The following is a 115,343-nucleotide window of genomic DNA, read 5'->3' as shown; positions in this document are numbered from 1 at the left end:
CGCCAAAATCAGCACCTGTATTACTTCTACCCAAATCACCGCCTCGATCCCGCCTTTTACCGTGAAGAAAATGCTGATCGCGCCGATCATGATAATGCAGACGTTGATGTCGATACCCGTAACCAGCGTGAGCGCGATACTCGGCAGCAGCACCACGATACCCATCCGCCCGAGTTGCAGCAGTACATACAACGCCGATGCGAGCATGCGCGAGCCGGTATTGAACCGCTTGCCCAGGTATTCGTAAGCCGAGGTGACGTTCAGCCGGCGATAAAAAGGGATAAAATACCCCGCTACCAGCGGCATCACCATGATGATCGTCATCAAAAGGAAAAAGTAGGTCCAGTCGGTGGCGTAGGTTTTGGCGGGAATGCCCATGAAGGTAATCGCGCTGAGCTTCGCCCCGAAAATACTGATCCCGGCAGCCCATTGCGGAATGCGCTCGCCACCTTTGAAATAGTCGTCGGTGTTGCTGGTTTTTCCGGTAAAAAGAAACCTTCCGGCCGTCATCAGCAGAAAACAGACGAACAACACCAGCGAATCGACCCATGAAAACGACGACTGGCTCCGCACGCTCCCACGTGTGACCACAGGTGTACGCACGCCAGGCTTCACCTCTCCGCTCGGGATGAAAATATCTTCTCCGGCTTTCACGGCCGTGGTGGCTACCTGCGCAGCCCCGGGCAGCTCGCCGATCTTCGCCCAGGCGTCGGTAATGGTATTGTACAGGTAAATGTCCCTGCTGAAACCAGGGTGCGTCTGCAACAAGCTTACTTTTTCGGCTTGCAGCCGTTGCTTCTCGCTGTCGGTCTGCGCGGCGGCAATGCGGGCGTTGTAGGTTTCGATCCTGTTGAACGTGTCCCCTTTGTCACCCCCCAACAAAACAATGTAGGAAGCCCCGTTGGCTACGCCCGTTCCTGCGGAGAGGTTCGCAGGCGTGGTACCGTCGCTGATACCCGCCCGCTGCTCCCATTTCCGCTTGGCCGGATCGTAGCAAAAGTTGGTACCGTGCAAATCGCTGATACCGCTCGCGGTAGCGCTGCGCCCGCCCAGTACGTACACGCACGAGGCCTTTCCATTGCTTTGCACCACCGCCACCGAATGCGACATGGCTACCGGCAACGCAGGTAGTGTTTGCCATTGCGGATCCGCATCCGACAGATCCAATGCGAAGAAGCCATTGGAAGGCTTCCCCGCATGCTCACCACCTGCCACATACACCACGCTTCCCATGCTGGCAGCCGCTGCATTTGCCAGCGGCACCGGCAGGTCGGGGAGGGTTTTAAAATCGATTCGTTTGCCGGCCTCGTTCCATTGCATCAGGAACACCGATCTACTGGTGCCCGCCTCGTTTTCGCCTCCTGCACACACAATACCTTGTGGAACCGAGGTGCTCGCACCATAGGCCGTCTTTTGTTTCAAATGCGGGTTCGCGGCTTGGATCCACTGCCAGGAGGAACCGTTTTTTTTCAGAACATAAATACCGTCGTGGTAGGCCTTTCGCCCACCCTCCCACGGCATGCCGGCCGGGAAATTGGCGCCGCCTGCGATCAGCAATGCGCCGTTGTGCCAGCCTGTAAAGGCACCGGCCACGCCCAGGCTGGCAGCTGCGTGCCCTGTACCTGGTGCGGGAAGGCTGGCGGCCACCGACCAATCGATCCGGTTCGAGAGCGTATCACCGGCCAATGCGTTATCGGGCCACATCAGATGTAAGCAGATTAGGATACAGAAAAGGTTGATTTTGCAAAACATTAAAATGTGTTTTTGGCCAAAACCCGGCCCGATTTAAACGAATCAAAATCCAGCAAAGCCACATCGGCCCGGAATGCCTCGAACTGCCCGCCGGTCATGTTCCGCACCGGCAGCCTGAACTCCCCGCAATCCATTCCGACCAGCCGCATATAGCTCTTGCCCACCGAAATACCTCCATATTTACCCAAAAGCCGGATCATATCGATCGATTGTTGCTGCAAAGTGGCAGCAGAGTCCATCCGGCCCTTTTCGAATGCCTCCATCAACCGGTGATAGAGCGGCGCAGCGTAATTGAATGTACTGCCTACTGCCCCCCTCGCTCCGATGGCCAGCGCCGAAAGCATATTCTCGTCACGCCCCCAGAGCATATCGTACCGGCCATTGCGGAAGTTAAGGCAAGATTGAAAATCCATAAAATCCTCGTGGGTATACTTGATTCCCGCAAAGTTGGGAACCCGGCCGTCGATGGCTTGCAGCAGGTCGTACATCGCAAACCCAACGCCCGTCAGCACGGGAATGTGGTAATAGTAAAACGGCATTTCGGGCACGCTTTCCGCGATGGCGACAATGCATTCGGCCAGCATTTCCACGTTGGCCGGCTTGAAATACGACGGGCTCGTGAACGACACCGCATCCATCCCCACACCCGCGGCGTGCTTCACCAGATCAATGCAATCCGCAATGCAGGTACCGCCCAGCAGGGGCATCACGGTAAATGCCGGGTCGCCCGCCGCACAGGCCGCCCAGGCTTCGGTCACGAGTTTTTTCTCGCGGAAGGTCAGCGATACACCTTCGCCCGTAGAGCCGCAGATGAATGCGCCGCTGACGCCATTATGCTTCAAAAACTCGTAGTAAGCGGGGATAAGATCGGTATTGAGGCTGCCGTCGGCCTTCATAGGGGTGAATGGAGCCGCAATAAGGCCTTCCAAATGTAAATTCATGAATGTATCGGTTTTGAAAAGAGAATACTCAGTTAGGTCGCGCGGTGCTGTATCCCGGCGTTTGCGTCACGAGCGGGTCGTTGGTCCAAATGGCCGCTTCAATAGGCCAGAGAATGCGGTAACCCTGCGTGGTTTTGTCGAGCACGCCGTAAGGGTGCGCCGCACTTCTGAAAACCAGCGGCTCGCTGCCGAATTTCATCCGGCGCAGGTCATACCAGCGCTTGCCCTCGTGCACGAACTCCCACGTGCGCTCGTTAAAAATCGCCAGTTCGTTGGCGTCCTTTCCGGCATTCACGAATGGTTTCGGGTCCTTGCCGCCGAATGCGCGGTCACGCACGGCCTGAATGTAGGCCGTCGGGTCGCCACCCTGCGCATTGGTAATCTCCGCCAGCATCAGAAGCCTGTCGGCCTCGCGGTATACCGGCCAGTCGTCGGAGAAATAGCGCTTGTTGGCGTCGATGGTACCGAGGAATTTCACCAGCGCGGTGTTCCTGATGGTCGGCACAAAGGGCGTTACGTCGGTATTGACCTTGTAATAATCATAGAAAGTAGCATTCCGGCGGGTGTCGGCGAGGTTGTACGATTGAAATAATTCAAAAGTATAGGCATACCGCTGAATGACCTGCTGCGAGTTGGTGGCCGCCAGCACCAGCGGATCCACCAGGAAATTGCCCACACCGGCGCTCACGGTCGAATCTTTATAATGCAGCCCATTCATGTTGAAGGTAGAATAGGTATAAGCCGCTACACCGCTCATTTCGGCTTCGCCCACTTTGTACCGCACAGCGAAGATCACCTCGTTGTTATTCTTCTGATTGTAGGCAAAAACATTCGCGAAGCTGGGCAGCAGGCTGCTTCCGTTCACGGCTTCCAATGCCGTTTTGGCTTCGGCAAGGTCAGCCGGTTTGCCGTGCAGCTTGGCCGTCCACAGGAACACCTCGCCTTTCAGCATCCGGGCTGCATTGGGCGACCACAGGCTTTTATCGCCAGTGGCTACCTGCACGCCGAAAAGGCTCACCGATTTATTAATATCGGCCTTCACCGCATTCGCAACTTCCTCCTCTGTGGCCCGGGCCTTCCGGAGCAGAACCGCGTCGGTAGTACCATTGAGCACATCCGCTTCGAGCACCAGCGGTACGCCGCCGTAAGTGCGCAGCAAATGGAAATAGTAGTAAGCACGCATAGCATAGGCCTGCCCCAGCAGGTAGCTTTTGCGGGTTTCGGACAGAAAACCAATGCTTTCCACCTTTTGAATGAACAGGTTGATCTGCAAAATCGGGCCATAAAAACCTGCCCAACTGCTCACACCCGATGAAGTTTCCTCCAACCGCTGCTCGATCACCGGCAGTTCATTGAGCGAAGTCGCCTGGCGATCGACGTTGCTGTACGTCCCGCCGCGCATTTCGCCCAGGCGGAGGAACTGAAACTGGTTGTCGCGAAACTGCTTGTGCAGGCCCACCATGAAATTGCTCACCTGGGCTTCGTTCTGCCAGAAGTTACTGTTTCCGAAATAGTCCTCGGGCGCGAGTTCAAGCGCATCCTGGCAGGAGGTCGCCAGCACCGACAATACGGCCCAGCATATATGGAACATGATCTTTTTCATGTGATTAGAATGTGAGGTTAACACCAAGGATAAGGGATGTAGGAATGGTATATGCGCTGGTCTGGTTACCGGTACGCTCGGGCAATGCCAGCATTTTGTTGGTCAGGTAACCCAGGTTCTGCCCGGTGGCGGTAATATTCAACCCTGCCAGTTTCAGTTTTTGAAGCAAGGCCGAAGGAACGGTGTATGTCAATGACACCTCGCGGAATGCCAGGTACGACGAGTTCACCCAGAACATGCTGCTCGGCCGGTCGAAATTCTTGGAATTGAGCTGGTCGGCCCAGGTGTAGCGGGGATATTTCGCATTCGGGTTCTCCGGCGTCCAGGTATCCTTCACCAGGTCCGTCACATTGAACTCGCCTTGCGCGCTGGCCAGCGACCACAGATGTTGGAAATCCATCTGGATATGGCCCAATCCAAAGTCCATCCGGGCAAAAAGCGACAGGTTCTTCCAGCGCACCTGCATATTGACGCCTCCTGTCCACCGCGGGATCGTCCGCCCGAGCGACACCATGTCGCGGGTATCGATCGTATCGTTGTTATCCAGGTCCTTCCACATCATATCGCCGAGCTGCGTGGCAATGTAGGTGGTCCGGCTAAGGCCTTTGGAAGAAATCATCGCCTCACTTGCTACCCGCTTGCCTGCCGCGCCATTGTACTGCACCTCTCCGGCGGCGATGTCAATTTTATTGTATTTGGATAAATCTTCGGCCGTACGGATAATGCCGTCGCTCACATAACCGAAAACCTCACCGTACTCCTGCCCTTCCTGCAAACCACCTGCCCAGATCGTCCTGCCCGATTTCGGGTCGTAAATGCGCTGGCCGCCCTGACGGTTGTTCTCATTGCCGTTGAAAGGCAGTTTCAGTACCCTATTCTTGTTCCAGGCCGCATTCGCGCCGATCTGCACGGTGAGGTCTTTTTTCTGAACGGCTTTAAAAACGCCTTCCAGCTCCACCCCGCGGTTGCGCATACTGCCGTTGTTGGTACGGATGCTCGAAATACCGGCCGAAGTAGGCAGGATCACGCTCGCGATCTTGTCGGTCGTCACGCGGTTGTAGACGGCAATATTCGTAGTAATGCGGTTATTGAAAAAGCCCATTTCCACGCCGCCTTCCACGGTATTACTTTTCTCCCACTTCAAATTGGGGTTCGCAACACCGGTTTGCAGGAAGCCGATAGACCCGTTGTAGGCCGTTTGCGAACCATAAGAACCCTGCAATTCGTATACGCCGATGCCGTTGTTGGTACCAATGCCTATATTCCCGTTTTTACCATAGCTGGCACGCAGTTTCAGGAATGACAGCCACTTTTGCGTCGCCGCCATGAAATCCTCGCGGTGCATGAGCCAGCCCGCCGAGAAAGCCGGGAAAGTGCCAAACTGGTTGTCGCCGATCAGCCTCGAATAGCCGTCACGCCGCACCGTAAACGACGCAAGATATTTGCCGTCGTAATCGTAGTTCAGGCGGCCAAATGCCGAGATAATGCGCTCGCGGGTATGGTAGGAATCGATGGTGCGGGTGTTGGCATCGTTGGTCGTCAGGCCCAGGTCCTGGAAATCGTCGGTCGGCGCGAGGCGGCCGGCGGCGCTGAAACCATTCGTCGCCTCCTGGTAATATTCGGAACCGATCATCGCATCGATGAAGCTCTTGCCCAAAAATGCCTTTTTGTAGTTCAATACGGCATTGTAGGTCTGCCGAACCACGCGGTCGAAACCTGCCGATGAAGCGCGGTCGCGGTTCCAGCCGGTATTCGGGTTGGTCGTGCTCATGATACCGATGCGGAAATCGCGGTTGAAGGACTCCGCCACGGCTTCGTCGTACATCAATATACCGCCTGCTTTGATGAAGAGGTCTTCATTAATATCCGCCCTGAACGATTGTCCTAATGTGAATTTGTCGGACTGGTTCTTCCTTTTGTATTTATCAAAATTGAGGATCGGGTTGCCGTCGCTGGCATCGCGGCCGAGGATCAGCTCGCCGTTGGCGTTGGTACCGCGCATGGTGGGCGGCGCAGAAAGCATCCGGCCCCAGTAGTTGGCCTCACCATTTTGCAGCGACTGGTCGCGCCAGTTCGCCCGGGCGAAGTTGAGGCTGCTTTCGGATTTCAGCCAGCTTTTGATCTTGTAATCCCCATTCAATGTGAAGGTAAGCCGTCGATAGAATGTGCCGAGCGACAACCCGTCTTCATTGTAATAACCCAGGTTGGCATAGTAGCCGCCCTTCGCATTACCGCCATTCATTCCGATATTATAATCCTGCGAAATAGCCGGCGATTTGAATGCATAATCGCCGTAGTTGAAATCCTTGTAAATCAAATCCGCATTGGTCCCGTTCGGGTCGTAAGCCCCTGCCGCATTGGTTTTGACGGGATCTTTCATGGTTTTCCAGCCGTCGTTTGCATTCAGCAGTTCCCGGTTGCTATCGTTCAGGCGCATGGTGCTCCAAATCGCCCGCGAATCGTAATTCCCGTCGAGGATTACCCCATTGGCATCTTTGTAGAGGTTACCCGTCCCGCGCGGGCCCACGCCCGAGAGCAGCGACGACGTAGCGGTCCCGTTCCTGATCGCCTCCACAACACCCATCCGCGTCCATTTGATATAGTCTTCCGCGTTGAGGTAGTTATAGGGGATGTTCAGGAAATTGAAACCCGTTTTAGCCTTGAAGCTGATCGACGAAACACCATCTTTTCCTCTTTTGGAAGTAATCAGCACCACCCCGTTGCTGGCGCGTGCGCCGTAAATGGCGGTGGCGGAAGCGTCTTTCAATACTTCCATACTTTCAATGTCATCGGGGTTAATGTCGCTCAGCGAGCCCCTCACCTGCCCGTCGACCACGATGAGCGGGCTCCCCGATCCGTCGAAATTGGTTCCGCCGCGGAGGATAATGGTGGGAATTGAGCCAGGTCGGCCGGTGGCGGTGGACACGCGCACCCCGGCAATGGTACCCGCGAGCGCCTGGGCTGGGTTCGCGCGCATCCCTGTTTCGAGCACTTTTGAATCCAGCTTGGCGATGGACGAGGTTATTTTCGTCCGGCTGGCCGACCCGTAGCCGGTTACGACCACCTCGTTCAATGCGGAAACATCCGGTTTGAGCGAAACATCGAGGGTCGCCGCTACGCCTACGGGCATTTCCTGCATCACATAGCCCATCATCCGGAACTGGATCACGTCTCCCCCACTCACTGGTATGGTATAAGTCCCTTCCAGGGAGGTTTCGGTGGCGATGTTCTTGCCTTTCAGCAAAACGGTCACGTTGGGAAGCGGCTGCTTGTCGTCGTCGGACAGCACTCTCCCGGTCAGTTGGCGCGTGGTTTGCGCGTGCAGGCATGTCGCCAGCAACAGCCCGACGAGGCTGAGCAGGATGCTGCGGTGGGTAGTTTTCAATTTCATAGAAAAGGTTAAGAGTTAAATTTGTCTTATGTATGACATAATAAAGGTAGAGTTTTCACCGTCTTGATAGCAAGCATCTTGCGAAAAAAATTTTTCGCCGGCAGCATTTCTTAATCACAAAATGGCTTGCGCTTTAACCGAAAACAGCCAAATTTGTCATACATAATGCGCTGTAAACACTCATGGGAGACATTTTTCCAAATATCAAAAGCGTCGACACCAGCTCGCTGGTCGACAAGGTCGAGAGCAATCTCGTCCAGTTTTTTATCGATCACAATTTCAAGGTAGGCGACTCGATCCCGAAGGAACTGGAACTGGCCCAGTCGCTCGGTGTGAGCAGGACGGTCGTCCGCGAGGCGATGCTGCGGCTGCGGCTGATGGGTCTGGTGGAATCTAAAAAACACCGGGGGGCGGTGATTACCAGTCCCGACCTGGTATCCATCCTCGAAAAGAGCATGAATCCGAAGATCCTCGACGAGAACACGTTGAAGGAGATTTTCGAAATGCGGCTGTCGCTCGAAATCGGGATGGCCGACTTCATTATGGAGCGCGTAACGCCGGAGGATATCGCCGTATTGAAAGTACTCGTCGAAAACGAACCCGCCGCATCCGACCGGATGATATTCCAGATCGAGCACGAGATCGCCTTCCACGGCAAGCTGTACGAGATCACCCGAAACGAAACCATGAAGAAGTTTCAGCGTATGCTGCTGCCGGTATTCGATTACGTGCACAAAAGCGGGTTGCTGCGTAAGCTCCCTTCGAACAACAACTTTATTTCACATAAGGAAATCGTCGATATCATCGAGCACGGCACGGCCGAGAAGCTGCGCAACGGCATGCGCAGCCACCTCGAAAACCACTTTGCGCGGTTATTGGGGTAAAAAAACAAAATCGCCGGAGTGCAATGCCTCCGGCGATTTTGTTCAGTATTGTATTCTGAGGATCAGCTACGATATTTTGACGCTCTTGCCCGTCGCCACCGATTTGTAAATAGCCTCCACCACACGGATATCGCGCAGGCCTTCTTCGCCTGGGGCAATCAGGTCGGTGTTGTTCATGATGGCCAGGCAGTCTTCGTCCATTTGCTTCGCCTGCTGGCTCTTGATGGGGTAATTAATGATAGTCCCGTCCGACATGCTGCCTTTGTTACCGTTATAACCCGACTGCGGCTCCAATTTCAGCCAGCCCTTTTCGTAGTTCACTTGCAGGTAGTTCATATTAATGCCAAAACTGGTCTGGCAGGCGGCCCTTGCCCCGCTCGGGAAATCGAGCATGAACATCATCGTTTCTTCCACCTCTTTATAAATATCGGGGCGGGTCGTGGATGCCTGCGCGATCACGCTGATCGGCTCCTCGCCCGTTGCCAGGCGTGCGCCTTGTAATGCGTACACACCCATATCGCCCATGCAGCCGCCGCCCAATGCCTTTTTCTGCTTCCAGTGGTCGGTGCGGGCGTCGAAATACCCCGCGGCGCTGTTGACCATCTTCACTTTCCCGAACTTCTGCTCCTTCGCCACCTTCATATAGGCCTGAATATTCGGATCGTGCTGGCAGCGGTAACCGATCGCCAGCTTCACCTTGTTGCTTTTGCAGGCGGCAATCATCGCTTCGCAGTCGGCCACGGATGGTGCCATCGGTTTCTCGCAGAACACGTGTTTACCGGCTTTCGCGGCCCGCACCACATACTCGCGGTGCATGGATGGCGGCAATACCACGTACACAATGTCGATATCGGGGTTCTTCGCAATCTGGTCGAAGTTCTGGTAGTTGTAAATGTTCTTGTCGGGAATGTTGTACTTGGCTTTCCAGGCTTCGGCTTTCGACGGTGTACCGGTCACGATGCCTGCGAGGTAGCATTTCTCCGTGAGTTGCAGCGCGGGGGCGAGCAGGTCGGTGCTGTAATAGCCCAGGCCGACAAGCGCAATGCCGAGCTTATCCTTTTTCGGCGACGTAGCGGCGATCAGCGGGTTGCCGGAGAACAAAGTAGCCGCTCCGGCCAGTGTTAATGTCGATAAAAAATCACGTCTTTCGATTTGCATAGCTTGGATGATTGAATGCTTTTGGATGAGGTCGTGGCCACAAATGCGCCGGTACAGCCATTAAAAGCCGGCACCGGCGCTCGTTTCACTAAAATTTGGATATTATTTCCGTTTCGGCGTCGGGGGCACGATCGGGACGATCGCGCTAACGCTCAGGGCACGATCGGGACGATGGCACCATCCGCACCCCGCACAAGCTCGCGCACCTTCACATTGCGCAGGTGGGTTTTGCCCGAAAGTTCGGAATCGTGGTAAAAAATATACCATTTACCTTTGAACTCCACGATGGAATGGTGCGTCGTCCAGCCTTCGACCGGTTTCATGATTACCCCTTTGTAGGTAAATGGCCCATAGGGTGAATTGCTTTCGGCATAGCAAAGCAAATGCGTGTCGCCGGTGGAATACGAAAAATAGTATTTACCATTGAACTTGTGCATCCACGCTCCCTCGAAAAACCGGCGGTCGTGGTCGCCGCCGAGCAGCGGCTTGCCATGTTCGTCGAGGATTTGTACGTCACGCGGCGATTCCGCAAATGTGCGCATATCACCGCTCATTTTAGCCACCTTGGCACTCAATGCAGGCTCCTGGTCATGGCCTTTGCCCAGGTCGGTGGACAGCGACTTATCGTACTTCCCCGAATGCCAGCGCTGCAACTGCCCGCCCCAGATACCGCCGAAGTACATATAAGTCTGCCCGTCGGTATCGGTAAAAACAGCCGGATCGATGCTGTAACTGCCCGGAATGGGTTCCGGCTCCGCTTTGAAAGGCCCCGCAGGCGATTGGGACGTCGCTACGCCAATGCGAAAGACGTCCTGCTTGTCCTTAACCGGAAAATACAAATAGTAAGTCCCGTTTTTGAATGCGGCGTCGGGGGCCCACAGCTGGCGTCCTGCCCAGGGAATGTCTTTCAGATCCAGCGCCACACCGTGGTCGGTTACCTTCCCTCCGATGTTGTCCATCGAATACACATGGTAGTCCCGCATATTGAAATGCCCGCCTTCATCATCCTGCGGCACATTGGCCTCGATATCGTGGGAAGGATAAATGTAGATTTTACCATTAAAAACATGCGCGGACGGGTCGGCGGTAAATAGGTCACTCACCAACGGTTTCACTTTGGCTTGCTGGCAATGGCCCGTTTCAAGGCCAATGCTGCCAATCGCCGCCAATGCCATGCAACTGGCCGATAACAAGCTGCGAGTCATATCAATAAATTGATTCATAAGGTTTAATATCCGGAATTTTGTGGAAAAGCAGGACCGTCCACGACTCTATCGATCTGCGACTGGGGAATTGGCCTTAACATATTGAAATCCTTCACATAAGGCGCCGCTTCCTGGTTCCACTCCTGCACGCGCCGTACGAGCGAGCGGGTGCGCACGAGGTCATGCCAGCGCTGCCATTCGCCGAAAAACTCGCGGCTCCGCTCGTCGAGAATGAAATCCAGGGTCACATCGGCGGCGGTGATGTTCATCGCAGCTGCGGCAGTGGCATTCTGTGCAGCGGTATTACTCTTGCGGAATGCCGCGCGCTGCCGCACGACGTTAATCAGGCTGGCGGCTTTCGCAGCGTCACCGGCTTTAAAATGCGCCTCGGCGCCGGTCATGTACACGTCCGAAAAGCGGTACAAAACGCATGGACGGGTGGATGGATCATTAAAATTCGCTCCACGGCTGGGATCCATGAACTTCTTCAAAGCAGGGAAAATACCATTGTTCCAGAGGCTCGGCGGCACTACAATGCCTTTGAAAGGCCTGGTACCGACAAACTGCGGCGCACCGGGCACCTCGTAGTCGGGCAGCCACACGGCGGTATCCTGCCCCACAACGGTGGTATATCCGATCCCCCGGCTGTTGTTAGTCGCACCGGCCGCATTGGTAATGGAAGTATTGGAAATATAAACAGTATAGAAAGAGCTGGCAAAACGCGAGTCCACGTCGCGGCGGGTAAATGCCTGGTCGAGGAAATAGTTCTTGCCTGCGTGCGGGCCGGTGGCCCATTTGTCGGAGTTCGGGCGCATACGGATATACGGCCGGCCATAGTAGGAGTCACGGATCATGCCCGAAGTACCGCTGTTCACAAACGCGCCCGCAGCATTCTTGATGGAATTGATCCCGCTGTTGTTCGGGTAGTTCCAGTTGGTAAACCAGGGCGAAAGATTCTGCGCCGCGCCGCCGCCGGCTGCACCACCGACATTATAATAGCCATATTTCGGATCCAGCACGTGGTCGCTCACAAACATGGTTTCTTTTCCGTAATCATTGGCTGGCACGAATGCATCCCCGTAGTCCTGCCAGAGATCCAGCCCGTAAGCCGATTTGGCTGCGATGATCTCGTCGCATAATGCGGCTGCTTTGGTAAAGTCTGCCGCGGTATTGTTCAGCCAGCCGCGGGTGAGGTAAGCTTTGGCGAGCAGAAACTGCGCCACGGGCTTGGTAGCCGCTTTGCCCAGGAATGGCGCGGTGGGCTGGTTGGGCAGATCGGCCGCAGCTTCTGTTAAATCTTTAATAATCAACTCATAAACCTGCGCCGCAGGCTGCCGAGACGCGGCCTGGGAAGGCACGGTGATGAACTCGGTATGCAAAGGCACATCGCCCCAGGTTTGTACCAGGTAGAAATACCAGAACGCCCGCAGGAACTTGGCCTGTGCGAGGTATTGCTTGCGGGTAGCGTCGGGCAGGTCGATCGTCTGTCCGTATTGCAACACGCCGTTCAGTGTATTAATATCCTGAAATGCAACGCCCCAGGCCGACCCGAAGTTACTGCCGTTCAACCCATTATAAGTGTAAGGAATAGGCGTACCGGCGCTGAGGCCCTGGATGAATTCGTCGGTACCCGCCTGCATTTCGACCGTAAAACCCTCGGTTCCCCATTGGCTGCGGATGTCGTTATACACCCCGGCAATGCCCCCGAGCACGCCCGACGGGCTGTTGAAATACGAAGGGACGATCTGGGATTGCGGATGCTCTTCGAGTACTTTTTCACAACCGGAGCTCAGCATTGCGACCATACCGGCGGTGATGAATATTTTGATGGATTTCATAGTCGGATCAGAATTTAAGGTTTACGCCCACGGTGAATTGCCTTACCGGCGGGTTGTTGAGGTTGACGGCGATTTGTCGCTCCGGCGCGCCACGCTCGCTGGCCCCCTGCGGGTTGAGCGTCGACTGTCCGCTCGCATAGCTGTTTCCTTCCGGATCGACGGCCAGGTTATCCTTCACCAGCGGCGAATAGATAATGAACGGGTTGGTGAGGTTTACATAAATGCGGGCCGAAGTAGCGCCTATCTTCTTGATGATGTCGCTCGCGAAGGTGTACCCGAGGTTAATGCTGCGGCATTTGATGAACGAGCCGTCGTAATACCCGAGCGTCGAACCGAAGTTGGCAACGGCACTGCTGGCGTCGGGCGCCGGGAATGCATTGGTCGGATTGGTATCGGTCCAGTAATCCACTTTCACCTGGTTGACGCGGCTCTGGTTGAAGAATGCAAAACCGCCCGATCCCGTAGAGTTGCCCGTCAGGTACGGCACCAGCACTTTCATGCCCATCCGCGCATAGGTGACGATCGACGCGTCGAAGTTTTTGAAACTGAAACGGTTGGTAAGGCCTCCCTCCCATTTGGGCTGGAAATTACCCAGGATCTGGCGGTCGCCCGCGTCGATTTTACCATCTGCATTCAGGTCCTCGACCCTGATCTGCCCCGGATATTGCACGGGCGAAGTTTGTTTGGCCAAAGTACCGTTCTCTGCATCGGCAAGTTGCCAGATACCCAGTTTTTTATAATCATAAATTACGGAGAGCGGCTGTCCGACGAACCATCCCGCGCCCAGGTTGGCTTTTTCCTGCGGGGTAGTGAGCTGGGTGATTTTCTCGCGGTTGAAGAAATAGGTCGCGTCCACGCTCCAGTTGAACCCTTTCGGTTTCCGGGCTATCTCGAAAGTCACAGCCACTTCCAACCCCTTACCTTCGGTTTTCCCCAGGTTTTTCAAAGTCGAACCGGCCCCGTTGCTGGGAGGAAGCGGCACGGACAGCAGAATATCCTTGGTTTTTTGGTGGTACCAATCCACCGAACCGGTAATGCGGTTGTTCAAAAAGCCAAAGTCGACACCGATATCCACCTGCGAGGTCGATTGCCAGCTCAGGTTGCTCGCCGGAAGGCTCGTAACGGTGTAGGCCAGCTGCTGCCCTGCGGTACCTGTTCCGAAATTGTAATACCCCGCCGACAATGCACCCAGCGTCGCGTAAGCGCCCACATTCCGGTTCCCCGACACGCCCCAGCCGCCGCGCAGTTTCAGGTTCGAAACAAAGGCCGCGCTCTTCATAAACCCTTCCTCGATCACATTCCACCCCAGGCCGATGGCCGGGTAGTTGAAATACTGGTTACCCGGCGACAGCGTGGACGAACCATCCCGGCGCAGGGTCAAAGTGAGCAAATAGCGATCGTCGTAGCTATAATTGAGCCTTCCCATGTACGAAAGCAGGCCGGTTTCCGAAAACGAGTTCCCGAAGTCCGAATTGGCGACGGGCTGGCCGGATGCCAGCGAGAAGTTCGACGTTTTGATGTAATCCGCCGGCACGCCCGTCACTGTGAAGCGACTTCCCAACGAGTGGTTTTTAGTATATTCATAAAGCGCGGTGAAACCCAGTTTGTGCTTATCTGCAAATGTTTTGTCATAATAAAGCAAATGTTGCAGGTTCACGTCCCAATATTCGGTATTGCTGATTTCGGCGGTGGATGAAGACTGTACGGTCGCCGAATTGAAGTACGTCAGCGGACCGTTGTAGCCATTGTAATTCGATTGGCTGAAATTCAGACCCGCATTGAACCGGTATTTCAAACCCGGCAGAATGTTCACCTCCGCGTACAGGCTGTTGAATGTCCGCACGGAGCGTGTGCGCCCGAGGTACGAATCCTTCTTGGTCAAGATCGTGAGCGGACTCACGCCGGCGGCATCGATAGAGCCTTCCGACGGGAACATATTCACGCCGCCATCCGCATTATAGGGCGATGCCAGCGGCGTCAGGCGCACGAGCCCTCCCGGCACACCGCCCCCGCCGGGCGTGTTCTGGTAAGTGAGGGTATTCAACGTGTTCAGTCCTATCTTGATGTTCTTCCCGATCCGCTGGTCGATCGTAGCGCGAAGGTTGAAACGCTGGAAGTTCTGATTCGGGACAATACCCGTTTCATTGAAATACCCCAAACCCAGCGAATACTGCGTATTTTCAACGCCGCCCTGCATGCCAAGCTGGTGATTGGACATGAACCCGGGCTTGTAGATCAGGTCCTGCCAGTCGGTAGACACGCCTTTGTCAAGGGCTTCCTGTTCCTTCGGCGTAAGCAAATAGCCCGACGTACCGGGGCTGGTGCGGTTGTATTTGGCGGCATCCGCTTTGAACTGGGCATATTCAGGGCCGTTCATGACATTGAACTTGCCCATAATGCGCGTCTCGCCGTGGTAGCCGTCGTAGCTGAACACCGGCTTGCCGATCTTTCCTCTTTTCGTCGTCACGAGGATCACCCCGCCCGCACCGCGCGAGCCGTAGATCGCCGTTGCCGAAGCATCTTTCAACACTTCCAGGCTCAGAATATCGTCCGGGTTAATGTCGTTCAACCCTCCGAACGGAATCCCGTCGACCACCACCAAAGGGCCGTCGAGGCCGTCGCTTGATCCCGAACTGGTCGTCAGCGTGCGGTTACCACGGATGCGGATCTGCCCCTGTGATCCCGGCGTGCTGCCATTGCTGATAATGGACACCCCCGCCGCGCGGCCTTTGAGCTGGCTGACCAGGTTCGGCGCCGGTACCTCTTTGAGTGTCGACTCGCTCACAGAAACCACTGAGCCTGTCACGTCCCGTTTGCGCTGCGTGCCGTAACCGACCACTACCACTTCTTCCAGCACTTTATGATCGGGGGCGAGCGATACGTTGACGATCTTCTGATTCCCCACTACCACCTCTTTGGATGCATAACCTACCAGTGAAAACACCAGTACCACTTGCTCGTTATCCGCGACCGTAATTTTGAAATTTCCATTCTCATCGGCGATCGTCCCGCGCGTGGTACCCTTAATCAGGATGCTCACTCCGGGCAGCACTTCGCCTGGCTGCCCTGCCCGGGCCTCTCCCGTAACCTTGCCGGTCACCTCCACATCCGCGACAACTTTGCCGACGTGCATTTTCAAATCCATTTCCGATGCCCGGGCGTCGCCGGCGGGGCTCAGCGTCATCGCCAGCATCAGCGGCCACCCCATGGTCGCTAATGTGCAGAGCCGGTTTCTCTTGTTCAGTAAAAAGTAGCGCATACGCTTGCAGGGTTTTTGTTGAAAATTTTTATTTGTCATTTTGACAATATATTTTTATAACATAATGATTCCAATAATTTATAGTAACCTGACAATGGACAAAAGTAGCATGGCCGCGAGGCCGACCGTGAGCACATTTGTGCAAACTATGGGAAGGAATGTTCAAAAAGGGGCCAAAACAGACGGATTCATGGACAAAGTTGCATTTAACCCATTCCCGGCGACGGAGAAATACCCCTTTCCATCGTCTTTATAGTAAATCACCTTTCATTACTTAAAACGTGATACAAATAAGGCCGTTTCTCCGCCTACTAATGAGCCTGCTGCTGCTATTTGCCTGCACAGGACGGCTGGCCATTGCCCAAAGCGAACCGCCCCGTTTTACCGCCATTACCGCCATGGACGGGCTCTCTTCCAACACCGTCACCGCGATCCTGAAAGACCGCCACGGCCTGCTCTGGTTCGCCACCGACGACGGTCTTAACAAGTTCGACGGCACGGGCTTCACCGTCTACCGGCACCGGAAAACCGATTCGACCTCCCTGAAATCAAACGACGTTTCCGCGCTGTATGAAGACCGTGCGGGCCGCATTTGGGTGGGGACGATCATCGGCTCGCTGCATTTGTATGATCGCCGGAAGGATTCATTCGTCCGGATCAAGGCATTCCACAGTATCAATTCGATATGCGAGGATGCGCAGGGCCAAATCTGGGTTGGTACCACGCAGGGCCTCATCGTGGTTGATCCTCATACATTCCATATTAAAACATTCGCTGCTGGCCCGGGCATACCACCGCAAGTGGCAGGCAAGCACGTGCACCGGGTTTTTCGTGACCGCGCCCGGCAAATGTGGGTAGGTACCGGCAATGGACTTTTCAGGTTTTTAAGTAAACCAAACCGGTTTGTACCGGTCGATTACCGTGGTAGCGAAAGCTACCAGGACGGTGCGGACTTTGTGACGGCCATCAGCCAGGATAGCACCGGCACCATGTGGATCGGTACGCAGCATGGCCTTTTTACGCTTTCCGCCGACGGAAAACCGGCGCGGCGATTCGGGTACCAGCCTGGAAGCAGCCATTCGATCAGCAACCAGATGGTCTTCGCAATCGCCCCGCAAAGTGGCAGCGAGGTGTGGGTCGGTACCGACGGCGGACTGAACATCATCGACACGCGCACTGGACACATCGCACCCCACGCACCCGACCCGCGTATGCCGTTCAGCATAACGAATAAGTCTATACGCTGTATCCTCACCGATGCCGCAGGCATTACCTGGATGGGTACCTACAAAGGCGGCGTGAACAAATACGACCGTAATCTGACGCTCTTCGGACTGAAACGCTGCGATCCCTACGACCCCTACGGCCTCAGCGCTCCCTTCGTCACGTCGTTCGCGGAACACCCCGACGGCCGCATTTTCGTGGGTACCGACGACGGCGGCGTGAACCTCTACGACCGCAAAACCAATCTTTTCAGGAAGTATACCATTCACGCCAGGAACAAGGCGGCGGCGTCAGGGCTAGCCGTCTTATCGCTCAAAATGACGGCGCCCGATGCGCTCTGGGTCGGTACATTCCAGGACGGGCTCTTCCGGCTGAACCCTCAAACAGGCACGTACGAACAGTTCCTGCAAGGCCCGGCGGCCAACTCATTGGGTAACAACAATATTTTTTCACTCACCCGGGATAAGAAAGGAAAGTTGTGGATCGGGACGAACGGCGGGGGCGTCAACGTGTATGATCCTGAGACGAAGCAGTTCGAAAGACTTTTTGACCCCAATATCTCTTTGCTGAAACGCATGATACCGCTGAATGCCTACATCCGCGACATCGTGGAGGACCGGCACGGAAAAATGTGGATCGCCTCGCATGGCACCGGTATCGCCGTTTTCGATCCTGAAAAACGGATTTCCATACTGCTCGACCGCGAAACCGCAGCACTTCCCAGCAACAATGTGCTCTCGCTTCTGGAAGACAGCCGCGGCAATATCTGGGCGGGCACCGGCGGCGAAGGGCTCGCGCTATTCGACCAAAAAACCCGCAGATTTATCCCATTCGGCGTCAATGAAGGGCTGCCAAGCGGCATGGTCAACAAGGTTTTGGAGGATGCCCAGGGACGGATTTGGGTGAGTACCAACGAGGGTATCAGCCTTTTGGATTTGCATAAGAAGAAATTCACCAACTATACCGCGCACAATGGCCTGCAAAACAACACTTTTGCATTAGGCGCAGGCATGCGAACGGCGGATAATATGCTCTTTTTCGGCGGTATCGCGGGTTTCAATTACATCGACACCCGTGGCCTTAAAAAGCACCAGGGCCAGACGCCGGTGATGCTCCGGGAGCTGAAAGTCGGGAACCGCGCCATCACATCCGCGGATTCGGGCATGATCGACGCCGATATTTCCGTCGCGCAATCGATCCGGCTCGGTTACAAACAGAATTTTTCGATCGGTTACGGGGCGCTCAACTATACCAATCCCGAACAGACCGCCTACCGATACCGGCTGGTAGGCTTGCAAAATGAATGGCAGCAGGCAAGCCGGGCCACCACCGCGAGTTACACCAACCTCAGTCCGGGAGAATACCGTTTCGAGGTACAGGCCAGCAGCGACGGCAGTGATTGGACCTCGCCTCCTGCCGCCGTCGCGGTGATCGTAAAGCCGCCATTTTACCTCACCATTTATGCTTACATTTTCTACGTGCTGGCCCCCATTGTGGCGGTGTTCCTTATGCGCCGACGCGGCATTCGCAGGCTGCACCGGAAGTTCCGGGAAGAGCAGGCCCACCGCGAAATCGAACGCAAACAGGAGCTTGACAAGCTGAAAATTAAGTTCTTAACCAACCTCAGCCACGAATTCCGCACCCCCATTTCGCTCATTCTTGCACCGGTCGAAAACCTCCTCGCACAGGAAACACCGCACCAGCCCCAGATTTCGGCGATCCGGCGCAATGCGAAACGGCTGCTTAACCTCGTGGACCAGCTGCTTGATTTCAAGAACTTGCAGGAACAGGAATTAAGAGCCGACCTCCGACGTGCCGACATTGTGCCTTTTATCCGTGACGCATGCGACTCATTCAGCGACCTTTCGCAGCGCAAACGCGTCCGTTTCACGTTCGATAGCGCCATCGCGCATTTACTGGTCGATTTCGACACCGACAAGATGGAACGCATTCTTTTCAACCTGCTTTCCAATGCATTCAAATTCACACCGGAAGGTGGCGAAGTGGCGTTGCAACTGACCTGCGGCACCGACGATTCCCAGCAAAACTGGTTGTACATCAAAATATCAGACACCGGCATAGGCATTTCACCGGAGCATTACGGGAAAATATTCGACCGGTTCTTCCAGGACGATGCGGATGCCTCGGTGCTCAACCAGGGCAGCGGGATTGGCTTGTCGATCGTCCGGGAATTTGTACAAATGCATGGCGGGTTCATCACGGTCGGCAGCAACGGCGGCAGCGGCAGCGTTTTCACCGTAGGGCTTCCTTGCCAGGAATGGATGTTCAACCCCGTCGAAATCGCGCCCGCGATGCCCTTCCCCGAATCTGCTACCACTGAAAACTCCCCGGCAAGTCGTTGCCCGGCAACGAAGACCCCACAAACCGATTTCGAGGAAGTGCCGGGCAACGTTTTGCCGGGCAATGATTTGCCGGACAACGCGTTGCAGAGCGACTTGCCAAGGATTTTGATCGTCGAGGACAATGCGGAGTTCAGGCATTATCTCAAAGAAAACCTCGAAAGCCATTACAAGGTTCTGGAAGCGGCCGATGGCAGAGAAGGCTGGCAAAAAACACTGAGCTGCCATCCCGAGCTGATCGTGAGCGACATTGCCATGCCGGAAATGGACGGACTCGCGATGAGTGAAAAGATCCGGTCCGACAAGCGCACGAGTCACATCCCGATCATCCTCCTCACAGCGTCCAGCGGCGAAGAGCAGCAATTGAAAGGCCTGAGTTCCGGCGCGAATGATTATCTGACCAAGCCTTTCAACTTTGAAATACTGAATGTCAAAATCAATAACCTGCTGCTGCTCAACAGATTGCTAAAAGACGTGTATTCGAGACAGATACAGATGACGGGACGCGATGAAGCGATCGAATCCGGGGATGTAAAACTGCTGCGCGATATCCTCTCCTACATCGATGATAACCTGAATTCGACCCAGCTTAGCGTGGAGAACCTCGCGCGCCACGTGGGTATGAGCCGCGGCACGCTCTACACGCGGGTACTGGAAATCAGCGGACAGAGCCCGATCGAGTTTATACGGTCGATCAAACTGGAAAAAGCAGCGCTATTGCTCGAAAAAAGCGATATGAACGTTTCGCAGATCTCATACACGGCCGGGTTCGCCACACCCAACTATTTCACGAAGTCTTTCAAGGCCAAGTTCAACATGCTGCCTTCGGAATACAAGGCCATGAAACGAAAGCCCCTTTCGCTCGTATCGCATTGAATTTTAGCATTTTAAATAATACGGATTGATCCGCATGAAGCTTTCAAAACTACTAACCTTAATCGTCCTGTGCGCGGCCATGCCCCTGCACGCGCAGATCCGCCTGCCCAAACTGATTTCGGACCATATGGTTTTACAGCGCGACCAGCCGCTCCAAATCTGGGGCTGGGCGTCGCCGAAAGAGAAGATTACCCTTCAATTTGACCAAAAAACCTATAAAACCTCGGCAGACGCGGCCGGAAAGTGGGCAATAGCGCTTCCCGCGCACAGAGCGGGCACGGGCTATGCGATGGTGTTGAAAGGCAAAAACGAAATCCGCCTGACCGACATCGCATTCGGAGATGTGTGGCTGTGCAGCGGACAAAGCAATATGGTGATCAACATGGAGCGTGTCAAAGAGCGCTTCCCGAAAGACATTGCGTCGGCCAACTATCCTGAAATCCGCAACTTTTTCGTACCGACGCTCACCAACCTGAACGGCCCGGCAGAGGATTTCCCGAAAGGCGAATGGAAAACGGCGAGCCCGGAAAACGTGCTTAGCTTCGGCGCCGTTGCCTACTTTTTTGCCCGTGAAATCTATGAAAAACACAAGGTACCGATCGGCATTATGAATAGCTCGGTCGGAGGAACGCCTATTGAGGCATGGGTGAGTGAAAGTGGTTTCAAGGATTTTGAAAGTATTCGGAAAACGATCACGCAAAACAAGGATACCAGCTATGTGAATGCATTGGCCCGCATCGCCAACGCTATTCCACCGCATCGCCCGGCCGCGGATGCAGGCCAGCAGGAACATTGGGAAAGCGATGCTTACCTACCCAAAGGCTGGCGGAATTTCAATATTCCCGGGTACTGGGAGGACCAGGGGCTGAGGGCGCTGGACGGCGTGGTGTGGTTTAGGAAAACGATCAATGTCCCGCAGCATTGGGCAGGGAAGCTCGCTAAGTTGTACATGGGACGGATTGTGGATGCCGATGAAATGTATGTGAATGGCCGCAAAATAGGCAACATCACCTACCAATACCCGCCGCGGCGATACGAAATCCCTTCCGAACTGCTCAAAGCGGGGCAGAATACGTTCGTGATCAGGGTTACCAACACCTCCGGCAAGGGCGGTTTTGTCCCGGACAAGCCCTATTTCATGACCACGGGCAGCGATACCATCGATTTGAAGGGCACGTGGCAGTACAAAGTCGGGGCTGTTTTTCCGCCCGGCCAAGATGCGCCGCCAGCACGGCTCGTGCATCAGAACCAGCCCACAGCATTGTACAATGCGATGATCGCACCGGCCCTGCCGATGAAAATCAAGGGCTTTGTATGGTACCAGGGTGAATCCAACACCGGTAATCCCGAGCCGTACAATGCATTGCTCCCGGCGCTGATCAACAACTGGCGCGCGCTGTGGCACGACGACCGCCTCCCGTTCCTCGTAGCACAGCTGCCCAATTTCCAGGACATCGACTACACCCCGGCTGAAAGCAATATCGCCTTACTGCGGGAAGCACAGAACCAGGCACTTACGTTACCCAACACCGCCGTGACCGTCACCATCGACCTCGGCGAATGGAACGACATTCACCCACTCAACAAAAAAGGCGTCGGGGAACGACTGGCGCTTGCCGCGCGGAACCTGGCGTATGGCGAAAAACAAGTCGTCCACTCCGGTCCGGTGCTGAAATCGCATAGCGTCGATAACGGCCGGGTGCTATTGACGTTCGATCACGTCGGCGAAGGTATCGTGTCGTCGGACGGCGAGGCATTGCGCTGGTTTGCGGTTGCTGGCTCCGACCGAAAGTTCTATTGGGCGGAGGCTGAAATACTCGGGAAAAACCGGATCGCATTGCGCAGCGAGCAGGTCAAATCCCCTGAATACGTGCGGTATGCCTGGCAGGACAATCCCGAGGGCGTCAACTTTTACAATTCGGCAGGCTTACCCGCATCGCCATTTCGTACGGACGGGCAGGGTTTGAATCACGCTCAACCTCAATGAAAGCACCAAACTGATCACCGTCAAATTCAACCTAGTACATGATGTTATTTACAAAAACCCTTTTATCCGACAGCGTAAAAAATCTGGTACTGCTGCTGCTGTTTTTCGGCTTTATTTCAAACGGCGACGCATTAGCTGACGACGGGTACCGGCTCTGGCTGAAATATGATCGGATCCAGAATGCAACCGTAAGGACATCTTACAGCAAGTCGCTCAGTTTCATTGCCATATCGGGCAACGACGATATACTGAACAATGCCGCCAAAGAGCTCCAAACCGGCCTGAGCGCGATGCTGGGAAAGCAAATTCCAATTGTGAAGAACCCGGTTGCGAACCAGAAAGGCATTATCCTTTCCGTTTCGGCCGGTGCGGCAACCGGTGACGGCTATGCCATTGAAATGAAAGACGGCAATACCGTCGTTTCCGCCACGAAAGAGGTGGGTGTATTGTATGGCAGTTTTGCATTGCTCCGGCATTTGCAGCAGCACTTGCCTCTTGAAAAAGCTGTTGGGCAAAGCAGCCCGAAAATCCAGCTCCGGATGCTCAACCATTGGGATAACCCCGAGGGAACGATCGAGCGCGGATATGCGGGATCGTCGCTGTGGAAATGGTACGAGCTGCCCGAAACCGTCGATCCGCGCTACACCGATTACGCCAGGGCTAATGCGTCCATCGGCATTAACGGCACGGTCGTGAATAATGTGAATGCCAGCGCGCGCTTTCTGACGGCCGAGTACCTGCCCAAAGTGGCCGCATTGGCGGGCGTTTTCCGGAAATATGGTATTAAAACTTATTTATCCATCCATTTTGCCGCTCCCAAAACGCTGGGCGGGTTGAAAACCTCCGATCCGCTCGACCCGGAAGTGCGAAAATGGTGGGCCGAAAAAACGAAGGAAATTTACCGCGCGATCCCCGATTTCGGAGGGTTTCTGGTAAAAGCCAACTCCGAAGGCGAGCCCGGCCCGCAGGATTACGGCCGTACCCACGCCGACGGCGCCAATATGCTCGCCGAAGCGCTGGCCCCATTCAATGGTGTGGTGATCTGGCGGGCGTTCGTATACAAGGCCGATCCTAATGCCGACCGTTTCAAGGCAGCCTATGAAGAATTTGCTCCGCTCGACGGAAAATTTGCGAAAAATGTAATCGTCCAGGTCAAAAACGGCCCGATCGATTTCCAGCCCCGCGAGCCGTTTTCGCCGCTGTTCGGGAATATGCCGCGGACGCCCCTGGGTATGGAGTTTCAGCTCACGCAGGAGTATATGGGTTTCGCGACACACTGGGTGTACGAAGCCCCGCTGTTCAAGGAATGCCTCGATGCCGATACTTATGTAAATGGCAAAGGCTCCACCGTGGCCCGCATTGTCGATGGCTCGCTGCACAACTACCCATTAACCTGCATCGCCGGCGTGGCCAATACCGGCTCCGACCGCAACTGGACCGGGCACCCGATGGCGCAAGCCAACTGGTACGCCTTCGGGCGGCTGGCCTGGGACCACACCCTGAGCCCGGAAACCATCGCGCGGGAATGGACGCAGCTTGCATTAACCACCGAGACCAAAGCTGTGACCGCTATCAGCGATATCATGCTCCGTTCGAGAGAAATTTATGTGGACTACAATACGCCGCTGGGCCTCTCCCGCCCGTGGACAGGCAGCCATTACGCGCCCGAGCCGTGGCAAAACCGCAGCTCCCGCCCCGACTGGACGGCCATTTACTACCACCGGGCCGACAGCCTCGGCCTGGGATTCGACCGCACAACCTCCGGCAGCAATGCATTACAGCAATACCGCCCCAAAGCAAGCAGCGCCTGGCTCAATGCCGAAACCTGCCCGCTACCCTATTTGCTCTGGTTCCATCACGTGCAATGGTCGAAACAGCTCAGCTCGGGCCGGAATCTCTGGGACGAACTTTGCCACCGGTTCTACACCGGTGCCGATTCGGTGCGCTGGATGCAAAAACAATGGGCCGGGGTCAGCACTTCGGTCGACCCGGCGATCCACGCCGACGTTTCCGGCCGACTCGCGAAGCAGTACAAGGAGGCATTATGGTGGCGGGATGCCTGGGTGTTGTACCTGCAAACGTTCTCCGGGAAACCCATCCCTGCTATTTACCCGAAACCAGACGGGACCTTGCAGCAGGTGAAGGAATCCGTGAACAGCTATTTGATGCGATAACAAATCACCATTTGAAATGCAGCAGCGACACCCCCTGGCGTGGCAGCTGCATTTCCACCGTCGCCTGGCCATTTTTAGGTTCGATCCATTGCGGCGAGGTGAACAATGCGAGTTGCCCGGCCTTTTCGAGCAGCCGGATTTGTTCGGCGGTAGGCTGTTTGGGCGAGCCCATGGCTTTCCATGCTTCGTAGGAATTGCTGTTTTCCTTGTCGATGCGGTAGTGGTAGAGCATCATTTTCTGCGAAGGCAAGCCTTGTACCAGCACTTTGACGGCAGCATCAGGTGACGGTACGTTGTCATCGTGGTAGTTCCACACCATAACCGCCGCCGAATTGGCACTCTTGGAAGCGATACCGTTGATATCGGCTTCCTTGCGGACGCTTTCATCCCTTATTCTTTTGAAATCGTACGCAAGATTTTGCTTCACTTCCACCCGGCTTCCCTCCATCATTCCAAACATCCGGAATACGTTCAGCACGGGCTTGTCGACACCGTTGGTCGCCAGGTCCCGGAAGCCGCGGAACCAGGCCTGGTCCTCAAACTCGAACGACCAGCTTACCGCACCGAGCAGATTCACGCCGCGAGCCTCAGCCAGTTCGTATTTCCGGGCAAAGGATGCCGCCGTGTAGCTTGAATACATCGTACCATTTCGGTACGCATTCTGCGGGCTTACGTCTTCCGAGCACGCCGCGCATCCTTCGGGATCGGACTCGCCGATGATGATCGGCAGTTTTTTGAGCGCCGGGTAGGAAGCCACTATCTCGAAACCTTTGTCGAGGTCGCGCAGCTGCGTGCCCATGTTCATTTGCACATGACCTTCCACGATTTTAGGCGCGCCTTTGGCATGGTAGGTGATAAAATCGATGGGGGTACCGGTTTTACCGGTCACATAGTTTTTACCGGCCGTGACGTGGTCGAGGAACTTCCGCATAAATGCCTCGGATTTGTCCCAGGAAGGCCCTGTCACTTCCGGCCCGCCTATTTTAGCGGTAGGCAATGCGCGTTTGACGGCGTCGGCTGTGTAGTCGTACAGCTTAATGTATTCATCAACAGTGCCTTTCCAGTAGCTGATATTCGGTTCATTCCAAAGTTCCCAGTACCAGCTTTCCACTTCTTTCTTGCCATAGCGGGCCACCGAGTGCTTCACCCATTGGTACACCAGCTCAGCCCATTTGTTGTAGTCGTTGGGCGGATAGGCCCAGCCGAGGTAAATGTCGTTGTAATTATCGCCCGGCTTCCAGTGGTGACGGTAAGGTTCAGGCTTCGAAGAAAGTGCCTGCGGCATAAAACCGATCTGCGCGATGGGCTTCATCCCCCTTTCAATATAGGTGTCAAAAATTTTATCAACGATCTTCCAGTCATACACCGGTTTACCCTGCGCATCTTCGGTGTAGGCATTGGTGGAGCCCCATTTGAGCGCCGCCTCGCCGTCGCCCGTCACGAGCAGGCTATGCGCCCGCACATACACCGGTACCTTGCTGAATTGCGAGATTTCGGTGAGCAGCTTTTTCCCGTCTTTCATATAGGTATAATTCGGCTCATCATAGCCAAAAAACGCCCAGATAGGCTGCATCGGGGCTTTTACCTTTGCCAGGTTGACGTCGATCACGACGGGCTGCTGCTGACTGAAAGCGGGAGTGGACAATGCAGTGCCCAGGATAGCAGCACGGAACAGGGCAAGTTGGGTTATTTTGAAAAGCATGCGACAGGTGTTAAGCGATAAGGAAAGCTCAACGGTCACAAAATCTATCGGGGAAAATCCGGTTTATCTGAACAGAAAATAAAGGCACCCCATCACCACGCCGATGCATGCCCAGCCCAGCCATATTCCCCGGCGGTCGTAATGCGGCTGAGAAGCGTAGGTTTCGGCCAGCGTGGGCAGTGGTGAACCGATACGTTCCTCTGGAAACAGCAGGGAAACGGCAGCCATGAACAGCATCAAAAAGGCAGTGAGCAGGAACGTGAGCAGCATGAAATGCGGCCAGAATGCTTTGTGCGGGAAATCGGACAGTTGCATGATACCCACACCCAGGCAGAGCGGCGAACCGAGGTACAGTGTGAGGTTGGCGGCACGGCTGGTGGCCTTTTTCCAGATCACGCCCATTAAAAACACGGTCGTAAGCGGAGGGGCCAGGTAGGTCCCCACAGCCTGCGAGAGGTCGAAAAGGCCTTTGTCGACGGTCGAGAGCAGGATCGACATCATCATGGCGAGGAACGACGAGCCGATGATCACGAGCCTCCCCACCGTCCGGAGTTTTCGCTGCGAGGCATGGGGATCGATGATTTTGGAATACACATTCAAAGAAAAAACCATGCTGAACGCATTGATACCCACGGCGACGTCGTACACCAGCGCTGCAATGAGTGCCGCGAGTGTAATACCCACCAGGCCGACGGGCAGCAAGTTGGCCGTCATGACCAAATACGCGTGATCAGGATTACGGAGGTTCGGGTAGAGGATGTAGCAGTAAATACCGGGCAGCAGGAAAATGAAGGGTACCAGGGCTTTGAGGGCAGCCATGAGCATGGTGCCATACTGGCCATGCCGGATGTCCCTGGCGGCGAGGGTCTGCTGCACGATCGTCTGGTCGGTGCACCAGTACCATATTCCCACCACCGGATAGCCGAGCAACACTGCGTGCCACGGGTAAACGGGGTCGTCGGAGGGGCGGAATATCGTCCAGAATTCCTTCGGCGACCGGCTGATCACCTCCCCGATTCCGCCGATGCGGTTCACCGCGATTACACCGACAATAAGCGCCGCGGCCGTCACGACGACGGATTGCAGCACGCCCGTTCTGGCAATTGCGCCGAGGCCGCCCGTAGCCGTAAAGCTGGTGGCGAGCACGGTAGCGCCTACCGCCGCCATCCAGAATGGCACATCGAGCAGCTGTGCAATCACGAGCCCGCCCGTGAGCAGCACGAAACTCACCGACACGATGAGCGTCGAAATCATGGAATAGTAGGTGAGAAACGTAAACGAGCGCTGGCCATACCGCCGGAGCAGGAATTCGGGCATGGTGCTCACTTTCGTCGCAAAATAATGCGGCACGAACACCATTGCCAGCAGCAGCAGGAACCACCAGGCAAGCCAGTCGAAGTTGGCAGCGACCATACCGGTGGTGTAAGCCATACCGCCATAGCCCACGAGCATGACCGGACTTACATTACTGCTGAAAATGGACAGCCCGACGTTGTACCATTTCAATGACCTACCGCCCAGAAAGAGGTCATTGGCCGTTTCGATCCGGCGCTTGCGGGAAAAGTAGAGCCCTACCCCGACCAATATAGCCAGGTAAAGCACGATAATACCGGCGTCGATGCCGCTGAGGGCCACTTCTTCGCGCATGGGAAGGTCACAAGGTTTTTCTGCGGATCAGTACATTGGGCAGGATTACCTGGATCTTCTGCTTTTGCATGATCGATTGCCCGGCAAGTTTGCCCATCAGCGCAAAGTCGGTCGAGTACGTGGTAATGTCGACAAACTCCTTGGCAGGCTCGTCGTTGACGGATAGCAAGCCGACATCGACACCCATGGTAAATTTTTTGCCTTTACATTCTTTCAGGATCGACCACATCGTGAAGTTGTCGAGCGTGAAATAGGCCTTCCCCTTCTCGACCGACCCCGGCACGAACTCACTGACGATCTGCCCCTTAATGGCATAATCATGCAAGAATCGCTTGAATGAGAACACGATTTCCTTCGGATCGAGGGATTTCGGAGAATGATAGAAAATGATCTCATCAAACTGCCGGATCTTGTCGGCCAGCGCTTCCAGCACCGCGTAGGTCGAGCGCTCGAACTCCTGCGCGATGTAGCTCACCTCGCCGTCGAGCTGTTCGAACCGGTCGAATATGAGGAGGTTGCTCCGGGGAATGGTTTCGAGGATTTCCTTCGTTTTGCGGTGCGGGATCGGCGCTACCACGTACATGCCGTATTTCCCTTTGATCTGGAACAGGGTACTTTCCAGGACATCAACACTGCCATGGTGGAAAAACACGTCCAGATGCACCTTTTGGCCTAGCTCCTTCCGGAAATTCCGGTAAAAAAGTTCTTCGAATGTATCGAGATTATACATGATCAGGGCCACTTTCATGAACTGGCTGGTCTGCGCGTTGGTCACGTAGTACCCGATCCTGTTTTTGGATTCAACCACTCCCCGGTCTACCAGTTCGCCGTACCCTTTGCGGATGGTTTCGCGGGAGAAGTTCAGTTCCTGGATCATCTGGTTCACCGACGGCAGCAAGTCGTTGGGTGAAACAATCTTCTGGTCAATCGCATTGATGATCCCTACGACGATCTGGTCGTGTTTGGAATAGGATGTTACTTCCCGCAATTCCTTTATTTTATCAAATATGCTCTCCATTCGGCGGTAATTACTTCGTAAAGCTAAAAACTTAAAACAACCCCTGCAACGCATGGCCGCAGGGGTTAGGACTGTAAAAACTACTGGATCCGGGCAGTGACCTCCTGACCGGCGGGCACCGTCACATCCAGGAACGACACCGTGCGCGATCCTTTCACGAGCATCTGGCTGGCCTTCCGTCTCTTCCCATTCACCATCATGAACGGATGCTTTCCAGCAAACATCACCCGCCATTGGACAGGAGCGGCCGACAGCCCGGCATTACGCAGCGAGGCCGTCTTTGCACTTTCGGTTACGGATATGGTACGCTGCAAAACCGGCAGGTTTTCAAGCGTATGCGTATCCGCAGCCCGGCCGTTGAACAGCGTCGTGATCCGGTTCACGCGCGCATCCGCGTCGATCCCCATAATGCCCTGCACCACGCCCTGTACGGCTCCATAGGAAACCTCGGGGTATTCACGGCGTTTGGTGGCCGGGTCCGTCAGGTGGAGAATCTGGCTGCGGATTTGCTCGGGATAGCCGTATTGCCCCAGTACATAAGGGAAATACGACTGGTTTTCCATATTCCAGTCACGCGCCAGGATCTGATCGATCGTTTTGCGGGTCCGCGTGGTATCCTTCAACACATCAAACCAAAGCAGAAAAGTCTCGCCCTCGGTATATCCGAATGCGCCTTTGGAAGAATAGTAGGTGAAATACTTATCCTCTTTATCGCTCCACCATTTGTTTTCGATATGCCGGCGGTATTGCTCGGCCTTTTGATCGAATGCGGATGCCTCAGTGGTTTTGCCTTCGAGGCGCAGCATATCGGCATAAGTTTGCATTCCCCGCGAAAGCGAGGCGATCAGGTCGACGCCCATTTTCAGGTCATGCACGCCTTCGGAATACGACGCAAGCCCGCGGCAACGGTGGAACGCGTCTTTGTCGTTGTAGCCCCCGTGCGCATTCGGGTGTAACGGGCGCGACAGCAGGGAATCCGGCTGCAACACCCAGCGCTCCACATATTCGCGGACCGATTTCCGGTGAAAATCAGCAAACTCGGGGCCATTGACATACCGCTTGTCGCCCGTCCACAAATAGAGCTTCCAGGCCGCCTGCATTACATCGAAGTTCGCATTGAGATTGTACCAGAACTCGTCGTCGTTCCGGTAATCTGCCGGCGCAGGCTTTCCCTCCTTGTTGATTTCCCAATAGGAGCACCAGTCCTTGCTATCGGAGATGTTTTTGGCAAAAAGGGAGAACATATTGGCGTTCGCTTTGCCCAGGCCCAACATTTCAGCGGCCATACTCTGGTGCGCCACATCACGCATGCAGAATGCGAAGCGAGAAGGCAATGCCGCCTCGTACCAATCTCCCACCGGATCGGCAGGACTACCCACATGGCTCAGCGCCATTTCCGCGGCCCGATCGAAAGCGGTTTGCAATGCGGCGTCCGTCGACCGGAACTTTAACGTTTCGCTTTGCGCCATTCCCTGTTGCTGAGCAGCCAGAAAGATGGAAGCAGCTGCGATGAATCTGATCATTCCTTTTGTTTTTGAATTAAAATACAATGTCTTTATAAATATCCTCAATCAATTATAATCGGGATTCTGGGTCAATGCCGGGTTCCGCTGCAACTCCGTCCGCGGAATCGGGTAGAAATAGAGCGCCGGGAGCCACGTCCGCTTCTGTACAGTGGCCGATTGATAGGTAAACGTGCCATCGGCCTGCTTGGTAATGATCACGCCCAGCGCATCCTTCGACCCTATCTCGGCCATACCCCACCGCCGGATGTCAAAATAGCGATGGCCTTCAAAGCAAAGTTCAATGCGGCGCTCCTGCCTGATCTTGTCCATTAATGCCGCGCCGGACGCATTCACCGGCGGCATACCTGCTTTTTGCGACCGCAGCTTGTTCAGGTAGGTAAGCGCTTCGCCGTCCTCGCCCAATGCCGCACAGGCTTCCATGTAGTTCAGGTAAATTTCCGACAGCCTGAAACCGACCCATTGCGAGGCAGCATAGTCCTGCTTCTGCCAGTCGACCGACTCGTCCACCATTTTACGGATCACATAGCGCGTCTTGGAGGCATTCCATGGAGAATACGGGCTCTGCGGTGAATCGTCCCCGCCTTCAAAAAACTGCGTGGTGCGGCCTTTGAACAGCTGGTTGTTGGCCAGGATCGTCGCATAAAAACGCGGATCACGGTTGGCATACGGGCTTTTCGCATGCACCGGGTTGGCCCAGCTGAATGCAGTCCCGTCGGCCATTTCGAAAGCATCGACCATTTGCTGGATCACATTATAGGCGCTGTAACCCTCATAACCATTCGGACTGAGGTCGCGGCTCACGGTATTGTACCGGTCGGCTCTCGCCAGTCCGCTGTAAACGCGGGCAAAGATCACCTCGGGATTGAAAAATTCCAGGTAAGTCTTGTTGTACGTCCCATTGGCTGCACTCCCATACAAGGCATAGGACGCGCCTTTGAAATCGATCACGGCTTTCGCCGCCTCCTTGGCTTGTTGCCAGCGCTTTTTATCGCCGGAGGTATTGAAATAGGGGCTCGCCGCGTACAGCAGCAATCTTGATTTGAGGGCCAGAACGGCGCCTGTCGTCGCGCGGCCTTTGTCGAGGTCGGCCGAATAGGCCGCGGGTAATAACTTTCCTGCCTGTTCGATGTCGGCGAGAATGAAGTCCTTGGTTTCCGTCCACGAAGCGCGCTTTTCATTAAAACCTGTGTCGTTGACATCGTACACCTTGGTGATCAGCGGCACGCCGCCGAATCGCTTCAACAATTCGAAATAGGCCAGCGCCCGCAGAAAATAAACCTCTCCGCGCATCGTCCGCACGGCTTGCGCATTGGAAACGGTGTCCAGCTGGCTTACGTTTTTCAGGAACACATTGCAATTGCGAACGGACGAATACAGATCGCCCCAGCGGTTCAGTGAAGAAGATGTCTGGTTGTCGGGCGTGGCTTCGCCTTGTACGTAGCTGTTTTCGTTGGTCCAGTTGAAGTTACCGTACAGCTCGTCGGTTTGCGCGCCCCAGCCGAAGCCGCCGTCTTTGTATGCCATCACCGTCTGATTGTAAATGCCGTTCACAAATACCTGTACGAGGTTCGGATCGGTCCATACGTCGGACTCCGAATAGGCATTCTGTGGTTTCAGGTCGAGCACGTCCTTGCAGGAGTTCATGACCAGCATGCCTGCCGCGATGGAAATGCCCGCAAGCAGTTTTCCCGACCAGCCGACCGCGCTTTTCGCAGCCTGAATGCCGGATTGGATTGTATGGTTGGTTTGTGGTTTCATCGGTTGAATGGTAAGGGTTAGAAGCTGATATTGGCGCCCAGGTTCACGACACGCTGCTGTGGATAGTAGTAGCCTGTGTTGTTCGGCATTTCAGGATCAAAAGAAGGCCCGAACTGGTCGATCGAGAACAGGTTGCTGCCATTGATATAGATCCTTGCGCTGTGCATTTTGGCCTTTTTCAGCAAAGCGGAAGGTACCGTGAAGCCCAGCTCCACATTTTTCAGCCGCACGAATGCCGCATTGCGCAGCCAGAAGTCCGAAGTAAGCGTGTTCACCCCTCTCGATGCGCCGGTAGGGCCATTGAAATTGCGTGGGAACTGGTTATCCCCCTCTTTCTGCCAGCGGCCGTCGAAAAACTCCCTGGCCATATTCAAACCCGCCGGTGCGAGGTAGGATTGCGCCATTGCCTGGCCCTGCACGAACACCGAAAGGTCCAGATTCCGCCATGAGAGACCCAGCGAGGTGCCGTAGATCAGCTGCGGCGTCCGCACGGACGATTTCCGTACCTGATCCAGGCCATTGATCGCGCCGTCGCCATTGATATCCTTATAACGGATGTCTCCGGGAGCCGTGTTGGCCGGGTGCGGGCTGGCGTCGATCTCTGCCTGGTTCTGGTACAGGCCGTCGGATTCATACACGAGCCACGAGTCGATCGGAATGTCGGTTTTGCGCTGGTAGGAAGGCACGCTTGCGGCCTCGTCCATGAAAATAACCTTGTTGCGGGCGAAAGTGAGGTTACCCCTGATATTGTACCCGAAGCTGTTCCCGATGGTGCCATTATAATAGGCTTCCAGTTCGATCCCGCGGTTCAGCACTTTGCCGAGGTTCTGATTAGGTAGGGTCAGGCCCGTGTACGCAGGCACGGACTCGCTGCGCGTGATAAGAATGCCCGTGCGCATGGAACGGAAATAGTCGATGGTAACGCCCAGCTTGCCTTTGAGAAACTGCGCGTCGAGCGCGACGTCGGTGGTGGTAGCTACTTCCCAGGTAATGTTTTTGTTGGGAGTCGGACCGGGCACGAGCGAGCTTACCTGCGAGGCAGCAGGCCCGAGCGAATAGCCGTAACCGGTTCCGAGGAGGTAGGTCTGAATGTAGTTGAATGCCGAAACAACGTCGTTACCGGTCTTACCCCACGAGCCGCGCAATTTCAGCTCTGTAATGCTTTTGGAATTGAAAAAATCCTCCTGCGAAATGCGCCATGCCGCCGAAACCGCCGGGAAAAAGCCGTAGCGTTTTCCTTCGGGAAAATTCTGCGAGCCGTCGTAGCGCATGTTGTAGTCGAACAGGTATTTATTCTTGAAACCATAGGAAGCGCGGGCGATGAAGTTGTTACGGCCCGTCTGCGCGGCAGTCGAGTTGTTCTGCTGGCCGATCAGGCTGCCTGCCGAAAGCTGGTCGAGCGAGTTGCTGAGGAAGTTCGACCGGAACGCGCTGATCTCGTCGGCATTGCCTTCGAAGCGTTCATACGCGGCAAAACCCTCCACGGAATGGTCACCAAACCGGTTGTTATAGCCCAGCCGGATGTTCATCAGGTTTTGTTTCAATGTACCCCGCACCTCCGACAAGCTCGGTTTAATGGCCGAGTTGATCTGCACGTATTTGCCGGTGGCCGCGTCGTAACGGAAAGCAGGCGGAGGTGTTTTGGTAAATGCTTTGTTCTTCGAGAAAGTGAGGTCATAAGCATAATACCCATCCAAAAACACCCCGTCGACCAGCTTGGACAAATCCCATTTGAAATAGGTCTTGGTCTGCAAATAGTCGTTGGTATTCCGGTTGTAGCCGGCCTCGCCGCTGGTGACATACACCATGCTGTTATTGGGCCCACCGCCGATACCCGGCCCCACAAGCCCGTTCGGATAAATAGGGACGAGGTACGGATAAGCAAGCCACAACTCCCGGAATATCGCCCCGGCATTGTAGTTGCCGACCGCCGAATTGCGGAACTCGTTGCGGTACAGCACATCCACCCCGATTTTCAGGTTGTCGGTCACGGCCATATCCACGTTGGCGCGTGCCTGGGCCTGCTTGTAATAAGCCGCATCCTTTTTGTAAATACCATCCTGTTTCTGGTACTGGCCGGAAAGGAAGTAGGTAACCTTGTCCGTACCGCCGCGCAGGGAAATAACCTGGTTGTGCTGCAATGCCTGTTTTTTCATGGTCGCATCCCACCAGTCGGTTCTGGGGAACGAGAGCGGATCGGAGCCGTCGCGGAACTTCTGCAGGGAGGCGTCGGGCCAGGTCGGGTTCTGGCCGATCATCCGGTCGTACTCGTTGGTAGCCAATGCGTATTCGTAGGAACCCAGCATTTGCGGCACGCGCGTCGCCTGCGTGAGCGACCAGTTGGTACCGATGGACAACACCGGTTTGCCGGCCTGCCCGCGCTTGGTCGTGATGAGGATCACCCCATTGGCCGAGCGGGCCCCGTAAATCGCCGCGGTAGCATCCTTGATCACGGTAAACGACTCGATATCGGCGGGGTTTAACCGCGCAAAGCCGCCCGAACGGTCGGGAATACCGTCGATCACGACGAGCGCGCCCGTACTGCCGAGCGTAGCCTTGCCGCGGACGAATATCTCCGCGTTGTCGTTGCCCGGCTCGCCACTCCTCGTGTTGGCGATCAGGCCCGGTACGCGGCCGGCGATGGAGTTGGTGAGGTTGCTCGCGGGCGATTTTTCGAGCTCGGCACCTTTAATCGTCGATACCGATCCGGTGAGGTCCGCGCGGGTTTTGGTCCCGTAGCCTACCACCACCACTTCGTCGAGCGCTTTGGTGTCGGCTTCGAGCAGCACATCGAGCTTGCTTTGCTTGCCAACCTGAATTTCACGGGGAATATAACCTATGTAAGAAAAAACGAGAACCGCATCGGCAGAAGGCACATTGATCGTAAAATGTCCTTCCGCATTGGTGGACGTGCCGCCATTGGCACCCTTGATGATCACACTCACACCGACGAGCGGGCCGGACGCGTCCGTTACCCGGCCCGAAACCGGTACCTGGGCCCTGACCGCCAGCGCGCTGAAAAACAGCGCCACGGCCAGCAGCAGTGGAGAAAAGCGGGTAGAAAAAATCATGTTAAAAAGGGTTATAAAGTGAAACACGAGCTATCCCGGGCCAGCCTCCGGATGCCGCCCGACACAATCACATTGTTTAATTTTTTATCAAAAGAACACAATTTTATTCTAACCTATACTATTCTATACTATTTTAAATATAAATATTTTTTCCAGAAATACCAAAAGCGGCCGTGCTGCTATTTTAGGCCAAATAGCTATTAATAAGTATCATTCAGACACTTTAAAGCAGTTTTGAATAAGAAACGGAAACAACTATACTATTCTATACTTTTTATTGAATATACACGTCGGGTTACTACGAAAGTAACCCGACGTGATGGCGAAGCGCCGATGTTGTGAAGCAAGAATCAGGATAAGACTTCGATGATCGAATCGTAGACATATTGCAAATCTTCGTCACTGATGCAATAAGGAGGAACCAGATACAGCACATTTCCAAGCGGGCGAAGCAGAACGCCCTTTTGGAGTAAAGCCTCGAAAACAGGCTTGCATTGATTTCGGAAATAGGCATCCTTTCCATTGTCGCCGATATTCATGGCCAGGATCGTACCCTGCTGGCGAACGGCATGTATGGTGGCGTGCGTGGCTATACGTGCGCGGAATGCTTCATGCTGCTTGCAGATCCTGGCAATGGCCGCCTGCGTTTCCGCGCTTTTGAGCAGATCCATACTGGCCAGCGCCGCCCGGCATGCCAGCGGGTTGGCCGTAAAGGAATGGCCATGAAACAATGTACCGTAAACATTATCCGTAGAAAATGCCTGATGAACCGCCCCGGTGCAGGTGGTAACGCCCAAAGGCATGGTACCGCCCGTGAGTCCTTTGGAGAGGCACATGATATCGGGTTTTTCGGTTAAATGGTCGGCCGCGAACATCCGCCCCGTCCGGCCGAAACCAACAAATATTTCGTCCTGAACGAGCAGAATATGCCTGGACCGGCAGTAGCGCATCAGGGTATCGAGCTGAGAAGCCTCGTACATCAGCATTCCGCCAGCCCCCAGTACCAATGGTTCGTACACAAAACAGGCGACCTCGTCGGCATGCTGGTCGACGAATGCCTGGATTTCGGGCAGGTTTTCTGCCGTGGGCAGATCAATGTGGATTACATCGAAGAGCAGTTCGGCGAAGGGCTCCGTCCAGCCGCTGCGGCCGCTAACGGCCATCGCCCCGAAAGTATCGCCGTGGTAACCTTGCCGGAATGCGAGGATTTTAGTTTTCTTTTCACCCCGGTTGTAGGCGTATTGTAAAGCCATTTTCAAGGCCACTTCCACGGCCGTGGAGCCGTTATCCGAATAAAACACCTTCTCCTGATTCTCCGGCAGGACCGCCAGCAGTGCCTCCGAAAGCGCTACGGCCGACGGATGCGTGAAGCCCGCAAAAATGACGTGTTCCAGCGTGCGCAACTGCTCGTACACCTGCTCCGCGATGTACGGATGTGCATGCCCGTGCAAATTCACCCACCACGACGAGATGGCGTCAATATAGCGTTTGCCGTTTTCATCATATAAATAGGCCCCTTCTCCTCGGAGGATGGCCACAGCTTCACCGGCCGTCTTGATCGGCGTAAAAGGGTGCCAGTTCACGGCACTGTCGCGCTGCGCCCAGGTAAGATTTTGCGTGTTCATTTTTTAAACGGGATTACCATGCTCCCTGCGCAGGCGGCGGGCGGCACGGGCAATGCTTGGTGGATTTAATGTTTTGAAGTCCGGGATATCGAGTACCGTCGCCTGGATATCCGGGTACGAAAGAATGACGCGTCGCGTATCCTCGTCAAACGGCCCGTTGAAAATCAGGTACTTTAACGGAATAGACCGCTGTTTGAGCGCCTGAATCGATAGCAAAGTATGATTGATACAACCCAGGTAGTTCCGCGCGACCAATGCGACCGGCACGCCGAGGCTTTCGACCCAGTCTATCACACAAAACTGCTCATTGATAGGCACATACAACCCGCCCGCACCTTCGATAATAAGATGATTTTGTGTTTCGGGAGGGACCAGATCGCCGGCCGCAATGCACCGTTGCTCTTTCCGCGCGGCTTTGTGCGGTGATGCGGCCAATTTGAGGCGAACGGCCTCCGGGTGCGTTACAATATCGGGACCCGTCAGGCCGGAAACCGTTTTCCGGTCGGAGTGACTTAGTGTACCCGCTTGCACGGGTTTCCAGTAGTCGGCCTGGTACCATTCCGTCAGAACGGCGGAGCAGACTGTTTTCCCCACATCCGTTCCGATCCCGGTGACGAACAAGGTAGTCCTATTCGGTGTCATAAAGCTGTTTTAGCAAGTCGGTAAGTTGTTGGATTTCCGCATGGGTGTTGAATGCATGCAGGCTCACACGCAAGCGTTCGGAGCCGGCTTTCACGGTAGGAGGCCGTACCGCAAATGCAAAAAGCGATCGGGCCTCGAGGAATTCCTTAGCCGCCGCCAGCCTGGCAACGCCAGAAAACGGTATGGCCTGAATCGGGCTCCCTGCGCCGGAAAGTGTTGGTAGTCCGGCTGCGGAAAAGTGACGGATCCGGCCTTGCAGATCGTCGCGCAGGTGCGGATTCATTTTCAGGAAAGTATAATTGTTCCTGATGGTCGCCGCAAACAAATCCGGCAGGGCGGTGGTATAAATGAATGGAGCTGCGAAGTTGATGAGGTAGTCGATCACGGTGCCGCGCGACAATATGGCTGCCCCGTGTGCACCCATTGCCTTTCCATACGTGACCACGGTCGCGAATACCCGCTCCTGCAAGCGCGCGTCGCACACGAGCCCGTGCCCGAAAACGCCCATGGCATGTGCTTCATCGACAATCAATGAAGCCCCGTAACGCTCTGCCAGCACCACCAGGTCGTGGAGGGGTGCGAAATCACCTTCCATCGAGTACAGGCTTTCGACTGCGATCCAGCATTTCCCCTTTGTTTTGGCAAGGCGGCTTTCCAGATGGTCCAGGTCATTGTGCCGAAACCGCAATTTACCGGCAAACGAAAGGCGGCAACCGTCGAGCACCGAGCGGTGAACAAACTCATCGAGCAGGATGGTATCATTCCGTTTCGGGAGGCAGGAAAACAAAGCCATATTGGCCATATACCCCGACGGAAACAGCAGCGCCCGTTCGGTTTGATGCTCGGCCGCGATAAAATCCTCGACCGATAATGTTAACGCCGAGTTGCCGCTCACCAGCCGCGACCCGGTACCCCCGCGCAGCCATTGCGGGTTGTCGTGCAGGGAAGCCAGAAGCATTTCGTGGCACGCATCATTGGCTGCCAGTCCCAGGTAATCATTGGAATAAAAATCGGTACCCGGCTGTCTCGTTCGCAATTTCCGGAGAATACCCTGCTCCTGCCGGTCGGTAAGGGCCTGCGAGAGGTCTGCCAGCACGTTGTCATGCATCGGCGAGCTCGCTTTCCAGGCAGCTCAGCCACCGGTTAAACAGCCCTTCCTCCATTTTTTGCAATATTTCGGCATGAGTCTGCCAATCTTCCGAAAACTGACTCAGCTGCGAAGTCATTTCTTCCAAATGCCCCTCCTCTTCCGCGATAATCGACTTGACGGTCACGCTATGCGACGCGGCCGAAAGTGCCCGCTGGTAAACCGGGTACAGTTCATCGGCCCTTACTTCAATGAGATAGGTCACAAACAGGTAAGCCGCATATCGCAGCTGTGAGCCCTTTAAACCGAACACTCTTTTGATATACCTGCTGCATTGAATGTCCAGCATAGCGAGGTATTGCCGGGTAGATACCGCAGCAAACAGGTAAGGCTCCGAATAGTCCGGGCAGGCCTCCGGCGCCAGTTTTGAAATCTGTTTCTTTAAAATATAAGCATGCCTGTGTTCCTCTGCGGCATGTTTCAATTGAATGATTTCCACCGCAGTCCGGTGCTCGCAGGCCGATATCTTCCGCGCACCTGCGTTTTCCAGGTAGGACAATGTGTTCAGCCAGCGGGCATGCAACCGGTCGTGCTGTACGATTCGTTGGATCAGGTTATACATAGCGCATTTTTTCTGCCAAAAGTATATCCCGACCGGACGCCCCGGGTGTGCCGGTTTTGATTTTGGAGGTAGTCCGGAGCCGTTCCAAACAAAAAGGGACAAACCCGCACAACCGGCAGATTTGTCCCTTTCATTTGATGCGCCGTTACCGGCCGTTGTCTTCCTACTCGACTACGAGCCAGGTGTATCCCTCCGCGGGAATCTCCACTTTGTAGTCGACGTCGTAGTTGCGGCCTACCTTGTACGATTGCGCCGCCCCCTCCTTCACACGAATTTTCACGGCTTGATCCTTACCCGTATAATACACCGGCAGTTTCACATTGCGAACGACCTTCTCCCCGGTCGGATTGTACAGCATCACCAGCCCTTTCACCGGCAACTCCGGGTTCACGTGCATGATCCCGTCCCAATCGCGGCCATCGGCACGGCGGAGGTGGATAATGTCGGAATTGAGGATATCGCGGTACTTTTTATACCAGCTCACCACATTGCTCACGGTCTTTTTCGTCTCGTCGGTATCGTACAGGCGCGGGCCCCGGTAGCAGGCCTGAACACCCGCACCGTAGTATTGCATCATCAGCTGCTCGTATGCATCGAGGTGTTCGGAAAGCGGTTCGAGCACGGCTTCCGGCCCGCCGCCCTGGTATTTGGTGAGCGGCACAAAGCCCCATACCATCGAAGGTGTCTCGTTCCAGGTCGCATCGAAGATATTCTGGCGGTTGAGGATCTTCTGCTGCTCACGCGGGAGCGAGAAGTTCACCTCCCGGTAGCCCAGGGCCACTTTGTTGGTCCCATCGAGGAAATACCAATCGGGCGCATTGACATATATCCCGTTTTCGGCACACCAGTGGTAAAGGCCCTTTTGGAGCGCCATTTGCTTCCATTGCGAATCAGCCAGGCCTTCGTGGCCGGGGTGCGAGGTCGACGCGCATACGTCGCCCGGGTAGGGACCGTCGTTTTCAAAAATATTGAAACCGGTGTAGCTCATGAATTTTTTCAGCTTATCCAGATAAGCCAACCCCCATTTGCTGCCAAGGCAGGGCGCATTGCCAAAGAAAGCACCGCCGGTTTTGCCTGTTTTAGGATTAATCACATCGTCCTCTTCGCTGATCTTCCGGGAACTGAAAAGCGAGTAGCTGCCGATCAACACCTTTTTGCTGTGAGCATAATCGGCCAGATCCTTCCATTTTTTGAGGTTTTCGGGTGAAATATCCTCCATATTACAATGGCTTCCGAAACTGAGGATCAATGCCTCGTAGCCGGTAGCCGCACATTGGTCGATCGCGGTGCGTACCTGCTCGTCGTTTTTACTCACGAGGTGCATGAAAATCGGGTTGACGGTCGTCCACGGAGCGATAGTCCGGTACATTTTGCGCACCGCCATTCCCTTGCGTTCACGGTCGTAGCTATCCATGAGCAGCTCGTACGTGCGGATCGATTCCAGGTTTTCACCCGCTTTCAGGCGCGTTCCCACCGGTACTTTCGGATGCACTTCGAGGAGGCAGGGGGTCTGGTAGTCGTAATTCACCTGCGAAGTGTAGGCTTTATCAACCTTCCAGTGCGTCGCCTGGTCGCTGAGGCCGTAGCGCATGGCGTTGTTGAATGCAAAGTTGTTTTCAATGTATAAACCATTCGGCTTGGCCATTTCTTCCGGCTTGCCCACTACGGCACTCTCCTCTTCCGTCACGGCCAGTATCTCGTTCACTACCTGGTCGATGGTCACGTCGCTCTTGCTTTTGTTTTCGATCGTAACCCATTTGGAAACCAGCGGGATACCGTCGAAGATCGCGTAATGCACGTACACCTCCACGCCCGCAAGCGCGGGCAGCGACGAGCCGAAGCGGAATGTCACCTCGCTTCCGGTCGCGTCTTTCTTGCTTCCAGCCCACATCGCAGTCTTCCACTGCAGGTAAGGCTGTATTTTCGAGACTTTATGGTCGATATAATGAAAGGCGCTGTCCGACACTTTCAGTTGATCCAGCCATTGGGGCAGCAGGTATGCATTCTCCTTCTGACCATACAAACCGCCCACATTGTAGGCGACGCCGTTCAGCACGACCCTCGCCTCGGGCTTCACGGCGCGAAGCAACTGCTGGCCGTTGGTGAGGTTCTTGTACTCGACGCACGCCAGATCCGGTTTGAGACGGAACGCCCTTCTCACGAGGCCATTGGACAGCACGATGTCGCGGCCGTCCGCGGATTGATCAATGTGCGCCTTGGCGGCTGCCGGCTTGATGAGCCAGTCGCCGACAGCCGTCGGATCGGCCGTTTGCCCCTGGGCGGTAAAACTAAGCAGGCCAAGTGCTAAAAAGAGGTATTTCATAAAAGGTAATTGGGAATTGATTAAGGGTATTTAAAAGATTATTTCGAATAGACTTCCGCGGCAACAGGCCCCCATTTCTTGAAAAGCCGCCCGACCACCCCGATCTCATCGCCTTGCGGTTGAGCGGCCAGCGTAAGGTCATGCTTATCGCCCCAATCCGCTTCCCAGCGCGAGATCATCTTGTAAAAATCATTGGCCTCATTGGCAGGGCGTTTGAAACGGTGGTTGATATTCTCTTCCTTATAGCGGGTACCTGCTGCTTTTTCAAGTTCATTTTTCAAAAATACAATAAACATTTCCCAACGCGGCTTATAAAACGTACGCACCAGACCGTTCCATTGGCGCGCCGAGTAGTCGTACTGGATCGCCTGCGGATGGTAAGGCCCCCAGATCGTAACCAGGCTGCGGGCATTCTTTTCATAAAGATCCTTTTCCGCTTCCGTAACCCCAATGGCCCGGGCATCCGCGATCCATTTACCCAGCAGAAAATCCTGGCGCGTACCCAGCAGCGCGTCGAAATCGTCCAGCAAATCAAGGAACCGGCGGCTTTCGAGCTCAAATGCGGCCTTATCGCCATCCGTATAAGCCTTTGCCAGCCTGCGTTGCAGCGGAATCGCCAGGTCGGCCATCGACTGGCGCATCAGGTCCACGAGGTCGTACCGGTACGTCTCCGTCTTTTGAATCGAAGCAGATGCCTGCTGTAATAGACCGACGGCCGGCCAGAGGCTATGAAACGGGTAATTCTTCTCGGAATTCAATGCACCGTTGGGAGAAGCGCCGTTCACGGTCAATGCCGGCCTCGCGCAAATGGCCGATTCCCGGAAGGTTTCGACGCCGTGTTTGCCGTAAACCGTATGCAGCAGCGTGTCCCAGCAGGCGCTCACGGGCGCATCGGCGGAACCATAGCGGGCCACGAGATAGCTGGCCAGCCATTGTTTCGTGTCGGGCTGCTGGCGGTGCCAGGCCATTTCGGAGGCTGCTTCGTAAATAACCGGGTTATGCTCGCTGGCTTCCGGAAACATGCCGATGCCCGCCAATGCGCGGGTTTGGCTTTTTTGCTGCAACAGGTTAGGGAAACGCGCCAATACCGCATCCAGATCGCCGCCCATGGCGCTGTTCCCGCCAAAGTTATGGATAATGCCGGCTACCCAGGGCCGCCCCCAGAATGCGCCGCTGTTCTTCCATTTAGCCGAATTCAGGTCGAGCATCAATATCCTGTCCGCCGGAATCGCTTCCACAATGGGCTTGCGCATGCTCCAAGTCTGCATCGCGATCACGGCCTTGGGATCAACCGCCGTGGTGGTTTCAAAAATCTGCTTTCCTACTGCCGCCAGATAGGCCGTGTCCTTCCGCGGCGGCTCGCCTTCATGGAAAGGATCGGCAGCATACAGGTGATCGGTGCCGAAAAGCCGGGTTTGCTCTTCGAGAAACGTTTGGGTCATTTGGGCAAACAACGGGTCGGTCGGGTCCAGCTGGGCAGTACCGGGGCCGACGTGAAACCATACCGATTTTTTAACAATGCTCGCCTGCGGCTGCTTTTCGATGAGTTTCAATGGAACATACCCCGTGAACCCCTGCAAGATCGGCGTCATACCCAGAGAGCGCTCACGTTCGAGGATTTTTTGCCCGAGGGTAATGCTCCGGTCGATCCAGTTTTGCGGCAAGGGGCCGAAGATGCTTTCGATGTTGGTCATCCATTGCCAGGCCGCGTACGCCGGGCCTACGAGGAAGCTCCGGATTTCGTCGTCGCTCATTCCGTACTGCCGGAGCATATTTTGCCAAACCGCCTCCTGACCGGTGATAGCCAGCGGGAGGTTGATCCCGTGCATGGCCATCCAGTCGATCTCCCGCTCCCATCGCGCCCAGTCCCACCAGGTCATGGTGTAGTTGAAGGTGCAATAATTGAGGTAGGCCCGGTGGTTGTAGGGCGTCTGCTTTCTCAATTTCTCCTTCACAGCAGGCAATTTCTCCGGCAAACGGAGGTTATCGCCATTCCAGGAGAGCTGGCAATGCGCGAAATATTTCAGGTACCAGTTCAATGCCGAAGCCACCGAAACGGCATTGCTTCCGCGCAGCATTACCTTGTTTTGAATGCTCTCTATCTCAAAAACATCTTTTCCATTCTCTTTGGCAATGATTTCAACCAGAAACTGCCCCGCATGGGATGGTACCACGCGTTTCAGCAATGCTTCGGCGGCGTTCTTCTGGTTTCCAGCCGATGAAATGCCTTCCGCACTGAATAGCCGTACGGTTTCGCGGCGGGCACCGTTGGTGATCGGCCAGAGTAAGTTATTGCCCGTCAGTTTGGAAGCTGGCGCCTGCAATGTCCGACGTTCGGCTAGCAGATGGCTTTCAAATCCCGCATTGCGTCCATAGGAAATGGTAATGCGCTTGCCTTTGTATGGCCGCAGATCGAATGCCTGCATGGTCCACGGCCGGGCTTTTTCGCTGATCATCCCCGCTTTGGCATAGCTGGCAAACTTGTTGATGACCGATTTCGAGCTCCTTGCCGGCGATACCGCCACGCCATTTATTTTTATGGAAGGTACGTCCGGGTAACCGATCAGCAGCAGATCACAGCGGTCGGCAATATCGGCGGGTACGGTCAATGCGGTTTCTGTTTCGCCGGTGGGTTTGTTGGTGTTATTCCAAACAATCCGGCCTGCTGGTGCAGCCGCTTTTCCCGGCTTGCCTTTCTGAAATGAAAATGCCATGGTAGCATAGCCCGGCAGCTCTACGACGATCTTCCCGCCCGACTGAAATGCGGTGGGGTAAGTATCCTGGTACGGGAACAGGACGGTAGCGGCATAGCTTTCACCCCTTTTTTGATAAGACCCGGTTTGTTCGTCGAAAGGGATCACGAGTTTCTGTGTAGCAGCGCCGGGGTTACGGGCCACAAGAATGCCCTCATCGTCGTGCCAGCCCATATAGCCGTAAGCGTGCCCTTCGTCGGGGCGGCCACCCACGTACACGGTATTGTTGAGTATTTCGCGGTTTTCCTTTGCCCAGTTGTCGACGGTGCAAAGTGCTTTCCATTCCTCAGGTTTCAGGGCGGAGGGGGTAATGTACCATTCTTTCAGCAAGGTACCCCGGCCGTAATGCATCAGCACGTGTTCCAGCCAGTCCTGCAAACCATCCTCCTTGCTTTCCATCCGGCCGTCGGAGCTTTTGATAATCCCGTGGGTCATGAGGCGGGAAATGGGCACGAGCGGGCGGTCGGTGGCCTTGCCCCACATGCGCCAGATGAATGTATCGCGGTCGGTGGTAGCCATGGCGCGCGTGGAGATTTCGGGCCAGTTCCCGTTGGTACCGTCGTCACCGGCGAGCATCCACAGGTAATCGCTGTACATGAGCCACCAGGGCGAAAACCAGACCCAGTTAGTGAGGTTTTGCAAAATATCCGGCTTCACTTTCCGGGTAGCGAGCAGCACTTCAATGGCCGCATCCAGGTTGGCCTCGTGCCCATGCCTGTCCGTGGCCGGGTGTCCGTTGCCTACGCCGGTGTCGCTGAGCTGGTTGAAATCATGCTTGTAGTAAACCGCTCCCGTTTCCTTCACGATAAACGGCACCTGCCGCAACAGTTCGCGTTTGTAGGCGGGAGACGAGAGGCTGTAATACCGCCCGAATTGCTTGAAATAGGAATTAGGAGTAGCCTCGTGGTACCCGTTCCGGATTCCCCAGTCGATGTCATTGACATAGCCATTCAACGACAGCCAGAAACCGAAATCTACGCCTTCCTTCCGGAGGTTACCGGTGAGGTTTTTAACGTCTGTCCAGCCATTCGGAAAGAACTTCGGCAATGGCTGCCATACCGATTTCCGGTCCTGCCAGCCATTATCGACCACCATGGCGTCGAGTTTCACGCCGTAAGGCTCTGTGGCAGTGCGGAATTCCTTGTAAATATCGACCAGCGCCTGGCCGCTCAGGTCTTTGGCGCGCGGTTCGAACCAGTTGTTATAATGCAGGAACGACCGCGGCGCTTTCCACACCGTAGCCAGGTATTGCATGAATGCATGCCGAACGGAAGCGCCGGCCTCCGCCAATCCGCAGACGGCCGTTTTACTTTGAATACTAAATTTGACCGAATCGGTGGTCACTGCGTTGCCCGGGAAGTGCATCAGCCTCACCATGCCCGCCTTTGCCGCAGGCTCGATATCCCTCCCTTCGAGGTCGATGAAACTGTAATTCCCGACTTTCTCATAATGCCTCGCATAATCGGCCGGTGTATTGCCATCGGTGTGGCGGCTATACCCGCCCGGATATTCGAGGCCGGTAAACCATTTGTCCCCGATAAAAACGGGTTCTCCCCTGCCCCCTCCGGTAGCGGACTTTTCGGTTACGAAGCGCTCCACTTCCAGGCGGTCGACTGCGGCTGGATCGCCCACAGCAGGCAATCCGTTCGCTGCACCCGCATATTCCAGTACCAGGGTTTTACGAATGTGCGCTTGCTCATTAATGGCAAAATAGGTCACCAGCAGTTTTACAGGTACACCCGGCTTGCCTGCAATCGCCGGTTTCGGCCGGTAGGAAATCCTTACAAAACTGGTATCAGCCGAACGCGAAGGAACAGGCTGCCCCTCCGCGACAAAATCGTTCACCGTAAATCCTTCGCGCGCTTGCATAGGAAGGATGTGAAACTCGTCGCTCCGGACGGTCAATGCGGTTTTACCGGAAGCATCCGCAAAACGCGTCGTACGCCAGACCTGCCCGTCGTAGGACAGCACGCGTTGTATCTTGTCATTTCGAATAACCAGCTCCTGCCCGAAGGACAATGTGGTCACGCAAAGGAATATTCCTGCGAGGATTCCTCTTATCATGGATTCAGGAAATGTGGGTAAAAAAAGTTTGTACTTTATTGTCAGCCTGAGCGGAGTCGAAGGCATTTGCGCGATGCAAAAGATGTTTCGACCACCCGGCGGCCCAGACCGCTCAGGCTGACAGCTTAGTCGCATTTGATACGACTTCCATTAAACCTTACATACCTTCCAGCGGGTCGAAAGTGCCGTCGCCCCAGCCTTTGGTTTGTTTCAGATTGACATTTCCCTGAATGGTAGCCGTGTTCAGCGGCAGGAAATACATATTTTCGTTATAAACCATCGGTGCATTGTCGCGGTCGTAGAGCGTGTAGGTAAATCCGCCCGGTTTCGAAGCGTCGGTATTGAGGATCATCGCGTGGCGTTTGTCCTTGCCCGTCATTTTGAGGTGCATTAGCCGCCATCTGCGCAAATCCCAAAGCCTTTTCTGCTCGAATGCAAATTCGATGTAACGCTCGTCCTGGATCGCCTGGCGCATTTCAGCTTGCGTCATGGCGGGGTTCAGGCCGTAGACTTTCCCGGCCAGGGAAGCGTCGCCCGGAGTCGTTTCATTAATGCCCGCACGCTTGCGGATCTGTTTGAGCACGTCGAAGGCCTCCGGCAGCTTGTTGAGCTCCATGGCCGCTTCGGCGTAGTTCATCAGCACTTCGGCATAACGCATATCAATGTAATCCGTTCCCGAAATCTGCGAGTTGGTAATGTCCAGCGACTCGTCGATCGCCTTTCTGGAATAGTAGCCGGTGAGGGTACCGTTCTGCTTACCATAGGAATAGCCGTTACCCGAAGCATCCGCATTCAGCTCCATGGTTTTACCCAAATAGGACACGCCATTGTAAACCACCGTCGCGTAGAAGCGGTTATCGCGGTTCTGCCAGCTTTTGGTCACGTCCCCTGCATATTGCGGATCATTCCAGGCCGTCTTTTTGCCGCTTTTCAACGGAAATGCATCCACAAGCTCCTGCGTAGGATGGCAACCACCGGTGGCATTGGCCGTGAAATCGATCGGCCGCACGGCCGCGTCGCGGTTCTGCGTGCGCCCGGCGGGGTTCAGGTAGCGAATCGCGAAAATCACTTCCTTATTCATTTCGGCCAGGAACAATGCTGCATTGCTGTACGTGTCGATCAACCCCACACCTTTGGAAGAAAGGTAGGTCAATGCTTCCCTATTGGCATCGTAGGCCGCCTGCCAGTGCGCCGGGTTGCTGGTCGGATTGAACTGCGGGCTGGCACGGAAAAGCAGCACACGCCCTTTCATAGCCAACGCCGCTCCCTTGGTAACACGGCCCAAATCAGCCGCCGGATAGGATTCCGGCAATTCACCGGCCGCGGTATTCAGTTCGGAGAGCACGAAATCGAAGCATTCCTTCGTCGAGTTTCGCGACACACGCAAGTCGTCGTCGCGCTCCTGCGCGGTGGTGACGAGCGGCACACCGCCATAGCGCTTGATCATTTCAAAATAAACGAATGCCCGGATAAACCGTACTTGGCCTTTCAGCGTGGTCTTGGTTGCCTGGTCAATCGTACTGGTCGGCTTATCGATCTCCTGCAAGAAGAGGTTCATTTTGCGGATGTCGGCATAGGGCCAGTAGCCTGGCCTGCCGGGATCCAGGACATTATCGATAGTGGTCACACCCGAAATCCATGGATTACTGCGCGAAGCCTCGTCCGTCGCATCGGCCAGCGTGACGTCCCAGGACGGCACCGACAGGTAAACATTATTGACAAATGCCGTCGCCAGCACAGGATCTTTCCATACGTCCTGCTCGGTAATAGCCGACAAGTTCTTTTTATCCAGCACATCCTCGCAGGACATTAGTCCCACGGATGATGCCAGCATGATCGCGCACAGGTATTGATATGTTCTATTTCTCATTTTTATCTAAATCTTGGATCAATTGAAATAACCTGTCCGCCGGATCAGAACCTGAGGGACAAACCTGCATTGTAACTTTTCATGATCGGGTACTGGTACACGCCGTAGTTCCCTTCGATGGCCTCGGGATCGGAGACTTTAATTTTATCGAGCGTCACTAAGTTAGCACCGGATACATATATACGTAACGCCCCGATACCCAGCTTGTTGGTCAAAGCCTTCGGCAGCGAGTAGCCGATCTCGATGTTTTTCAACCGGATGTAATTGCCATTCATGAGCCAGAACGAGGATGGTGCCCTGCTGGCGCCGTAGCTGCTCGCTCCGATGCCGCCCACACGCGGGTATTTGGCATCCGGGTTTTCGGGAGACCAGGAATCCGTCCATATTTTCAGTACCGCCTGCTCATCCCACAGGTCGTTCCGGTTCGGGAATATCAGCTTGCGATTGGCAACACCCTGCACCAGCACATTCAGGTCAAAACCCTTCCAGCGACCGCCTGTGGTGATACCATACATGATTTCGGGCGTCACACCTTGCCGCGACAGCACGACCATATCTTTCGAATCGATGGTACCGTCGCCGTTTTTGTCTTTCAGGATCACGTCACCGAGTGACCATTCGTAGGTGCCCCATTTAGGCAGGTTTTCCAGGTCCTTCTGGGTGCGGGCAATACCCGCCGCCTCGTAACCCGACAAAAAGCCTATCGGACGGCCCGTCGGGATCTGATAGTCGAATGCGCCGGCGGCGTAATCCTGCTGCTTCACTTTGTTGCGGGCAAAACTAAAATTACCGCCCAGGAAGTATTGCAAGCCGTTTTTGAGGGTATTGTCGTGGCGTGCCACGATTTCGATCCCCTGGTTGCTCACGATGCCGTAATTTTCTTTGGGAAGCGTCGCACCAAATGTGTTAGGGATTGAAATAACCCGGGCTCCCAGGATATCGTAGGTATACTTTCTGAAATAATCCAGCTCGAAGCTCAGCAAACCTCTCCACAGCGAGCCTTCGAGACCGATGTCGGTAATGCGCGTTTTCTCCCAGGTAATGTTGTAGTTAGGCAGCGCACCCGGAGCAATACCCGAGGTGGCCGAACCGAACACTGCACCGCTTGCCACGGAGAAAATACTCTGGTAACCATATTCTGCCACCGCTGTGCCCCCGTCGTTCCCCAGCAAACCATAGGAAGCCCGCAGTTTCAGGTTGTCGATATTTTTGAAATTGTTCTTGACAAACGATTCCTCCGACAACCGCCAGCCGGCCGATACCGACGGGAAGAAACCCCAGCGGCCTTCCGGCGCGAATTTCAGCGATGCGTCCGAGCGGAAGTTGGCCTCGAACAAGTATTTTTCATTGTACGAATACGTCACACGGCCGATGTAGCCCAACCTGCCGGTCTCGGTGGCATTACCCGTGGCACTTTGATTCTCGCTGGCGGCATTACCAATAAAGAGCTGCTCGATTGTGGGCGTAAGCAGCTTGTTGCGCATCCCGTAGAGATAATTTCCGGTACCTTCCGACTGCTCGTACATACCCATGATGGTCAGGAAGTGCTTTTCGTTGAAAGTCTTCTCGTACTGCAATCCCGCATTGAGCTGATAGGAATTTGCTTCGTTGAAAGAGGCAAACGCGCTGTTCTCCCAGTCGCCGAGCAATAGGCTGTTGGTCACCTCTTCGGTCAGCAGGTGGTTGTGCCCGCCAGTGGTTTTGAACTCGGAAACCGGGTATTTCTTACGTACCGTCTTATCGTATTCGTAGTATTTGCGGTAGTTGAAAGAAACGTTCGCTTTCAAGCCATCGACGTGTGGAATGGCGTAATCCAGTTTCAGGATACCGTTGAAAGTATTTTTCCGGATGCTTCTGTAACCGGCATTGTCGATCAGCCCGATGGGGTTCCATTGCTGGAATGCGCGGACGTACTTATCCCCGATTTTCCACGGCATGAACGACGGTTTGTTCAGTAACCCGCGATAAAGGTCGTACATCCGGTCGTCGTCGCCGCCGTCATAAGGCCAGTAGGGCCGGTCGCGCTTTTGCAGGCTGGCATCGATCATGAGCGCCATATTCAGGCCCTTCGCGATTTTGGCATCCACGTTCGAGCGCAGGTTGAAACGGTCGTATTTGAGGTTTTTGAACCCGCCGTCCTGGAAATTATAGCCGAGGCTGGAAAAATACTTTACCTTATCGCTACCACCCGAAACACTCAGGTTATGCTGCGTAAAAACAGGATCCTGCCAGGCGCCTTTGAACCAGTCGTAGTTGACGTTGTTGTTCTTGAAATAATCGATTTCGTCCTGGGTATAGTACGAAGGGTCGGTGATGGGCCTGTTGTTGAACCGGGCCACGTTATTGCGGTACAACGCGTGCTCGTACGCATTCATCCGCTCGGGGACCTTGCTCGGCGTTTCCTTACCCACATACGCGCTGTACGTGAACGTGGGCGCGTCCGTGGTGCCGCGTTTGGTGGTCACAAGGATTACCCCGTTCGCGGAGCGCGCGCCGTAAACCGCTGCCGACGTGGCATCCTTCAATACCGAGATGGTCTCGATTTCCGTGGGACTAAGCGCCTCGAAATCACCCGGCGTGCGGACAATCCCGTCGATCACATAAATGGGGTCTGTGGAATTGAATGTGCTTTTACCCCGGATGATGAGCGTGCTCCCCGAGCCTGGGGCGCCGCTTTTCTGGGTCGCGAACAAGCCTGCTACGCGGCCGGCCAATGCATTGGTAATGTTGGCAGTAGGCACATTCTTGATGGCTTCGGACGATACTGTGCTCACGGCACCGGTCATGGAAACCTTCTTCTGGGCACCATATCCTACCACGACCACTTCATTCAGCGCGCTGGCCAGGGGTTCGAGTTTAACATCCAGGTAAGCCCTGCCCCCGATCTGTACTTCTTTCGATACAAATCCTACAAAACTGAACACCAGAATACCCTCTCCGCCCTGCACATCGAGGGAAAACTCCCCGTCGGCATTGGTGAGCGTACCATTGGTAGTGCCTTTGAGCAAAATACTGACGCCCGGAAGCGGCACGCCTATTTCATCCACCACCTTTCCTTTCACCGGCGCGAGGTTGATCATCGGCGACTCGTGCACTTCTATCTTTACGGGCGCGGGCGCGGCAGGCGTTTTCGAGAGAATAATATGCTTCCCGCTGAGCTCATACCGGATATTCATCGGCTCGAAAAGCTTGTCGAGCAAATACCCGAGGGGCGCATTGGTCACTTTCAGCGTTACCACCTGCTGCGACTGGCCAATCTGCGGTGTGTAGGAAAACCGGACATCGGCAATCCTTTCCAGTTCTTTCAGGGCGGGTCGGAGCTTTACCTCGGTCAGGTTCAGGCTCACCCGACGACTCAACAGCTCCTGCGCCGACAGATCGTTAGCCCAGGAAACCCCCATAAACACAAACGCCAGTAACGCCTGAACCAACGATATTTTCATACATTGGAATAGTAAATGTCTTGCTTGTTTCATACTTTTGAATGAGTTGTTCGTTTGGAAAATTCGGACAATAGCAGTCCTTACAACCTCTCCGGGATGCTAAGGATGATTACAGGCCAATGATGGAGCAAGCATCATTGGCCGTGTTGCTTAAGAAGTATGGGGATGTAGCTATGTTATCATACAGATGAGGGCGTTTGGTGAAAAGGTTGAGGATCAGGTCAAGTCAAATATATATAGCGTTATGGTTTACATCCGGCGGTGGTGATTACCACCTGGGCGTCGATGATCTCGTAAGACGCCCCGATGGTCTTGCAAACCACATCGAGCTTTTCCGGCAGGCTTTCGTCCGAAAATGCAGCTGAAAACTGGCAATTGGCCAATAGCTCAGGGTTGTAGACGACATTCACTCCGTATGCTTTTTTGATATCTTCAAAAAACCGGACTGCAAAGCCGTCCTCGTATTCGAATTTGGGCAGCGACTTTACATCGGGCAGCGAAACGGGGTTTTCGACCAGTCTCTTGTCGAAAAGCTCCGCTTTCCGGTCGAACACCACCAGCTGGTTGGGGAGCAACAGAACGGCCGATTGCTTCGGTGCGACATCTGCCCCATTATTCCTCACATTGTTCTGATATACAGTAACCTTACCATTCAGAACCTTCACTGTCACATCCGAGCCATCGTCGAACGCCACAACTTCGAATTTGGTGCCCAACACCTTGGTGACGATCTCGTTCGCATAGACGAAGAACGGCTTGCCGGCGTTCGGGACCACATCCAGCGTAGCTTTGCCGGAAAGGTATACGCTGCGGTTCTCCTGGTTATAGGCTGCCGTAAAACTGACCTCGCTTTGCGGCGCCAGCATGACGGACGAGCTGTCGGGCAAGTAGTAAAGCTCAGGCTCTGCCGAATTGTTGATATGCCGGGTTACTTTGGAAGTGCTTTCCAATGCGGAAATGGTTTCCGCGTAATGCGCCTTGCCGGAGGTTTTGGGCCGCCAAACCATATAACCCGCGGCTACCACCGCCAGTGCGACAACCGCCGCGGCCATCCGGTACCAAGCGGTCTGCCGGAGCGGTTTCACTGGCGCCTCGTGCGTGCGGATATCGTGCGTACCTGCGTCGTATGCTTCTGTGGTGCGCATGATGCGGTCGAGCAGCCGTGCTTCTTCTTCCTCGGACAGATACGTTCTGGAATAGCTCGTCAGCCCGAGCAATACTGCATTGAGCAGTTCCTCGGCTTGTTGCCATTCCGTGTTTTTGTGTGGGTAATGCAGGAGATATTCTTCCCAAAACACCGTTGATTCCGCCGAGGGAGCCAGATGGTGTCTCAGAAAGCGATCGTCCGCGACGAAGTCTACCGTTCCAAAATGTTCGTATGTGCTGTCCACTGTAAGATTGTTTTACAGTTAGATAACACAACCTTCATTTTCATACTCGGCAGGGTGAATAAATTTTTAAAAAAATTTTAAAACTACCGGTAGTTACAAAATATTATTTCCAAATAAGGCCGTATTGAAAAAGGAAAAGTGCTGCCAGAAGCCAGCCGCGTAGTTTTTCCATCGCCCGAAACACGAGGTTATGCGCCGACTGGGTATTGACTTCCAGCACCTGCCCGATCTCCTGGTAATCCATGTTTTCGACAAAGCGGAGCCTGATCGCCTCCTGCTGGCGCGGCGGAAGCTGGCCGATAAGGCGGGTGAGCAATTCCTCCCGGCTCGCCGATTCCTCCTTTTGCGTAAGGATATCTTCGGCCGAAGATTCGAACCACAAATCTTCGAAATGCTCCTGCGAGACAAACATATGCGGGCGCTCCTGCCGTTTCAGCAAATGCAATATCCTGTTTTTCAATGCTACAAATAGGTACGAGCGGATATTGTCGGGAACGCTCAGGCGGTCGCGCTTGATCCAGATTTCTGCAAAGACGTCGTGAATGCAGTCGAGGACGAATTCCTCCGAAATGGATACGAGACTCATCCCATAGCGGTACATGGCCTTCACGTGCAATCCGTAGATCGCCGCATAGGCCTCCTTATTCCCCGTGAGGAGTTCTTTCCACTGTGTTACTTCATCTGTGGGTGCGCCAGCCATTACCTGGATGTTTTTTCACAGGTAAAGTGAAAGAGAAAAATTTTTAAATACAAAAAAATCTCACGATTTGAGGAAATGCCCTTCTCCCCGACCACGGCACGATTTTTGTACAAAATTTGTTCGCGCCAATCCCCGTAAGCGCATTTAATCACTTTTACCTCAGACACTTATGAAAAAGCTATGCATTTTGCTCGTGAGTATCAGTTTTCTCATGCCGACCGTCGGCGTGTGTCAGATCGCGCAGGGCCTTTTGGTGTCCGCCGCGGAAGAAAGGCCCGTCAAAGGAGATGCAGGATATTTTTTCGCTTTGAGGCAGGTGCCGCTGTCTGAGAAACACTACATTTTCCTGGCCGACCCGCTGAAAAGGGCTGTTTATGTGGATGGCGGTAAAAGCATTATCCTGAGCCACACCATGACAGTCCGCAGCGCCAAAGGTTTCGACATGTACTTTTCGGCTACGGATTACAACCTCATTCTGGCGGTGAAGGAAGCCAAGGAAATCGTGGAAGGGACCACCGGCTACCGGGGCACGCTGTCGATCCGGCACGGTTCCGAAAAACACAAACTGGCCGTTCATGGTTTTCAGAACCGCTGATTCAATAAGGCCTAGTCGACCAGTTCGACCTTTCCTCCTGCCGGTGCGCTGAACGTGACCACCTTTCCGTCGTCTTTTACTTTCCGCACGCCTTTGGTCATGGTTATTTTAAGACCTGAGTCGGGCAATTTCAATGAAAATTCGCCTGCTTTTTCGGCCACGAGACTGATTCGGACAACCCGTCCTTCTTTCCTTTGGGCACTTACCAGCACGGCTCCTTCCGCACGGAGGTTGCTGAATGCAGCATTCTTCCAATCCGCAGGCAATGCAGGCATCACCTCTATCGCATCGGCATAGCTTTGCAGCATCATTTCCTGCAATCCCGAAGCAAATGCAAAATTGCCTTCCAGCGTGAATGGGCGGTAGGTAAATTTGGAAAGTCCGGATTTCGTCTGGTCGCCATTGGCGTGGAAGCTGTTCGGCAGGCAGAATGCCCGCGCAAAAGTCGCGAGTGCGTCCCGGGCGCCCGCACCATCTTTGGCGCGCGCTTTGAGGTTGGCTAGCCAGGAGTAGGAATACCCACACCACCAGTCGGGCCCCACTTTATCGAGCAGGGCTATCGTGCTGGTAATCGTTTTCCGCGCCTGTTGCCCATCTTCCCATTTGATCAATCCCAGTGGGTGAATGGCCATTAAATGCGAAAAATGACGGTGCGACTCATTGTAGGGCAAGGTGCGGGCAAACATCAGTTCATTATTGTCCGTCTGCGCAAAATCCGGGAACTCCGCGAGCAGCTTGCGCCACTTTCCGGCCTGCTCCTTGTCGCCCATCACCTCCGCCAGCTCGGCTCCGGCCTGAAATGTGAACCTGATGATGGCCAGGTCGTAGTTGGTCGTTTCCGGGAACCACGCTTCCAGGCGGTTATCCCTGATCTCCGGGCTGGAACTGATCGGCAAATGCCGCTCCCCTTTTTCGTTTTTGATGGTAATATTTTCAAACAGGCCGCATGCCTGCCGGAACCACGGATAAGCCCGTGCTTTCAGAAAGGTCTTGTCCCTGCCATACCGCCATTGGAGGTAATAATGGTGCGCCAGCCAGCCCGAAACCGTGGGCGACAGCGAGTACTGGATCCAGCCGCCCATTTCGGTGCCGTCCAGAGTGGTTACGCCGGGTACGGCCAGTCCGTCGACGCCAAAGTACAGTTTGGAATAACGCAGGTAATTGTCCTTGTTTTCGTCGAGGTGGTCGAGGTAGCCTAATGCTTCCTCCAAATGGTTCCCGCTGTATGCCGGCCAGTAACTGAGCTGGGTATTGAGATCGTGGTGGTAATCTCCTTTCCAAGGCGGAATGCGGCCGTTATCGGCGGTCCATACGGCTTGCAGGGAGATCGGAGGCGCGCCGCGGCGGGCTGCCGAACCAAATTTGTATTGTTCGAGGTACCATTGCTTCTCAATAAGCGGATCGGGCACCGCAATGGACGACATACCCCAAAACCGTTTCCACCAGGCCTGATGCGACGTAACAGCCGCTGTGTAGGTCTGTTTTAATGCATTTTGGGTAAGCGCGGCAGCGGCCGGCTTTGCAGCGGCTTTCGGATAATGCGAAGAAACGCTCCACACGCCCTCCACTACCCCATTTTGCAATGGCTTCCAACGCACCGCCACCTCATAACTGAACCCGCCCCAGCCTTCCTGCCGGTAGGTAATGCTGCCCGGCCCTGGGGTAATGGTTCCCTGCTTGTAGCCGAGGCGTGCCAGGTCGTCGCCCACGAGGGAGTTGACCGTGCCGCCTTCTTTCACCGCGCCGGTATATTTCGGCGCGACGAGTTGCGGCAGCATGTCCTGCTGTACGTTTTCAAAGCGGAACCAGCCAACCGGCTCCGTAGCGTGTACAAATGTTTTCAGTACCACGCCGTTCGACCATTCCACTTCCGCCGAAGCCGACGCGAGTAACACATCGGCCCGCTTCACCTGCCATCCGGCGGGCAAATCGAACTCCAAAGCCCCGGCTGGTATTTTGGACGGCGCGGGTTCCCGGTCGTAAGGCGCATCGAAATACTGCTGAACCGGCTTGTAATCCTTTTTACGGACCTGTTCCTGGACCCATTTGTAGCTGAACTCCTCCCGGTGCAAGCCGGCCATCGGGCGCATATCCCATACATCGGCGCGATCGAGCGAGAAGCGCAGCTTGCCTTCCCGCTCCCAGATCAGCGCTCCGATGGTACCATTGCCCAGGGGAAGCGCCTCGTCCCATACTTTGGCCAGTTTTTCAAAATGAAGATTATGCTGCTTCGCCGGTTGGGCGTGGACCGTCGTTGAAAACGGCCACACGCACGCCAGCAGGATTGGTAGGCAAATACGGCGCTTAATATCCCTCATTTTGTTTCAATGCTGTGTTAATGTCTATTTCACTTTGCGAGAATGGCCAAATATAGAACTTATCGTCCCATTTCAACCGGATATTGCTGTGGATCAGTTTGTCGTTGATATCCTTCCCGATGCGCCAGCGAACGACGTCGAAAAGCCGCAGGCCTTCGAATGCGAGCTCCCGCCTGCGCTCCTTACGTATGAGCGCACGGGTGAGCGTCGGGAATACGGGCACGCCCGCGCGGCTGCGGATCGCATTCACGTACGAAAGCGCCTTGGCGTCGGTAGTGGTGCCGCCCGCCTTTTCCATTTGCGCCTCGGCGTTCATCAGGTAAATATCCGAAAGCCGGAAGAGTACAATATCGTGGCCGGTGAGGATATCGCGTTCGCTGGGAATGAAGCGTCCGGGATCCCAGACGGCCGCGAACTTGATCAGCCCGTAATTGGTGGCGGTGAACTCGGTTTGAAATTTGAAACCGTCCTCGCGTTCGAAAGTCGTTTTGTTGGGTGAAAAGTAATACCACTTTTTCAGGCGAAGATCTCCGGTTTCGTATTCGTCGATCAGGTCCTTGGTGGGCGCAAGGCCGCCCCAGCGGAAGAACTCTACCTCCTGGCCGCCATCGTTCGATTGACGTCCGTCCCGGGTTTCGATGTATTTAATGGAGAAAATGATTTCCGGGCAGGATGCCTGGCCTTTTCCTTTGATAAACTGGGATTCCAGGTCGGTTGCCAGCGAATACTTGTTCGACGAGATAATGGCAGAAGTCAGTGAAATCACATCATCCCATTTGCTCTGAAACAATGCAATGCGCGCTTGCAGCGCCTGGGCACTGGTTTTCACGGCATGTCCCGATTTGTAGGCATCATTAGGCAAGTTGGCCACCGCGAAATTCAGGTCCTCCTCTATGAACTTGTACACCTCCTCTTTCGTCGATTTCGCGATTTTCAGTTGCTCGATATCCGAAGGAACCTCTTTGTAAATCACCACTCCGCCCCAGTGCTGCACCAGCTCGAAGTAGAACATCGCCCGCAGGAAACGCGCCTCGGCCTCGTAGATTTTAGCCGCCGCGTCCGGTAACGACACTTTCGTGAAGTTTTTGAGGAAAGTATTGCAGCTGGCAATACCCGTGTAGCACGAAGTGTACAGCGACCGCGGCGCGCCTGAGTTGGCAGGGTCGAGCGTACCCGATTGCATGAGGCGGATATCGCCGTAATGCTGTGCCCAGCCGTTGTCGGCGGCGGCATCGAAATAGCTGCGATGCCAGGTCAGGTAAGTGCCTTTCATACGGGCATAACATCCTGCCAGCCCCATTTGCACATCGCCTTCCGAGGTCCAGAACTGCCCCGCGGCGATTTCCTGAGGCGGGTTTTTATCCAGAAAATCATCGCTGCAACCCGACAGCGTGGCAACGAACATAGCCGGCAAAAGAATACGGTTCAGAAAAGTTTTCATATGGTGTATATCTTTTAAATCATCTTTTTATACCAATCAGAATCTCAGGTTCAACCCTACTGAATAAACTTTCAGCTGCGGATATTGTGCATGCCAGCCGTCTCCCGCGCGTTCGGGATCGAGGTCGGGGTACTTGGTGAACGTGAGGATATTGTCGCCTGTGACAAACACTTTCAGGTGATTGATACCCACTTTTTTCGTAACCGAAGCCGGGATGGTGTAGCCGATCTGCAAGTTTTTCAAGCGCAGGTAAGACGCGTCTTTGAGGAAATACGTCGAGTTCTGGGCCGTTCCGCCGGTCATAGGCGCATATCCCCAGCCGTAAATGGCCGGTATATCAGAATTCGGGTTGGTTACGGGATCGTAGGCATTGAGGAACTTGGGATGCGGGGATGAGCCTTGCGAGAATGGGTCTTCACCAAAGAAAAACGTTCTCACCTTCTGGCCTTCTACTCCCTGGAAGAAAAACGCGAGGTCGAAGTTCTTCCATCTTACATTGCCGCCAAAAGAGTAAATAAAGCCGGGATAAGCGCCCTTCACGCGAATGCGGTCGTCACCGTCGATCTTGCCGTCGTTGTTCTGATCTTTGAATTTAATATCCCCCAGTTGCGGGTTACCGGGTGTTACCACGGCTTTGAGTTCCTCCTCAGATTTGAAAAGGCCGGTGTATTCATACAGGTAGTAATCCTGATAAGGCAACCCTTCCTTGATGATCCGGTTGCTGTATGCCGGTGCGGGGAATTTCACGACTTTGTTACGGTTGGCCGATACTTGTGCATTGATGCCGTACTCCACCGCACCTACCTTACCCTTGTGACCCAGCTCTACCTCCACGCCATAGTTCCGGAGTGCTCCGTAGTTGATGGTAGGAGCCGACATCCCGGCGCTGGCAGGGATAATGGCGCCGGCCAGGATTCCGGTCGTGGATTTGTTGTACCAGTCGATCGTTCCATAGATCAGTTCATTTTTGAGGCTGAAATCCAGCCCGATATCGGCGGTTTTGGTTTCCTCCCATTTCAGCTCGCGATTGCGGTACGCATTCTGCTGAACACCCTGGTTCAATGCCTCATTGAATGCGTAAGTAGTTGTAACATAAGTTTCCTGCCACGGGTACTCGCCGATATTGGCATTACCCAGCAATCCATAAGAAGCCCTGAGTTTCAGGTTGTCGATCCAGTTGGCGCGGTCACGTATAAATGCCTCCTCGCTGATCCGCCATGCGGCTGACGCGGAAGGGAAAAAACCCCAGCGGCTGTCCTTGTAAATGCGCGAAGTTCCGTCATATCTGAAATTAGCCTCTACCAAATACTTCTGCGCAAATGCATAGGTAGCGCGCCCGAAAAGCGATTGGAAGGCCCATTCGGTCAAACCGCCGGTGGTCGTCTGGTTCAGAGGTCCCATGCCGTCGAGCTCGTACATATTCTTCACAGGGAATACGCTGCGGGTGCCGCCCAGCCAGCGGTATTTCTGCTCTTCCTGGCTGTAACCTACCATGAGTGAAATGTCCTGCCGGTCGGGGTTCCAGTTCCAGTTCACCGACGAATAGAAGGTACTCAGCAGCGTCCGGTAGTTGCCGTTGGTCACGCCCAATGCCTCCGGCCCGAATGGCGTGCCTTTCTGGTATACATTGGCGCCGCCGGTTGCGTACTCGCTTTCGGGCAAATAATAGTAGGCATCCGCCCCGTAGTGGTAGATATTGCGGAACTGCTCGGCGAAGCGGGAAGCATATTTGGAACTCCATTTCAATCCCATTTTCTCGGTTTGCAGGAAATTCACGTCGAGCCATCCCTGCACGTTGGCCTGCCAGTCTTCATAATCCCGGTAGGTCTCGTTCGCGATCCAGAACGGGTTCCGGTTGTTCTGCGTGCCGCCGACGCCCGTTGGTACGGCTTTGTCGGTGTAGCGGCCGCTGCCGTCGGGTAAATAAGGCTTCACAAGCGGTGCCTGGGTCATGGTCATGAGCACGAAATTCTGGTTTTCGTAGTAAGGAGAAACCGAATTGCCTTTCATGTAACTCACGTTGGTACCCACTGTAATATACTTGTTGATCGTCGTCGAGAGATTCGCCAGCCCGTTGAAACGCTTGTAATTGTGGCCCATCAGCACGCCCTTCTGATCGATGATCCCGGCCGACATATTGTATTTAAATGCATCGGAACCGCCATTCACGCCCACATTATGCTCCTGCATCGGGGCCGATTTCCATACGGCATCCGCCCAGTTGTAATCGGGGAACATATCCTTGTTCCGGTTCGGATCCTTGTATTTGTCGATCAGCGATTGCGGAAATGGCACCGCGCTCACGGCATTGCGGGCCACTGCTTTGTTGAATAGCTCCATATACTGCCCCGAATTCCATATCTGGTTCGGCACGCCAGTGGGCGACTGCGTACGAAGCGACATATTGTAGGTCAACGCGGGCTTGCCCTTCTTGCCTTGCTTGGTGGTCACGAGGATCACCCCATTCGCCGCCCGCGCTCCGTAGATGGAGGCCGAGGCCGCGTCTTTCAGCACCGAAATGCTTTCGATATCCGACATAGGCAGTACATCCAACGAACCTACCACGCCATCTACCAAAACCAGCGGGCTCGTGTTGGTACCCCAGGAACTGGCTCCGCGGAGTTGCAATGACACGCTCTCGCGGCCGGGCATACCCGTTCCCTGACTGATGCGCAAGCCCGTAACCTGCCCCTGCAATGCGGCAAGGCTGTTGCTTACCTGGCGGCTCTGCATATTGCCGACATTGACAGTCGCTACCGAGCCAGTAAGGTTCACCTTCTTTTGTGTTCCGTAACCCACCACAACCACTTCTTCTAGCGCTTTCTCGTCTACTTTCATGGCAACGTCCAGGGCTGTACGTTCCGCTGAAACCACTATTTCCTGTGAAATATAGCCTACCGAAGAAAACACGACCGTCTGCGGGCCATCAGGCACCAGGAGGCTGTAACTGCCGTCGGTATTCGTTACGGCGCCGCGCTGGCTGCCTTTGATCACGATATTGATTCCCGGCAGGCCCTCGCCTTTTTCCCCGGTAACCTTGCCTACCAGCGAGCGGTCTTCCACCACGGTGGCGTACTTCGGCGCATTCGGGCTCAGCGCCGGTTCCACGGCGTTGATCACCTCCGGTTGGGTCCGCAGGACAATGCGGTTGCTCACCTGCTTGTAGCTGATTTTGTTGGGCAGCAACAGCTTGTCGAGCACCGCGGCAAGCGGTTCGTTCTGGGCATTCAGGCTCACCGTGAATTTCAGCGGCAGCATGCGCGAGTTGTAGGAGAATTTGATTTCAGCTGTTTTTTCCAGCTGCTGTAATGCGCTGCCGAGCGTAGCGCGGTTGAGATTCAGCGTAACTCTTTTTTCCAACAGGTTCTGACCGGCCAGCGGTCCGGCCATTGCCAGCTGGGCTACGACAATCAAAAGGACGATTTGTTGTAACGACTTCATTAAGAGTTGACACAATAAGCGTTTGGCAGTCAAAGTTTTCTTCATAGATTTGACGGTTTATTGTTTCGATTCGAGAGAAAAATTGGGCAATAACACCCCACTCCCAGGGCGTAATGCAATCGGAGTTGTGGATTTCGGGAGCCGGCCTGCTGCAACCAGTCCGGCTCTTTTTTGTATACAGGTTGGTTAATTCATAGGCGGGACATTAATTACATCCGGTGGATTCTACAATCACGTGGTTTCCTTCCATGCGGAACTGCGTACCGGAGCTGATACTTTCGCAGACGATTTTCAGTTTCGACAAAAGTGGTTCATCGGACAACGAGGTGGAAAGGTAACAGTCGCGTAAGACGTCGTGCGGATAGTCAATCGTGACGCCATAAGCACTTTCCAGGGTTGAAAAAATCGTCGCGACGGGCGCATCTGCGAAATCGAAATTCAGGTATTCGATCGCCCGTTTCGGGATATCCTTATTTTCGGGTTTTTCAAAAAGGCTGCGGGATTTTACATAGCTGACCGACTGGTTTGGAAGTAGCACCACATTCTCGGCCACCTCGCTGTCTTTCGGTTTGATCTGCCGGACATGTACTTCACCCGTTTTCACAAAAACCTCCACTTCGGGCTGATCGTCCGCCGCTTTGATGCGGAAGCTGGTTCCTACTACTTCCGTCACAATGTCGTTGGTGTAGACCAGGAACGGGCGCAGCCGGTTTTTACTGACTTCAAAAAACGCCTCACCTGATAAATGTACTTCACGTTTTTGCGCCGCGAAGGTCCTCGGATAGCTCAGTTTTCCACCAGGTTGGAGGATAATCGTACTGCCATCTTCAAGGTTCACCAGACGGGGTACCTTGGAATCGTTGTAAATCCCGATATCCCTGATTTCCGGCGAGGTAGCCGACGGCTTGCGTACAGCAATATCCGTTCCGCCCGAATGTTGACGCGACACATACCAACCCAGCCCGAGCGCAAATACCAGAACCGCAGCCGCCACGCGCCACCAGCGCGCGAGCGCAAGGGGCCGCACGCGGTGCTCCTGCTCGTGGATCCGCCACCAGGTCTCTTCGAGCGCCTGATCGGTTTCACCGGCCGTGGCACCGGGGGCGTCGTTTCCCATCGCCAGGATGAGGTAACGCGCTTCCTGCACCAGCCGTTGCTTGTCGGCATTCGCTTCGAGCCACTGCGCCCAGCCCGCATGATCACGCCCGGTGATCACCCAGTCCCGGAACAATGCATCGTCACAAAACTGCGTAACGGTAGTATAGCTTTCTCGCTGCATGAAGTAGTGGTTTTTCAGGCAGGAGAGGACAGTACCGCCGGGCGATACTCACCAATTTTTATTTTTTTGATAAAAAATTTAAAAATACACACAAAGGAGCAGCGCAAGCGTGTGTATCTCTCCTACCCAAACTTCCCGGATGTGCTTGATTCCCCGATGAAGCAGGTTGGATGCCGACTGCGGATTGATCTGCATCAGTCGGGCGATTTCGTCGATATCGAGCTGCTGGTGGTAACGGAGATACAGCGCCTCGCGCTGGCGCGCGGGAAGCTGGTTCAGCAGGGTATTGAGCTGATGTACCTGCCGGCGCGTCTCCTCGTCGGAGATCATCTCGTCGAGCGGGGTAAACTGAAAGGAAAACTCGGTTTCGCCAATGTCGCGTGAATGCCTGAAAATGCGGTCGCGTTCGAGGCGGCGCGCGATACGCCTGCGTACGCCTGCCAGCAGGTATGCCCGCACCGAGTCGGGTACGGCGAGGTTTCGGCGGTACAGCCACACTTCCATGAATGTTTCCTGCACGCAATCGCCGGCCAGTCCGTGGTGGTCGGTCAGTGACTTGCCGTAGCCGAGCAATGCAGGGTAATATTTCCGGAAAAGGGCTGTGTAGGCAGCCTGGTCATCGTCCTTGATCAGGCGCCAAAGTTGTGAATCCGGAAGCGTAGAGTCTGACATTTACCAGGGTGCGGGTTAGGACAATTAGAGAATAATTGTGCATTTTACTCATTTTGTAAGGAATTCAAAAATGCCCTGAAATTTTATTCCGCCCATGTGCTTTGACTATTTTCATATAACTTGCGGGCACACCTATCCTTTCTTTAACCAGCCATGAAAAAACAATTGAACCTCTTCCTGTTTTGCCTGATCCTTATTACCCCGGCCTTCGCCCAGCAACCAATTCAATGGAAATTTCCGACTGCGGGAGGCATTCACGGCGCACCTGCCGTGACGGACAAAGTCGTCTATTTCGGGAGTAATGACATGAATTTGTATGCCCTCGATAAAGCTACGGGCAAGCAGCTCTGGAAATACCCCACGGCCGGAGCGATCAGATCCACGCCCGCGGTGACCGCCGGCAAAGTGCTGTTCAACAGCGCCGATGGCAACATTTATGCCGTAGACAAGACAAAGGGCAAGCTGCTTTGGACCTTTAAAACCGGGGGCGAGCAGCAGTACGACATTTGGGATTATTACCTGTCCTCACCCGTCGCGGAGGGCAATACATTGTACGCCGGCAGTGGCGACAGCTCGGTGTACGCGATCGATATCGAGTCGGGAAAGTTACGTTGGAAATTCAAAACCGGGGGCGTCGTACATGCTTCACCGGTAGTGCACAACGGCAAGGTCTTCATCGGCAGCTACGACGGCCATTTCTATGTGCTCGATGCGCAGAGCGGTAGTCTGATCTGGAAATTCAAAACTTTGGGCGATCCGGCATTTCCGAAAGGGGAAGTACAGCGGGCCGCCCACGTCGATGATGAGCAGGTGATTTTCGGCAGCCGCGATTTTTACATTTATAGTTTAAATACCAAAACCGGCGAGCAGAAATGGAACATGAAAGAAAAGGGCAGCTGGGTGATTGCCACACCTACTCTCTACAAGGGGAACCTGTTCGTAGGTACGTCGGATACGCACCAGTTTTATTCGCTGAATGCCGAAACCGGGAAAGTGAACTGGATCATGCCGCTCAACATGCGGGTGTATGCAACGGCCATGATCGTTGAGAACAAGCTGGTATTCGGCTGCTTCAATGGCAGGGTCTATTTCGCCGACCCGGAAACCGGCAAAGTGATCAAAACTTTCCAGACCGACGAAAGCAAGAAAAACCACGCGCTCGTGTACGACGACACCGACCATATCCGCAAAGATTTCGATATGTACGGCGACAATTATTTGCAAGCCGAAAAGCACATCCTTTCGCTGGGCTCGATCCTTTCGGGGCCCGTGGCTACGGACGGAATGCTGTATTTCGGGGATGCCAACGGGCATTTCTATGCGTTGAACACGCGCGAATACCTACGCCCCTAGCCCATTTATTTCAGTTCCCACGGGCCCTTCTGTGCAGATCTTCGACCAGTTTTGAAGATCTGTACCCAAAATCCGCGCCAAAGCTGTTAATCACCAGCCCGTGTATGTCGTGTTGCGACGAAGATATGGCAAACACAATGCTTTCATCGGCGGGGTCGGTCATGCCTTCGAAACGATGGATTTCATCAATCACGAACTCTTCCGGAGACAGTTCAAGTGAACGCTGTTTGCAGAACAGGCATTCCGCCCCGTCCTCAATCAGAAAATCATGGGTATAACCTCTTTTTTGCAGGTCATTTACGGCTTCGCTGAGCGTATCGTAACGGTATGGTTCCATTTTTCGAAAAGGTTTATGGATAAAAAGCACCACTACAATACTACTGAACAATCTCCGCGCTCCAAAGGAATCCCAATACCTTTTTGACATCTTGATAAGGTACAATGCGGCACCAGGTTTCGATTGCGGTGCCGTAAGTATCGCCTTCGCTCAATGCATGCAGGAGCGGCGGGACTTCGATCTGATTCAGGTAAATCATCGGCCTGGAAAGGTTCGGGTGTACCAATGCACGCCGGACTTCGACACGGTTACCGGTGACGGCAAATTCGGAACTGAATGCGAGCTGGCCGGAGAGGCGGACGGGTTTGTCCCAGAGGAACCGGATGAGTGGATCAATAGGCACCGCGGCGGCGGGGTTACCCGACCCGTGCTGCGCTGGCCGCTGCATAAGTCGCTGTTTTACCAATGTGGTAAAATCATTCACGACTGCTATTTCGTCGATGCGGAAACGTCTCCGTTTCTCCCAAAAAGGAAAGGAGGCATCCGCTTTGCCGGCTTCCGCATAGTACTCCGAAGTCCAGCGCGAATGAATGGTGACTGCTTCGGCCAGTTTATGCTCATAAAATGACTTCGCGACGCCGTGCTCTCCGGCGGCAAGCATGGTATGGACGGCAATGGCGGCTTGCAGGGAAAAGCGCATCGCCGCTTCCACCCCCGTGGAGGAAAGCGGATCGAGGGCAAATGCGGCCTCACCGATTTTGATGAATTGATGTTCCCACGGGCATGAGTGCACGTAGGCGCTCACGAGGCAGGTTTTCAGGTTTGAATTCAGATGATCAGCAGCCACAATGCCAAACAGCTGTGAGCGGGAGAGCATTTCCTGCATAATATCCCTGTGCCCCATCCCCTTGATTGAATCAGGATCCGTAAAAGCCATGATCCGGTACTGGCCTCCCGGCACCGGTGCGCCCCATATCCAGCCTTCGTCTACCGTTTCAATACGGGCTTCGCAAGGCATCTTGTTCGCAGGTACGTGCGTCCATAATGCAACAGACGCGGGCGCGAGGTGCATAAGCTCGCGGGCATGCGCCCCATTGCGCCCTCGGGCATCCAGCACCATGCGGCAGGTAATGCGGTGATCACCCGTCGCCGACTGTATTTTCAATTGGTACCGGTCATTTTGAAAAGTCGATGCGGCCATTCGTGCGGGTTGAAAGAGGCGTACCCCCTTACCGACCGCCAATGCCAGCAACTTTGCGTCCAAATGCGCCCTGTCGACCATCAGCCCTGCTCCCCGTTGGCCAGGTTGCAGGAGGGCGGGTTCTCCCCCGCCCCACGCAATTCTGGCAGGTATGTTATGCAAGTAGTAAGCATCTTCCAGCAGGTGGCCGGCACCGAGGTAATCGAAAATGGCGCGTACGCCGGGTGAAAGCGACTCCCCGATCTGCGGACGCGGAAATGCGGCTTGTTCGACCAGCGCCACCGAATGGCCCATTTCGAGCAGGCGGATCGCCGCGGTAAGCCCCGCCGGCCCGGCACCGACAACTATGATTTCAAAATCCTGAATCATAACCGATTACATATTCCACCCGGGTTTCAAACGTGCCAGCCGCTCATGCGCCTGTATCGTATAATGCAGCCAGGAGCGGATATAGTCGCAGGCGGTGCGCCCCTTGGCGATTACCTCGTGATGGCACCCGCCCCCGCACAGATAACGCGCCCAGCATTGCGTGCACGGGCTCTGGCTGCTCACATGACGTGACGAGAGCCAGCCGTTTTGCAAAGCCGCGTCGACGCCGCCGGTCAGGTTACCCATTTTGCCTTCGTCCTCGTTTACGAAACGGTGGCAGGCAAAAAGCTCTTCATCAGCCGAGACCCCCATGTAACCGGCGCCCGCCCCGCAGGGATACGGCCGGTGCGTGCCTTTGGAGATTTCCTTCAATGCATTCACCATATTCAAAAATGGGTACCGCCTGCCTGCCAGCACATTCTTTTCGAAGTTCAGGCCGCAGGCGATCATGTTTTCGAGCAATACCGAAAGCTCTTCCGGCCCCATTTCGTCGCGACCGTTCATCGATCGCAGCAAAGGCGAAAAACCGACGCTATGAAAGCCCATTTGAATGAATTCATCGAGCATAACCGGCAAATCGAGGTTACGGGGCGTGACGGTAACCCGGGCGGAAACCTGCATTTTCCCCTGCATGGCCAGCAACGGCCGCAGATTCCTCATGATCAGGTCGAAACTGCCCTTGCCGCCTTTCATAGGCCTTTGTAAATCATGGCTTTTACCAATCCCGTCCAGACTGACAGTGACCGCGAAGCCATATTCCTCAAAAAAACGGGCATCGGCTTCGGTAACCATCGTACCATTGGTTGTGATCGAAAAACCTACTTTAATCCCCCTTTTCTCGGCTTTGGCCACCGCATAGGCCGTCGCTTCCATCAGGGCTTTGCGGTTGGCGAGCGGTTCACCACCCAGGAATGTCAGCTGCACCTTTTCACCCTCGGGACATTGGTCCATCAGGAGGTCTATCGCCCGCAGTGCCGTGTCCAGCGACATGCTTTTGGCCCGCCCGCCAAAACTACCCTGGTCGGCGTAGCAATAGGTACAGCCCATATTGCATTTCTGGGCAATAGCGAGCGAAAGTGCGTAGAGCCTGGGGCTTTCCAGCGGCGTGGTATCGACATAATCGGGTGCGGACAGGCCGAACCTGGTCAGTAAATCCTGCAATTCGGCCTCGTCGCCTGCGTCCAGCGCACGCGCGATCCTCTGCTCCACATCGCCCGCCACGGCGTACAGCCTGCTGCCGTTCGGAATAAAAAGTTGCGTTTGCCTGCCTTTGATCAGGTGGGCCGACGGCGATTTCGGCCGGGACTGTGCGGCGATCGTCCCGGCCAGTCGTGAAACCGCCACAGCCGGTTCCATTTCAGCTGTTAAGTGCATCTTTTCCTTCCACGATAAAGTTGAGTTCGCCCTGCCAGTTGATAAACAGGTCGTCATAGGACAACAACCGGGTATTCACGCGGTCATCGGGAATGTATTTGCCGGTACGTTTCTTGGCCATCCAGCTATCGCCGGTGCTGAGCCCTTTCTCGTCGGGCACGACATTCACGTAATCGGGACGGCTGGCGGCCCAATAGTAGCAGGCGCATTCGCGGTAGTCGTTCTGCCACGGGGCGCAAAGTCCCTGGGTGAGTTCGCCGGGCTTGATAATCTGCTCCGAAAGCGTGGCGCTATCGCCCTCGAAAACCTTATTGACCGTCAGCATAACCTTGGTATACAGCGCCGGGTCTTCGAGTTTATCCAAATCCACCACCACCTCGTGTGTGCTTTGTTCTGCCGTAAAATAGCAAGCTACCTGCTGCCCTTGTTTTTGCAGCACATTCACCATCGAGTTGGACCATTCCATGAACGACACCCCGTTCGGATTGTCCTGGGTGCGCAGCGGAACACTATCGCCGTCGGGAAATACGGGTCCCGAAGTGGCTACCATCGTTGGTTTGCCGTCAATAGCTACCAGGCGGTGATGGATCAAATGTGCGAGTGACTTGTCGGCGTCGATCACATAGTTGTTGTTTTCGATCAGGACAATGCCCTGGAATGCACGGCGCCACAGGTTGCGGAAGTCGAATTCCAGGCCGGGAAAGCAGTTGGAGATCGCCGTACGCGGCAATACGCTCACCGGGTTTCCTTTCCCCCGGTAATGCAGCTGAGCGGTCAGGTTGGACGGCACCAGTGGATCGTCGCCCGAAGCATCTGCCGCGTCTGTCTCCGGCATGAGTGATCTGGCCGCGGCTTTGATCACCATATTGATCTGCCGTTTGGTAAATGTGAGCGAGCGGCCATCCGCTCCGCGCATCAATGCGGGCATTTTGCGAAGGGTTTTGGCCGAAAGGTCGCCGATTTCCTCGGGTTTCCGCAGCAAGTCTTCAAACCAGGGCGAAGCACCGGTACTAAGGCCCGCAAAAACGCGTTCGTGCAGTACCTGCAATGCCATGTTGTCCACGAGTGAGGTAGCCATAATCGGCTCATACAGGCGCCCGAAGTCGTTGGTATTCTGCCGTACCATTGTACTCGCGACATTCAGTTTACCTTCGTAGGCATTGCCGTTCATGATGGCCGTGTTCATCAGGCGGATCGTTTCGAATGCGCGGCGCACAATTTCCTCCGCTTCCTCGATCGTCACTTCTCCGTCGACGTCGGTACCTTTCAGGATTTGTTCCAGTTCGTCGGACACCACGCGGATAGGCAGCGTGTCGGGCGCGTACGCAGGAGGCCCGGCGCTGATATGCGCTTTCGCAAACTGCGTTTTTCCGTCCCGACCGGTGAGCTTTACGGTAACAAACCCGTCACATTCGTCGTCCAGATACCCCCAGCTTACCTGGTTGCCATTCGCATCCGAATAGCCGGCGAATATCTGCGCCGGGTTGGTATAGAGCGGATTAGGCGTGCTCGTTTCCGAATAGCCACGCCATTTCCCCTTTTTAGTATCATACAAAATAGGGTCGTCGCGCCGCCCGGCAAACACGGGGTCTACCTGCTCCTTGCCATTGTTAAACCTGACCAGGCTCGACCCGTACACTTTTCCTGCCGCGGGCGTGAACCGGAACCTTATTTCCGGAAAATCGGGTGTAGGCTTAATGAACTGCACAAACCCGAGCGGCAGCGTTTTGCCTTTGAGGAAGTTGGCGCATTTGCCCTGCAAGGGTTTCAGCTCGTGCGACCGGATGCCGTCGATCGTCGCGTACATCTTGTCATTTTCATCATTGGTCCTTCTGAATATCTTGATGTTACCCACCTGCACGTCCCAGCTGATATCTTCCAGCTCGTGGCCTGCTTTTTTGAGCAAATCGACCGTAAGCGGCACCAGCTTGTCGGGTTGCTTGTCGGTAATGGCGAACACTTCCAGGAACGGCGCCACCGGGTGTGCCTTTCCGGTTTTGTCTTCCAGGTTTTCGGCGTCTTTAAATGCGACCCGCTCCGGCTGGTAGGCCGTTATTTCGCCGGTCGAGGGATGCACCTGGAACGACTGTTCCGGAACAATTTTCCGGAAATCCAGGGGTTTGTCCCGGGATAATGTGAGGTTATAGGCAGCCATCGGCTTGTCTGATTCGCCCAGACGCCCGAGTGCAATGGGAGGAAGTATTCTTAATGCTAGAATTTTCATATCCGGCAATGGTTTTGGCTTTAATATGTTGAGAAACTCAGGCCAGCTCAGCCTGCATCAATTGGGCAATCGCTTCGAGCAGCTTACGGTCGATCTCCTGCAAAGCATTCAGGTACTGGCTGTGTGGCTGGTTCTTAAGTGCTTTGAGATTCTCGATGAGATTACCGGACGCAACCAGCAGGTCACGGTGCAGGCGCCAGCGATTGTGTTCCCCGAAAGGCAGATCGAAGCTGTACGGCGATGTGAACGGCGGGCCGGCCATGAGCTTGCCTTTCTTCGACAGCGGCGTTTGCACCAGAATGGTTGCCAGGCTTCGCAAATTGTACATTTCCCCGAAAGTGGAGTTGATGATCAGGCCACGCGGCGTGAATGATCCGACATTGTTATTGCCGTTGTCGAGCAGGAAACTGTGGGCAAGGAAATTAAGCAGCAGCCGGTACCGGGTATCGAACAGATTGGCCCACAAAATGCCGTCCTCGGTGGTGATCTCGTTCTGCTCCATTTCGTCGGCGGGTTCGTTCGAGGCTGTGCCCGCGTGATCGGGGTCACCGGCAAACGGATTGGTCGCAACATTATAAGCCGGGTCGAATTTGCCGCCAGTCTCTTTCAGAATGGCTTTGAAATCATTGTAGATGAATAAAAAGCGCTCGAAATGTGAAGGTGTGTCGGAGTCGAGCTCGTCGCCCTCGCCCTGCTCGGCGATCTGTTCGAGGGCATTATAGGCGTCGTCGCGCGAGAGCAGCGGCGCGACGAGCACGTCGGGGCTTTTGGTGAACTTGTTATCCTTCGCGCTGCCCCTGTCGCCCCCGGTATAACCCCGGCCCCATTCGTCGAATTTGGCCTGATAGGGATAGGTACCGGGCTGAAATGCATCGTCCGAGATCACGTCCGGGTCCTGGATCAGTTGCAGCAAAACTTTGAAAAGCGCCCCCACGGTATGCGGGTCCGACGCCTGCGCGTGCACGGTCTTGTTGATTTCCTTCGCCACGGGATCGTCGCTGCTGAGCCATTCCGCTGGCGCCTCGGCATATACGTACTTCGCCAGTGAGCGGAGCGTGAATTTTTCCAGTGTGAAAGGAAACGGGTAGAACGGCACATCCCAAGGGTAACTTTCACGGCCAAAGTTCAACGGTGCGCCGATGATCTTCAACACATTTTGCACTGAAATAAAGTGCCCCATTTCCTCCTTGGCTATTCCCAGGATAATATTTTTCCAGTTATGCACCCGCTCACGGTACTTTTCGGGGATCTGCGGCCCGCCGATGCTGTAAGCCGAATACAGGTATTGCAGCATCAGGCCGTGTTCGATCTCGGCGTCGACGTGCAGCAGCATGGTAATGTAATCTTTTCCGGTAAACTGCTGGGGTACTACAAATGGCATTTCCTCAGGCTCCGCAGCGGCTTCCGATGCCGCTTCCAACCCTTTGGCCAGGCGAAGTTCTTTGGGCTTCTGATTAGCCCTCGCCCATTCGAGAACCGGGTCAATGAAAGATTTCCTCAATTGTTTTTCGTCCATGATGATCATTTTTGTGAAACAGGTAGGCAATACATTTCCAAACCATTGCAGGTGCAACGGCCTATTGATACGGGTAATCTGAAAGGAATTTAGTGGGGCGCCAAAAAGCTACTTCGAAGTAATTCTATATGCAAAAAGCAAATAGTTACATAAACTACCTTTGAAAGACTATTATTTTTTAAAGAATGGGGAGAAGGATTTATTAAACGGTCAATCGGGCAACTCCACGAAAAAGGTGGTTCCGATGCCGCTCACCGATTCGAACCAGATCTTGCCCCCGTGCGCTTCCACGATTTGCTTGCAGATCGAAAGTCCGATCCCGAACGACTGCTCGCCGGCGGTCCCTACCCTCCTGGCGTCGTTGGTCGACAGAAATATATGTCCTTTGAGATCATCCGGAATCCCGATACCGTGATCCTGAACACTAAGCAACGTCAGGTTCGAATCCTTTTTTAAATTGACGTTAATAGCACTTTCCTGCGGCGAAAATTTGACCGCATTGCTTAGTAGATTAGAAAATACACGCCAGATCTTTTCCCGGTCGACAGGTACCATTGCCTTCTCATAATCATAGTGAATCGTCTGCCGTTTTTCCTTGCCCTTGTAGCTCAGCATATCAATGCAAGACTGCACGATTTCGGCCAGGTCTTCCTCGCTTTTGCTGATTTTTTTCTTGTCGGGCCCCGCCTGCAATATCTGGCCGATCAGCCCGAACGCCAGTTGGCCCGACTGCTGGATCGCGTTGACGAGCATGGCCTGTTCCTCGGACGGAGGCTGGTCCCAGAAAAGCACGTCCGCGCCGGAGATCATCGCGGCGATGGGGTTCCGCAAATCGTGCGCCACGATCCGCAGCATTTTTTCCTTTTCCACCTCCGACTCCTCCAATGCATTGACGGTATCCTGCAATGCGATATTGCTCTGTGTGATCACGCCATTCAGTTTGGTTACTGCACGCAGGTTGTGAATCGTTTTCCGGGTATTTCGCCAGATCAGGTACACAATGACGGCCATCGCAAAAGTGAGCAGTACCGAAAACCGGAGGATCAGACCTTCGCGTTCATCTTTTTGGGCAGCCAGCTCAATTTCATGCTCGCGCTGGACCTGCTGCAACAAATGTCCGACGTTATTTTTGCTTTGTGCATTTCTTTTCAGCTTCCCGTTGCGCTCCGCCTCCACGTTAGCCAGAAGCAGTTTACCGGCCTCTTTAAAATCCCCGCGACCGTATGAAATGGATGCCTGCATGGTCCGGTACAAACTGTTCGCGGCCGGGTTGCCGGCCGCCCCCGGGAGCTTTCTCAGCGAGTCCAGCTGGGCCTGCGCTTTATCATACTCCTTCGAATCGATGTAAATTTGCGCCAGTATCTGCCGCGATTCCCGCTCGACGTCGATAGACCAGTCAATGCTCGGATCGTGTTCGAGGCATTTTTTGATCAATCGTTCGGCAGTACGGTTATCGCCTTTCAGCGCATAAGCCTCCGCCTTGTTTCGCAAAATAACGATCCGTGCGAACCGGATAAAATTCTGCTCCTTCGGAAACCGAGCGGCATTTCGGGTGATAAACCGGTCGGCCTGGTTGAAGTAATCGAGCGCCTTGCCCGGCTCGTTGATCAGCATATAGGCGATGCCGACATTTCGCATACTACCCTGTTTTTCAATAAACTCCAACTGAAAATTCTCCGGCTCCCTGCATTGCGCCAGCTCCTCCAATTCGTGCTTCCAGTATTCAATGGCCTGGTAGTAGTTTTCTTCCTTGAATGAAATATTGGCGATCCTGCTGCTGTACCGCGCGCATTCACATATTTCTCCCCTCGAAAGCAGAAAGGATTTGCCTTTATAATAGTTGCGGTAGGCCTGATAATATTCCTTTTGTTTCAATAAATCGTCTCCTTTTAGCAACAGCGCCTTCGAATAGTCGATCGGGTTTTCCTCGCGGGCATGCGCAGACGCAAAGAGCCCCAGCAGACTGTCGGTATAAGCGAATGCGGCGGCGTTCATTGTGGAATCGCGATGGCTCAGCACCTTCATGAATTTGAAATAGAGAATACTGTCGTGGATGTTTTTCCGCGGCAGCGTAGCCATGAAAGAATCCAGACTGGCGATCGCCTTGCGGCTGCCGGTTATCCGTGAGGTCCGGTCGAGGCTGTCGATCCGTGCTTTCAGCTGCACGTCATGACCTGTTTTCTCCGACTTCCGGCACCCCGCGAAGCACGCGATTAAAACGAGAAACATCAGAATAATCCTACACTGTAAAGAGGGCAACAGCAGGCCAGATTGGTTATTCATCGCTTTCAGATGGGTTTCTCTTTTACAATGATACCGGGAGATACAAAAGCGTATGCGTTTTGTACAATTCACCCCTGTTTTACAGTATGTTGATGGACAGATCAGGATCGAAAAGTCAGCAAAAATCTACACAATTCGTACTGAAAAATTGTAGAAAAAATTCAGTAAGGCAAGCAAATCAAAAAGGCCGGCAGCCGTCCCATCGCGGGAAGCTGCCGGCATTTGCACTATACCTTTGGTTGTCAACCGGATACCGTCAAAACCTGAAAGAAAAAGTCGCCACAAAGTTTCTGGTGAATTGCGGGTTCCCGACGGAGTCCCAGTACTTCGCATTGGACAGGTTGTTTAGCTTCAAACCGAGCTTCCATTTATCCCTCTGATAAAATGCCGTCGCATTCGTCACGTGATAGGCCGGAATCGCGTAAGTGTTGCTGGAATTCAAATAGGATTCACTCACATAGTTCCCGCCAAAACCCAGGCCGACGCCTTTCAGAACCTGGAAAGGAAGGCGATAGCTCAGCCAGTAGTTGACAATGTGCTGAGGCGCCTGCGTTTCAAACTTACCTTCGTATACATCGGCTTTTACAAACTTGTTTTCATTGAAACCATACCCGGCGATCACATTAAGCCCGGCCACGGGATTGGCGGTAAGCTCTACCTCGATACCCTTGCTCACCTGCCGGCCATCCTGAAAACTATATTGCGCGTCGTCGGTACGCAGCGCATTGTCTATATTAATGTAATAATAGCTGACACTTCCGCCCAGTTTTCCTCCGGGCAATTCGGCTTTTACGCCTCCTTCCAGCTGATTGGCAAATACCGGTTTCGGTTTGAAGAGACTGCCGTTGGGCTGCTCAACAGGCCCCTGGTTACGGAAACCATTCATAAAGTTTCCAAACAACGATACCTGGTCTTTCACGACTTGATAAACGATCCCCAGCTTAGGCGAAAGCGATGGCTGTACGAAACCTCCTTCGTAAGTCTGCTCGAACCGGTCATAGCGCAGGCTCAGCATGGTCGACAGTCGGTCGGTCTAGCTGATCACGTCTGACACATAGATCCCGAGCGCATTACCCCCGTACGCGTCGTGCGAGGTGGGCGTCGCGGGGTCGGCTAGGGCACTGTTAACCCGGCTCAGGCCTGCTTTTGCAAAGGGTTTGTTAACATTGATTTTATCGAGAGGCACGATCTGGTAAGTGACCGATTCGTCATTATACTCATAGCTGGCGCCGATCAGCAGGTTGTGATGAAATCTTCCTGTATGAAAGCTGCCGTTGAAATTCTGCTGCACGTTGGCGTAAGTCCTTTCCCTTGGGCCGAAATGCCGGATGCTCGTCACGGCGGTATCGGCGCTGATCCAGTTCACGTAAGGTTGGTAACTATGGTTCAAAAACTCATTTACGTGGGATATGCCCGTCGTCGATGTCCAGTTTTTGCTGATCTGGTACTTGGCCTGCCCAAAGTATTTGGTGGCCTGCGCGTCGCTGAGCAGATCATTCTCAAAGAAAGATTTTTTGAAACCCAGCGGAATATCCTTGGCCGACCTGAATGGCACCTCGTCCGCGAAAAGCAGCGTGTAGGCCAACCGGGTGGCATTGCTTTTGAAATACTCGAAATCGAACAGGAACGAAAGGCGGTCGCTGGCCTGGTAGGAAAGGCTCGGTGCAATGACAAACCGCTTGTTCTTACCATATTCGTTGGAGCTGTACTGCTGGTGCTGCACGGCATTGAACCTCAGTAACACCTTTTTCTCCTGGTCCAGCGGGGTATTAAGGTCGACGGTAGCCCTGCTCAGATCGAAGCTTCCCATGCTGTAAGTCACTTCGCCACCAAAACCCGCGTAGGGCTTTTTGGTAACAAGGTTCATGGCGCCTCCGAAAGTAGATACCTGCGAGCCGAAAAGCGTGCCGGACGGGCCTTTGATCAACTCAATGCGTTCCAGGTTAGCGATTTCGGTGCCCGTTCTGTAAACCGAGGTCGCCATCCCATTCCGGGCATAGTCGAAATTGGTGAATCCCCTGAACACCACGGCAAAGCTGCCGGTAACGTATTCCGTGGGTGCAACACCCGGCGCAGCGCGGAAGACTTCTTTTACGTCGGTCATCATCTGCTCCTTCATCAGGTCCTTGCCTACCACATTGTAAACCTGCGGATTTTCCAGGTTTTTCAGCGGCATCCGGGCCACATAATCGGTCTCCTTGTTCGTCAGCCGGTTATCGCTTCGGACAACCACCTCCTGCAATTGGCGGTTGTCCTCGGCGAGCGTAAAATCCACCGAACTCGTCTCCCCGGCAGCGACTGTTACGGTACTCGTCTGCGCAACGAGGCCCGTAAAGCTGGCCGTCAGCGTGTAAGTGCCCGCGGGCACCTTGTTAAGAACATAATGTCCGGCTTCATTCACGACTGCTCCCCTTGCGGTTTTTCCAAGGCTAATATTGACAAACTCGGCCGGTTTGCCGTCGGAAGTGGTTACCGAGCCCCTGATCGTGCCCGTCTGGGCAAAACTCTGTACGGATAATATGCAGAAAACCAATGCTAGAAATCGACTCATTTGCTTTTTATTTATTTGGACTCATTAAAAATAATGACAAATATGTAAAAGCGTTTGCCTGCGATTACAGGTTTTGCAAAATTTCCTCATAGTTGATTTCCGGCTTTCCCATCGCGGTGCCTTCCACCCGGAAAGTGGAAACGTCCGTCATGCCGGTGTAAGCGCTGAACACCGCTTTGATGTAGGATTCGATAAACTCGTACCCCTCCGGCCAGAACGCCTGCTTGCCGCCCGAGGCTATGGCCAGGTACACTTTCTTGTTTTGAAAGCAACCTGCTCTTGAACCGTCTTCAGTGAATTGATACGTAAGCCCAACGCGCACCAGCTGATCAAGCCAGGCCTTCAACTGCGCGGAAACGCCGAGGTTATGCGTAGGCGTGCTGATGACGATGATATCTGCCTGATCGATCTCGTCGAAAATCGCATTGGCATAGCTGAGCAGTTGCTTTCCTTCATCGGAGACTTGATCAGGGTATTTGTAAAATTCCCCGATCAGGTTTTCGTCCAGAAACGGCGGGGGCGACTGCGCCAGGTCCCGCTCTACGACTATACCGATCTCTTTTCTGTCGGTTAATTTCTGGATGATTGCCGCGCTCAGGCGCCGGCTGTACGATTGCGCGCCCCGCGCACTGGAAGTAATGTGTAATGCAGTTTTCATTTTTCGTCATGCTTTTTATGCCATGACGACCGGCATTTCGAAACGGGGACAAAAAAGAGGGTAAGCCGGAAGGCGGATTAAATGCCTGCCACAGCCAGTTCGGTATCCCGAGTCCGGTAAAGCTGCTCCGGAACAGTGGCGAGCTTGGAGGGATACACCTGTGCCCCCAGCCCGTAAAACTGCTGAAAACTCATGATGAGCGGCCGCCATTTATCAGGGTCAACGTGATGGGGATTCTGGTCGGAAACAATGGAATCGTCTAAATGAACCCGCAGGATTTTTAATTCCAGCGTCACGCTTCGGATGTTTTCGATGCCCGTTTCAGCCGCAAAAGGATGAATCGCAACAAACGCTGCTTCCAAATGCACAGGACATTCTAGTACCCTCGGCGCCTTCACCATCGTCGATTCGAGCGGGGTCAATCCGGCCCTGCCGAACTTGTCCGCTTCGTGCACATAACCCTTTAAGGCTTTCCCCGCAGGCACGGGGTTACTTCCGGTCAGGAGCGCAAGCCTGTCGACAGCCCCTGCCTGATCCACAGACGGAAGATTGAGTACGCATTCCTTTGTCCGCAGGATATTTTCCGTAGTTTTCGAATGGGCCGCAATGCCGATCATGCAGCGGTAGCCCAGCCAAAATGCGGACGAAATGGGTGCAAGATTAAGGCTTTCATCGGAGTTGGTCGTGCCTACCAATACGACAGGGGTACCAAAATACAGAATAGACGGGTTGCTGATGTGATGCATTTTTCAGTTTGTTTTTTCATCAAAACAGCCAAATATTTCTCCGCTTGCAAACCCGTTTCTTGCGGCAATACTTTTCCATATAGTTGACAAAGTCAACTATATTTTTCAATTTTGTAACGACGGAAGGCGCTTTTCTGGCTATCACCCAGTCGCGATACAACAATAACTAATTAATAACCAGCAAAATGAACACACCCGACGCTGCAAAACCACTCCTATCCGACGTGACTATCCGAAACACGCTCAGGCCGGGAGACCTGGGACTGATTGCCTCGATCCATGGCGACATCTACGCCAAGGAATGCGGCTATGGTTTGAATTTTGAAGCCTATGTTTTGAAAGGGCTGGGTGAGTTCGCACAGCAATATGATCCTGAAAAAGACAAACTCTGGCTTTGCGAACACGATAACCGGGTGGTCGGCTGCCTGGTTGCGCAGCACAGGGCCGATGCCGTTCAGCTTCGCTACTTCATTTTTTTACCCGAATACCGGGGCATTGGTCTGGGGAAGAAATTAATGGGCGAGTTCGTCGCATTCATGACATCCACCGGCTGCAAGCACGCCTATCTCTGGACCACGGAAGATCAGCAAGCGGCCATAGCGCTGTATGAGCGATATGGTTTCGTACTTTCCGAGCAAAGGCTATCCGATGCATTCGACAAGGAATTGACGGAGCAGAAATACGAATTGACATTAAATCAATAGCCCGATGACAGACCAGCAGGTTCAACAGATCAGAAGTTTCAACAGGTTCTACACCGATTTGCTCGGGTTGCTGGATAGTCACCTGCTCGACAGCCCCTATTCACTGGCCGAGGGCCGGATACTGTTTGAAATCGCTTCCAATGGCGAATGCCGGGCTTCCGACATCATCGAAACGCTGAGTATCGACAAAGGCTACCTGAGCCGTATCCTCAAAAAGTTTGAAAAAGAAGGGCTGATCGAGCGAAAAGCATCCGAAAACGACAAACGCGCCTCAGTGCTATCGCTCACCCAGCCCGGAATGAAGGTTTTTAAGGAGCTCGATGCCGCTTCCAATCAGCAAATTGAGAAAATCACCGCAAATTTGGATGATTCAAAGCTGGAAACGCTCGTGAGCTCCATGACGCGGATTTTACAAATCCTGCGTTAACTATTTTTCCGCCTGAATCGGCGCAACTGCCGGGTAATCGACCGGTATTTTCGTGAGCGCGTACACGTAGTTAGTGAATGTGCGTACCGTTACGAGCGAAATCAGGTCCATCAATGCGGCTTCGTCATATCCTGCCGCGAAAAAAGCGTCTTTCACGGCTTCACTGGCCTGTCCCTTGTTTTCCGCGATGGCTTTCGCGAGCTGGACGGCACTGTGCAGCCTGGGATCGGTGGCATGGCCTTTACGCAGGCCGACGATCTCCTCGTCGGTAAATCCTCTCTTGCGCGCAAGCAGCGTGTGCGCGGCGAGGCAGTAGTCGCAGTGGTTTACTTCCGACACCACGAGGTAAATCGCCTCCCGTTCTTTCGCAGTGAAAACGCCATGGCTAACGCTCTCTTCAGAAGCCAGCATGGCCTTAAGGGAGGTCGCCGAGTAGCCTATTGTCGCGTACAGATTGGGCATCCGCCCCAACCGTTTTGACATGGTGTCAAAAATTTCCTGTGATTCGGGGCTTACCTGGTCTCGGGAAGGAACTGTGATGTTTTTCATTGTTTCGAAATGTAAGTTTTAATTCAAAATGCTTCCGGCCGCCGGAGTTTTCCATGCCATTCACTCGGGGTACTACGGTTACCGGGCTAAAAAGTAATACATTGGGAGGTAAAACCTACTTTTACCACCGAAATGACAATCCGTCCTTACCAGGCCTCCGACTATTCCGGGTGCATCCGGGCATTTGAAGGCAATCACCCCGAGTTTTTTGCGGATCATGAAAAGATAGAGTTTCAACAACTGCTCGACGACCTCTCGCAAGGAAAAGACGAGGATTCACTTTACTATTACGTCGTTGAAATAGAGAATCAAATTGCCGCCTGCGCAGGATTCTATTTCCCTGACAACGAGCCCAACACTGCCGGGCTCGTGTGGGGCATGGTAGCGCGGCAGTTTCACCGGAAAGGCATCGGAAAACAGCTGCTGACGTTTCGCTTAAACAAAATCCGGGAGCTTCGGCCAGGTGCATCGGTGATCCTGGATACGACCCAATTGAGTTTCCCGTTCTTCGAAAAACTGGGATTCCGCGTTACGCAGGTTACCCCGGATTTCTACGCTCCCGGCCTCGATCGCTACGATATGGTACTGGCGCCCTCAGTGATTTCAATTAAATAGAACAATACTTCCCCAATCATCTGCCATGACACAACAGACTTCAATCCCCACCTTATTCGACTGGGCCGGCGGAATGCCCGTTTTCGAAAACCTGACTCGCCTGTTCTACCAAAAGGTTCTCCAAGACCCGCTTCTGGAACCGGTCTTCAAGCATATGTCGCCCGATCACCAGGTGCATGTAGCGCATTTCATTGCCGAGGTACTGGGCGGGCCGGAATGGTACAGCACCTCGGAAGGCAGTCATTTCAAAATGATCCAGAAGCATTTGGCCAAACATCTTACCGAGCAGCACCGCCAGCGCTGGGTTTCGCTGCTTCTGGAGACGGCCGATGAAATCAAGCTGCCCGACGACCCGGAGTTCCGTTCGGCATTTGTCGCCTACATCGAATGGGGTACACGCATCGCCGTCATCAACTCCAACAGCAACGATTTGCAGATGAACCCGGACGAACCAATGCCCAAATGGGGCTGGGGTGTTCCGGGAGGCCCCTACCTCGGATGAGGCCGCATTCGCCAAATTCCAACCGGCCGGAATAGAATATGAATATCAAACCAAAAAATATAACTTTGTCAAAAACGTAAACTTGACACCTCTTCACTAAAATGCCGCAAAGCCCACGAGTTTCTGACCAGCAGCTGCTGGAAGCTTTATGCTCGGGGCAGGAATGGGCCTTTACCGCTATTTACGATGAGTATTGGTACCCGATGTACAGGGCTGCATTCCATAAGCTCGGGCAACGGCACATTGCGGAGGAAATCGTACAGGACATTTTTACGCGTCTCTGGAACGAGCGTGCGAACCTGCGGACCACCACGCTGAACTACTACCTTTTTTCCGCCGTGCGGTTCGAAGTCATCGACCACATCCGGAAATCCGGCCCGCGCAGCCGGTACCTCGCCTATTATCAGGCATTTGCAAGCCAGCACGAGCATTATACCGAAGACGAGGTAGCCTACAACGAGCTACTGCGCAACATCGACGAAGGCCTCAAACCATTTCCTGCCCAAACGCGTGAAATGTTCAAGCTGAGCCGGATCGAAAGCTGGACGATCGCCCAGATCGCCGAATTCATGAACCTGTCCGAAAAGACGGTCGAATACCATCTCAGCAAAGCCTCCAAGGCCGTCCGCGAGTACCTGAACGAAACACTTCTCCTCCTCCTGCTCAGCATTTTCTCCTGACCGCCATCCCGAACACGTTGCATTTTTAAAGGAAGTTCAGGGCCAAACCCCTTATTTTACATAAACTTTCCAAGTTATTTTAAAAACATTCAGGGACAATACGGAGCCAATACGGTTTAGAGGTTGAATCAGATAAAAAACATCCTGAGCCAACCACCCCCCTGAACCGATGAGTTACGACGAAATTGAAAGCTTGCTTTTAAAGTACCGCGAGGGCAAATGCAGTCCCGCGGAAAGAGACCGCATCCACGCATGGTACAACCAGGTACAAAGCGGCGCGCCGCAGGCCGAACTCTCAGATACCGAGAAATCGGTTCTGAAAGCCCGGATGTGGAGCGCCATCCAGCACGAAAGGAAAGCGTCCGGAAAGACCAGAACATTCCTGCCACGGCTGTCGCCCATGACGGTACGCATTTTCGGCTCGGTTGCGGCCGTGCTGATCGTATCGCTGTCGTTGTTTTATTTTTTTTCAAACAAGCCTGCTCCGGGCACGGTAGCAGGCGATACATTATTGCTGGAAGCAAGTCAGGAAGGCCTGGTTTCGACAGCTAACAGCACCGCCCGCCCGATGCGCGTCAAACTGGTCGATAGCAGCGAGGTAACCCTCGCCCCTGGCGCCGCGCTGACCTACCCCCGCCAGTTCTCAGCCGCAAAACGCGAGGTGCAGCTCACCGGCGACGCGTTTTTCAACATTACCAAAGACAGCCGCCGCCCGTTTTTCGTGTACAGCGGCAAGCTCGTGACGCGCGTACTGGGCACGAGTTTCTGGGTAAAAAAAGGAAGAGAAGAACATCAAATGCAGGTTGAAGTGGTGTGCGGAAAGGTTTCCGTATTCGAAAACGAAAGCATCGGCTCCGAAAAAGACGCCTCCCAGACGAAGCACCAATTCAACAAAAGGGTTATCCTGACCCCGAACCAGCGCGTGACCTATTTCGAGGAAAGCGGGCATCTGATGACCAGCCTCGTCGACAAGCCGGTGCTGCTCACTGCCCACGCGGAGCTGCCGCCTGCGATTTACAAAAACATGGCATTACCCGAAATTTTCCAGCGCCTCGAAGATGCTTACGGGGTAGATATCGTCGTGTCCGGCGATGCAGTGAATGAATGCACATTTACCGGTGACCTTACCAGTATGTCGCTGTTCGATCAGCTCGATTTGATTTGCCAGTCCAACGACGGCTCCTATGAGGTCCAGGGAACGCGAATCCTGGTTTCGGCGGCCGGCTGCAAGTAATTTTTGTTTCACCTAAAAACTGCCTATGCATTAAACCTGTCCAAAAGTCCCCCAAAAAGAAACCGGCAGAAAGCTACCCTGCCGGTCAAGTACTTTCCCACTGCCGGAAATCCGCCAAGATGCGGCAGCAGGGTATTCATTAGTTATAAAAAACCTTTCTAAACTATGAAAAAAAACCGATACCGAAAAAACCGGGCATCGCTTTGCTTGCTCATGAGAATTTCTTTGGCCCAGCTTATCTTTTCAATCGTCTTTTCCAGCCTCACCTACGCGGCGCACGTCAGCAAGGCGCAGGAGGTATTGGAACGGAACGTGACACTCCACGCCGACAAGGTGGAACTGGCGACGGTGCTCGACCAGTTGGAGCAGAAAGCGAATGTAAAATTTGTATACAGCAACAAGGCCATCCGCGCCGACCGCCCGGTAGCGATCCATGTTGTGAACCAGAAACTGGCAGCTGCATTGCAAACGCTGCTGGTACCTCTTCAAATCTCCTACCAGGTAACCCCGTCGGGGCGCATCCTGCTCAAAGCCAGTAAAGAACTGCAAACCAAAAGTACGGGGCAACTCTCCACTCAAATGCGGGATATGCTGGCGCAGGTGTTGAAAGGCAAGGTAAGCGACGAAAACGGCGACGGCCTTCCGGGCGTGAGCGTGCGCCTGAAAGGCACGCAACTGGGTACCTTGACGGATGCTTCCGGCAACTTCGATTTTGAGGTGAGCAATCTGGAAGCCGTGCTGGTATTCAGTTTTGTGGGCTACAAAACGCAGGAAGTGGCGGTGGGCGACAGGGCCGTGATCAACGTATCGATGGTTCCGGACGATAAGTCGCTCAACGAGGTGGTTGTAATCGGCTACGGAAGCTCGCGTAAGCAGGATGTGGTCGGTTCGGTGGATATAGTTTCTTCCAAGGACGCCGGCGCTACCACTGCTACCAACCCTTCACAGCTCCTCATCGGAAAGTCGGCCGGTGTGCAGGTGCTGCAATCGAACGGAGCGCCCGGCTCCGATGCCCAGATCCTCATCCGCGGTACCGGGTCATTTACGGGAGTCGATCCATTGTATGTAATCGACGGTATCCAGGGCAGCAAAACGATGTTCAACACACTCGCTACCCAGGACATTGAAAATATCACAATCCTGAAAGACGCCTCTTCCACTGCTATTTACGGTTCGGCTGCGGCTAATGGTGTGGTCATTATCACGACCAAAAGAGGTAAGTCAGGTGCGCCGCGCATCAATTTCAACACGCAATGGGGCGTTGCCAAAGCCTGGAAGACGCTGGATCTGCTCAATGCATCGCAGTACATAGACCTGTTGAAAGATTTCGCGGCCACAACCAATTCGGCCCTGCCCGCGAAGTTCAATACATCGGAAGTGACCACCGACCGTACCGACTGGCAGAAAGAGATTTTCCGATCGGGGCTTGTATCGCAAAACGATTTGAATATCAGTGGCGGGAGCGAAAAAGTGGCTTACAATTTCTCGTTGGGCTATATCAAACAGCAAGCCATCGTGAAAAACTTCACCAACAGCAGGCTGAACGCGCGATTTGCCTTGGACGAAACCCTGGGCCGTTTCCATCTGGGACAAAGCCTGAACATCCGTTATACGAAGGACGACGGCCAGCTGGCCAGCATTTCGGAAGCGGTGTATTATGCCCCTTACAAGCCTATTTATGACCCCGCTATTCCGGGTGGCTATTCCAACACCACCAACGTCGACGATTTCAGCAATGGTAACAACCCGCTCGCGGCCATTAATCTGAACCACCCTATCAATACCGGGTTTGTGTTCTTTCCTCAGGTTTTTGCGGAAGTGGATATTATTGCCGGATTGCGGTTTCGCACGCAGCTTTCGGCCGAAATCGGCGGGGGCAAGAACCGCAGTTACCAATATGGCTACACGGCGGGGAATAACCTGACCAACCCGCAGCAGGCGACGCTGGGTTTCAGCAACTATTCCTTTTACACGCTGGAAAACTACTTTTCCTATAATAAGGTATTCGGCAAGCACAGCGTTTCGGCGACGCTTGGTAACAGCTACCTCGATCCGGGAAATGCTTCCGGCCTGAATGCGACCGGTACCAAAATCCCGAACGACGCCATTCAGAACATCAGCGTAGCGCAGTCGCAGGCCGTTACCGGCTCCAACTACGGCTATGCCCGCTCGTCGGTGATCTCCTACTTCGCACGTCTGGGTTATACTTTCGACGACAAGTACATTCTTACGGGAAGCTTCCGCCGCGATGGCGCTTCGAACTTCGGTGCCAACAATCGCTTCGGGAATTTCTACGGCCTGGGTGTCGCCTGGCGCTTCATCGACGAGGATTTTATCAAGAACAACCTGAATTTCCTGAGCGACGGAAAGATACGGTTCGGATTGGGTAGAACGGGTAACAACACCATCCCTACCACCGGTGTGACTTCGGTACTGACTTACAGCGGAAATCCCAACGGCAACCTGGTTTACTCGCTGGGTACCAATGAAGGGTTTAACCCGGGAACGACCATCAATACATTATCCAACCCGAATATCCGCTGGGAATCGACCGACCAGACCGACATCGGCCTCGACCTCGGCTTCCTCAGCAACCGTTTGAGCGTGACCGTCGACTGGTACAACCGCAAAAGCTCCGGCTTGCTCGTGAGCGTGCCGGTTTCCGGAAGTACCGGGGCATCCAGCAGCGGCGGGCAACCCAGTAAATTTGCCAATGCAGCCAGCGCGCAAAACAAGGGCGTAGAGTTTTCGGTCGGCTACCGCGACCAGGCCCGGGGCGGGTTCCAGTATAATGTGAGCGCGAACCTGGCCTACAACAAAAACATCGTGAATTCCCTCGGAAGCGAGTTTGCCGCGCCCATTCAGGGAGGGGCATTCAGCAACCTGCCTACATTCACCTACACCGCGGCGGGTTCGGCGATCGGATCGTTCTTTGGGTATGAAGTTTCGCACGTAGCCAAAGACCAGGCGGAAATCGACGCATTGAATGCCCAAGCGGCTGAAAAGGCGGGCGATGCCACCACCAAGTATCAGGCGGGGCTGCTTCCGGGAGACTTTATTTTCAAAGACCTCGACGGGGATGGCAAAGTGACTTCCACCGACCAGAAAATCCTGGGTAACCCTATCCCGAAAATCGTGTACGGTTTCAATGCGGGCGCCAGCTACAAAGGCTTCGATCTGAATGTCGTTGTCTCGGGTGTTTCGGGTTTGAAAATATTGAATGCCTTCAAATTCGTGACAGACAATGAATCGACGGGCCACAATGCATCTACCGAAATCCTGAAAAGATGGCGGAAAGCGGGTGATGTGGCCGAGCTTCCGCGTGCGGGACAAAGCGCCACGGGCGACGGCAACTTGCGCCCCTCCGACTGGTGGCTCGAAAACGGCTCCTACCTGCGCCTGCGCAATGTGACGCTGGGCTATACCCTGCCCCAGGGCTTGCTCGAAGGCATTGGCGGCGGCAAGGTGTTCAAGAGCATTCGCGTGTATGCGGCGGCACAAAACCTTCTGACCTTCACCAAATACAAAGGTTATGACCCCGAGGTAAGCACCCAGAACGGCGGCAGCTACATTTTCTCGCGCGGTATCGACGACCGCCTGCAGTTGCCGCAGCCGAGAACTTTGCTTTGCGGCTTGCAGCTTGGGTTTTAATGGTTAGAAGAAAACTTACTTGAAGTGAACATGAAAAAGATCATATATTTTCTGACAGGCCTCGCGGCCGTTTTCCAGCTCGCCGGATGCGACGAATCCAAACTGGAACTGGAAAGCCAGAGCGCCTACGATTACAAAACCTATTTTACCTCTTCCGAAGGATTGAACCAGGCTGTGATCGCCACTTACGCGACATTGCTGCACAATGGCCTCTGGTCGCGGGAGTACTACTTTATTTTCGATTTGCTGGGATACGAAGCCAAGAAAACGACCAACCTGCAAGGCGACATGGCGCAATTGGCCGACTACTCGTTCGGGACGAGCCAGGCGCAGATCGGCCAGCTCTGGAACAGCCTTTACCGGCTGATTCTACGGTCGAATGTGGTCATCGACCGCGCAGGAGTTTGGAATCCCGCGTCGGCTGCCGACCAGCAGGCTGCGAAGCAATACATTGCCGAAGCGCGGTTTCTGCGGTCGTATGCCTATTTCAACATTGTGAACCTGTGGGGTAAGGCACCGCTGATCACCGCTTACGACAGCACAGTGGCCAACAACTACCCTTCCCGCTCGTCCGCGGAGGCGATTTGGGCAACGATTGAAAGCGACCTGAAACTGGCCGCGGCCGACTTGCCCGTAACTTACGATGCGGCAACGGGACTCGGCAGGGCCACCAAAGGTGCGGCCGTGGCATTGCTCGGAAAGTCCTATTTGTACCAGAAAAAGTGGGCACAGGCTGAAACCACATTGGCTCAGCTGACGGCAGCGCCCTTCACCTACTCCCTGGACCCGTCGTACGAAAACCTGTTCAGCTCGACGAATCAGAGCAGTCCTGAAAATATTTTCCAGATCATGAATGCCAAATGGACCGACTGGGGCATTGGCAACCAGTACTATGTTTTTGGCGGACAGGAAACCTGGGGCGGCAAGGCCACCCACTCCGACCGTGCGCAGGAATACGGTTTCAAGGACTGGTTCAATGTTTACATCCCAACCACAACGGTTAAATCATTCCAATATCCAAACCCGTCCACCAGCGCCAACTATGTGGACCCGCGTGCGAAGTTTACGTTCTACGGCAACAAGGAAAGCGGCGGCGACACCCAGTATTGCCAGAAATGTGCCGGCGGCGCGATCGACTTCCCTTTCAAAGCCGATGACCCACAGGGCTATTATGTTTGGAAAAAATACCAGTATTACAATGAAGTAGCCTCCTATGGCGGGCCGCAAAGCTCCATTAACGGGCAGGTGATCCGCTATGCCGATGTGCTCCTGATGCTCGCGGAAGCGCAAATCCAGCAAGGGAAAACCGGTGCCGACCCGCTGGCGCTGATCAACCAGGTTCGCAAGCGTTCGGGCGCCGTTGCGTACACGAGCCTGGGCGCGCAGGCCGACGCGATGAAGCTCATCATGCGCGAACGCCAGGTGGAACTTTGCGGCGAACAAAGCCGGTATTTCGACCTGATCCGCTGGGGAATTGCCAAGCAGACGCTCAACGCGCAACGCGCCGCCGAGCCAGGTGACGGCAAGCAGCCTTTTCAGGACAAAAATATCCTTCTGCCGATCCCCGACGTAGAGAAGAACTACAACCCCAACGTAGCCAAAGACATCGCTAACGGCTGGAATTAAGTCGGTGCATTGAAAAGAGGTTGTATCAAATGTGCGTAAAGTCTGCGCTCAGGCTGACAGCTTACACACATTTGTACAACCTCTTCTATTTTCCCCAAATACCGCCTGCAATTCATCACCCGTTACGGAGAAACCAGCCGGCCCCCCCGCTGCTGATCGGCCACTGCGACGGGATCGACGGCGCCGAACTGCCGTAAATGATGGTCCGAGTGCTTGTAGGCAAATATCCCGATTTGCTCGCGCGTCATCTTCCCGAAAAAATCGTGAATGAAATCCGGATTGGAAAAGTGCTCATAAGCGGCAATGCAACGGATCCAGATTTGCTTTTGCTGTTCCAGGTCGCCGTCCAGCTCCTTGACGATAAACATCCGGCCGGTCGGGACATTCTTCTGAATAGGCCGGTCGTCTTTCACGAAGGTTTTCAGGGCCATTCGGCCAAAAATCCACCCCATCAGTTCCTGTTTGTACTTCGGTTTGTGAACGCCCAATACCCATTCGTCCCAGATCGTGCAGTGCCTGGTCATTTGATACACATTCATTTTGCCCCACTGCGCCGCATTGCTTGTTTCGAGTGACCGGATCCTTCTGATCAATTCGTCCCGGGTAGCTGCATCAAAGATTGTTTTCATAGTTTGTTTTTGTTTTGTGATAATGCAAAACTAGCGGGACCCGAAAAGTCGACCGGCGTGTAAAAATGACAATCAAAGGTGTATTTTGTGCCATCTTTATGATAGCTTTGAATAAACCTGCCAACCTATGCGTCCGAGACATATTTCTGTAATCGTGTATGAAGATGTGCTTTTGACGGCCCTGTCGAGCACCGCTGCATTGCTGACCGGCGCGAGGGATGCGGTCGTCAGAAGCGGCAAAACGGCTCCGTTCGAAATCGACCTGGTGGGCGTGCACCTTCATGATGTGCAGCTCAACCTCCCTGTCCAATTTCACTGCGGGAGAACGCTGGCCGATGATTTTGAAACGGACGTGATCGTCGTGCCTCCGATGAATACCGAGGGGGCCGACATGGACCAGCTGCTGCTTAAATATGACAAGCTCATCCGCTGGCTGGCGGAAAAATACCATCGCAAGGCGCAGATCATCAGCCTTTGTACCGGGGCTTACTTTGTTGCAGAATGCGGCTTGCTGAATGGTATGCCGGCTACTTCTCATTGGGGCGCGATGGACGACATGCGGAAAAGGTATCCCCTCGTCAATTTCAGGCCCGAGCGGGTCGTTACCCAGTCGGAGGCCATTATTACCGGCGGCGGCGGCTTTTCGGCCCTGAACGCCATCCTGTATTTCATCGAAAAGACCTGCGGGAAAGAGACCGCCATTAATCTGAGCAAGTACTACGCCCTCGATTACGGCCGCACTTCGCAAAGTATTTTCACGATATTCTCCGGCCACCGCGGCCACAACGACCAGGACATTCACCGGGCACAAACCTACATCGAAAGCGAGTTCAAGGCCGACATTTCGGTGGATCAGATCGCGGGCGAGGTCAATATGAGCAAGCGGAATTTCATCCGCCGTTTCAAAAGTGCTACCACCCTCAACCCGATCGAATACATCCAGCGAATCAAGATCGAAGCCGCCAAGAAATCCCTGGAAGCCGGCGAATCGAACATTGCGTACGTCACCTACGACGTCGGGTATAACGATTTGAAAACTTTCAGGACCATCTTCAAGCGCATTACCGGCCTCACGCCTATCGAATACCGGAACCGGTATAATACGGAGACGTTGCTGCGATAGGCTTTTGAAATTATTTCACCTTACCATTTGCATCGTACGATTTTAATCGTACCTTTGGTATGTACTTAATTTTCATAGCCATGAGTTCCGAAAAAGCTGAACCCACGAAAGCTGAGCTCGATATTCTGACCATTCTCTGGAAGAACGGGCCTTCCACCGTGCGCTTTGTGCACGACCAGCTGAATACATTTAAGGAGGTGAACTACACCACCACCCTCAAACAAATGCAATTGATGGCCGAAAAAGGCATGCTCTCGCGCGACGAGCGCAGCATGAAGCATGTTTACGAGGCGGTTGAAGAGGAGCAAAAAACAAAAGGCCTCCTCCTCGACCGCTTCGTGGACCATTTATACGGCGGCTCGGCCAGTAACCTGGTCATGCAATTGCTGGATAACAAGAAAGCTTCCAAAGCAGAGCTCGACGAAATCCGGGCGGTTTTGGACCAATTGGAAAAAGGGAATTCCTAAATCAAATCAGCCATGAAAAATCTGTTCACTTCCGAAACCACCTACGCCCTGATCCGGCAGATCGGGCTGGCGCTGGGGCATTCACTCTGGATAGGTGCCGTTGCAGCGCTGCTGGCAGCAGCTGTGATCGTATACACCCGTCGCAGCCGGCCCGAAATCCGCTATAACCTGCTCACGGGCTTGCTTTTGCTCTTCATCGTGGGTACCGTCGTTGCATTTGTGCGATCGGGTTCCGCTGTTCCCGTGGAAACACAGGTCCGCGATGTTTCTGCAACGCACCTGACTAACGAGGCCGTGGGTTCGGGTCCTACCATATCCCATCCGCAGAGCTTCGTGGGCATCGTCACGGATTTTCTTGCTCAAAACATTTACACGATCACGTGGCTCTGGCTTCTCATCGTAGCCGCTAAAATGACGGGTCTTGCGATCGGGCTTTACCGCCTGCATCAGCTCAAAACGCGTCAGATTTACGCCATAGGAACCCATTGGGAACAACGCGTGCGTGAATTTGCCCGAACCATGGGCATCACGCAGCACGTGAAGATATTTCAATCCGGCCTGGTAAAAGTCCCGACCGTACTGGGGCATTTCAAACCCGTGATACTCGTCCCGCTGGGCGTAATCACGTCCATTCCGGCGGATCAGATCGAAATGGTACTGCTCCATGAGCTCGCGCATATCCGCCGCCTCGACTTTTTTGTCAATTTTCTGCAACGGCTGACCGAGCTCCTGTTTTTCTTCAATCCCGGCATTCTCTGGATTTCCCGGCTCATGCACGAAGAGCGTGAAAATTGCTGCGACGATATGGCCCTGAGGTGTTCGGGGAACCAGACGACCTATATCCGCGCCCTCCTGTCGTTTCGGGAATACCAGCTGAATGAGAACGTATATCAATTAGCGTTCTCAGGGAAAGGTGGATTGGTACAACGCGCCAAACGCATTGCCTCGCGCACCAACTCGACATTGGGGGCCTCCGAAAAAACGGTGCTGCTGGTGGCGATGCTGGCATTCCTCACATTTTCGGTCTTGTTCGCACAATCGGACGGGCGGCAAACGAGTCCCCAAAAGCCCAACGCAAAACAGGCCCGGCAAACAGGTAATGCGAAAAACCCGGCGACGGCACCAAAGAATCAAGTTCTGCCACAGCCTGATCAAATCAGATCAAAAACGACTGAAAATCAGATCAATAATAAGCCAAATACGCTACAAAAACAGGCCGTACAAAATCCTGCGGGAGTTGCAAACCATCCCAACCTGACACGACCGGACACGCTGCAACCTTTGCAAAAAACAACAGGCGCGCTTAACCGGCTCTCTGCCACGCTGGACATCGACTCTTCCGCCAATGCACGCCTGGCGCCTGTACAATGGCAGCCTTACGCCCAAACGTACCAGGCGCAACCCTTGCAGACTTACCGGCAGGAATACCGTCCTAATCCAATCCGCATCAAACGCCAGGCGATCAACGAAAAGATCATGGATGCGATCGAACGGCAGGGCATCGAGATTTCCCGAAACAATATCGATTTCAGGATCACCAATCATGAACTGATCGTCAACGGCGTGAAGCAGCCGGATTCTGTCCTCAAAAGTGTGCTGGACGCCGTACTTCCGAAACCTGACGACGTGATCGACTTCACCTACGGGAGCCACCATTAACCCGGATCCATATTCGCATAGGTCAAAAACTTACTTTGGGTAAGGCGGGTAAACTATGCCCGTCAGTCATGAATAAACAACTTTAACATCACATTATGAAAACCATTGGCCGGGTGAGAACCACCCTGTGGATTGCCGTTGCCCTGCTGGCGGCATTGGGGAATGCATTTGCCCAAATCAAAGGAAAAGTGGTCGGTGCGGACAACGCGCCGCTGGAAGGAGCCGTCGTCTCGGTGCTCCAAGCCGCAGATTCGAGTCTGGTGAAAACGGTGCTTACCGTGAATGACGGGACATTTTCAATCACCGGTATTCAAAGCGGGCGCTATTTCGCTACCGTCTCGATGATGGGCTTTCAAGGCTTTACCGGAAGCTGGTTTGACATTTCTAGTGAAAAACCAGCTATTGACATGGGAACCACCACATTAAAACCCACTGATATCAAACTAGATGAAGTGAAAGTGACCGGACAGAAGAATTTCGTGGAATACCAGATCGACCGGACGATTCTGAACGTCGATGCGCTGATTTCAAATGCCGGCGCCAACGTGCTGGAAGTGCTGGAAAAAGCGCCGGGCGTGATGGTCGATCAGAGCGGCAGTATCAGCCTCAAAGGTCAGCCGGGCGTGCTCGTGCTCATCGACAACCGCCCTACTTACCTCTCGCAGGCTGCATTGGCCGCTTACCTGCGTTCATTACCGGCCAATTCCGTCGAAAAAATCGAGTTGATCACCAATCCTCCGGCGCGCTACGACGCGGCCGGAAGCGCCGGGATTATCCATATCAGAATGCGCAAAAACAAAGTCCGCGGCCTGAACGGGAGCATTACACTCAGCCCGGCAAGATCGAAGTACTGGCGGCATAACGAGAACGTGAATTTCAATTACCGGAGCAACCGCTTCATTTTTTTCACCAATGCCAGCTTCAACAGCACCGACCAGTGGCGCAGGCTCGATATCGAACGAAGGTATTATGACGAAAACGATGCATTACAATCATCGTTTGACCAAACCACCCTTTTTTACCCCAAAAGCAGGACTACCAACCTGAAAACCGGGATCGATTTTTACGCCAATGAAAAAACCACCTGGGGTATCGTGTACACGGGCGCATACACGCAGTCACGCGAGCAGCGGCCAGTGCGCAGCGTGGTCAGGAATGCCGCGGGCGTGATAGATTCCCTCATCCGCGCCCGGCAGACGTTCATCAACGATTTCCTCGATGGGGAGGGCGCATTCAAAAGACAGGAGAAAATCACCACCGACCTCCCCTCTTCCATTGCCATTTACTCAGCCAAAACCGATTACGAACATCCATTGCGAAAGAGCCGGTTCGGGGCGGGCTTTAAGACCAGTATGGTGCGCACCGACAATGCGGCCAACTACTTTCTGCATCAGGGAGAAGCCATTTCGGTGGATTATGACAAAACCAACCGTTTTCGCTACACCGAAAATATCAATGCGGCTTACCTGAATTTCAACAGGGATTTCAAAAAACTCTCGCTCCAAGCCGGACTGCGTGCGGAAAATACAAATGGGTACGGGCATCAGCTGGGCAATGCGGTAAAGCCGGATTCGTCTTTCACATTGCATTACACCAGTATTTTCCCTACACTTTTCGTCAGCTACAAGCTCGATACCAACCAGACGCACCTGAATTTTTCCTATGGGCGCAGAATCGGCCGCCCCTACTACCAGGACCTGAACCCTTTCGTTTTCCTGCTGGACAAATTTTCCTACTTCGCCGGCAATCCCTACCTGAAACCCGAGTTCGGCAACAGGTTCCAGCTTTCATTCAACTATAAAAGCCGGTTCAATTTGTCGCTGCTTTACAATTACACCCGGAACATGCAAGGCGAGGTCATCGAGCAGGCGGGGAACGTTTTCATCAGCCGGACGGGTAATATCAGCAGGCTCATCTGGGGCGGTATCACACTGACCGCCCGACTCAAAGCGGGCAACTGGTGGACCTGCAATTTTTACGCGGAGCTCATCCACAACAACTTCCGCGGCATGCCCGGCGACCCCGACCGCACCACCGGTTCCACGTACGGCTACATTAGTCCGAACAACCAATTTCTGTTCAAAAACGGGTGGAGCGCCGAGTTGAGCGGGTTTTACATTACCCGAAGCCAGAGCGCACAGTTCGACAAGGACGACCTGTTCCTCGTGAACACGGCGGTGCAGAAAAAGGTGATGAAAGACAAAGGCATTGTTAAACTTTCCCTTCGAGACATTTTCAGCTCGCTCGAACCGAACGGTCGCATTCTCAACATTCCGAACGCCCGGGCAAACTATTACAACGATGCCGACACGCGGGTGCTGGTGGCGTCGTTCACGTACAACTTCGCCAGGGGCACTTCCGGCAAGCGGAAACGGAACGTCGGCGGCTCGGGGAGCGAGGAGCAGCGGGTGAAGAACTAGCCGTTGGAAACTCCCTGAAATATTGGCGGAAAAGAGGCGATATATTCTATTTTTACGATATGAAAATCCTGTTCTTCTCCGCCAAGCCCTACGACAAGCAATTTTTCGATGTGCACAACCGCCCCCACGGTTTTGAAATCGAATACCTGGAAACCCATTTGGGACCGCATATCGTGAATGCCGTAGACGGCCAGGAGGCGGTTTGCGTGTTCGTCAATGACAAAGTGAATGCGGAAGTCATTGCTGTACTGGCCGAAAAAGGTGTAAAAGTCATTGCCTTGCGATGCGCCGGGTTCAATAATGTGGACCTGGAAGCCGCGCGCCTGCACGGGATACGTGTGTGCCGCGTACCCGAGTACTCGCCAGAAGCCGTAGCCGAGCATACGGTGGCCATGTTGCTCACGCTCATACGCAAGACGCACAAGGCCTACAACCGCGTGCGGGAACAGAATTTTTCATTGAACGGGCTGCTCGGTTTCAACTTGCATGGCAAGACGATCGGCGTAGTTGGAACCGGCAAAATAGGCGGCGCATTTTGCCGGATTATGAAAGGCTTCGGCTGCAAAGTCATTGCATACGACCTCTACCCGAACAACGAACTCCAGCAGGCGGGAATCGAGTATAAACCATTGGAAGAAGTGCTCCGCTCGTCCGATGTTATTTCCTTGCATTGTCCGCTCAACCCTGCCACGCATTACCTGATCAACGAAAATACCCTGGCTGCCATGAAACCCGGTGTGACGCTGATCAACACGAGCCGCGGCGGGCTGATCAACACCGCCCATGCCATAGAAGCCCTGAAAAGCAAGCATTTGGCCAACCTGGCCATCGATGTCTACGAACAGGAAGAAAAGCTCTTTTTCAAAGACCTTTCGGAAAGCATCATCGAGGACGACACCATCCAGCGGCTAATGAGCTTCCCCAATGTGCTGGTGACGGCCCATCAGGCATTTTTCACGGAAGAAGCACTGACGGAAATCGCGCAGGTTACATTACAAAACATCGACCGCATTCTTCACGGACAGGAACCGGAGCAAGCCGCTGCGGTACTGGCCTGACCCCATTACCCTGCGCTTTTCAACAAAGTAAATTGAGCTTCCCAGCAAAATGAAGCAGCTGCTGACCGGCGAATTTTGTATTCGCAATCAGTAACTCATTCAAAAAAAGCAAAAATGGATTTTCAAATAAGCGGAAAACGCGCGCTCGTGACAGGGGCGAGCTCAGGCCTGGGCGAGGCGATCGCCCGGATGCTCGCGGGCGAAGGCGCGACGGTCATCGTACACGGACGGAACGAACAACGCGCCAATCAGGTCACGGAAAACATCATACAAGCAGGCGGCAAGGCGGAAGTGGCCATAGGCGATTTGTCGACGGATGAAGGCGCCGATGCCGTGGCCGCAGCAGCATTGCAAGGCGGGGCGGTCGATATCCTCGTGAATAACGCGGGAGTAGTGAGCCACAAAAACTGGCCGGACGCCATGCCGGACGACTGGATGGAGCTTTACAATGCCAATGTGGTTTCCTATGTGCGGATGATCCGCCGTATCGTGCCGCAGATGAAAGAGCTGGGCTGGGGCCGCGTGATCCATATTGGCGGCGGGCTGGCGATTCAGCCGATCAAGGAACAACCGCATTACAACGCAACCCTGGCAGCACGGCATAATTTGTCGGTTTCGCTGGCCCGGCAATTGAAGGAAACCGGCATCACGTCCAACGTGGTTTCGCCCGGCGCGATCATGAACCCGATGGTGGAAGAATGGCTCGTCAATGCGGCGCCGAAGTTTAGCTGGGGCACCGAGCTGGACGAAATCAAATACCGCGCCGTGCAGGACCTGATCCCCAATGACACCGGGCGGTTCGGCCTCCCGGAAGAAATCGCCGGGGCGGTTCTGTATCTCACCAGCCCGCTGGCCAACTATGTAAGCGGCGCCGTGATACGCGTCGATGGCGGGACGATCAGAAATTTGTAAAACGCCCCGAAAGGTAATTGACGACTTCAAAAGGATCCGGACAGGCTGCTGAATGCCTGTCCGGATTTTTTACTGATGCGCAACAAACTTTCCAATGTCGAATAAAACTATTTTCGTTTCACATCGCTAAATGCCGGAACATTTATCCAAATATCTTGCGACTGAACCGAATTAACATCTTTTATGAATTTTAAAGCACTTTACATTTCGTCTGAAAGATATACGCCCAACATACACCTAAAAAAAGCATTAAATTGACAGCGATAATTCCAAAACTGAGCATCAATCTGGTATGAACAAAAAAATTACCCTCGCTGCATTTCTTGCGCTGATAGTCGGATGCGTTGCCTATATTATTTTTTCTCAAAAGGCTGTCGCCAAAAAATCGCAGGAGCCGGTACCGCCGTTTCCTTATTACAGCGAAGTGGTAACCTTTCAAAATACCGAAGCGGGCATTTCGCTATCGGGCACCCTTACATTGCCCGACAAAAAGGGCAGCTATCCTGCCGTGATATTGATTACCGGCAGCGGCCCGCAGGACAGGGATGAGACGGTTTTCAGCCATAAGCCATTCCTTATCATAGCAGATTACCTTACGCGGCAGGGTTTCGCAGTTTTGCGGTACGACGATCGGGGAACCGGTAAATCGACAGGCGATTTTTCGACCGCAACATCAAAAGATTTCGCCACAGATGCCGAAAGTGCCATTACCTATTTGAAATCAAGAAATGAAATAATCCCTAATAAAATCGGGCTCGCCGGTCATAGCGAAGGCGGGCTGGTGGCGGCTATCGCCGCATCGCAATCAAAAGACGTCCGTTTTGTTATTTCACTGGCCGGCCCCGGCGCGATCGGCCACGAAATAATGGCGCTGCAAATGGAATTGATCGCACGGGCAGGCGGTGTGGATAAGGCAGGAATTGCATTCATTCATCAGCTCAATAGCGAAGCGCTTGAAATATTGCAAAATTCGCCGGACACTGCCGCATTGCGGACCAACCTCACCGCCTTTATTCAACCGAAGTTGAAGGATTACCCGAGCCAAATGCTTCCTCCGGGTATCACAGCGGAGCAATTTTTCAAGAACCAAATCAATGCAATGTGCGGACCGTGGTATCAATTTTTATATAATATTGATCCCGGACATTACTTTCAAAAAGTCACCTGCCCGGTCCTGGCATTGAATGGATCGAAAGATTTGCAGGTTGATGCACGGCAAAATCTTCCCGCGATTTCAAAAGCATTAAAAGAAGGCGGTAATTTAAATGTGACAATAAAAGAATTACCGAATCTCAATCACCTTTTTCAGGAAAGTAAGACTGGCCATCCCAGCGAATATGCGGGCATTGAAGAGACTTTTTCGCCCAAAGCATTGGCTATCATGTCGGATTGGCTAACAACTCAAACCCGTTAAAACATGAGGCAATTCCCTATTTATTGGCAGCTGTAAGTTCGCCGATCAATTCTTTTGCATCACCACCATCGTCACCCTTGTCTGTGGCAATTTTCAGTGCTTCCTCCGCGGCTTTTAAAGCAGGCTCTTTGTTTCCCAATTTCTTTTGAAGCTGGGCATAAATGCACAAATGCTCATAGTTTTTGTTCAGATTCAGAACTTTTGCCATAATCTCGGCACCTATTTTCAGCGTTTCGGGATCTTTGGCGAAAGCTTTCAGGTAAGCGCCCGTTTCATACATTGTTTGCCAATCTGCCGCCCCGATAGTACTTCCATATTTCAATGTAGATCTGCCATAATTAAGCCAATCGTGCCGCCCGTTGTAAAAGTAAATTTGCAGGAGTGACAGCGTCTTCAGGCTATCCGCGAAATGGGTGGTGGCAACCTTTCTCAGCTCGCTCATCAATGCCAGGTCGTTGTTCCTGCCGGCCATATTGGCCGTGCGGGTCATGATTCGCTGCGCTGTCCTTTCGACATCTGCCTGGCCGAACAGGCCGATGAATTTCTGCTGATTTTGCAGGAGATACTGTGTAGCCGGTGATTTAAAACCGAGGTCAGCGCCGAAAATGAACCTTAAATTCCGTTCCGAGCCCAGCTCCCCGGCCGATTGCGTGGCGAGGTACTCTTCCATCACTTTTTCCTTCGGGTTATCATCAACCATGTAATACGACAATGCATTACTCAGATTGAACAGCAACTCCGGCGCGCGCTCGCCCTTTTCGTACCTGGCCAGCATCGGAAACAATGCAGTATTCGGATCGGAAGCATTACGGCCGTCCCGGATAAAATCAGCGGCAGGCTTGGCACCCGAGCTCTGATGGAGCTTTTGACCGCTTTTACTCAAAAACAAGTAAGTAGGATAACCTGCAATTCCGTACCGCTTCGCCAGTGCCTCTCCCGGCCCTCCGTCTTCCACATCGATTTTGTAACTCATAAAATTCCGGTTGTAATAATCGATCACATCCGGGTTGACGAGAACCTCTTTTTCCATTTGCCGGCAGTACCGGCACGAGGTAGCCCGAACGTATAAGAAGACCTGCTTTCCCTTTTTCTCCGCATTTTGAAGGGTTTCCTCCCAGGAAGTAGTGACGAAATCAATTCCCTGGGCCTGGCAAAAGGTTGAGCAGGAAATCAAAAGCATGAGGCAGAGCATCTTTTTCATAGCCAATAAAATCAGGATTTCTTTTTATTTTAGAAGGCCTATCGAGGGTTTCAAACTTAAAACTTCTGATTCAAAATGAAAACAAAGCATTATTATCTCCTGATGGTTATTGCAATAGGATTTGTTTCCATTGCAGCAAAAAATGTGGTATTGCCCGCGGATATTATCGGAACCTGGAAATACCTGATCTCCGACGTTCCACCGGAATACGAATCGGGCTTTTTTACTTTTGAACAAAAAGATAACAAGACTACCGGATATGTGGGCGACACCGAAAAACAGGAGATGAAGGAGCTGACCGTGGATCAGGAAAAAGTGGCATTCACCGTCGAGAGCCAGGCCGGGGTTTTCAAATACAGTTTTATGCAAAAAGGCGATACGCTTACGGGCATTGTGTCTTCCCAATACGGGGATTTTCCCATCAAGGCGGTTAAAGAACCTAAGAAGTAGCCGAAACGATATTCGGGCAGCGGCTTCCGGGAAGCGGCTTCCCGAATATCGTTTCCTGCCTGTCAATATCCTGCAACCTGCCCGTCTTTCCGCATTTCCGATGCGCCGTGGTATACTTTCTCGTCCTGATCGACGAGGATCGCCTGATAACCACCGAAAAAATCCTTATCGGCCAACTGGTGGCCTTTGCGCACCAACGCTTCACGCACCTGTGCCGGAATACCGCTTTCAAGCGCCACTTTTCCACCGTCCGACATGACGGTACCGATCGGCTCGCTGCTGCCCGAATGCGAAAAACGAGCCGCGTCGCCGGCTTCCTGTACGTTCATTCCGAAATCGAGGATGTTGCAAAGGATCTGCAAATGTCCCTGCGGCTGCATGGCGCCGCCCATCACACCGAAGCTAAGGAACGGCTTGCCGTCTTTAAGCACAAAACCGGGAATGATGGTGTTGAATGGCCGCTTCCCGGGCGCATACACGTTGGCATGGCCGGGCGCGAGGGCGAAACTGCTGCCGCGGTTATGTAGCACAAAACCGAGCCCGTCGGGCACCATGCCGCTGCCGAATTCGAGCATGTTGCTCTGGATGAGCGACACCATATTGCCTTCCACGTCGGCGACGGTGAGGTACACCGTGTCGCCGTCTTTCAGCACCGACTGGCTCGGGTAGATTTTCGCAGAAGCCCTGTCCGGGTCGATCAGGTCTCTGCGCTCGGCGGCGTACTTGTCGGATAGCAAGGTCTGCAACGGGATTTTGGCAAAATCCGGGTCGGCATAGTAGCGGGCGCGGTCCTCGAATGCCAGTTTTTTGGCCTCGATCAGCAAATGCAGGTAATCGGCACTATTATGGCCCAGCCTTTTCAGATCGTATCGTTTGAGGATATTCAGCATTTGCAGCACCGAAATGCCCTGGCCGTTGGGCGGCAGTTCGTACACGTCATACCCCCGGTAATTCACCGAAACCGGTTCCACCCACGTACTTTTCGTGGCGGCGAGGTCTTCCTTTCGGATAAACATGCCTGTTTTCCGCGCATAGGCATCGATCCGGTCGGCTATTTCTCCTTTGTAAAACACATCCCTCCCCTCCTTCGCGATCTTCTCATAGGTAACAGCCAGGTCGGGATTTTTGAAAACCTGCCCGTGACGGGGCGCGGCGCCGTTGATCAGGAAGGTTTTGCCAAAGTTTTCAAATTCTGTAATGTCCTTTTGCGCTTTCAGCCGCTTGCACGCGACCTCCCACGAGTAGGCGATCACCTCGGGTACGGGCGCACCTTCCCGCGCGAACGCGATCGCAGGTGCGAGGACATCAGCCATTTTCAGCTTGCCGAAGCGCCGGTGCAATGCGAACCAACCGTCCACAGCGCCAGGCACCGAGATCGACAGCGGCCCGTACAGCGGCATTTGCGTCCTGTCGCCCAGTGCGGATTTCAATTCCTCGTAGGTAAGGCCTTTGGCTGAGCGGCCGCTGGCATTCAGTCCGTAGAGCTTTTTATCCTTCGCCGACCACACGATCGCAAACAAATCGCCGCCGATGCCGCAGTTGTTGGGCTCAATCACGCCCAGGGCTGCATTCGCCGCAATGGCCGCATCCATGGCCGTGCCGCCCTTTTTGAGGATATCGAGCCCCGCCTGGGTGGCGAGCGGGTGACTCGTGGCAACCATCCCGTGCATGGCCAGCACCGGGCTGCGCGATTCGAAATTGGAACCGCTGATACGGTCGCCCCGGCCCGTCTGCGCCGACGTGCCCGTAAAAAACATCATTTGGGACGCCAGCAACGCCCCAATCATCCGGAAATTCATTTTCATCATGGTAACAAGGGTTCAGGCGATTACGTGTCGGTACCGGCGGACCAGAACGCCGCCGGTAGCATGGTGGGCATATGGCAACCCCACTCCTACACCTGCGAATATGCCGTAGGCACGAGAAAACTGTTGCTGATTTTGGAGATCGTGTTGGCATACTGCGGGTCGCCGACCAGCTTTTTCCAGGCAGGGTCTGCAATGAATGCTCCCCAGCCCTTGTCGCGCGCCTCCATGCTCGCGCAGGAAAGCAGGTAGGTCAGGCGCGGGAGCTTGTCGCCGGCTATGACGTCGCCAAAAAACACCGGATTGAGGCCCGCCCGCTGGAAGATAGGAAACTCGCCGTCATGGAACATTTTGATTTTCCGCGTAACCGCCTCCTCACTGTAACCTTCATAGGTCCGAAGCTCAAATACACGCGGCGTCGCGGATGGGACCGTTATGGCGGGCCAGCCTTCAAAAGCAATCATTAAGGAAGCGGTGAAACGACTGTACAATGCCTTGTCGACCGGAATGCCGTTGTATGCCGCACTGTTTTTAATGTACTCCTGATCCGATTTCAATTTTTCATGGATCGTCATGCGCTGCTCCAACGAACCGTAGGGTATCAATGCGAAGAATTTGGCAGGATCCGACGCCCGCCATTCCCGGAAAACGCCCACCGTTTTTACGCCGGCCCGATTCAGCGCCGGAATAAGCGCTGTTTTGAAATAGTTTTCCAGCTGCGACTGATCTGCCCCGAAGCGGAATTCATATTCCCGCCATTCATATATCTCCCTGCTTGCCGCAGGCGTATTGCCGGTTATTGAATTGGCGGTACCCACGGCCGTACCAGCTGTGGCCACAATGGATGATTGAAGAAACTTCCTGCGCTGCATAAAGAATTAGTGTTTTCAGAATAATAGGTTAAAAGTGCTTTTTGCATTGAGTACCGCCACGCTGGAAGGGGACCAGCCATTGAGCAAAATCGCGATAGTCGTCTGATGCTCCGGAAGATAGAACACTTTTCCCACAAACCCATACACGTGTCCGTCATGACCAATGGCGGTACCATGGTCCGTTTCGATTTTCATCAACCCTAACCCGTATTGTTTGTAATATTTCAGCTCGTCGGGCAATGTAGCAGGGTCAATATCCTGGTAGGTTTGCATGAGTGCGAGCGAGGCGGGCGACAGGATTTTTCCGGTCAGCAAGGCTTCCAGAAATGCGGCCACGTCGTCGGAGGTCGAGATCATCCCGCCGTCCAGCTGTCCCTCGCCGCCTACGGCATTGTTATCGACCCAGGTCACCTCCTGCATCGCACCGTCGGTTTCAAAGTAGGACTGCGTAAGCGATGTCGGCAAAACCAAGCTGGCGGAGGTATTGTGCAATCCCAGCGGAGCTATCGCTTTTTCACGTACAATATGGTAGGCACTTTCTCCGGTAACCGCCCGGATAATCTCCGAAAGCAGCAGGTAATTGGTATTACAATAATTGCCCTTACCCAGCGGAAAATCCGCCGGTTTGTCGTACACGAGCGCGAGGTTCTGCGCGGCCGAATACTTCACGATACGTCCGCTGGCAATGCCTTCGATCGTCTCATCACCAAGGTACTCACGCACGCCCGAGGTGTGGTTCAGGCATTGCTCGATGGTCGCCTCACCGGCATTGGCAATGCGGCTGGTCATTTCGGATGGCAGGTATTTGCTGATTTTGTCGGTGATCGATAGCTTCCCGTCCTCCTGCAACCGGAGGATGGTGACGGCCGTAAAAACCTTCGACATGCTGCCGATGCGGAGGGTATTCCCGGCACTCATGGCAATACCCTTTTCCTTATCGGCATAGCCGCCCGTGCCATGCCAAATGCCCCTGGGCGAACGGACGGTCACGCTCACGCCCGAAGCGCCCGCCTCCATGAACCGGGTAATGATGCGCTGGTATTTCCCGGCGTCGGGGTGATCCACGGGCGGGACGTGATCGGTGGTACAGGAGAGTGTCCAAATTGCGAGGACGGGGATAAGGAAAGCGGTGCGCAATACCGTGCGGATGCTCCGGGGCCGGGCCTGCCGGCGGGTAGTCTGGTTTTTCATCTTTGCTGATTAAATGTTCGCCACAAAGATGAAATCCGGGGTGCCAGGCATCGCCCCGGCGTGTAGGATGGTACGAATTCGGCCATTCGGCCCGGATGATTCCTATTGGAGATGAATATCCCGCCGGGCAAGGAACTCACTGGGCGATAAGCCGGTATGCTTCTTGAAATTACGATTGAAAGATGTTTTGGAATTAAACCCGCATTCAAGCGCCAGGTGGAGCAAAGTATACCTCTGGTTTTCAGGCAGCACGGCAATCCTGGTAAATTCGGCGATCCTCAGTGCATTCACATAGTCGTAAAAACTCTTGTTACCCACCATATTGATCACCTGCGAAAGATGGTTGGCATTGGTGCCGAGCTTTTCCGACAGCTGTACCAGGGTAAGCTCGGGGTCGGTAAAAAGCCGCTCACGCGCCATCAGTTCTTCCAGGTTTTCGTACATCTGCAAGGCCGCATCACGGCTCAGCCCCGACCTCGCATACTTCGATTTCACCACAGCATCCATTGCCGCATTACCCGCGTCCGCAGTCGGCCCCTCAGGCCCCGCCTCTCCTGCTGTATCCTGCAAAGCACTTGTACTGCTCTCCATTGCAGGCTCCTGCTCCCACGCGAGCCGGGATTGATCGGTAAAAATCCCGGTCTGCCGGATGCCGAAATAGCCGATGAAGCACACGAATGCCACGACCGTCCCGAAAATGTAAGCCTCGTTGTCGAGAAAGATCGTCAGCCAGATCACCGATATCCCTGCAATAAGATACCGCAGCCAGGCCAGATTGATCTTTTCAGTATTGGAGAACCGGGCATCGATGCGCTTTCGATGCCTTTGCAGCCGCAGCCACGACGCCCACGCATACGACGCTCCTGAAAGCACGATCGCGCAGAGCAATACCAGCTGTCGTTCACGAAACCCTGCCCCTTCATGTTGGTATACCCAAATCTTTCGCTCTGGCGCCAGCATATAAAACGGGATAATGTAGAGATAAGCCAGCACCACAGGCAGGAAATGAAGCAACCGGTAGCGCCGCCTGGACGTGAGCCGTGTTAGCTCGGAGGTGTACAAGTACAGCAGCGGCCCGTATGCCAGCGGAAGCGGGATTTCGACACCCAGCAAATAGGGAAATCGAAGGTATTTCCCGCTCGCAACCGAATAGTAAAATCCCAGGTGCACACCAATCAGCAGCAGCCAGATCAGTAACACATAATCGGCGCTGGTCTTATGCTGCTTACCCCATAAAATGACAGCCAGAAAGAAGGTAATTGCCAGCCCTATCAGACTCAACATGCGAAATAGCGGAAATGCGAATACGGTTAGTGCTGGCTAACTTAATGATTTTTACAAGAATCCTGCTATCCTCCGTTAAACTGCATTCAGCGAAAAAATCTTCTCCAACTGCCTTTGGTTAACCCGCGCGGGCGTCGCTTGCATGATCAGATTGCGCAAGCCGACCATCAAAGGGTTGCGTGCGTGCGCCACCTTGCCAATGCGCCAGCTCGTGTTAACGATGTAATGCGCTTTCGGCATGCGGACAGCCGGATAGCGGCGAATAGCCTCGTCCAGTGAACAGGTTTTGAGCAGCTCGCCCATCGCGTACGCATCCTCAATGGCCTGGCACGCCCCTTGTCCCAGGTTAGGTGTGGTGGCGTGGGCAGCATCGCCGATCAGGCAGGCACGGCGATCGCTCCATCGCGACATGGGTTTCAGGTCAAAAATCGGTGCGACGATCCGCCCGGAGGATGGTGTGGCCTCAATAATCTTCCCGACCAGCGGGTGAAAGTCGCTTAAAAAAGGGGAAACGTCGGATGTGATGCCGGCCAGGTCCTGGTCAATCAGCAGGTACCAGTACACTTGCCGTTCATTCAGCCTGACGAAACCAAAGCGCTTCCCTTTTCCCCAGGCCTCATTCAGTTCGTGATGGTAGCGCTCCGGGAGCTCGTAATCCGTCACGCCCCGCCAGCAGTTTTGCCCGGCATCACGCAATTCGCCATTACCGAACAATGTGGTTCTCAGCCGCGAGCGGAGACCATCCGCGCCCATCAGGTAAGCCGTCGCAGCAGTGGTACCATCTTCAAACGACAGTTCATAGGCAGTTCCGGTTTGTGAAACGCCTTTCAATCGCTTGTTCAGAACGATATGGTCCGCGCCCACCGCATTGACCAGAACCCTGTGCAGATCGGCACGGTGAATAGCAATGTTATGCAGGCCCGACCGCTCCTCAAACCATCGGAGGTCATTCGAAGATAGTGGGCTCAGGTCAGGACGGGTAAGGTTCATCACCGAAATGCGGTTGCCAAGCGCAGCGGCTTCTTCCGCAATGCCCCAGGCATGGAACGCCTGCATGGCATTGTTCGCGATCATAATGCCTGCGCCCACGGGTTCCAGCGCGGGTGCACCTTCATAAATACGGAATGGTATCTGGGCTGATTTTAATGCAAGGGCCGTGGACAATCCGCCGATCCCTGCTCCGATAATGGCTACTTCCATGTTTTTACAGTTGGTTATTTGTAGCCGCTAAATTGGTTTACGGGTAGGCTAAAAGACGTTCACTTAAGTTAATTAATGATCCGTTTCCGAATACGGCTCAGCGACTGGGGCGTAATGCCCAGGTAGCTCGAAATGTATTTCAAAGGGATTTTCTGAACAATTTCCGGCATTTTGCTCAGCAACCTGAAATAGCGTTCTTCCGGCCCGAAGAACAACAGGTCTTCGATCCTGCGCTTGGCTTCGAGGAAACAAACGTCGGGGATCTTGCGACTGAATCGCAGCCAAAAAATGTCGCTGTCGATGAGCCGGTCGAGGTCGTGCTTGTCAAACAGCAACACCTCGGTATCCATCACGGCTTCGATGATGAATCCTGATCGCCCGCCCGTGAGGTAACTTTCATAATCCCCGAAAAAATCCCCATTCACTTGCAGCAGGAAGCTGATTTCCTGCCCGGATTCCATCACGCAATAGGTCCGCAGCGCCCCGTTCACAATGTATCCCAGGTGGTTGCACACCGTATCCCTTTGAAAAACGACTTCGCCCCGCCGGCAATGCTTCACCTGTGCAATGTCCATCAGCTCGCGCAGGCGGCCGCCTTCCAGCCCCAATCTTTCCCCCAGAAAATGTTCGATCTGCATACTGTTTGTTCAACCAGGTGACCAAATTAGCCAACACCGCCCTTAAAACAACTTTTCGTGTGACAGATCATTCATCTTCACATAGTCGGACGGGCGGATTCCGATGATTTTATAAAAGGTGGTGCTGAACGTCGGGACGCTGTTGTAACCCACCAATGCCGCTGCTTCCTTCACGGGCATATGCTCTTCGAGCAGAAAACGCAATGCCCGCATCATCCGCTGGATGGTCAGGTACTGGACGAACGACATCGCCAGGTCTTTGTGAAACAACCTGGACAGGCTGCGTTCGCTAAAACCGAACCGACGGGCCAGCTCCGGGAAGGCGATGGGCTCTTGCAGGTTGTCCTCCATAAAACGTATCACCTTGTCGAGGCGTTTGTCTTTGGCGTAAGGCAATGCGAGCGGCAGGTTATACATACTTATTTCGGGCAATATGTATTTCAATGCCATTGCAAACAGGTAACTGCTTTTGTCGGCCTCGTTGATATCCCCGCTCCACTGATTACTGAAAATCACCATTTGCAAAAGCAGGTCGTTTACAGGATAAATGCCTGTTTCGAAGTAGAAAGGCTGGTCTCCGGGTTCTACCGGAAAATACAGGTTCCGCATGATCACGTCCGGCGAGCCCGGATGAATGCTGTGCTCCACGCCGGGAGGGATCCATAGATAATGCCTGGCCGGCAGAAAATAGGTCTTCTGCGGTGTCACCACATGCACGATCCCTCCCTGTGTGTACAGGAACTGACCCTTATGATGCATATGAGGGGCCACGTCGTTTTCGCCCATCAGGTCGTGCATGCAGTAGATGCTGCGGGGCTGCTTGTCGACCTCCGTGAGGTAATACATCCGGTCGATTTTGGACATGGCGTAAATGGATAAATATTTGACTTTGCAAGATAATAAAGCCATACCAAAACGTCGCACCTTTGCTTCACAATTTAAATCACCCATAAGTCCTATCGCAATGAGACCTGCGGCCGTGTTCTGGCAGTCCACACTCAGCAAAGTGCAATTCCGAACAAAACTATCCCCGAGAATTTATTACTCATTATCAACCCATTGCAAAACAGGATCTGTGACAGCCAGCGCGGTATTTGCCGGTGCGTTGTTGCTCTCTTCCGCAACGCAGGCACAAACCGCCCGGCGGGTTTCGCTGTCCGAGGCATTGCAAATCGCGGTGGCCAATAACCGCGACATCCGGCACGCCAGGATCGAGCGGGCGGTGACCGAGGCCGACATCGACGAAAAGAAGGAGCTGCGCCTCCCCGAAATCGACTTTCACGCGTCCTATGCCCGCATTACCGACCTCACCGAATACCGCCACGGCCTGGGCGACAAGGTTGTGACGCATACCATACCCGTGATTGCCGACCTCACCGGCTCCGCAAAAATGCCGCTTTACACCGGCGGAAAGATCCGGTATGCGATCCGGAAGGCGCGGCAGCAGGACGAGATTGCCTCGCTGGTGGTGCTGAAAACGGAAAACGATGTAAAAATGGAAGCGACCGAGCTGTTTTTCAGTGCCTATAAAATGATGGAGCTCGACAAGCTGCTGCAAGAGCATATCCGGGAGGAAGAAGACCGGCTTGCGGAAGTGCGGTCGTTCAAGGCGCACGGCACCGTCACCCGGAACGAAGTACTACGGGCCGAATTGCAGCTTTCCGATATGCGCCTCTCGCGCACCACCAACCGAAGCAACATCGAAATCGTGCTGCATGATTTGCATACTTTGCTGGAAATGCCGGAAGAGGTATCGCTCGAACTCGACACAACCCGTCTGCTGGACGGTGCCGTACCGGTTGAAGACAGGCATTTCTACCTCCGGGCGGCGCTCAACAAAGATGAAATGCGCATTTCCGAAAAGATGGAAGCGGTTTTTGAAACAGACCAGCGGATCACGCGGGCGGGTTACCTGCCGAATATCCACCTGTTTGCCTCCTATGGGTTCAATTACCCCAACTATATGTTTTTCCCGCCCGATCCGTACCTGTACACACTAGGGCGCGTGGGTGTCGAGGCTACTTACAGCCTTTCCAATTTGTATAAAAACAAGACCCGCACACACATCGCACGCATGCGTACCGAGGCGCAGCACGCACAGACGGCCATCGTTAAAAACCGCGTAACGGACAATGTTTTCAGGCAACACGCCGAACTGAAAGACCTCCTCGAAACCATTCCCGTCAAAGAAAAGGCCGTGACACAAGCGACCGAAAACTACCGCATTGTAAAACTCAAATACCTGCACCAGCTCGCGTTGATCACCGAAATGCTCGACGCCGACAACGCGCTCCTCCAAGCGCGGTTCGATCTGCTGACGGCCCGCATTCATGCCACCGTCAAACACCGCCGACTGCTGTACGCATCCGGCCAGCTGCCCTGAGGCCGGTTTACTCCCATACATCCCAAACACATTCTCATGAAAATCCGCAAAACCCCGGCCGAACACGGCCCATTCCATACCGCCATCACCATCATTGCCAGCGTAATCGCATTGGCCGGCATTGGGCTGGGCGTATGGTTCTTGATCATTTACAGCAACTACGAAGAAACGAACGATGCCCAGGTGGACCAGTATGTAACACCCGTGGCAACCCGGATCACCGGCTATGTACAGCAGGTGCGCTACGAAGAAAACCAGTTTGTACACCGCGGCGACACCCTTATCGTGATCGACAACCGGGAATACCGGGCGCATTGGGGCATGGCCACAGCCGAGATCAGCAATGCCCGGCACCACGTTTCGGCAGCCCGTAAAAATGCCGCGTCGACCCAAAGTCATGTGGCCGTAGGTCAGGCGCAGTTGGATGCGGCCCGCACGCTGGTTTGGAAAACAAAGCTGGAATACGAACGCTATGAAGCCCTGCTGCACGAAGAGGCTGCCACCGAACAGCAAGTCGAGCAAGTACGGGCCGACTACGAATCCGCACAGGCGCATTATGAAGAAGTGAACCGGAACATCCGGGCATCGGAGCTGGCTACTTCGGAGGCGCTCGCGCAGGTGCCCGTGGCCGAATCGATGATGGAGGTAAGGAATGCGGCTGCCGACAATGCGGCATTGTACTTATCGTACACCGTCATTACGGCGCCTTACGACGGCTGGGTAGGCCGGAAAACCATCCAGCCCGGACAGCTCGTGAAGGAAGGCCAAACGCTGGTGTCGGTGGTGAGCCGCGAAAAATGGATCACCGCGAATTTCAAAGAAACGCAGATCGCCGATATGACGGTCGGGCAACCCGTTACTTTCAAAGCCGATGCTTCCCATGGACGCACTTTCAACGGCCGGATCGAGTCGTTTTCGCCTGCAAGCGGCGCCCGGTTCTCTATTCTTCCGCCCGACAATTCGACCGGCAATTTTGTGAAAATAGAGCAGCGCATTCCGGTTCGCATTGCCCTTACCGACCCCGGTTCGCAGACGGCCTTTCTCCGGGCCGGCATGAACGTCACCGTTACCGCTGCCCACCAGCATTGATGCCGTGAACAAGCAACCTGTTTTTAAAAGCTGGGTACCCGACTGGCTCATCAAATCGGTGCTGATATGCTGTATGCTGCATACGATGGTGCTGCTCGGCTTGTACACCAGCAATATGACCTACTCGGCGAGCTTTCTGGACGTCGAGCCGGAGGATCTGCAATTTGCCATGAGCGTCACCTACGGCACATTCCTGGCGACGTTGCTGGTCGAGAACCGCATCTTCCGGTACTTTCCTACACGGAATTACTTTATCGCCATCTACGCGCTCGCCGCGCTCACATTTATCGCGTCGGCATACACGCACGATTTCGTCCTGTTTCTCATGCTCAGGGCAGCGGAAGGAGTTCTAATGGCCCTACCTTGGGTACCGCTGCGCATTTTGCTGCTCACCCGCTTCCAATCAAGGAATGCGACCATCATCGTGTTTTCCTTCACCTACGGAATGCTGCTGATGGCCTCTCCTTTCATTATGAATATCGCCGTGTGGCTGCTCGAAAACTACGATTGGGACTACATGGCCTACGGCTCTGCATTTTTCCAGCTCCTGTGCGTCGCATTGGTGCTCCTGATCTTCAACGGGCACCGCTTCCATCGCAAAACGCCGCTCTTCCAGATCGACTGGGCGAGCCTCGTGCTCGTGCATGCGGCCATTCTGTGCGGGGCGTTCGTGCTCGTGTACGGGGAGAAAAAGTACTGGTTCCAATCACCGCTCATTGTCGCGGCCTGTGCCGGTGCGGCTGTTGCCTCCGCCCTTTTCATATTAAGACAACAGCTCGTCAAGCGACCGTGTTTTGATTTCGCGGTGTTCCGGTATGCCAACCTCCGCACGGGCCTGCTCCTTTTTATTGTTTTCTATATTTCAAGGGCGACGCTCAATCTCTGCCATCAGACCATGACAAAAGTATGGAACTGGGAGCCCGTCAGAGTCGCGCACATCCAGTATCTGAATGTGGCCGGCAATGCCATCGGCATGCTGATCGCCGCGGCTTGCATGTCGCGTTCGGTCGCCGCGCGGTATATTTTCATGCTGGGGTTTTCGGTACTGGCCATTCACCACCTGTGGATCACGTTCCTGTTCGTGCCCGACGTGTCGCTGGCCGACATTGCCGTGCCTTACCTCCTGCAAGGCGTCGGCGTGGGGGTGATTTTCGTGCCGCTCGTATTGTTCACCGTTTCTTCCACACCTTCAAGCCTCGCCCCGTTTGCGGGGACTGTCGGCGTCACGGGCCGTTTTTGGGGCAGCACGTTGGGTTTTTGTATTATGCAAAATGCGCTGGTCTTTTTACAGCAAATGCATTACAGTAAATTACAGCAAATGCTAACCCCCGAAAATGCCGAAACGCAGCATTGGCTGGCCGGATCAACCGCCCGTTTCGTTTCCAAAGGCTTTTCGGAAGACCAGGCGACCGGCCTCGCATTCCGCCAGCTCAACCAACGGCTCACCACCCAAACCACGCTCCTCGCCGAGATGGAGATTTTTACATTTGTTGGGTATGCATTACTGGCCGCCGTGGTACTGTTGCTGCTCAACAAGCATTTGCGGCAGACATTCGATATTTTGAAAAACCGGATTTGGGGTACTTAATAAAAAAGACGGCCGGCAACCAGGCCGACCGTCTACTTTGCTGAAACGGGGTCACGATTCTACCGATCCGGCTAACGTTGTTCGTCTCCGCCGCCTAGCGCCCGGTAAAGGTCTGTCACGGCATTGAATTGCTCGCGGCGGATATTGATGGCTTCGAGGTCGTTCTGCAACGCGTTGTTCTGCGCGGTGATCACTTCAAGGTAAGTCGCCATTCCGCTCCGGTAGAGCACGAGGGCGTCCTGGTTAGCTTTGGTCAGCGACTCCTTTTTTTCACCCACCAATCTCAGCCGCGTTGCCACGTGCTCCGATTTGGCCAGGGCATCCGAAACCTCCCCTACGGCCGCCAGTACCGACTGCCTGAACTGTACCGCTGCCTTCTGCTGCTCGATCTGCGCGATTTCGTGGGCCGTTTTCAGCTGCTTTTTCTGGAAAAGCGGCTGCGCGATATTCACCGCCACGGTTTTCACCATCGAGCCCGGCAAATCGAACCAGGTATTGAACTTGAAAGAGTTCGCACCGATGGACGGCGAGAGGCTGATCGCCGGGTACATGGCTGCCTTGGCCAGTCCGGTCTGCGAATTGGCTGCAATGACGGCGTATTCGGCAGCCTTTACATCCGGCCGGCGGCTCAGCAGGCGTGCCGGGACATCCGCTGGCAAGGTTACGCCTGAAACCAGCGACGCAGCCGCGCCGGAGCGCTGGATGCTGTCGGGATAGCTGCCGCAAAGGATGCTCAATGCATTTTCCTGCACTGCAATATCCTGCAATGCGGCGGGCACGAGCAGTTCGGCGGTTTTCTTCTGCGCCTCCGCCTGCTCCAACGCCAGCGAGTTCACCTGCGCCGACGCATATTGCAGGCGAATCATATTCAGCGTGCTATCTCCCAGTTCCACATTCCGGCGGGCGATTTTCAGCTGCTCGTCGAGCGTTACAAGGTTATAATAAGCCTGCGCGACCTGCACCACAATACGGGTACGCAATGCCGACAGGTTTTCCTTTTGGGCAAAATAATTGGCCAATGCCCCTTCCCGCTGCATGCGGGTTTTGCCCCAGATATCGGCCTCCCAGCTCAGGCGGATGGTCGCACTGTAATCGTCCATGTAGCTGGTTCCCAGGAACTGGTCGCTGAGGGAGCCGTTGAGCGAGTTGGTGGAGAGCCAGGTACGGTTAGCCCCCACGCTAAGGTCGGCGGTTGGCAGCAGGCCTAGCTTCGCCTGCCGGTAGGTGAGATCGAGCTGCTGCATATTCATCATCGCCACAGCAATGTCGTTGTTGTGAACCAATGCCTTTTCGATGAGCTCGGCAAGGGTGGTATCCCTGAAAAACTCGCGCCACGAAAGCGTCACCGAATCCGCTGTGAGGGCGATCGGCTGCGCCTCGGGCGACTGCCCATTCCCGGATTGCCGGTATTGCTCCGGCAGGTTCAGGTCGGCGCGGCTGTACTCCTTCCCTACCCGGCAAGCCGAAAGGGACAATGCCAGTACCAGGCCGGTTATGATATATCGATTGAATGTTCTCATTATTATCCGTTTACAATTTCAACTGGCCTTTTACGCGACACCTTTTCCTGCAAATACTGGAAGAGCATATACAGCAACGGGATCACGATTACCCCGAGCACCACACCGCTGAGCATCCCCATAGCGGCCCCGGTACTGATCGATTTGTTACCCGAAGCCGAGCCGCCGGTAGCCAGCATCAGCGGCACCATTCCCACGATAAATGCCAGGGAGGTCATGATAATAGGGCGCAAGCGTGCTCGCGCCGCATCCAAAGCCGATTCCACGATCGACAACCCCGCGCGCCGCCGCTGCACGGCGAACTCCACGATCAGGATTGCGTTTTTGGCCAGCAAACCGATGAGCATGATCAACCCGACCTGTACATATATATTGTTGTCGAGCCCGATGGACTTGATGCCCAGGAATGCCCCGATGATACCCGTCGGGATCGAAAGCAGTACGGCCAATGGCAGCAGGTAACTTTCGTATTGAGCCGCGAGCAGGAAGTACACGAACAACAGACTGAGCGAGAGGATCAGCATGGTTTGGTTTCCTGAGGATTTTTCTTCCAAACTCAGCCCCGTCCATTCGTAGCTGTAATCGCCCGGCAGTTTACTCAGCACATTGGTTTCGAGGTTATCCATAATCGCCCCGCTGCTGGCACCCGGCGCAGCCACCACATTGATCGTCAACGAATTGTAGAGGTTATACCGGCTCACCGACTCCGGTCCGTACACTTTTTTGAGCGTTACCAGCGATTTCACCGGCACCATCCCGCCCTGGTCGTTGCGTACGAATATCTCGTTAAATGCCTCCTGGTCGGTCCTGAAAACGCCGTCGGCTTTCACATTCACACGGTAAAACTTCCCGAAACGGGTGAAGTTCAGCGACTGGTCACCAGCGAAGTAGGTTTGGATCGTACCCAGCATACCATCCACATCGACGCCCATTTGCGTGGCCTTTTCTTCGTCCACTTCCAGTTCCAGCTGCGGGTAGTCGGCGCGGAACATCGTGTATGCATATTGCACGCCCGGCTGCTGCATGATCTGGCCCATTACGCTGTCGGCCATGGCTTTGAGCGCCGCCGGATCACGGCCCATACGGTCCTGCAATACGATTTCGGCGCCGCTGGTGATCCCGTAGCCTTCCACAGGCGGAGAGCGGAATGCCATTGCCGTACCTTCTTTCACGGTAGCGAGCTTGCCGGAGATGATACCCAGGATTTCGTCGATGTCCTGCACCTTCCCGCGGTCTTTCTGTTCTTTTAATTTCACAAAACCGGTTGCATAGGCGGCACTGGCATTACCACCGAGGATATTGAATCCGGTAATGCTGGTGTTGCTTTCAATCGCTTCTACATCGGCCAGAAGTTTGTCGATCTTGTTGGCGGCTTCGGTCGTACGGGAGAGCGCTGTGCCCGGGGGCATCCCGAGGCTGTATACAATAAAGTTATCGTCCTCCATCGGCACGAAGCTGCGCGGGGTGGTAGTCATGAGATAGACCGCAAAACCGGTGATCGCCACCACAATTCCGGCAGCCAGCCATTTTTGTCCGGCCAGGAAACGGACGCCTTTGACATACCGGCCCGTCATGCTGTTGAAACCCGAATTGAATGCCGTAAAGAACCGCTGGCTGAAATTCATCGGCTTACCATGGCTGCCTTCGGCATGCGTGTTTTTCAAAAGCAATGCACAAAGCGCGGGAGTCAGTGTCAACGCATTGATCGCCGAAATGATGATCGCGATGGCCAATGTGTAGGCAAACTGCTTGTAGAACAGCCCCGAAGAGCCGGTCATGAAGCCAATGGGGATAAACACCGCCGACATTACCAGCGTTATGGAAATCACCGCGCCCGTGATCTCGCCCATCGCACTGTGCGTAGCCTCGCGCCCGCTCATATGCGAGCCTTCCATCTTGCTATGCACCGCCTCCACGACCACAATGGCGTCATCGACCACGATCCCGATCGCGAGTACCAATGCAAAGAGGGTCAGGATGTTGATCGTAAACCCGAATGCAAGCAGGAAAAAGAATGTCCCGACAATAGCTACCGGCACTGCGATGGCCGGAATGATCGTCGATCTGAAATCCTGCAAAAACAGGAACACGACGATAAACACCAGCACAAACGCTTCGATCAATGTGGATTTCACCTGGCTGGTACTTTCATCGAGCCGGTCTTTGGTGCTCATCAATGTGGCATAGCTGATCCCCGGCGGGAACGAGCGGGATGCTTTTTTGATCTCGTCCTTCACGCCGATCTCAATCTCGTTCGCAT

General features: G+C 54.1%; 76 protein-coding genes (2 of these 76 cut by a window edge). 25 read left to right on the top strand and 51 right to left on the bottom strand.

Features of this window, described 5'->3' with window-relative positions:
• The 4 genes in view from CLV60_RS01680 to CLV60_RS01665 are tightly spaced (at most 47 nt apart) and all read right to left on the bottom strand, a layout consistent with a single transcriptional unit that may run on beyond the window.
• Positions 1–1,704, bottom strand: partial view of a sodium:solute symporter family protein gene (locus tag CLV60_RS01680; RefSeq protein ID WP_229210764.1) — the 5' portion only. Its footprint begins 906 nt before the window's first position; only the first 1,704 of its 2,610 coding nucleotides appear in the window; the start codon lies at positions 1,702–1,704; the stop codon falls past the left edge of the window.
• A 47-nt stretch (positions 1,705–1,751) separates the two neighbouring features.
• Entirely contained in the window at positions 1,752–2,693 is a 942-nt protein-coding gene (locus CLV60_RS01675; protein WP_106593641.1) for a dihydrodipicolinate synthase family protein, read from the bottom strand.
• A 28-nt stretch (positions 2,694–2,721) separates the two neighbouring features.
• A complete protein-coding gene (locus CLV60_RS01670; protein ID WP_106593640.1) occupies positions 2,722–4,296 on the bottom strand; it encodes a RagB/SusD family nutrient uptake outer membrane protein in 1,575 nt (524 codons plus the stop codon).
• A 4-nt stretch (positions 4,297–4,300) separates the two neighbouring features.
• The gene (locus tag CLV60_RS01665) at positions 4,301–7,687 is read right to left on the bottom strand and encodes a SusC/RagA family TonB-linked outer membrane protein (RefSeq protein ID WP_106593639.1); all 3,387 of its coding nucleotides are present in this window, start codon (positions 7,685–7,687) and stop codon (positions 4,301–4,303) included.
• 182 nt (positions 7,688–7,869) lie between these two features.
• On the opposite strand from CLV60_RS01665, the gene CLV60_RS01660 reads away from it, so the two are divergent.
• Complete coding sequence (locus CLV60_RS01660; RefSeq protein ID WP_106593638.1) at positions 7,870–8,571, top strand: FadR/GntR family transcriptional regulator; 702 nt, start codon at positions 7,870–7,872, stop codon at positions 8,569–8,571.
• 66 nt (positions 8,572–8,637) lie between these two features.
• On the opposite strand, the gene CLV60_RS01655 is transcribed toward CLV60_RS01660, so the two are convergent.
• The 4 genes from CLV60_RS01655 to CLV60_RS01640 form a co-directional block, all read right to left on the bottom strand.
• Positions 8,638–9,729 (bottom strand): Gfo/Idh/MocA family protein, encoded by a 1,092-nt coding sequence (locus CLV60_RS01655; protein WP_106593637.1) that lies wholly within the window; start codon positions 9,727–9,729, stop codon positions 8,638–8,640.
• 152 nt (positions 9,730–9,881) lie between these two features.
• Positions 9,882–10,904 carry a glycoside hydrolase family 43 protein gene (locus tag CLV60_RS01650; RefSeq protein ID WP_374755640.1) on the bottom strand — a complete coding sequence of 341 codons (1,023 nt, stop codon included), beginning with the start codon at positions 10,902–10,904 and terminating at the stop codon, positions 9,882–9,884.
• A gap of 53 nt (positions 10,905–10,957) precedes the next feature.
• Positions 10,958–12,772 carry a RagB/SusD family nutrient uptake outer membrane protein gene (locus CLV60_RS01645; RefSeq protein WP_106593636.1) on the bottom strand — a complete coding sequence of 605 codons (1,815 nt, stop codon included), beginning with the start codon at positions 12,770–12,772 and terminating at the stop codon, positions 10,958–10,960.
• A gap of 7 nt (positions 12,773–12,779) precedes the next feature.
• Positions 12,780–16,031, bottom strand: coding sequence for a SusC/RagA family TonB-linked outer membrane protein (locus CLV60_RS01640; RefSeq protein WP_229210762.1), 3,252 nt, complete (start codon positions 16,029–16,031; stop codon positions 12,780–12,782).
• Between the two features lie 314 nt (positions 16,032–16,345).
• Between CLV60_RS01640 and CLV60_RS01630 the strand changes: the two genes are divergently transcribed.
• The 3 genes from CLV60_RS01630 to CLV60_RS01620 are packed head-to-tail and all read left to right on the top strand — an operon-like array spanning position 16,346 to position 24,652.
• Positions 16,346–20,491, top strand: coding sequence for a hybrid sensor histidine kinase/response regulator transcription factor (locus CLV60_RS01630; protein ID WP_106593634.1), 4,146 nt, complete (start codon positions 16,346–16,348; stop codon positions 20,489–20,491).
• A 34-nt stretch (positions 20,492–20,525) separates the two neighbouring features.
• Complete coding sequence (locus CLV60_RS01625; RefSeq protein WP_106593633.1) at positions 20,526–22,478, top strand: sialate O-acetylesterase; 1,953 nt, start codon at positions 20,526–20,528, stop codon at positions 22,476–22,478.
• 38 nt (positions 22,479–22,516) lie between these two features.
• Positions 22,517–24,652, top strand: a complete 2,136-nt coding sequence (locus CLV60_RS01620) for an alpha-glucuronidase family glycosyl hydrolase (RefSeq protein ID WP_229210761.1) — start codon at positions 22,517–22,519, stop codon at positions 24,650–24,652.
• 4 nt (positions 24,653–24,656) lie between these two features.
• On the opposite strand, the gene CLV60_RS01615 is transcribed toward CLV60_RS01620, so the two are convergent.
• The 16 genes from CLV60_RS01615 to CLV60_RS01540 form a co-directional block, all read right to left on the bottom strand.
• Positions 24,657–26,354 (bottom strand): GH39 family glycosyl hydrolase, encoded by a 1,698-nt coding sequence (locus CLV60_RS01615; RefSeq protein ID WP_106593631.1) that lies wholly within the window; start codon positions 26,352–26,354, stop codon positions 24,657–24,659.
• A 63-nt stretch (positions 26,355–26,417) separates the two neighbouring features.
• Complete coding sequence (locus tag CLV60_RS01610) at positions 26,418–28,001, bottom strand: SLC5 family protein (RefSeq protein ID WP_106593630.1); 1,584 nt, start codon at positions 27,999–28,001, stop codon at positions 26,418–26,420.
• A gap of 7 nt (positions 28,002–28,008) precedes the next feature.
• Positions 28,009–29,019, bottom strand: coding sequence for a GntR family transcriptional regulator (locus tag CLV60_RS01605; protein ID WP_106593629.1), 1,011 nt, complete (start codon positions 29,017–29,019; stop codon positions 28,009–28,011).
• Between the two features lie 80 nt (positions 29,020–29,099).
• Positions 29,100–30,542: a hypothetical protein gene (locus CLV60_RS01600; RefSeq protein WP_106593628.1), complete on the bottom strand. Its 1,443-nt coding sequence runs from the start codon at positions 30,540–30,542 to the stop codon at positions 29,100–29,102.
• Between the two features lie 48 nt (positions 30,543–30,590).
• Positions 30,591–32,303, bottom strand: coding sequence for a RagB/SusD family nutrient uptake outer membrane protein (locus CLV60_RS01595; RefSeq protein WP_106593627.1), 1,713 nt, complete (start codon positions 32,301–32,303; stop codon positions 30,591–30,593).
• A gap of 17 nt (positions 32,304–32,320) precedes the next feature.
• Positions 32,321–35,374: a SusC/RagA family TonB-linked outer membrane protein gene (locus CLV60_RS01590; protein ID WP_106593626.1), complete on the bottom strand. Its 3,054-nt coding sequence runs from the start codon at positions 35,372–35,374 to the stop codon at positions 32,321–32,323.
• A gap of 350 nt (positions 35,375–35,724) precedes the next feature.
• Positions 35,725–36,999 carry an adenosylmethionine--8-amino-7-oxononanoate transaminase gene (bioA, locus tag CLV60_RS01585; protein ID WP_106593625.1) on the bottom strand — a complete coding sequence of 425 codons (1,275 nt, stop codon included), beginning with the start codon at positions 36,997–36,999 and terminating at the stop codon, positions 35,725–35,727.
• A 3-nt stretch (positions 37,000–37,002) separates the two neighbouring features.
• Positions 37,003–37,641 (bottom strand): dethiobiotin synthase, encoded by a 639-nt coding sequence (bioD, locus tag CLV60_RS01580; RefSeq protein ID WP_106593624.1) that lies wholly within the window; start codon positions 37,639–37,641, stop codon positions 37,003–37,005.
• Positions 37,628–38,749, bottom strand: a complete 1,122-nt coding sequence (locus tag CLV60_RS01575) for an aminotransferase class I/II-fold pyridoxal phosphate-dependent enzyme (protein WP_106593623.1) — start codon at positions 38,747–38,749, stop codon at positions 37,628–37,630. Before CLV60_RS01575 ends, bioD begins: the two co-directional genes overlap by 14 nt.
• Positions 38,742–39,350, bottom strand: a complete 609-nt coding sequence (locus CLV60_RS01570; RefSeq protein WP_106593622.1) for a hypothetical protein — start codon at positions 39,348–39,350, stop codon at positions 38,742–38,744. Before CLV60_RS01570 ends, CLV60_RS01575 begins: the two co-directional genes overlap by 8 nt.
• 163 nt (positions 39,351–39,513) lie before the next feature.
• Positions 39,514–41,673, bottom strand: coding sequence for an alpha-galactosidase (locus CLV60_RS01565; RefSeq protein WP_106593621.1), 2,160 nt, complete (start codon positions 41,671–41,673; stop codon positions 39,514–39,516).
• A gap of 38 nt (positions 41,674–41,711) precedes the next feature.
• Entirely contained in the window at positions 41,712–46,490 is a 4,779-nt protein-coding gene (locus CLV60_RS34460) for an alpha-N-acetylglucosaminidase TIM-barrel domain-containing protein (RefSeq protein WP_211302176.1), read from the bottom strand.
• 157 nt (positions 46,491–46,647) lie between these two features.
• Entirely contained in the window at positions 46,648–48,360 is a 1,713-nt protein-coding gene (locus CLV60_RS01555; protein WP_211302175.1) for a RagB/SusD family nutrient uptake outer membrane protein, read from the bottom strand.
• Positions 48,361–48,404: 44 nt separating this feature from the next.
• Positions 48,405–51,836, bottom strand: a complete 3,432-nt coding sequence (locus CLV60_RS01550; RefSeq protein WP_106593619.1) for a TonB-dependent receptor — start codon at positions 51,834–51,836, stop codon at positions 48,405–48,407.
• Positions 51,837–52,045: 209 nt separating this feature from the next.
• Positions 52,046–53,194 carry a FecR family protein gene (locus tag CLV60_RS01545; protein ID WP_106593618.1) on the bottom strand — a complete coding sequence of 383 codons (1,149 nt, stop codon included), beginning with the start codon at positions 53,192–53,194 and terminating at the stop codon, positions 52,046–52,048.
• Positions 53,195–53,297: 103 nt separating this feature from the next.
• Positions 53,298–53,894, bottom strand: coding sequence for an RNA polymerase sigma factor (locus CLV60_RS01540; protein ID WP_106593617.1), 597 nt, complete (start codon positions 53,892–53,894; stop codon positions 53,298–53,300).
• Between the two features lie 169 nt (positions 53,895–54,063).
• Here CLV60_RS01540 and CLV60_RS01535 point away from each other — a divergent pair, with 169 nt between their 5' ends.
• Positions 54,064–54,489, top strand: a complete 426-nt coding sequence (locus CLV60_RS01535) for an immunoglobulin domain-containing protein (protein WP_106593616.1) — start codon at positions 54,064–54,066, stop codon at positions 54,487–54,489.
• 11 nt (positions 54,490–54,500) lie between these two features.
• Here the strand turns inward: CLV60_RS01535 and CLV60_RS01530 are convergent, their stop codons facing one another.
• From CLV60_RS01530 to CLV60_RS01510, 5 genes are all read right to left on the bottom strand, one after another.
• Positions 54,501–56,807 (bottom strand): glycosyl hydrolase family 95 catalytic domain-containing protein, encoded by a 2,307-nt coding sequence (locus CLV60_RS01530; RefSeq protein WP_106593615.1) that lies wholly within the window; start codon positions 56,805–56,807, stop codon positions 54,501–54,503.
• Complete coding sequence (locus tag CLV60_RS01525) at positions 56,794–58,248, bottom strand: RagB/SusD family nutrient uptake outer membrane protein (RefSeq protein ID WP_106593614.1); 1,455 nt, start codon at positions 58,246–58,248, stop codon at positions 56,794–56,796. Before CLV60_RS01525 ends, CLV60_RS01530 begins: the two co-directional genes overlap by 14 nt.
• 36 nt (positions 58,249–58,284) lie before the next feature.
• Positions 58,285–61,689 carry a TonB-dependent receptor gene (locus CLV60_RS01520; protein WP_170118688.1) on the bottom strand — a complete coding sequence of 1,135 codons (3,405 nt, stop codon included), beginning with the start codon at positions 61,687–61,689 and terminating at the stop codon, positions 58,285–58,287.
• Positions 61,690–61,894: 205 nt separating this feature from the next.
• Positions 61,895–62,968: a FecR family protein gene (locus CLV60_RS01515; RefSeq protein WP_106593612.1), complete on the bottom strand. Its 1,074-nt coding sequence runs from the start codon at positions 62,966–62,968 to the stop codon at positions 61,895–61,897.
• Between the two features lie 78 nt (positions 62,969–63,046).
• Positions 63,047–63,640 carry an RNA polymerase sigma factor gene (locus CLV60_RS01510; RefSeq protein ID WP_106593611.1) on the bottom strand — a complete coding sequence of 198 codons (594 nt, stop codon included), beginning with the start codon at positions 63,638–63,640 and terminating at the stop codon, positions 63,047–63,049.
• 153 nt (positions 63,641–63,793) lie between these two features.
• On the opposite strand from CLV60_RS01510, the gene CLV60_RS01505 reads away from it, so the two are divergent.
• Positions 63,794–64,993, top strand: coding sequence for an outer membrane protein assembly factor BamB family protein (locus CLV60_RS01505; RefSeq protein WP_106593928.1), 1,200 nt, complete (start codon positions 63,794–63,796; stop codon positions 64,991–64,993).
• A gap of 10 nt (positions 64,994–65,003) precedes the next feature.
• Here the strand turns inward: CLV60_RS01505 and CLV60_RS01500 are convergent, their stop codons facing one another.
• The 10 genes from CLV60_RS01500 to CLV60_RS01455 all read right to left on the bottom strand — a co-directional run bounded on the left by CLV60_RS01500 (position 65,004) and on the right by CLV60_RS01455 (position 78,192).
• On the bottom strand, positions 65,004–65,330 hold the full coding sequence (locus CLV60_RS01500) for a phosphoribosylpyrophosphate synthetase (protein ID WP_106593927.1): 327 nt from the start codon (positions 65,328–65,330) through the stop codon (positions 65,004–65,006).
• Positions 65,331–65,370: 40 nt separating this feature from the next.
• Positions 65,371–66,840, bottom strand: coding sequence for a flavin-dependent monooxygenase QhpG (gene qhpG / locus CLV60_RS01495; protein WP_106593610.1), 1,470 nt, complete (start codon positions 66,838–66,840; stop codon positions 65,371–65,373).
• Between the two features lie 6 nt (positions 66,841–66,846).
• On the bottom strand, positions 66,847–68,214 hold the full coding sequence (locus tag CLV60_RS01490; protein WP_106593609.1) for a radical SAM/SPASM domain-containing protein: 1,368 nt from the start codon (positions 68,212–68,214) through the stop codon (positions 66,847–66,849).
• Positions 68,198–70,438 (bottom strand): hypothetical protein, encoded by a 2,241-nt coding sequence (locus CLV60_RS01485; RefSeq protein WP_106593608.1) that lies wholly within the window; start codon positions 70,436–70,438, stop codon positions 68,198–68,200. The genes CLV60_RS01490 and CLV60_RS01485 overlap by 17 nt, the downstream gene beginning before the upstream one ends.
• Before the next feature lie 37 nt (positions 70,439–70,475).
• Positions 70,476–71,954: a ferritin-like domain-containing protein gene (locus CLV60_RS01480; RefSeq protein ID WP_106593926.1), complete on the bottom strand. Its 1,479-nt coding sequence runs from the start codon at positions 71,952–71,954 to the stop codon at positions 70,476–70,478.
• Positions 71,955–72,164: 210 nt separating this feature from the next.
• On the bottom strand, positions 72,165–74,183 hold the full coding sequence (locus tag CLV60_RS01475) for a sensor histidine kinase (RefSeq protein WP_229210760.1): 2,019 nt from the start codon (positions 74,181–74,183) through the stop codon (positions 72,165–72,167).
• Positions 74,184–74,493: 310 nt separating this feature from the next.
• On the bottom strand, positions 74,494–75,261 hold the full coding sequence (locus CLV60_RS01470) for a TonB-dependent siderophore receptor (protein ID WP_262510529.1): 768 nt from the start codon (positions 75,259–75,261) through the stop codon (positions 74,494–74,496).
• Between the two features lie 9 nt (positions 75,262–75,270).
• Positions 75,271–76,788: a TonB-dependent receptor gene (locus tag CLV60_RS01465; RefSeq protein WP_106593605.1), complete on the bottom strand. Its 1,518-nt coding sequence runs from the start codon at positions 76,786–76,788 to the stop codon at positions 75,271–75,273.
• Positions 76,789–76,852: 64 nt separating this feature from the next.
• Positions 76,853–77,446: an FMN-dependent NADH-azoreductase gene (locus CLV60_RS01460; RefSeq protein ID WP_106593604.1), complete on the bottom strand. Its 594-nt coding sequence runs from the start codon at positions 77,444–77,446 to the stop codon at positions 76,853–76,855.
• Between the two features lie 77 nt (positions 77,447–77,523).
• Complete coding sequence (locus CLV60_RS01455) at positions 77,524–78,192, bottom strand: flavin reductase family protein (protein WP_106593603.1); 669 nt, start codon at positions 78,190–78,192, stop codon at positions 77,524–77,526.
• 185 nt (positions 78,193–78,377) lie between these two features.
• On the opposite strand from CLV60_RS01455, the gene CLV60_RS01450 reads away from it, so the two are divergent.
• Both CLV60_RS01450 and CLV60_RS01445 read left to right on the top strand, forming a co-directional pair.
• Positions 78,378–78,896 (top strand): GNAT family N-acetyltransferase, encoded by a 519-nt coding sequence (locus CLV60_RS01450; protein ID WP_106593602.1) that lies wholly within the window; start codon positions 78,378–78,380, stop codon positions 78,894–78,896.
• Between the two features lie 4 nt (positions 78,897–78,900).
• Positions 78,901–79,323, top strand: coding sequence for a MarR family winged helix-turn-helix transcriptional regulator (locus tag CLV60_RS01445; RefSeq protein ID WP_106593601.1), 423 nt, complete (start codon positions 78,901–78,903; stop codon positions 79,321–79,323).
• Here CLV60_RS01445 and CLV60_RS01440 read toward each other — a convergent pair whose 3' ends face one another.
• Positions 79,324–79,872, bottom strand: a complete 549-nt coding sequence (locus CLV60_RS01440; RefSeq protein WP_106593600.1) for a carboxymuconolactone decarboxylase family protein — start codon at positions 79,870–79,872, stop codon at positions 79,324–79,326.
• Between the two features lie 132 nt (positions 79,873–80,004).
• Here CLV60_RS01440 and CLV60_RS01435 point away from each other — a divergent pair, with 132 nt between their 5' ends.
• From CLV60_RS01435 to CLV60_RS01410, 6 genes are all read left to right on the top strand, one after another.
• Positions 80,005–80,487 (top strand): GNAT family N-acetyltransferase, encoded by a 483-nt coding sequence (locus CLV60_RS01435; RefSeq protein ID WP_106593599.1) that lies wholly within the window; start codon positions 80,005–80,007, stop codon positions 80,485–80,487.
• 25 nt (positions 80,488–80,512) lie between these two features.
• Positions 80,513–80,989 carry a group II truncated hemoglobin gene (locus tag CLV60_RS01430; RefSeq protein ID WP_106593598.1) on the top strand — a complete coding sequence of 159 codons (477 nt, stop codon included), beginning with the start codon at positions 80,513–80,515 and terminating at the stop codon, positions 80,987–80,989.
• Between the two features lie 101 nt (positions 80,990–81,090).
• The gene (locus CLV60_RS01425; RefSeq protein WP_106593597.1) at positions 81,091–81,669 is read left to right on the top strand and encodes an RNA polymerase sigma factor; all 579 of its coding nucleotides are present in this window, start codon (positions 81,091–81,093) and stop codon (positions 81,667–81,669) included.
• A 169-nt stretch (positions 81,670–81,838) separates the two neighbouring features.
• Positions 81,839–82,903, top strand: coding sequence for a FecR family protein (locus CLV60_RS01420; protein WP_106593596.1), 1,065 nt, complete (start codon positions 81,839–81,841; stop codon positions 82,901–82,903).
• 165 nt (positions 82,904–83,068) lie between these two features.
• The gene (locus CLV60_RS01415; protein ID WP_106593595.1) at positions 83,069–86,554 is read left to right on the top strand and encodes a SusC/RagA family TonB-linked outer membrane protein; all 3,486 of its coding nucleotides are present in this window, start codon (positions 83,069–83,071) and stop codon (positions 86,552–86,554) included.
• Positions 86,555–86,584: 30 nt separating this feature from the next.
• Positions 86,585–88,180 (top strand): RagB/SusD family nutrient uptake outer membrane protein, encoded by a 1,596-nt coding sequence (locus CLV60_RS01410; RefSeq protein ID WP_106593594.1) that lies wholly within the window; start codon positions 86,585–86,587, stop codon positions 88,178–88,180.
• Positions 88,181–88,302: 122 nt separating this feature from the next.
• Here CLV60_RS01410 and CLV60_RS01405 read toward each other — a convergent pair whose 3' ends face one another.
• On the bottom strand, positions 88,303–88,809 hold the full coding sequence (locus CLV60_RS01405; protein WP_106593593.1) for a DUF1569 domain-containing protein: 507 nt from the start codon (positions 88,807–88,809) through the stop codon (positions 88,303–88,305).
• 127 nt (positions 88,810–88,936) lie between these two features.
• Here CLV60_RS01405 and CLV60_RS01400 point away from each other — a divergent pair, with 127 nt between their 5' ends.
• From CLV60_RS01400 to CLV60_RS01370, 7 genes are all read left to right on the top strand, one after another.
• A complete protein-coding gene (locus CLV60_RS01400) occupies positions 88,937–89,932 on the top strand; it encodes a GlxA family transcriptional regulator (protein WP_106593592.1) in 996 nt (331 codons plus the stop codon).
• Between the two features lie 80 nt (positions 89,933–90,012).
• Complete coding sequence (locus CLV60_RS01395; protein ID WP_106593925.1) at positions 90,013–90,399, top strand: BlaI/MecI/CopY family transcriptional regulator; 387 nt, start codon at positions 90,013–90,015, stop codon at positions 90,397–90,399.
• A 12-nt stretch (positions 90,400–90,411) separates the two neighbouring features.
• Entirely contained in the window at positions 90,412–92,058 is a 1,647-nt protein-coding gene (locus CLV60_RS01390; protein WP_106593591.1) for a M56 family metallopeptidase, read from the top strand.
• Positions 92,059–92,153: 95 nt separating this feature from the next.
• Positions 92,154–94,478 carry a TonB-dependent receptor gene (locus CLV60_RS01385; protein WP_106593590.1) on the top strand — a complete coding sequence of 775 codons (2,325 nt, stop codon included), beginning with the start codon at positions 92,154–92,156 and terminating at the stop codon, positions 94,476–94,478.
• A gap of 59 nt (positions 94,479–94,537) precedes the next feature.
• Positions 94,538–95,536 (top strand): 2-hydroxyacid dehydrogenase, encoded by a 999-nt coding sequence (locus tag CLV60_RS01380; protein ID WP_106593589.1) that lies wholly within the window; start codon positions 94,538–94,540, stop codon positions 95,534–95,536.
• Positions 95,537–95,650: 114 nt separating this feature from the next.
• Complete coding sequence (locus CLV60_RS01375; RefSeq protein ID WP_106593588.1) at positions 95,651–96,448, top strand: SDR family NAD(P)-dependent oxidoreductase; 798 nt, start codon at positions 95,651–95,653, stop codon at positions 96,446–96,448.
• 292 nt (positions 96,449–96,740) lie between these two features.
• On the top strand, positions 96,741–97,862 hold the full coding sequence (locus tag CLV60_RS01370; RefSeq protein WP_106593587.1) for an alpha/beta hydrolase family protein: 1,122 nt from the start codon (positions 96,741–96,743) through the stop codon (positions 97,860–97,862).
• 16 nt (positions 97,863–97,878) lie between these two features.
• Here CLV60_RS01370 and CLV60_RS01365 read toward each other — a convergent pair whose 3' ends face one another.
• Positions 97,879–99,063, bottom strand: coding sequence for a thioredoxin family protein (locus CLV60_RS01365; RefSeq protein ID WP_106593586.1), 1,185 nt, complete (start codon positions 99,061–99,063; stop codon positions 97,879–97,881).
• 75 nt (positions 99,064–99,138) lie between these two features.
• On the opposite strand from CLV60_RS01365, the gene CLV60_RS01360 reads away from it, so the two are divergent.
• Positions 99,139–99,513 carry a hypothetical protein gene (locus CLV60_RS01360; protein WP_106593585.1) on the top strand — a complete coding sequence of 125 codons (375 nt, stop codon included), beginning with the start codon at positions 99,139–99,141 and terminating at the stop codon, positions 99,511–99,513.
• A 62-nt stretch (positions 99,514–99,575) separates the two neighbouring features.
• Here CLV60_RS01360 and ggt read toward each other — a convergent pair whose 3' ends face one another.
• The 7 genes from ggt to CLV60_RS01325 all read right to left on the bottom strand — a co-directional run bounded on the left by ggt (position 99,576) and on the right by CLV60_RS01325 (position 107,367).
• Entirely contained in the window at positions 99,576–101,300 is a 1,725-nt protein-coding gene (gene ggt / locus CLV60_RS01355) for a gamma-glutamyltransferase (protein ID WP_374755639.1), read from the bottom strand.
• Between the two features lie 107 nt (positions 101,301–101,407).
• Positions 101,408–102,190 (bottom strand): NIPSNAP family protein, encoded by a 783-nt coding sequence (locus tag CLV60_RS01350; RefSeq protein WP_106593584.1) that lies wholly within the window; start codon positions 102,188–102,190, stop codon positions 101,408–101,410.
• Positions 102,191–102,205: 15 nt separating this feature from the next.
• The gene (locus CLV60_RS01345) at positions 102,206–103,381 is read right to left on the bottom strand and encodes a serine hydrolase domain-containing protein (protein WP_106593583.1); all 1,176 of its coding nucleotides are present in this window, start codon (positions 103,379–103,381) and stop codon (positions 102,206–102,208) included.
• 102 nt (positions 103,382–103,483) lie between these two features.
• Entirely contained in the window at positions 103,484–104,665 is a 1,182-nt protein-coding gene (locus tag CLV60_RS01340) for an AraC family transcriptional regulator (protein ID WP_106593582.1), read from the bottom strand.
• 75 nt (positions 104,666–104,740) lie between these two features.
• Entirely contained in the window at positions 104,741–105,865 is a 1,125-nt protein-coding gene (locus CLV60_RS01335; RefSeq protein WP_106593581.1) for an FAD-dependent monooxygenase, read from the bottom strand.
• Positions 105,866–105,933: 68 nt separating this feature from the next.
• Positions 105,934–106,503: a Crp/Fnr family transcriptional regulator gene (locus tag CLV60_RS01330; RefSeq protein WP_211302173.1), complete on the bottom strand. Its 570-nt coding sequence runs from the start codon at positions 106,501–106,503 to the stop codon at positions 105,934–105,936.
• 42 nt (positions 106,504–106,545) lie between these two features.
• Entirely contained in the window at positions 106,546–107,367 is an 822-nt protein-coding gene (locus CLV60_RS01325; protein ID WP_229210759.1) for an AraC family transcriptional regulator, read from the bottom strand.
• Positions 107,368–107,578: 211 nt separating this feature from the next.
• Between CLV60_RS01325 and CLV60_RS01320 the strand changes: the two genes are divergently transcribed.
• The 3 genes from CLV60_RS01320 to CLV60_RS01310 are packed head-to-tail and all read left to right on the top strand — an operon-like array spanning position 107,579 to position 111,563.
• Positions 107,579–108,886, top strand: coding sequence for a TolC family protein (locus CLV60_RS01320; RefSeq protein WP_170118687.1), 1,308 nt, complete (start codon positions 107,579–107,581; stop codon positions 108,884–108,886).
• A gap of 36 nt (positions 108,887–108,922) precedes the next feature.
• Positions 108,923–109,975 (top strand): HlyD family secretion protein, encoded by a 1,053-nt coding sequence (locus CLV60_RS01315; RefSeq protein WP_106593579.1) that lies wholly within the window; start codon positions 108,923–108,925, stop codon positions 109,973–109,975.
• Positions 109,976–109,979: 4 nt separating this feature from the next.
• Positions 109,980–111,563 (top strand): MFS transporter, encoded by a 1,584-nt coding sequence (locus CLV60_RS01310; protein WP_106593578.1) that lies wholly within the window; start codon positions 109,980–109,982, stop codon positions 111,561–111,563.
• Between the two features lie 71 nt (positions 111,564–111,634).
• On the opposite strand, the gene CLV60_RS01305 is transcribed toward CLV60_RS01310, so the two are convergent.
• Both CLV60_RS01305 and CLV60_RS01300 read right to left on the bottom strand, forming a co-directional pair.
• Entirely contained in the window at positions 111,635–113,083 is a 1,449-nt protein-coding gene (locus tag CLV60_RS01305) for an efflux transporter outer membrane subunit (RefSeq protein WP_106593577.1), read from the bottom strand.
• Between the two features lie 2 nt (positions 113,084–113,085).
• Positions 113,086–115,343, bottom strand: the 3' portion of a protein-coding gene (locus tag CLV60_RS01300) for an efflux RND transporter permease subunit (RefSeq protein ID WP_106593576.1). Its footprint extends 886 nt past the window's final position; 2,258 of the gene's 3,144 nt are visible here — the last part of the coding sequence; the start codon falls outside the window, past its right edge; its stop codon occupies positions 113,086–113,088.

Origin of the sequence: Dyadobacter jiangsuensis (assembly GCF_003014695.1) — a bacterium.
Lineage (GTDB): Bacteria > Bacteroidota > Bacteroidia > Cytophagales > Spirosomataceae > Dyadobacter > Dyadobacter jiangsuensis.
Note: the sequence above shows the minus strand (reverse complement) of the source record. Positions and strands in the feature narration are given on the sequence as shown.

Excerpts from the sequence above, each read along its gene's own strand:
- CLV60_RS01675 (WP_106593641.1), bottom strand. The coding sequence starts at position 2,693 with ATGAATTTACATTTGGAAGGCCTTATTGCGGCTCCATTCACCCCTATG.
- CLV60_RS01670 (WP_106593640.1), bottom strand. The coding sequence starts at position 4,296 with ATGAAAAAGATCATGTTCCATATATGCTGGGCCGTATTGTCGGTGCTG.
- CLV60_RS01665 (WP_106593639.1), bottom strand. The coding sequence starts at position 7,687 with ATGAAATTGAAAACTACCCACCGCAGCATCCTGCTCAGCCTCGTCGGG.
- CLV60_RS01660 (WP_106593638.1), top strand. The coding sequence starts at position 7,870 with ATGGGAGACATTTTTCCAAATATCAAAAGCGTCGACACCAGCTCGCTG.
- CLV60_RS01655 (WP_106593637.1), bottom strand. The coding sequence starts at position 9,729 with ATGCAAATCGAAAGACGTGATTTTTTATCGACATTAACACTGGCCGGA.
- CLV60_RS01650 (WP_374755640.1), bottom strand. The coding sequence starts at position 10,904 with ATGGCATTGGCGGCGATTGGCAGCATTGGCCTTGAAACGGGCCATTGC.
- CLV60_RS01645 (WP_106593636.1), bottom strand. The coding sequence starts at position 12,772 with ATGAAATCCATCAAAATATTCATCACCGCCGGTATGGTCGCAATGCTG.
- CLV60_RS01640 (WP_229210762.1), bottom strand. The coding sequence starts at position 16,031 with ATGCGCTACTTTTTACTGAACAAGAGAAACCGGCTCTGCACATTAGCG.
- CLV60_RS01630 (WP_106593634.1), top strand. The coding sequence starts at position 16,346 with ATGAGCCTGCTGCTGCTATTTGCCTGCACAGGACGGCTGGCCATTGCC.
- CLV60_RS01625 (WP_106593633.1), top strand. The coding sequence starts at position 20,526 with ATGAAGCTTTCAAAACTACTAACCTTAATCGTCCTGTGCGCGGCCATG.
- CLV60_RS01620 (WP_229210761.1), top strand. The coding sequence starts at position 22,517 with ATGATGTTATTTACAAAAACCCTTTTATCCGACAGCGTAAAAAATCTG.
- CLV60_RS01615 (WP_106593631.1), bottom strand. The coding sequence starts at position 26,354 with ATGCTTTTCAAAATAACCCAACTTGCCCTGTTCCGTGCTGCTATCCTG.
- CLV60_RS01610 (WP_106593630.1), bottom strand. The coding sequence starts at position 28,001 with ATGCGCGAAGAAGTGGCCCTCAGCGGCATCGACGCCGGTATTATCGTG.
- CLV60_RS01605 (WP_106593629.1), bottom strand. The coding sequence starts at position 29,019 with ATGGAGAGCATATTTGATAAAATAAAGGAATTGCGGGAAGTAACATCC.
- CLV60_RS01600 (WP_106593628.1), bottom strand. The coding sequence starts at position 30,542 with ATGATCAGATTCATCGCAGCTGCTTCCATCTTTCTGGCTGCTCAGCAA.
- CLV60_RS01595 (WP_106593627.1), bottom strand. The coding sequence starts at position 32,303 with ATGAAACCACAAACCAACCATACAATCCAATCCGGCATTCAGGCTGCG.
- CLV60_RS01590 (WP_106593626.1), bottom strand. The coding sequence starts at position 35,374 with ATGATTTTTTCTACCCGCTTTTCTCCACTGCTGCTGGCCGTGGCGCTG.
- bioA (WP_106593625.1), bottom strand. The coding sequence starts at position 36,999 with ATGAACACGCAAAATCTTACCTGGGCGCAGCGCGACAGTGCCGTGAAC.
- bioD (WP_106593624.1), bottom strand. The coding sequence starts at position 37,641 with ATGACACCGAATAGGACTACCTTGTTCGTCACCGGGATCGGAACGGAT.
- CLV60_RS01575 (WP_106593623.1), bottom strand. The coding sequence starts at position 38,749 with ATGCATGACAACGTGCTGGCAGACCTCTCGCAGGCCCTTACCGACCGG.
- CLV60_RS01570 (WP_106593622.1), bottom strand. The coding sequence starts at position 39,350 with ATGTATAACCTGATCCAACGAATCGTACAGCACGACCGGTTGCATGCC.
- CLV60_RS01565 (WP_106593621.1), bottom strand. The coding sequence starts at position 41,673 with ATGAAATACCTCTTTTTAGCACTTGGCCTGCTTAGTTTTACCGCCCAG.
- CLV60_RS34460 (WP_211302176.1), bottom strand. The coding sequence starts at position 46,490 with ATGATAAGAGGAATCCTCGCAGGAATATTCCTTTGCGTGACCACATTG.
- CLV60_RS01555 (WP_211302175.1), bottom strand. The coding sequence starts at position 48,360 with ATGAGAAATAGAACATATCAATACCTGTGCGCGATCATGCTGGCATCA.
- CLV60_RS01550 (WP_106593619.1), bottom strand. The coding sequence starts at position 51,836 with ATGAAACAAGCAAGACATTTACTATTCCAATGTATGAAAATATCGTTG.
- CLV60_RS01540 (WP_106593617.1), bottom strand. The coding sequence starts at position 53,894 with ATGGCTGGCGCACCCACAGATGAAGTAACACAGTGGAAAGAACTCCTC.
- CLV60_RS01535 (WP_106593616.1), top strand. The coding sequence starts at position 54,064 with ATGAAAAAGCTATGCATTTTGCTCGTGAGTATCAGTTTTCTCATGCCG.
- CLV60_RS01530 (WP_106593615.1), bottom strand. The coding sequence starts at position 56,807 with ATGAGGGATATTAAGCGCCGTATTTGCCTACCAATCCTGCTGGCGTGC.
- CLV60_RS01525 (WP_106593614.1), bottom strand. The coding sequence starts at position 58,248 with ATGAAAACTTTTCTGAACCGTATTCTTTTGCCGGCTATGTTCGTTGCC.
- CLV60_RS01520 (WP_170118688.1), bottom strand. The coding sequence starts at position 61,689 with ATGAAGTCGTTACAACAAATCGTCCTTTTGATTGTCGTAGCCCAGCTG.
- CLV60_RS01515 (WP_106593612.1), bottom strand. The coding sequence starts at position 62,968 with ATGCAGCGAGAAAGCTATACTACCGTTACGCAGTTTTGTGACGATGCA.
- CLV60_RS01510 (WP_106593611.1), bottom strand. The coding sequence starts at position 63,640 with ATGTCAGACTCTACGCTTCCGGATTCACAACTTTGGCGCCTGATCAAG.
- CLV60_RS01505 (WP_106593928.1), top strand. The coding sequence starts at position 63,794 with ATGAAAAAACAATTGAACCTCTTCCTGTTTTGCCTGATCCTTATTACC.
- CLV60_RS01500 (WP_106593927.1), bottom strand. The coding sequence starts at position 65,330 with ATGGAACCATACCGTTACGATACGCTCAGCGAAGCCGTAAATGACCTG.
- qhpG (WP_106593610.1), bottom strand. The coding sequence starts at position 66,840 with ATGATTCAGGATTTTGAAATCATAGTTGTCGGTGCCGGGCCGGCGGGG.
- CLV60_RS01490 (WP_106593609.1), bottom strand. The coding sequence starts at position 68,214 with ATGCACTTAACAGCTGAAATGGAACCGGCTGTGGCGGTTTCACGACTG.
- CLV60_RS01485 (WP_106593608.1), bottom strand. The coding sequence starts at position 70,438 with ATGAAAATTCTAGCATTAAGAATACTTCCTCCCATTGCACTCGGGCGT.
- CLV60_RS01480 (WP_106593926.1), bottom strand. The coding sequence starts at position 71,954 with ATGGACGAAAAACAATTGAGGAAATCTTTCATTGACCCGGTTCTCGAA.
- CLV60_RS01475 (WP_229210760.1), bottom strand. The coding sequence starts at position 74,183 with ATGTTTCTCGTTTTAATCGCGTGCTTCGCGGGGTGCCGGAAGTCGGAG.
- CLV60_RS01465 (WP_106593605.1), bottom strand. The coding sequence starts at position 76,788 with ATGAGTCGATTTCTAGCATTGGTTTTCTGCATATTATCCGTACAGAGT.
- CLV60_RS01460 (WP_106593604.1), bottom strand. The coding sequence starts at position 77,446 with ATGAAAACTGCATTACACATTACTTCCAGTGCGCGGGGCGCGCAATCG.
- CLV60_RS01455 (WP_106593603.1), bottom strand. The coding sequence starts at position 78,192 with ATGCATCACATCAGCAACCCGTCTATTCTGTATTTTGGTACCCCTGTC.
- CLV60_RS01450 (WP_106593602.1), top strand. The coding sequence starts at position 78,378 with ATGAACACACCCGACGCTGCAAAACCACTCCTATCCGACGTGACTATC.
- CLV60_RS01445 (WP_106593601.1), top strand. The coding sequence starts at position 78,901 with ATGACAGACCAGCAGGTTCAACAGATCAGAAGTTTCAACAGGTTCTAC.
- CLV60_RS01440 (WP_106593600.1), bottom strand. The coding sequence starts at position 79,872 with ATGAAAAACATCACAGTTCCTTCCCGAGACCAGGTAAGCCCCGAATCA.
- CLV60_RS01435 (WP_106593599.1), top strand. The coding sequence starts at position 80,005 with ATGACAATCCGTCCTTACCAGGCCTCCGACTATTCCGGGTGCATCCGG.
- CLV60_RS01430 (WP_106593598.1), top strand. The coding sequence starts at position 80,513 with ATGACACAACAGACTTCAATCCCCACCTTATTCGACTGGGCCGGCGGA.
- CLV60_RS01425 (WP_106593597.1), top strand. The coding sequence starts at position 81,091 with ATGCCGCAAAGCCCACGAGTTTCTGACCAGCAGCTGCTGGAAGCTTTA.
- CLV60_RS01420 (WP_106593596.1), top strand. The coding sequence starts at position 81,839 with ATGAGTTACGACGAAATTGAAAGCTTGCTTTTAAAGTACCGCGAGGGC.
- CLV60_RS01415 (WP_106593595.1), top strand. The coding sequence starts at position 83,069 with ATGAAAAAAAACCGATACCGAAAAAACCGGGCATCGCTTTGCTTGCTC.
- CLV60_RS01410 (WP_106593594.1), top strand. The coding sequence starts at position 86,585 with ATGAAAAAGATCATATATTTTCTGACAGGCCTCGCGGCCGTTTTCCAG.
- CLV60_RS01405 (WP_106593593.1), bottom strand. The coding sequence starts at position 88,809 with ATGAAAACAATCTTTGATGCAGCTACCCGGGACGAATTGATCAGAAGG.
- CLV60_RS01400 (WP_106593592.1), top strand. The coding sequence starts at position 88,937 with ATGCGTCCGAGACATATTTCTGTAATCGTGTATGAAGATGTGCTTTTG.
- CLV60_RS01395 (WP_106593925.1), top strand. The coding sequence starts at position 90,013 with ATGAGTTCCGAAAAAGCTGAACCCACGAAAGCTGAGCTCGATATTCTG.
- CLV60_RS01390 (WP_106593591.1), top strand. The coding sequence starts at position 90,412 with ATGAAAAATCTGTTCACTTCCGAAACCACCTACGCCCTGATCCGGCAG.
- CLV60_RS01385 (WP_106593590.1), top strand. The coding sequence starts at position 92,154 with ATGAAAACCATTGGCCGGGTGAGAACCACCCTGTGGATTGCCGTTGCC.
- CLV60_RS01380 (WP_106593589.1), top strand. The coding sequence starts at position 94,538 with ATGAAAATCCTGTTCTTCTCCGCCAAGCCCTACGACAAGCAATTTTTC.
- CLV60_RS01375 (WP_106593588.1), top strand. The coding sequence starts at position 95,651 with ATGGATTTTCAAATAAGCGGAAAACGCGCGCTCGTGACAGGGGCGAGC.
- CLV60_RS01370 (WP_106593587.1), top strand. The coding sequence starts at position 96,741 with ATGAACAAAAAAATTACCCTCGCTGCATTTCTTGCGCTGATAGTCGGA.
- CLV60_RS01365 (WP_106593586.1), bottom strand. The coding sequence starts at position 99,063 with ATGAAAAAGATGCTCTGCCTCATGCTTTTGATTTCCTGCTCAACCTTT.
- CLV60_RS01360 (WP_106593585.1), top strand. The coding sequence starts at position 99,139 with ATGAAAACAAAGCATTATTATCTCCTGATGGTTATTGCAATAGGATTT.
- ggt (WP_374755639.1), bottom strand. The coding sequence starts at position 101,300 with ATGATTGGGGCGTTGCTGGCGTCCCAAATGATGTTTTTTACGGGCACG.
- CLV60_RS01350 (WP_106593584.1), bottom strand. The coding sequence starts at position 102,190 with ATGCAGCGCAGGAAGTTTCTTCAATCATCCATTGTGGCCACAGCTGGT.
- CLV60_RS01345 (WP_106593583.1), bottom strand. The coding sequence starts at position 103,381 with ATGAAAAACCAGACTACCCGCCGGCAGGCCCGGCCCCGGAGCATCCGC.
- CLV60_RS01340 (WP_106593582.1), bottom strand. The coding sequence starts at position 104,665 with ATGTTGAGTCTGATAGGGCTGGCAATTACCTTCTTTCTGGCTGTCATT.
- CLV60_RS01335 (WP_106593581.1), bottom strand. The coding sequence starts at position 105,865 with ATGGAAGTAGCCATTATCGGAGCAGGGATCGGCGGATTGTCCACGGCC.
- CLV60_RS01330 (WP_211302173.1), bottom strand. The coding sequence starts at position 106,503 with ATGCAGATCGAACATTTTCTGGGGGAAAGATTGGGGCTGGAAGGCGGC.
- CLV60_RS01325 (WP_229210759.1), bottom strand. The coding sequence starts at position 107,367 with ATGTCCAAAATCGACCGGATGTATTACCTCACGGAGGTCGACAAGCAG.
- CLV60_RS01315 (WP_106593579.1), top strand. The coding sequence starts at position 108,923 with ATGAAAATCCGCAAAACCCCGGCCGAACACGGCCCATTCCATACCGCC.
- CLV60_RS01305 (WP_106593577.1), bottom strand. The coding sequence starts at position 113,083 with ATGAGAACATTCAATCGATATATCATAACCGGCCTGGTACTGGCATTG.